The sequence below is a fragment of the Nonomuraea sp. NPDC054003 genome (assembly GCF_055585125.1).
On the sequence record NZ_JBVJKR010000009.1, the window covers coordinates 108,156 to 220,639 of the forward strand.

A 112,484-nucleotide genomic window follows, 5' to 3' on the forward strand; every position below is an offset into this window, starting at 1 on the left:
TCCAGTGCGCCCAGATCCTGCGCGACGCCCCCGACGGCGAGCCGGGGATCGACTACCGGGAAACCTGTGTGATCTCCCAGGTCATGCGGAAGGCGGAGCTGCTCTGGCGGGCGGAGCTGGCCGCGCGGACTCTCGCCGACGTCAAGGCCACGGTCGAGTCGCGGTTCCCCGGCGCGCCGAACGAGACCCGCCAGGGGTTGCGAAGCCGGCGAGCTTGAATCCGCGCCCGCGAAAGGGCGGAGGGCTCCTCTCCCGAAGCGGCTTTCTTTGGAGAAATTCTAGATGTTTCCTATCCAGATAACGGAAAAGGCGCGAGGATGGTCAGCGGTCTCGGCGGTGACGCTGGGGATCTTCGTGTTGATGACCTCGGAGCTGCTTCCCGTGGGCCTGCTCACACCGATCGGCGAGGCACTGGACGTCTCGCCGGGCACGGCAGGGCTGATGGTCACCGTCCCCGGGCTCGTCGCCGGACTGGCCGCCCTGCTGCTCACGGCGCGGGCCGGAACGGTGGACCGGAAGGTCATGCTGGCCGGGCTGATCGGGCTCATGGCGGTGGCGAACCTGGTCTGCGCACTCGCCCCGCACTTCGCCGTCGTGCTGGTGGCACGGCTCGCTGTCGGGGTGAGCGTCGGAGGCTTCTGGGCCATCGCGGGCGGGCTCGCGGTCCGCTTGGTGCCGCCCGGACAGGTCGCCGCCGCGACCGCCGTGATCTTCGGTGGCGTCTCCACCGCGTCCGTGCTCGGCGTCCCGGCCGGGACGCTGATCGGTGAGCTGACCGGCTGGCGCGGCGGCTTCGCCGGCGTCGCGATCCTGGGACTGGCGGCGCTGGCCGCTCTGCTGCTTCTGGTGCCTCGCCTGCCGGCGCAGCGCACGATCGGCCTGCCCGACCTGCCCGCCCTGCTGCGCGCGAACACGGGTGTGCGGATCGGCGTGATCGTCACCGCCCTGCTGATCACCGGGCACTTCGCCGCCTACACCTTCGCCCGCCCCCTGCTGCACGACCTCGCCGGGATCGACGACGGGTGGATCGGCGCGTTGCTGATGGCGTACGGGCTGGCGGGCGTCGTCGGCAACTTCCTCGCCGGCCACCGGGTGCGCGCGCACCTGCGCGGCACGCTCGTCCTGATCGCCGCCGTCCTGTCCGCGGCCACTGCTCTGTTCGCGCTGACCGGGGGCCCGTTCGCGGGCACCGTTCTGCTCGTCGTCTGGGGACTGGCCTACGGCGGGGTGTCGGTGACACTGCAGACCTGGATGCTCAAGGCCGCGCCCGAGATGACCGAATCGGCGTCGTCGCTGTTCGTGGCGGCCTTCAACCTGTCCATCGCCTTCGGCGCCGTGCTCGGCGGGTTCACCGCTGACGGGGTCGCCGTCGCCGGTGTCCTGTGGGTGGCCTCCGGGCTGGCCCTGGCCGCCGCGCTCATCGTCGGCGTCAATCGGACGCGGCACATTTAGAAAGGAACACGATCATGAAACCCACCATCATCAACCCCGGCACGCTGCACGACCCCACCGGTTTCGGTTACAGCCACATCGCACGAGCCTCCGGGGACCTCGTCCTCATCGCCGGCCAGTACGCCTCCGGGCCCGACGGTCACGTGACCTCCGGCGACTTCGCCGAGCAGGTCAGGCAGTCGTTCGCGAACCTCGGCACCGCGCTCGCCGCGGCCGGCTCGGACTACGGCCACGTCGTCCAGATCCGGACGTACATCGTCGGCCACGACGCGGGCAAGCTGGACATCCTCTTGGAGGCCGTACGGGAGATCTGGGGCGACCTGCCGCCCACGCAGTCGCTGATCGGAGTGGCCGCGCTCGCCCTGCCCGACATGCTGTTCGAGGTGGACGCCGTGGCGGTCGCCGGCTGAACGCCGTCCCGCCGGTGCGCGCCCCGCGTCCGGTACGCGGAGTGTGCGGGCGCGGATACGATCGAGTGTCCTCGACCCTCGCAGCGACGGAAGTGGCAGAAGATCTGATGAGCTCGGTGACCGTACGGGTGCCCGCGAAGGTGAACGTGCAGCTCTCCGTCGGCCCGCTGCGGGAGGACGGCTTCCACGACCTGGTCAACGTGTTCCACGCCGTGTCGATCTTCGACGAGGTGGTGGCCAGGGAGGCCCGCTCGATCACGGTCTCGGTGACCGGCGGCTGGGCGGCCGAGGTGCCGCTGCACGACGGCAACCTGGCGGTCCGCGCGGCCCGTGCGCTGGCCGCGCGGGCGGGTCTCGATCGGGGCGCCGAGCTCGTCATCCACAAGACGATCCCGGTGGCGGGCGGCATGGCGGGCGGCAGCGCCGACGCGGCCGCCGCGCTGGTCGCCTGCGACGAGCTGTGGGGGCTCGGCCTGCCCCGCGAGGAGCTGATGGAGATCGGCGCCGAGCTGGGCAGCGACGTGCCGTTCTCGCTGATGGGCGGCACCGCGCTCGGCACGGGGCGCGGCGAGCGCCTGGCCCCGCTGCCCGTCGGCGGCCCCTTCCACTGGGTGTTCGCGGTCGCCGACACCGGGCTCAGCACCGCCCACGTCTACAAGGAGTGCGACCGCCTCAGGGAGGGCTCGCCCATCCCCGAGCCCCGGCCCGACCCGGCGCTCCTGGCCGCGCTGCGCGACGGCGACGCCGCCGAGCTGGGCCGCCGCCTCGCCAACGACCTGGAGCCGGCCGCGCTCGCGCTCCACCCGCCGCTGGCCGACACCCTGCGGGCCGGTCGCGACGCGGGAGCCCTGGGCGCGATCGTCTCCGGCTCCGGCGCCACCTGCGCTTTCCTCGGCGGTGACGCGGCGCACGCCGCGGAGCTGGCCCGCAGGCTCGCCACCACCCCCGGCACCCGCGCCGCCGTCGTCGCCGAAGGCCCCGCCCCGGGCGCCACCCTCGTCTGACCCCGTCCCGCGGCGGCCTGATCCGGTGCCGGGTGGTGTGCTCGTCGCGAGCCGATACCCTGGGGATGCGATGAATCTGGTCAATCTCGAGTCGGTCTCCCACGCCTACGGGCCCAAGCCGCTGCTCTCCGACGTCTCCCTCGGCATCGAGGACGGCGAGCGCATCGGCGTGGTGGGCCGCAACGGCGGCGGCAAGACGACCCTGCTCCGCGTGATCGAGGGCGGCGTGAGCCCCGACAGCGGCCGCGTCACCCACACCCGCGGCCTGCGCGTCGGCTTCCTCTCCCAGCAGGATCCGCTCGACCCCGGCATGACCGTGCGCGACCTCGTCCTGGGCGACATGGCCGAGCACGAATGGGCCGGCGACCAGCGCGTCCGCGAGATCCTCGGCAACCTGATCGGCGACCTCGACCTCGACTCCAAGGCGGGCGACCTGTCCGGCGGCGAGCGCAGGCGCACCGCGCTGGCGCAACTGCTCATCGTCGAGCACGACCTGATCATGCTCGACGAGCCCACCAACCACCTCGACATCGAGGCCATCGCCTGGCTGGCCGGCCACCTGTCCGGCCGCAGGAGCGCGCTGGTCGTGGTGACGCACGACCGCTGGTTCCTCGACGCCGTCTCCACCCGCACCTGGGAGGTCGTCGACGGCCGCGTCGAGCGCTACGAGGGCGGTTACGCCGCCTACGTGCTGGCCAAGGCCGAGCGGGCGCGTGTCGCCCAGGCCGCCGAGGAGCGCCGCCAGAACCTCATGCGCAAGGAGATCGCCTGGCTGCGCCGCGGCCCGCCCGCCCGCACGTCCAAGCCCAAGTTCCGGGTGGACGCGGCCCAGGCGCTGATCGCGAACGAGCCGCCGCCGCGCGAGACCGTCGAGCTGCTGAAGTTCGCCAGCGCCCGGCTCGGCAAGACCGTCTACGACCTCGAAGACGTCACCCTCCACGCGGGCGGCCCCGGCGCCGGCCCGAAGGTGCTCGACCGCTGCACGTGGCAGTTCGGCCCGGGCGACCGGGTCGGGCTGATCGGCGTCAACGGCTCCGGCAAGTCGTCGGTCCTGCGCCTGCTCGCCGGCACCGTCGCCCCCGACTCCGGCCGCGTCGTCGAAGGCCGGACGGTCCGCCTCGCCCACCTGTCGCAGGAGCTGGCGGAGCTCGACCCCACCCGGCGGGTGCTGGAGACGGTCGAGGAGATCCGCAAGTACGTCCAGGTCGGCAAGAAGGAGTGGACCGCCTCCCAGCTGCTGGAGCGCCTCGGCTTCAAGGGCGAGGCGCAGTGGAAGGTGGTCGGCGACCTGTCGGGCGGCGAGCGGCGCCGCCTGCAGCTGCTCAGGCTGCTCATGGACGACCCCAACGTGCTGCTGCTCGACGAGCCCACCAACGACCTCGACATCGAGACGCTCAACGAGCTCGAAGACCTGCTCGACGGCTGGCCCGGCACGCTGATCCTGGTCTCCCACGACCGCTACTTCCTGGAGCGGGTGACTGACCGCAGCGTGGCCCTGCTCGGCGACGGCAGGCTGTCGCTCCTGCCCGGCGGGGTGGACGAGTACCTGGAGCGGCGCGCCGCCGGCACCGCGCAGACGGCCCGGGTGGCGGCCCAGCCGGAGGCCCGGCCCGAGCCGTCCGCCCCCGCGGCGCCCCAGGGGCTGTCGGCCAAGGAGGAGCGGGAGCTGCGCAAGGAGCTCAACCGCCTGGAGCGGCAGCTCGACAAGCTGGCTGGCCAGGAGGCCAAGCTGCACGCCGAGATGGCCGGCGCGGCCGGCGACTACGAGAAGCTCGGCGACCTCGACGCGCGGCTCCGCGACCTGCTGGCCCAGAAGGAGACCGTCGAGGCCGAGTGGCTGGAGACCGCCGACCGCCTCGGTGACTAGCCGCCAGGGAGCGCGGCGGCGATCCCGTCGAGCAGGCGGTCCAGGCCGTACGCGAAGCGCTCGTCCGGGTCGGCGAGCTCACGCCCGCTCTCGGCGACCACCCGGGCGAACAACGGGTGGTCGCCGCTCTTGAGCAGCGTCTCCAGATAGGGGGCCTGGCGCGCCATCCACTGCTGCACGTCCAGGCCGGTGCGCCGCCGGGCCTCCAGCTCGCCCATCTCCGCGGCCACGTACCCGTTGACGTAGGCGAACACCGACCCCACCAGGGCGAGCATGACGTCGATGCTCAGGCCCATCCCGTCGACCACGGACAGGGCGCGCTCGAAGGTCCGCACGCCGTTGGGGCCGCTGGACTGCCGGGTGGCGGTCACCCGGGCCATCCACGGGTGCCGGTGCATCGCCTGGCGGCCCTGGATGGCCAGGGCGCGCAGGTCGGCCCGCCAGTCGCCGCTGGGGACGTCAGGTGGGAGGAACTCCGCCGAGACGGCGTCGACCATCAGGTCGATCACATCGTCCTTGCCCGAGACGTACCGGTAGAGCGACATCGTGCCGGAGCCGATCTCCGCGGCGAGGCGGCGCATCGAGATCGCGTCGAGTCCTTCGGCGTCGGCGACCCGCAGCGCGGCCTCGGTGAGCTGAGCCCGGCTGAAGGCGGGCCGGGGCCCGCGAGCGGGCCGGTCGGGCCGCATCCAGACGTTTTCCATATTGCGTACACCGTACCGGGCTGGAAAACTAGGTACACCGTACCCGGTTGTCCCCGAAGGAGCATGCATGGCCGCCGCCCCCGACTTTCGTGCGCCGTCCCCGGACGACCTGTTCGAGTTTCCCGCGCTGTGGCAGGGGTGGGTGACCAAGCCGGTGCTGCTCGCCGTCCTCGGCGCGCTGGCGGTGTGCGCGTTCGCCTGGGCGGCCTACTCCCGGCCCAAGCTGGTGCCGCGCGGGGCGCAGAACGTGGGCGAGTACGTCTACCTGTTCGTGCGCGACCAGATAGCCAGGCCGTTTTTAGGCCGGGACGCCGACCGCTGGATGCCGCTGCTGCTCAGCCTCTTCCTGCTGATCCTGGTCTGGAACCTGCTGGCGGTCGTCCCGCTGCTCCAGTTCCCCGTGACCGCGCGGGCGTCGTTCCCGTGGGTGCTGGCGATCGCCGTCTACCTGGTCAAGCTGTATGTGGCCTTCACCCGGCACGGGGTGTTCCGTTATCTCAAGGGCATGATGTTCCCGCCGGGGCTGCCCAGGGCCCTGGCGATCGTCCTGTACGCGCCGCTGGAGCTGGTCTACTTCTTCGTGACCGCGCCGTTCACGCATGCCGTGCGGCTGCTCGCGAACATGTTCGCCGGGCACACGCTGCTGGCGTTCTTCAGCGCCGTCGGGTTCTGGTTCCTGATCGAGCGGCCGACTCTGCCAGGTTTCGCCGTGGGCGTGCTCGGGGTGGCCATGACGATCGTGCTGACGGCGTTCGAGATCTTCATCCAGTTCCTGCAGGCCTACCTGTTCACCATGCTCGCCGCCATGTACGTCGGCTCGTCGCTGCGGCCCGAGCACTGACCCCGCGGTCAGGTGTCGAAGGGCGCCAGCATCGTGCGCAGCAGCCCGGCCAGGGCGTGTTGCTGGTCCGCTTCCAGGCTGCTGAGCAGCGTGTGCTCGCGCCTGATCAGGTCGGTGAAGGCGGCGTCGACGCGGGCGAGCCCGGCGTCGGTCAGGGAGACCAGGACGCCGCGGCGGTCCTCGGGGTCGGGGCGGCGCCGTACGAGACCCGCCTGGGCGAGGCGGTCTATGCGGTTGGTCATGGTGCCGGAGGTGACCAGGGTGGCGCGCAGCAGCGCGCCGGGGCTCAGCTCGTAGGGCTGTCCGGCCCGCCGCAGCGCGGTGAGCACGTCGAACTCCCAGGGCTCCAGCCCGTGCTCGGCGAACGCCGCGCGCCTGGCCCGGTCGAGGTGCTTGGCCAGGCGGGAGATCCGCGAGAGCACCTGCAGCGGCTCGACGTCGAGGTCGGGCCGCTCCGCCCGCCACGCCGCGACGAGCCGGTCGACCTCGTCCTGCGCTTCCGTCATGGCCCCGAGTGTACTGTCTTGACATCGAGATAAATAGCTCGATATCAATCATCTCTATGTCAAGAGATATGTGGGACCCTGACACGTACGCCCGCTACGGCGACGAACGGTCGCGCCCGTTCTTCGATCTCGTGGCCAGAGTACGGGCCGAGAGCCCGGCATATGTGGTGGACGCCGGATGCGGCAGCGGCGAGCTGACCACCGAGCTGGCCCGGCGCTGGCCCGGGGCGGAGGTGCTGGGCTTCGACTCCTCGCCTGCCATGATCGCCAAGGCGCGGGAGCTGGGCGGCGGGGTCTCCTTCGCCGTCGCCGACGTGGCCACCTGGCACCCTGACAGGCCGGTCGACGTGATCGTCTCCAACGCCGCCCTCCAGTGGGTGCCCGAGCACCGCGTCGTCGTCGAGCGGTGGGTGGACGCGCTGAGCCCCGGAGGCTGGCTGGCCTTCCAGGTGCCGGGCAACTACGACGCCCCGAGCCACGCCGCCATCCGCGAGCTGTGCGCGTCCCCCGGCTGGGTGGACCGGCTCGGCGACCTCGATCGGGGCAGGCCCGTCGGCGACGCGGTCGAGTATCTGGACCTGCTGAGCGGCTTCGGCTGCCGGGTGGACGCCTGGGAGACCACGTACGTGCACGTGCTGGAGGGGGAGGACCCGGTGCTCGGCTGGGTCTCCGGCACCGCGCTGCGGCCCGTGCTCGACCGGCTGGACGACCGCGAGCGCGCGCGGTTCACGGCCGAGCTGGCCGAACGGCTGGCGCGGGCCTACCCGGCAGGGTCGTACGGGACGCCGTTCCCGTTCCGCCGGATCTTCGTGGTGGCGCAGAAATGATCACTGGCCTGCACCACGTCCTGCTCGCCGCGCCGCCCGGCAGCGAACCCGAGCTGAGGGCGTTCTACGCCGGGATCCTCGGCCTGAGGGAGGTGCCGAAGCCGCCGGAGCTGGCCAAGCGGGGCGGCGTCTGGTTCCGCGGCCCCGGATTGGAGGTCCATCTCGGGATGGAAGAGGACTTCCGCCCGCCGCGCAAGGCGCACCCGGCGTTCCTGGTGGACGATCTGGACGCGCTCGTGGCCCAGCTCCCCGGCGCGGTGCCCGACGACCTGTTCCCGGGCTTCCGGAGGGTGTACGTCGAAGATCCGGTAGGGAACAGGATCGAGCTGCTTCAGGCCATGTGACGAGCCTGCGTAGAGTGGCATTATTGTCCGAAATCCGACCTTTTTGTGAGGTGTCGTGGGCATCGAGATCGAGGACAAGTTCGACGTCACCGCCGATTACCAGCTGCCTGACCTGAGCGGCTTGGCCGAGGTCGTCGGCCCGAAGAGCTTCCAACTCGTCGCCCTCTACTACGACACCCCCGACCTGCGGCTGGCCAGGCGCGGCGTCACTCTCAGACGCAGGCGCGGCGGCGCCGACCCCGGCTGGCACCTGAAGCTGCCCAAGGCCAAAGGGGTGCGGCAGGAGATCGCGATCCCGCTGACCCGCAGCACCAAGGTCGTCCCGGCCGAGCTGGCCGAGCTGGTGCGCGCCTACACCCGGGGCGCCGAGCTGGGCGTGGTGGCCGAGCTCGACACCCGCAGGAGCGTCACCCTGCTCAAGGACGGCGACCGCAAGCTGGTGGAGATCGCCGACGACCGGGTCAAGGGCACGGTGTACGGCACGGACCCGCCGGCGGTGATGCGCTGGCGCGAGGTCGAGGCGGAGCTGCTGGAGGGCGACGAGAAGCTGCTGGCCAAGACCGGCAAGCGGCTCAGGAAGGTGGGCGCCACGCCGTCGCCGGCCACCAGCAAGCTGGCCAAGCTCCTCGACCCGCCGCCCGCCCCCCACGCCGGCCTCGAACCGGGAACCGCGGGCCACACCGTCATGGCCTACCTGTCCGGCCAGGTGACGGCCCTCCTCGCCCAGGACCCCCGGGTGCGCCGCGAGGAGGAGGACGCGGTGCACCAGATGCGCGTCGCCGCCCGCAGGCTCCGCAGCGCGCTCAAGGCGTTCAAACCCGTCGTCAGGAACACCAGCGAGATCCAGGACGAGCTGCGCTGGCTCGGCGGCGTGCTGGGCGAGGTCCGCGACCTGGAGGTGATCAGGGACAGGTTCGCCCGCGAGCTGGCCGGGCTCCCGCCCGAGCTGGTCGTCGGCCCCGTCCGGGCCCGGCTCGGCGACGACCTGCTCAGGCGCGAGCGGGAAGGCTACGACACGATCAGGGAGACGCTCGGCGGCGACCGCTACTACGCCCTGCTCGACGCCCTCGACGCGCTGGTGTCCGAGCCCGAGCTGGGCAAGGCCGCGGCCGACCCGGCCGAGACGCGGCTCGCCGACGTCGCCGCAGCCAACTGGAACCGGGTGACGAAGGCGTACGAGACCGCCCAGGCCATCGACGACCCCGAGCAGCGCGAGATCGCCATGCACGACGTGCGCAAGGCGGCCAAGCGCGCCCGCTACACCGCCGAGGCGCTGCGCGACACGCTCGGCAAGCGCATGGGCACGCTGGCCAAGCTGGCCGAGGACGTGCAGGAGGTGCTCGGCGCCCACCAGGACGGGGTCGTCGCCCAGGAGACGCTGGCCGAGGAGGCGGGGGCCGCGCGCCGGGCGGGCGAGGACACCTTCACCTACGGCGTCCTGGCCGGGCTGGAGCGCGCCGCCGCCGAGCGGGCGCACGAGGACTTCCCCCGCGTCTGGTCGGAGACCATGGCCGGCGTCGAGAAGGTGCTATAGCCCGTACCGCTCCGCGCAGACCACCCGCTCGCCCACCCGGTGCAGCACCGCGAACGCGCCCTTGCGCAGGCGCACGTCCCTGCCGCTGAGCGCGGCGATGAGAGGGGGCAGCACCTTGCCGTGGCTGCACACGGCCGCGCGCTCCGTCAGCTCGCCGACCAGGGCGGTGGTCTTGCGCGGGTCCTGCCCCTCCTCGCTGAGCAGCGGCTCCAGCCGCAGGTGCGAGCTGTACGGCGCGAGCGTCTGGACGCACCTGAGACTGGGCGAGCTGAGCAGGACGGCGGGCCGGTACGCGGGCAGCACGGTGGCCAGCGCCGCCGCCTGGGCCAGCCCCTCGGCGTCGAGCGGGCGCAGCGAGTCCGCGCCCTGCCAGGTCTGGCGCGACCCGGCGGAGGCGTGCCGTACCAGCACCAGCGGGACGGTGGCGAGCGGCGCGGCCGACAGCGCGCGCAGCAGGCCCGCGTCCCACTCGTAGGTCAACAGCTCGCGGGCCCGGTCCACGGGGAGCCAGCGCAGCTCGTCGACCTCGTCGCCGGCGACGAACGGGCCCTCCTCCGCCACCCGGCCCGCCCAGTAGTCCACCCGCTTGAGCCGGGTCCCGTGCGGGTAGTGCACGGGCGGCAGGGCGCGGTCGAGCGCCACGGTCAGCCCGGTCTCCTCGCGCACCTCGCGCAGCGCGGCGGCGATCACGTGCTCGCCGGACTTCAGCTTCCCCTTGGGGAAGGTCCAGTCGTCGTAGCGGGGGCGGTGGACGAGGGCGACCTCGGGGCGGCTTTCCTCGCCGCGCCAGATCACGGCTCCGGCGGCGCGGAGCGGGTCAGTCGTCAACGCTCCTCCAGCGGCGCATCCCGATCAGGCGGCTCTGCAGGTCCTCGCCCGGGTGGCGGACCCAGTTCCCGTCGCCGTTCAGCCACCAGGTGTTCGTCGTGTCGGCCATCACCCGGTCCATCAGGTCCACGAGGTACGCCTTGTGCTGCTGCGCGGTCACCTTGACCAGGGCCTCCACCCGGCGGTCCAGGTTGCGGCGCATCAGGTCGGCGCTGCCGATCCACACCTCGGGCCGCCTGCCCAGGCCGAACTCGTACACCCGGGAGTGCTCCAGGAACCGGCCCAGCACCGACCGCACCCGGATGGTCTCCGACAGGCCCGGGATGCCGGGGCGCAGCGTGCACACGCCGCGCACCCACAGGTCGATCGGCACGCCGGCGCGCGAGGCGCGGTAGAGCGCGTCGATGATCGGCTCGTCCACCAGCGAGTTCGTCTTGATCCTGATCCGCGCGGGGCGGCCCGCCCGCTGGTGGGCGATCTCCCGCTCGATCCTGGCCAGCAGCCCGCCGCGCAGCGAGTGCGGGGCTACCAGGAGCCGCCGGTAGGCCGAGTGGTGGGAGTACCCGGTCAGGTGGATGAACAGGTCCGTGACGTCCTCGCCGACCAGCGGGTCCGCGGTGAGCAGGCCGAAGTCCTCGTACTGCCTGGCCGTCTTGGGGTTGTAGTTGCCGGTGCCGATGTGGCAGTAGCGGCGCAGCTCGCCCGACGGCTCCTGCCGCACCACCAGCGCCAGCTTGCAGTGGGTCTTGAGCCCCACCACGCCGTAGACCACGTGGCAGCCGGCCCGCTCCAGCTTGCGCGCCCAGGAGATGTTCGCGTGCTCGTCGAACCTGGCCTTGATCTCCACGACCACCACGACCTGCTTGCCGGCCTCGGCCGCGTCGATGAGCGCGTCCACGATCGGGGACTCGCCGCTGGTCCGGTAGAGGGTCTGCTTGATCGCCAGCACGCGCGGGTCGGCGGAGGCCGCCTCGATGAAGCGCTGCACGCTGGTGGCGAACGAGTCGTACGGGTGGTGCAGCAGCACGTCGCGCTCGCGCAGCACCGCGAAGACGTCATCGGCGGCGCCGATCGCCTCGGCCGGCACGAAAGGGCGGTAGGCGAGCTCACCGCGGTCCAGGTCCGCGATCACGTTCAGGCCGGTCATGTCCAGCGGCCCGGGGATCCGGTAGATCTCGTGCGGATCGAGCTCCAGCTCCTCCACCAGCAGGTCGAGCACCTCCTGGGAGATCGTGTCCTCGACCTCCAGCCGCACCGGCGGCCCGAACCTGCGGCGGCGCAGCTCCTTCTCCAGCGCCTGCATGAGGTTCTCGGTGACGTCCTCGTCGACCTCCAGGTCCTCGTTCCTGGTCACCCGGAAGACGTGGTGCTGGACGATCTCCATGCCCTTGAACAGCTGCCCCAGGTGGGCCGCGATCACGTCCTCCAGCGGCACGAACCGGTTCGGTGACGGCTGGACCAGCCGCGGCAGCTGCGAGGGCACCTTGACCCTGGCGAACACGGTGTGGTCGTTGGACGGGTTCCGCACCACGACGGCCAGGTTGAGGCTCAGACCCGAGATGTACGGGAACGGATGCGCGGGATCGACGGCCAGCGGCGTCAGTACCGGCCTGATCCGCTCCCTGAAGAGCTTGCGCAGCTCCGTGCGCTCCTCGCGGCCCAGCTCGTCCCAGCGGACGATCTCGATGCCCTCGGCGGCGAGCCGCGGGCGGATCTGCTCGTGGAAGGCCGCGGCGTGCCGTTTGGCGAGCGCGTCGGCCACGGTGGCGATCCTGGCCAGCTCCTCGCTCGGCTTGAGCCCGCTCTTGGTGCGCAGCAGCAGGCCGGTGGCCATGCGGCGCTTCAGGCCCGCGACCCGTACGCGGAAGAACTCGTCCAGGTTGCTGGCGAAGATGGACAGGAAGCGGACCCGCTCCAGCAGCGGCAGCGACGGGTCCTCGGCCAGCTCCAGGACCCGTTCGTTGAACTGCAGCCAGCTCTCCTCGCGGTTGAGGAACCGCTCTTGCGGAAGGGGCAGGTCGTGGTCGGGCGGGAGTGGCTCAACGGACATATCTGAAATATGCCCACTTAGGTTGAACGGGACGTTAACTCTCCCGCAACGACTTATTCGGGTGGTTCGCCCTGCCCCAGCCGGGCGGCGCGCTCGGCCAGCCGGGCCTCGCGCTGGCGCAGCCGCTCCTCGCGCTCGCGGGCCTTCTCGGCCTCCTTGAGGACCTTCTCGCGCTCCTTCTCGGCCTCCTTGAGCTGGCGCTCGCGCTCCTTGAGCTCGCGGAGCCTGGCCTTCTCCGCCTCGCGCAGCTCGCGCTGGCGGGCCTTCTCGGCCTCCTTCAGCTCCTTCTCGCGCGCCTTCTCCAGCTCGCGCAGCTCCTTGTCGCCGGCGCGCGGCTTGGCCGGCACCTGCTGGCGGGTGGTCGCGGAGAGCGCCGGCTGCGGGTTCAGCCCGGTCAGACCGTTCCAGGCCAGGTTGACCAGGTGGGCCGCGACCTCCTCGCGGGCCGGCTTGCGCGCGTCGAGCCACCACTGGCCGGTCAGCGCCACCATGCCGACGAGCATCTGCGCGTACATCGGCGCCAGCTTCGGCTCGTAGCCGCGCTCCGCGAACTCGTCGGCCAGCACGTCCTCCACCTGGCTGGCGATCTCGCTGATGAGGCTGGCGAACGTGCCGGTGCCGGAGGCCGCGTGGGAGTCGCGGACCAGGATGCGGAAGCCCTCGCTGCTCTCCTCGATGTAGCGCAGCAGCGCCAGGGCGGCGCGCTCCAGCTTGACGAGGGCGTGGCTGGCGGAGAGCGCCTCGGTGATCATGCTCAGGAGCTTCTGCATCTCCCGGTCGACGACCACTGCGTAGACGCCTTCCTTGCCGCCGAAGTGCTCGTAGACCACCGGCTTGGAAACCTGCGCCGTCGCGGCGATCTCCTCTATCGAGGTCCCGTCGAACCCCTTCTCGGCGAACAGCGTGCGACTGATCAGGATCAGTTGCTCTCTGCGCTCTCTACCGGTCATGCGCCTGCGCGAACGGGATTCGGTCACGGTTCCCATAATGGCGGTGACAGGCGGATCACCGGCCACCGCCGTCGAAATATCAGACAATCCGCTTCGCCGCCAGCCTCTCCGGCGACGGCCAGCGGACGTCGTGGGCCCAGCCGAGCTTCTCGAAGAGCCGGATGATGGCCGCGCTGATGTCGATCTGGCCCTTCAGCGCGCCGTGCCTGGCGCAGGTCGGGTCGGAGTGGTGCAGGTTGTGCCAGGACTCGCCGAAGGACGGGATGGCCAGCCACCAGACGTTGCGCGACTTGTCGCGGACCTGGAACTCCTCCTCGCCGAACACGTGGCAGATCGAGTTGATCGACCAGGTGACGTGGTGCAGCAGGCCGATGCGGACCAGCGTGCCCCAGAAGAAGGCGGTCAGCGCGCCCTGCCAGGACCAGGTGACCAGGCCGCCGATGACGGCGGGCAGCACGATCGAGGTGAGGGCCAGCGCGCCGAACCACCGGTGCAGCCTCATCACGTCCGGGTCCTTGACCAGGTCGGGGGCGTACTTCTCGCGGTTGGTGCGCTCGGCGTCGAACAGCCAGCCCATGTGGGCGTAGAGCAGGCCCTTGGACATCGACCTGAAGCCGGGCCCGAAGCGCCAGGGGGAGTGCGGGTCGCCCTCCTTGTCGGAGAACTTGTGGTGCTTGCGGTGCGTCGCCACCCAGTCGAGCACGGACATCTCCAGCGAGAGGCTGCCGGCGACGCCCAGAGCGATCTTGAGCGGCCGCTTGGCCTTGAAGGAGCCGTGCGTGAAGTAGCGGTGCAGCCCGACGGTCACGCCGAGCCCGGAGACCACGTAGAAGACGCCGGCGATGGCGATGTCGGTCCAGCCGAGACCCCATCCCCAGGCGAAGGGGACCGCCGCCGCGATCGCGACCAGGGGGAGCCCGACGACGAGCGCGAAGGTCACGAGTTCGGCTCTGGTGCGTGGCTCTGGTTCGAAGTCGGGCTTCGGGCCGGGTGTCGAGCGCTCGGCAAGAACGGTCATGGGCAACCTCTCTGGATCTTTCCGGGACTAATGTCCTTCCTACGTCACCGTAACCTACGCAAACGTAAGTTAGGAAGACCTCAATGTGCCGGACTGCCCCGGCGTGTAGCCGGTATTCGGGGCGCGGACCCGGGCGCGGGGTCGGTATCGTAGGGATGTGTCGGGCGCCTGGCGTCTGACCGGTCCCGGATCGTCTAATCGGCAGGACAAGTGGTTTTGGTCCACTTTGTAGGGGTTCGAATCCTCTTCCGGGAGCTTTACCGCCGCTCCCCCCATAGGGGCGCCACATGGCGGGCAGGTATTCTCACGGTGTCGGGAGGGTGGCGGTGCGGTAGCCGCGCCTTTGCCCTGATCAATCAATCCACAGGGAGCCTCAGTCCGTGAGTGTGCCGCGCCCGGCAGCAGTCATCGTCCTCGCCGCGGGCGAGGGCACCCGGATGAAGAGCCAGACCCCGAAGGTCCTGCACGAGCTGTGCGGCCGAGCCCTGGTCGACCACATGCTCGCCGCCGCCCGTGACCTCGGCCCCGAGCGGCTCGTCGTCGTCATCGGCCACGCGCTCGAACGCGTCGGCGGCCACCTCGCCCGCACCAGCCCCGACGCCCGCGCCGTCGTCCAGCGCGAGCAGCGCGGCACCGGCCACGCCGTCCGCACCGTCCTGGAGGAGGTCGGCACGATCTCCGGCACGGTCCTGGTCACGTACGGGGACGTCCCGCTGCTCCGCGCCGAGACCATGGCCGAGCTGCTGGAGCGGCACGACTCCGACGGCAACGCGGTCACCGTGCTCACCGCCGAGGTCCCCGACCCGACCGGCTACGGCCGCATCGTGCGCGACGCGGACGGCGCCGTCATGGAGATCGTCGAGGAGAAGGACGCGAGCACGGAGCAGCGCGCGATCAGGGAGATGAACTCCGGCATCTACGCCTTCGACGGCGAGCTGCTGGCCGACGCCGTCAAGCGGGTCTCCACCGACAACGCCCAGGGCGAGGAGTACCTCACCGACGTGCTGGCGATCCTGCGCGGCGACGGCCACCGCGTGGGCGCCTGCACCGTCGCCGACCACACCGAGGTCGAGGGCGTCAACGACCGCGTCCAGCTCGCCTTCGCCCGCAAGGTGCTCAACCGGCGGCTGCTGGAGCGCCACATGCGCGCCGGCGTCACCGTCGTCGACCCCGACACCACCTGGGTCGACGTGGACGTCGTGATCGAGCCCGACGCCGTCATCCACCCCGGCACCCAGCTCCACGGCCGCACCGTCGTCGAGGCCGGCGCCGAGGTCGGCCCCGCGACCACGCTGACCGCCACCCGCGTCGGCGCCGGGGCCGTCGTGCGCAACGCCGTCGCCGACCAGGCCGAGATCGGCCCGGAGGCCAGCGTCGGCCCCTACTGCTACCTGCGCCCCGGCACGGTCCTCGGCCGCAGGTCCAAGGCCGGCACCTTCGTCGAGATGAAGAACTCCAAGGTCGGCGAGGGGTCCAAGGTGCCACACCTGACCTACGCCGGCGACGCCGACATCGGCGACGGCGCCAACATCGGCGCGGCCGTGGTCTTCGTCAACTACGACGGCGTCGAGAAACACCGCACCACGGTCGGCGACGGCGCCTTCGTGGGATGCGACACCATGCTCGTCGCCCCGGTGACGATCGGCGACGGCGCCTACACGGCGGCCGGCTCGGTCATCGACGGCGACGTGCCACCCGGGGCGATCGGGGTGGCGAGAGCGCGTCAGCGCAACATCGAGAAATGGGTCTTGCGCAGGCGCGCGGGCACGAAGTCGGCAGCGGCCGCCGAGCGGGCGCTGGCCGAGCAGCAACAGCGGGAGAATGGCTCATGACCAGCATCAAGCAGCCCGGAGAGAAGAACCTCATGCTCTTCTCCGGGCGAGCGCACCCGGCGCTGGCCGAGGAGATCGCCGAACACGTCGGCGTCTCCCTCACCCCCACCAAACTGACCGACTTCGCCAACGGCGAGATCTACGCCCGCTACCTCGAATCCGTACGAGGCTGCGACGCCTTCGTGATCCAGGCTCACACCGAGCCGATCAACCAGTGGATCATGGAGCAGCTCATCATGGTCGACGCGCTCAAGCGGGCCTCCGCCAAGCGCATCACCGTGGTCATGCCGTTCTTCGGCTACGCCAGGCAGGACAAGAAGGGCCGCGGCCGCGAGCCCATCACCGCCCGGCTGATGGCCGACCTGTTCAAGACCGCCGGCGCCGACCGGCTCATGTCGATCGACCTGCACACCTCGCAGATACAGGGCTTCTTCGACGGCCCGGTCGACCACCTGTTCGCCATGCCGGTGCTGGAGAGCCACCTGAAGAACCGGCTCGACCTGGCCAACACCACCGTGGTCTCGCCCGACACCGGCCGGGTGCGGCTCTCGGAGCGCTGGGCCGACACGCTCGGCACCCCGCTGGCCTTCATCCACAAGCGCCGCGACCTCGACGTGGCCAACTCGGTGAAGGTCAACGAGGTCGTCGGCAAGGTGCGCGGCCGCACCTGCGTGCTGATCGACGACATGATCGACACCGCCGGCACCATCTGCAAGGCCTCCGACGCCCTCTACGAGCAGGGCGCCACCAACGTGATCGTCGCCGCGACCCACGCGGTCTTCTCCGACCCCGCGGTCGACCGGCTGAAGAACTCCCGCATCTCCGAGGTCATCGTCACCAACACACTGCCCCTGCCGCAGGAGAAGCAGTTCGACAAGCTGACCGTCCTGTCGATCGCGCCGCTCATCGCCCGCGCCATCACCGAGATCTTCACCGACGGCTCGGTGACCAGCCTGTTCGAGGGCGACTCCTAGCCACCGGCGGCGGGCCCGGCAGCCGACGCTGACGGAGCCCGCCGCGCGACGCTATAGACTGACCAGGTTGCGCTCGTAACGCCTTCCGCTAGGGCGGGTGAGGGGGAGCGCAGTAATCCGATCGCTGCATCCCTAGGAGATGTCGTGTCTGAAGTCCGTATCGCCGCCGAGCCGCGCACCGTGTTCGGCAAGGGCGCCGCCCGCAAGATCCGCCGTGACAACAAGGTGCCCGCCGTCCTCTACGGGCACGGCATCGAGCCCAAGCACCTCACGCTGCCCGGCCACGAGGTCCTCCTCGCGCTGCGCACCGCCAACGTGCTGATCCGCCTGGAGGGCGACGGCGTCAACGAGCTGGCGCTGCCCAAGGGCGTCCAGCGCGACCCGATCAAGGGCTTCGTCGAGCACGTCGACCTGCTCCTGGTCAAGCGCGGCGAGAAGGTCACCGTCGAGATCCCGGTCAACACGGTCGGCGTCGTCAACCCCGAGGGCCTGCTCGACCTGCAGTTCACCACGCTGTCGGTCGAGGCCGAGGCCACCAACATCCCGACCGGCGTCGAGGTCGACGTCGAGGGCATGGAGGTTGGCGCCTCCATCACCGCCGCCCAGATCCAGCTCCCGGAGGGCGCCTCGCTCAAGGAGGCCGACCCGGAGACCGTGATCGTCCAGGTGATCGCCAAGCCGACCGAGGCCCCGGCCGAGGAAGAGGGCCCCGTGGTCGAGGAAGCGGCGACCGCCGAGGCCGCCGCCGAGTGACGTCCGGTGACGGGGCAGCGGGCCGTGCGCCCGCTGCCCCGTCCCGTTCTGAGAGGAACACATGGACCGCTGGCTGATCGTCGGGCTCGGCAACCCCGGTCCCGGCTACGCGGGCAACAGGCACAACGCGGGCTTCATGGTGCTCGACGAGCTGGCCGCCCGGGCGGGCGGGCGGTTCAAGGCGCACAAGAGCCGGGCCGAGGCGCTGGAGACGCGGGCCGCCGTCCTGGCCAAGCCGCTGACGTACATGAACCTTTCCGGCGGGCCGGTCAAGGCGCTCGCCGACTTCTACAAGATCGGGCCCGACCGGCTCATCGTGGTGCACGACGAGCTCGACGTGCCGTACGGCGCGCTCCGCGCCAAGCTGGGCGGCGGCGACAACGGCCACAACGGGCTCAAGTCCATCACCAAGAGCCTCGGCACCCGCGACTACCTGCGGGTCCGGTTCGGCATCGGGCGCCCGCCCGGCCGTATGGACCCCGCCGCCTTCGTGCTGAAGGACTTCGCCACCGCCGAGCGCAAGGACCTGCCCTTCCTCGTCGACCGGGCGGCCGACGTGGCCGAGTCGCTGATGGAACGCGGGCTCGAAGCCACCCAGAACGACTTCCACCGGTCAGATCTCAAGATTTCCGGCCCTCCTCGCTGATCCCCGCATAGAGACGTTCGCGGGCGGCGCCCCTCACCCACCGCTACGATCTGGTGACTGTGTGTCAACTATCGGTCACGGGGAGGGCGCGTGCGTGAGGGATCTCGTGGCGAAGGGCTGGCCGTCGTCGAAGCCGGCCCTTCCCTCGCCTGGCCTGCGGGGCCCAGGCGGCCCACCTGGGTGCGCGGCTACCAGATCCGCGCCATGGCCGCCGACCTGCTCGCCGCCTGCCTCGCCGCCACCGCCGCCTTCTGCTGCAGGTTCGGCGACGTCACCGCCTACGCGCTGCCGTACCTCCTGCTCAGCGCGGTGCTGCCGGCGGTGTGGGTGTGCGCGGTCGCGCTCAACCGGGCGTACGAGCCGCGCATGATCGGCATCGGCTCCGAGGAGTTCCAGAGAATCGTGCGGTGCGGCGTCGGGCTCACCGCGGCTCTCGCCGTCGGCTCGTACCTCACCAAGGCCGACGTCGCCCGCGGCTACGTGGTGCTCGCGCTGCCGCTGGTCACCCTGCTGACGCTCGGGTTCCGGTACGCGCTGCGCCGGAGTCTGCACCGGCGCAGGGCCGGAGGCGCCTGCATGCGCAGGGTCCTGGCCGTGGGCCACGGGCCGTCGATCGACGAGCTGGTGCGGCTGTTCCGGCTGGAGCGCCACCACGGGCTCGACGTGGTGGCGGCCTGCCTGCCCGACGGCGCGTCGCCCGGCGGCGTGACCCAGGTGCCCGTGGCCGGCCACTTCAGCGACGTGCCGCTCGTCGTCGACCAGGTGCAGGCCGACACCGTGGCCGTGCTCGCCTGCCCCGAGATGGACGGCGTGGCGCTGCGCCGGCTGGCCTGGCGGCTGGAGGCGACCCACACCGAGCTGGTGGTGGCCCCGGCGCTGATGGACGTCGCCGGGCCGCGCACCACGATCAGGCCCGCGGCCGGGCTGCCGCTGCTGCACGTCGAGCACCCCCAACTGGCCGGCGCCCGCCAGCTCGTCAAGAACGTGTTCGACCGCCTGGTGGCCGCCTCGCTGCTGGTGCTGCTTTCCCCGCTGCTGGCCGGGCTGGCGATCGCGGTGCGCGCGACCAGCCCGGGGCGGGCGCTGTTCCGCCAGACGCGGGTGGGGCGCGACGGCCGGCTCTTCACCATCCTGAAGTTCCGCACCATGCGGCGCGGGTCGGAGCGGCAGAAGCTCACGCTGGTCAGCGACGGCGACGGCCCGCTGTTCAAGGTCCGCCACGACCCCCGGGTGACCCCGCTCGGCGTCTACCTGCGCCGCTACTCGCTCGACGAGCTGCCCCAGCTCATCAACGTGCTGCTCGGCCACATGTCGCTGGTCGGGCCGCGTCCGCCGCTGCCCGAGGAGGTGGCGCGCTACGGTGACGACGTGCGCAGGAGGCTGCTCGTCCGCCCGGGGCTGACCGGGCTCTGGCAGGTGAAGGGCCGGTCCGACCTGTCCTGGGAGGAATCCGTCCGACTGGACCTGCGTTACGTGGAGAACTGGTCGCTCACGCTCGATCTCCAGATCCTGTGGAAGACTTGGTCGGCCGTCGCACGTGGGCAAGGAGCATATTGATGACGAATCGCGACGACCACACCGTCGCAGCCGATCTGGCGACCGAGGCGGGAGCTCTCCTGCTGGCGGTCCGCGAGCGCGAGGGGTTCGGTGACCCCGGCGCGCTGCGCGCGAAGGGCGACAGGGCCGCCCACGAGTTCCTGATGGAGGCGCTGGCCCGGCTCAGGCCCGACGACAGCGTCCTGTCGGAGGAGGCCACCCGTGAGGAGCGGCTCGACCCGCGCAGGCTGAGCGCCGACCGGGTGTGGATCGTCGACCCGCTCGACGGCACCCGCGAGTTCTCCGAGGAGGGCCGCGCCGACTGGGCCGTGCACGTCGCGCTGTGGGAACGGGGCCGGCTGGCGGCCGGCGCCGTCGCCCTGCCCGCCCAGGGCCGCACGCTGACCACGGCCGAGCCGCCCAAGCTGCCCGCCGCCCCCGAGGGCCGCTTCCGCATCGCGGTGAGCCGCACCCGCCCGCCGGAGTTCGTGCGGCGGCTGGCCGACCGCGTCGGCGCCGACCTGGTGCCCATCGGATCGGCGGGCGCGAAGATCTCCGCCGTGCTGACCGGAGAGGTCGAGGCCTACGTGCACGCCGGGGGCCAGTACGAGTGGGACTCCGCCGCGCCGGTGGCCGTCGCGCTCGCCGCCGGGGCGCACGCCAGCCGCATCGACGGCACGCCCCCGGTCTATAACCAAGCCGACCCCTCACTACCCGATATCCTGGTTTCCCTACCCGACTTGGCGCGATCACTGCTCGCCGGGATCCGGGACCTGCACCGCTGAACCGCCGGAGGAAGACCCTCATGCTCCAGCGCGACTACACGACGTCGCAGCTCGACGTACTCGAAGCCGAGGCCATGCACATCATGCGCGAGGTGGCGGCCGAATTCGAGCGACCCTGTCTGCTCTTCTCCGGCGGTAAAGACTCGATCGTCATGCTACGCATCGCCGAGAAGGCGTTCTGGCCCGCGCCCATCCCGTTCCCGCTGATGCACGTCGACACGGGCCACAACTTCGAGGAAGTGATCGAGTTCCGCGACCGGCGGGCCGCCGAGCTCGGCGCCCGCCTCGTCGTGGCGAGCGTCCAGGACGCCATCGACAGCGGGCGGGTCACCGAGGACACCGGCAGGCGGGCCTCCCGCAACCGGATCCAGACCGTCCCCCTGCTCGACGCCATCGAGGAGCACGAGTTCGACGCCGTCTTCGGCGGCGCCCGGCGCGACGAGGAGAAGGCCAGGGCCAAGGAGCGGGTGTTCTCCTTCCGCGACGACTTCGGCCAGTGGGACCCGAAGAGCCAGCGCCCCGAGCTGTGGAACCTCTACAACGCCCGCATCCGCAGGGGCGAGCACATCCGGGTCTTCCCGCTGTCCAACTGGACCGAGCTCGACGTCTGGGACTACATCCGGCGTGAGGGCATCGAGATCCCCTCCATCTACTTCGCCCACACGCGCAAGGTCTTCGAGCGCGACGGCATGCTGCTGCCCGACAGCGACGTGGTCCAGCGCGGCGACGACGAGCCGCTCTTCGAGGCCGTCGTACGCTACCGCACCGTAGGCGACATGACCTGCACGGGCGCCGTGCAGTCGAAGGCCGCCACGGTCGAGGAGATCATCGAGGAGATCGCGGTCACCCGGATCACCGAGCGCGGGGCCACCAGGGCCGACGACCGCGCCTCGGAGGCCGCCATGGAGGACCGCAAGCGGGAGGGCTACTTCTAATGGACATTCTTCGCTTTGCCACTGCGGGGAGCGTCGACGACGGCAAGTCCACCCTGATCGGGCGGCTCCTGTTCGACTCCAAGGCGATCTTCGAGGACCAGCTCGAAGCCGTCGAGCGCACCTCCCGCGACCGCGGCACCGAATACACCGACCTGTCGCTGCTCACCGACGGCCTGCGCGCCGAGCGGGAGCAGGGCATCACCATCGACGTGGCCTACCGTTACTTCGCGACGCCGCGCCGCAAGTTCATCATCGCCGACACCCCGGGTCACATCCAGTACACCCGCAACATGGTGACCGGCGCCTCCACCGCCGACCTGGCGATCATCCTGATCGACGCCCGCAAGGGCCTGCTGGAGCAGTCGCGCCGCCACGCCTTCCTGGCCTCGCTGCTGCGGGTGCCCCACCTGGTCCTCGCGGTCAACAAGATGGACCTCGTCGGCTACTCCGAGGACCGCTTCGAGGAGATCCGCGAGGAGTTCACCGCCTTCGCCTCGAAGCTCAACGTGGGCGACCTGACGTTCATCCCCATCTCGGCGCTGCACGGCGACAACGTGGTGTCCCGCTCCGAGAACATGCCCTGGTACCAGGGCTCCTCGCTGCTCCACCACCTGGAGAACGTGCACATCGCCTCCGACCGCAACCTGGTCGACGTGCGCTTCCCGGTGCAGTACGTGATCCGTCCGCAGAAGGCCACCGACCACGCCTTCCACGACTACCGCGGCTACGCCGGCCAGGTGGCCGGCGGCGTGCTCAAGCCCGGTGACGAGGTCGTCCACCTGCCGTCCGGGCTCACCACCCGGATCGCCGCCATCGACACCTTCGACGGGCCGGTGGAGGAGGCGTTCCCGCCCATGTCGGTGACGCTGCGCTTCGAGGACGACCTCGACATCTCGCGCGGCGACATGATCGCCCGGCCCAACAACCAGCCACAGGTCGCCCAGGACCTGGAGGCGATGATCTGCTGGATGGGCGACGGGGCGAAGCTGGCGCCGCGCTCCAAGTTCGCCATCAAGCACACCACCCGCACCGCCCGCGCGCTGGTGCGCGACCTGCAGTACCGCCTCGACGTCAACACGCTCCACCGTGACGAGGAGGCCACCTCGCTGGGTCTCAACGAGATCGGCCGCGTCACGCTGCGGGTCACCCAGCCGCTGTTCGTCGACGACTACGGGCGCAACCGCCTCACCGGCGGCTTCATCCTGATCGACGAGTCCACCAACGGCACGGTCGGCGCCGGCATGATCATCGACTCCCGCTGACCTTCACGTCGCGCCGACACGGCGGCCCGGGCCTTCCGCCGAAGGCCCGGGCTTTCTGTCGCGGTGGGTAGATCCTTTTTACGTTTCGCGATCGCACAATTACTCTCCGCGCTAGAGTCTCCACGTTCCGTGTCCGCGAGGTGGAGCTCCGTCCGTGACCCCACGTGTGATCTTCCTGGGCGGCCTCGGCCGCAGTGGCACCACCCTGCTCGAACGCCTGCTCGGCGAGCTGCCCGGGGTGGCGCCGCTCGGTGAGGTGGTGCACCTGTGGGAGCGGGGTGTGCTGGCCGGTGAGCCGTGCGGATGCGGGAGGGCGTTCCCGGCCTGCCCGTTCTGGCGGCAGGTGGGGGAGAAGGCCTTCGGGGGGTGGACTCCCGGGCTGGCCGGGCGGGTGATGGCGCTGCGCCGCCGGGTCGACCGCACGCGCCGGCTCGGCCGCGCCCACGCCGACCTCCCCGAGTACGTCCGGGCCTACCGCCTGCTCTACGAGGCCGCGGCCGGCGTCGCGGGAGCCGGTCTGGTGGTCGACTCCAGCAAGCATGCCTCGCTCGCGTACTGCCTGCTCGAAGGCGGGCTGGACCCGCACATCGTCCAGGTCGTGCGCGAGCCGCGCGCCGTCGCCCACTCCTGGGGCAGGACTGTCGAGCGCCCGGAGAACGGCAGGCCGATGACCCGCTGGGGTCCCGTGCGCACCGCCGTCCACTGGACGGCCCAGAACCTCGCCCTGGAGCTGCTCGCCCGCCGTGGCGCCCGCGTCACCCGGGTCCGCTACGAGGACCTGGTGGCGGCGCCCGGCGACACGCTCGGGGCGCTGGCCGGCGAGTTGGGGCTGCCGCCGTCCCGGCTGCCCTTCCTGCACGGCACCACCGCCCACCTGACCACCGCCCACACGGCGTCCGGCAACCCGATGCGGTTCGGGGCGGGGCCGATCGAGCTCTCCCGCGACGACACCTGGCGCCACGGGCTGCCGCGCCGCCGCCAGAGCCTGGTCGCCGCCCTCACCTGGCCGCTCAGAGCCCGCTACGGGTACGGGAGCGCGACATGACCCGGCAGACCGGTTCTTCGAGGGGTCCGTCGGTCGGTGTCGTGATCTGCACCCGGGGCGACCGGAGTGAGTGGTTGCGGGAGGCCGTCCGGGGGGTGCTGGCGCAGGACTACGCGGGGACGTGCGACGTGGTGGTGGTCGCGGACGGGGTCGACGTCCGCGTGGTCGACGACCAGGTGGCGGGGCTGCCGGTGCGCGTCCTGCCCAACCGGCTCAGCCCCGGGCTGCCCGGGGCGCGCAACACCGGGATCGCCGCGTGCGGCAGCGACCTGGTCGCCTTCTGCGACGACGACGACGTGTGGCTGCCGGGCAAGCTGACCGCCCAGGTGGCGGCGATGGACGCCGGGGCGTGGTTCGCGAGCTGCGGGATCGAGGTCGAGTACGGCGGCCGGGTGGTGCCCAGGCAGGCCGGGACCGAGACGGTGACGGCGGCCGACCTGGTGAGGTCGCGGATGGTGATGGTGCACTCCTCGACGTTCCTCTTCCGGCGCGGGGTGATCTGGGTGGACGAGAGCGCGCCCGGCGGCCAGAACGAGGACTGGGACCTCGCCCTGCGCGCCGCCAAGAGCCGCCCGATCGCCTGCGCCGACCGGCCGCTGGTCCGCGTCCGCTGGGGCGGCTCCCACTACGCCTCCCGCTGGTCCGACCGGATCGCCGGGCTGGAGTGGATGCTGGCCCGCCATCCCGAGCTGACCGGCGACTCCCGCGGCGCCGCTCGCGTCTACGGCCAGCTCGCCTTCGCCCACGCCGCGCTGCGCCGCCGCCGCGCCGCCGCCCGCTGGGCCGCCCGCACCTGGGCCGCCCGCCCCGCCGAACCCCGCGCCCTGCTGGCTCTGGCCGTCGCCGCCGGTCTCCTGCCTGCCTCTGCGGTCCTCTCCCTTCTTCACCGGCGAGGACGTGGCATTTGACCGCCCAGACCCGGTCCCGTACGCAGGAGACCCTGAAGACCCGTGCCCACGGAGCGGCGCCGCCTCGTGCGCCGAGGGTGGTCGTGGGCGGGGTGGGGATCGACCCCGTCGGCGAGGACGAGGTCGTGGCGTGGGTGGCCGGCGAGCTGGCGGCGGGGCGCGGAGGGCGGATCGTGACGCCCAACGTGGACATCTGCCGGGCCGTGCGACGGGATCCGGGGCTCGCCGAGCTCGTGGCGGGGGCCGACGTGGTGGTGGCCGACGGGATGCCGCTGGTGTGGGCGGCCCGGCTGCGCGGGACGCCGCTGCCGGGGCGGGTGACGGGAGCGGATCTGATCTGGTCGTTGAGCGCGATGGCGGCGCGCGCCGGCTGGCCGGTCTACCTGCTGGGCGGGCCGCCGGGAGTGGCCGAGGCGGCGGCCGGGGAACTGGCGCGGCGCTGTCCCGGCCTGGAGGTGCGCGGGGTGGACGCGCCGCCGTACGGGTTCGACCGGACGGCGGAGGGACGGGAGCGGGTGCGGCGGAAGGTCGTGGCGGCGCGGCCGGCGATCGTGTTCGCCGGCTTCGGGTTCCCCCGGCAGGACCTGCTCATCGCCGAGCTGCGGCGCGACCTGCCCGAGGCGTGGTTCCTGGGGTGCGGGGCGGCCATCGGGTTCGCGGCCGGGACGGTGTCGCGCGCGCCCGCCTGGATGCGCCGCCGAGGGCTGGAGTGGCTGCACCGGCTCATGACCGAGCCCCGGCGGCTGGCCAGGCGCTACCTGGTGGACGACCTGCCCTTCGCCGCGCGCCTGCTCGCCACGAGCGCGCTGCGCCGCTGCCTGCCGCGCGGACGGCGCGCGTAGCGGCCGGGGCGGCTCATGCTCGGACGGTGGTCGTCTCCGGGCCGGTCAGCTCCCGGACGCGGGCGATCTCCGCCTCGGTGAGGCCGCGGGGGCCGGAGCGGGCGGCGAGGCGGGAGTCCATGGGACGGTACGCCGTGCGCGAGAGACCCGACCAGGCGAAGCCGCCGGCGGGCGGGCCGCCGCCGGTGCACGCCTGGACGATCCGGCGTTCGGCGGCGGGGCTCCAGCGCAGGCCGGCGTACCCGTACAGGTCGCGGAAGCCCGGCACCGGGTCGGCGGCCAGGTCGTCGTAGGAGGTCACCAGGATGCCGGGGACGCGTGACAGGATCGTGCGCGTCACCCGCCACAGCGCCGCCGCCTTGGCCACCCGGTCCTGAGAGCCGACCAGGGCGCGCAGGCGCAGCACCTCGGGGTGGTCGCGGACGAGCAGCGGTTGTTCGAGCAGTTCGTGGAAGTAGATCGTCCAGCCGAGCCGCTGCCAGCTCGCCACGAACGCCACCGGGTCGCGGACCAGGGCGATCACCCGGCACCCCAGCCGCTCGGCGAACCAGGCCGACGACAGCACCGCGAACGGGTCGTCCAGCAGCGCCCGCCGCCCCGTCAGCTGCCCGAGGGTGAACGCGGCGCCGTACCGGACCATGCGCGCCAGATCGTACGGCGTGCGGTTGACCCGGAGTTCGGCGGCCCAGCCGTAGCGCAGGGCCACGGTGGCGCGGAAGGCGGGCAGCCAGGCGGCGGAGTTGTCGTCGCAGATGTACTGGAAGCGGTGCGAGACCCGGGCGCGCAGGACTCCGGGGCAGCGGCCGGGCGGGTGCTGCGGGTTGAGCGGCTCGTTCACGTAGACCAGCTCACCGCCGGCCGCCAGCATCTTGCCCGTCCAGCTCGTCCCGCTCCTGGGCAGCCCGGTGACCAGCACGGGCGGGCCGCTCACGCCGCCGCCCAGGTGCGCGGGCGGAGCGCGGCCAGGCTGTGGCGGCCGAACGGGCGCAGGCCGTAGCGGTGGTGGAGCTGCCAGAGCGGCAGCGCGTTCTTGACCAGCACGCCGCCCGCCCAGCCGATCGCCGCCCCCAGCGCGCCGTGAGAGGGGATCAGCGCCAGGTCCAGCGCGAGTGTGCAGGTGACGGCGGCGGTGAGGTTGAGCAGGCTGGCGGTGGTGTGGCCGGCCGCGGTGAGCACCACGTCGACCATGCCGCACCCCGTCGCCGCCATCATCGTGGCCGCCAGCACCAGCGCCACCGGCACCGCCGAGGCGTAGCCGGGACCGAAGACGCGCAGCAGCCACGGCGCCAGCACGGCGTACCCGAGCCAGATCGGCCAGGTCGCCAGCACCAGCCACATGGTCGTCACCTGGTAGAGCTCCCTGACCCTGGACAGGTCGCCGGCGGCCAGCGCCTTCACCAGGCGGGGCTGGGCGGCCTGGGCGAGGCCCTGGCCGGCGAGCTGGCCGACGACCTTGAACCGGGTGGCGGCGGTGTAGACGGCGGCCTGGACCGGGCCGCCGAGCGCGGCCACGATCACGATGTCGAGCCGCTGGAACACCGCCTGGATCGCGCCCGCCGCCGACCGGGGCGCGGTGTGCCGCCACAGGTCGCGTGCCGTTCCCGGCAGGTAGGGGGTGCGCGGCGCCCGGCCGCGCAGGGCGAGCGCCGCCAGCGCCACGACGGGCAGGTACGGGAGCGCCCAGGCGAGGGGGAGCGAGGCGCCGGAGAGCCCGGCCATGGCCGCGGCCGAGACCAGGGCGAGCTGGGAGAGCGGCAGCAGGACCCCGTCCAGCAGCACCGTCGGGCGCATCGAGCCGAAGCCCCGGCAGGCGGCGAGCAGCACGTCGGCCACGGCGATGGCGGGCGGCACGAGCGCGAGCACGCCGAGCACCGGCCACAGCAGGAGGCCGGTGGCGGTCGCGACGACCGCCACCGGCACCAAAGCCGCCCTGACATATCCCGAAACGCCGTGATATCCGTCGGTCTCGGCGCGGGCGATGAAGAACACCAGCCCGTTCCCCGCGTCCAGCTTCGCCACCCCGGCCACCATCAGCGCCAGCGCGATCGAGGTGAAGAACGCCCCGGCGACCTCCACCGGATAGGCCCTGGTCACCACCACGACCAGGAGGAACTGCGCCAGCGCCCCCACCGCCGCCCCGGTGACCCCGGCCAGCCCGCCCCGGGCGACCCGTCTCAGCGCCGCCACGACGGCTCACCGCCCAGCCAGCGGACCAACCTCCGGTCGTGCTCCTCGAACCCCTCCATGAGCTCCCGCCGCAGCGAGTCGGGCAGCTGCTTGGGCCGCGGCCGCCAGTTGTGCCGGGAGAAGCCCGGGTAACCGAACCGCGCCACGCCGAGGAAACGCAGCAGCCGGTCGTAGACGGGCTCGGGCTCGGCGAAGAACCGGTGGCTGTCGATCACCATGATCCGCTCCCGCCCGAACAGCGGCTCCAGCCGTTCGAGCTGGTCGGCGTAGCGGCCGCGGGCCAGGTAGGCGAGGTGGCGGTGGGCGTGGTGCACGGCGTGCGGGCCGGTCCGCAGCAGCTCCTCGGCCCCGGCCACCCGCTCCTCCTCCAGCTCCAGCGCCCGCTCGAAGCTCTCCTCGGTCTCGAACCCACGGGCCAGTTCGTGCGCGTGCGCCGAGCAGGCCCGCTCGACCGGGTCGCGCACCAGCACGATCAGCTTCACCCCTGGCAGATCGGCGGCGATGCGCTCGGCCGCCAGCGGGTGGAACAGGTAGTAGGGCGACGACTCGAACGCCTGCGGAAGCCCGCCGAACCGGCGGGTGAGCAGCGCCGTGCCGACCTTCAGCGGGAAGTGCGCCCGGTACCACTGCAGCCCGCGCCAGTAGTCGGTGTCGAAGTAGTGCACGCCCTTGCGCAGCACCGGCTTGTAGAGCAGCGGATGCTGCGCGAGCGCCCGGTACATCGAGGTCGTGCCGCACCGCTGGGCGCCCATGATGAGGAACGACGGCAGGATTCGCGCGGCGGAGGTCATCCGCCCGGTGGTCCTGGACACGGACAGCGCCGTCTGCTTCGCGGTCTTCACAGCAGGGCCTCCTGATAGTCGACGAGGGGGTTCAGCCAGTCGCCCGGCGGGCCGAGCGGCTCGTGGCCGTCGGCGGCGTGCCGGTCGGCCAGCGCGATCAGGTAGCGCAGCGCCGTCTGCCTGGCCTGTGCCGCCGACAGCCCGAGCGGGGCCAGCGTCCGCCCCGACCGGGCCAGGCAGGCACGCGCCGCCGTGGCCGGGTCCATGCGCCGCAGCGCCCGCTGGAAGAGGTGGTGCAGGGCGTCGAACCCGTACGGGACGCCGGTCTCGTACCGTTCCCAGTCCCACACGAGCAGCCGCCCGTCACCGGAGGGCGCGAGGTTCCACGGTGAGAGGTCGCCGTGCCAGGCGTGCCCGCCGGCGTCGCCGGTGGCCGCGATCTCCTCGACCGCGCGGGTCAGCAGCGAGGCGGGCACCCGCCCCCGGCGCACCGGCAGCGGCGACAGCGCCAGCACGGTGAGACCGTGCCAGCTCCCGTGGTGGAGCACCGAGGGCACGACGACGGTCTTCAGCGCCCGGCCGGCGAGCCGGTCCAGCGCGGCGGCCTCGTTGGCGACCAGGGCACGGCTCCGCGCGGTGTCGCCGATCTTCACGTACGCGATCCGCTCGCCCTCGCGGTACGCCTCCAGCACCGGCTTGCGGTTGGCCCGGCGCGCGGGCCGTACGTGCACCACGGTCTCCACCGGGGCGCCGAACACCTCGCCCAGATGCTCGGCGATCGACCCGTGCGTGGGCAGCGCGAGCGGCCGGCCCGGATGCCACCAGCGGCGCGGCGCCAGCCGGCGCGGCAGCCGGGCGTGCGGCAGCAGGGTGTAGGCGCGCTGCCCGCCGGGGCCGGGGTAGAGCAGGTCGATCGTGCCGGCCAGGTAGATCAGCCGGATCCGGGCGTCGTTCATGAGGTGTTCCTCCACAGCAGCGCGAACGAGATCGCGTAGAGGCTCAGCGGCGTGACCAGGCCGTCGTAGACGAGCATGTAGAAGAGGACCAGGCACATCACCAGCACCCCGGCCAGCCCGATCGGCGAGCGGTCGGCCCAGTGGCGGCGGATCGCCCCGGCGAAGAACGCCACGTAGAGCACCGCCCCGGTGAGCCCCTGCGAGATCAGCAGCAGCCAGAGCTGACCGTCGCTGCCCAGCGGCGGGTGGCCGCAGCCGGGGCACCACGAGGTCTTCCCGGTGGTGATCGAACGATGGCTGCCCATGGCGCGCCGGGTGTTGCCGTAGCCGATGACGGGGGAGTGGCCCGTCGCCGCGACGGTGGCCGAGACGGTGAAGGCCCGGATGTCGTTGGAGTGCGGGCTGTCCAGTCGCTTCGCCACCAGGGGAGCGAGCGGGCTGAGCACGAACGCCAGCGCCGCGGCGGCCGTCACCGCGCAGAGCGCAATCCGGGTCCGGCCCCCCACCCGCAGGGCGAGATAGAACACGGCCAGCCCGAGCGCGATCCACAGCCCCCGGTTGAGCGAGTACACGATCGGCACGGCCGCCACCGCCACCAGCGCCACGGCCAGCATCCGGCGGCGGCGCGAACCGTACACCCACCAGCCGACCACGAACCAGATGAGCAGCACCGACAGGTTGCCGCCCCAGGCGTTCGCCCACTCGAAGGGCGCCTCCGGCCTGGGAAGCGCGTGGCCGAGCACCTTCTGCGTCTGCCCGGCGGTCGGATGGACGAGGTTCTGCACGAACGGGTGCTCGGAGATCCAGTCGGGCAGCACCAGCTCCAGCGGGGAGGTGAAGGAGAGGCCGGGCACGAACACGCCGAGCAGCCCGCCCGCCACCGCCGTGAGGAACAGCACGCCGAGCATCCGCACCAGCCGCAGCTGCGGCAGCTCCCGCTCGGTGAGGTTGCCCAGGTAGACCACCAGGATCAGGGCCGCCACGTACAGCGCCAGGCGCATCCCGTAGCCGATCAGCCGGCCCGCGCCCAACTCGCCATAGGTGCCGGGCGGCATCTCGTCCAGCATCAGGCCGCTCAGCAGGTAGCCGGCGATCAGCAGCACCCACAGCCCGAACCCGGGCGGCACCCTGACCGGCCTGCGCCGCCACAGGATGACCGCCATGGGCACGGCCAGCACGACCACCGACAGCCCGCCGAACCCCAGCGCCCACCAGAGCGGGTAGCCGAGCAGCAGCGCCGCGACGGGCCATGCGGGTCCTCTCACGTCGCCGAGCCGGGGGGCCGCCGCATCGGGTGGTGCATGGGCGCGGTGGTCCTGGCGCCGATGCCCGTCTCGATCTCGCCGCTGGCGACGAGCTTGCCGAGCGAGGTGTGCTGGCCGCGCGGCGCCCGGACAGGCTCGGGCGTCAGGTCCGTCGTGGTGACCGCGCCGATGATGGGCACGCTCTGCCTGCTGAGCAGCCGTACGACGGAGGCCACGTCGGAGGCGTCGGCCCCGTCGAGGCCGATCAGCAGGAGCGCCGCGTCCGCTCGGGCCAGGTCGCCCACGTCGGTGCCGTCGAGCACGGCCAGCGGCACGTTCGCGGCCAGCGGCACGGCCACCGGCGTGCCGCCGAGCGCCGGGGGGACCGCCTTGACCAGCAGCCGCTTGCCGGGGCACGAGGCGAGCACGGCCGAAGACAGCTCGTGCAGCGCGCCGTGGTCGAGCGGGCGGGTCACGTCGGCCAGCACGGGCAGCCCGGTCAGCCGTTCGACGTCGGCCGCCGTGCGCAGCCGGGTGTCGAGCCGGTCGCGCGCCTGCGCGGCGGCCGCCCCGATCAGCAGCCCGGCCATGAGGCCCGACCCGAGGTGCAGCGGCAGGCTGGGCGAGCTGGGGTCCTGGGGAGGGGTGGCGGCGCTGATGACCTCTCCGGGCGTCACCGTGACCGTCTTGAGCGCGTCGTACTTCTGGGTCAGCACGGCGACCTGCCGGGAGAGCACGGTCTGCCGGAGCGCCGCGCGGGTGTGCTCGGGACCTCCTCTGGGCAGCGCGGGGAGCTCGCCTATGACCGTGGACAGGGCGGCGTTCGCCTGCCGCAGCTTGACGGCCACGAGCTGCTGCTGCGCCGCGATCTCCGCGCGCGCGCTGTCGGCGCGGTGTTCCAGGTAGGCCTGCGCGTACGCCCGTGACTGCAGCGCGGCGTCGCCGGGCTCGGCGGCGGTGACCGAGATCGTCAGCACCGACGAGTTGGGCGGGACGGACACCTCGACGGGTTCGAGGTCGGCGGTGCCCGCCTGCGCGGCGGCCCTGGTGGCGACCACCGCCGACTGGGCGATCTGCGCCTCGGTGTCGAGGTTGAGCTGCTCGCGCTGCCGGCTGGTCACCTGGTTGCCGGGCTCCGGGACGCCCACCGAGGTGACCAGCACGTAGGTGGTGGCCGTGTAGGCGGGCGGGGTGACGCGCATGATCGCCAGCCCCACGGTGCCGCCCGCGAGGAAGCATCCCAGGAACAGCAGCCAGCGCCGGCGGAGCAGGGCGAGATGGTCTCCCAGTTCGGCGCCGGAACGGTGAACCGGACGGTCCGGCGGCAGGCTCATGAGGCGAGTCTCCCTGAAGTGTGTGCGGATAGTCGCTTACTGACGACTCTGCGTCACGCGCCGTGGTGTGCGCCCACTATAGGGGCGCGGGTTATCGGTCACGCGAGATCCGCAAGATTTTCTCTCGTACGGGCGCGGAATCGTACCTTTATAAAGTGATTTTTCGGCGTTTGTCGGGGCGGTCGGCGGGTGGGTTGAGCTGGGAGGAGTTCGGCTCTGGCTGAAGTTCCGGGAATGGCGTGGCAAGGTTCAGGTTTGATAGGGCGGGGGTCCTGGGAAAAAGGGGGCGACGATTGTGGCTCGACGGGTATTTCCGTATAGAGCAGCTTTCTCCGGATTGGCGGTGGGGCTGGCCGCCGTGCTCGCCGCCTGCTCGGCGGGGCCGGGCGGCGCCGTTCAGAAACCCGCCCGCGCCGGGAACCCCCCGCTCGTCGCCGACTCGCCCGACTGCGCGGTCACCGGCCGGCTGATCCCGTCATGCGGCGCCTGGTGGGGCATCGCCCCGGAGATCTTCACCGGGCTCGACGTGGTGGAGGCGGTGGCGAGCGCCGAGCGGCGGATGGCCGCGCCCGCCGACATCGTGCACGTCTACCACCGGGGCAAGGAGCTGTTCCCGAACGAGAAGGAGATCCGGCTCGCCCGCGATCCCGAGCACCCGCGGCTGCTGCTGATCAACTGGAAGCCGTCGCTCACCCACACCTGGGCCGAGGTCGCCGGCGGCGCCGTCGACGACCGGATCGACCGGCTGGCCGACCACCTCAGGCGGACGTTCCCCGAGCGGTTCTTCCTCACCATCCACCACGAGCCGGAGAACGACGTCGGCTCGGCGGCGGGCTCCGGCATGCGGGCCAAGGACTACGCGGCGATGTTCCGTCACGTGGTGCTCCGGCTGCGCCACAAGGGCGTCAAGAACGCGGTCACCGTCATGACCTACATGGGCGCCCCCAACTGGGCGGTCAAGCCCTGGTTCGAGGAGCTCTACCCGGGCGACGACGTGGTCGACTGGGTGGCCATGGACCCCTACGCCGACCACCGGGTGCAGGACTTCGGCTCCCTGGTGAACAAGACGCGCGCCGACTTCGACGAGTGGCCCGGCTTCTACCGGTGGATGCAGTGGCGCTTCCCCGGCAAGCCGGTCATGATCGCCGAGTGGGGGGTGTTCGAGCGGCCCGACGACCCGGCGTTCAAGCGGGCGTTCTTCGAGTCGGTGCGCCACCAGATCCGCCGCTACCCGCAGATCAAGGCCATGGTCTACTTCGACTCGCCGCACGCGCCGCGGGGCGACACCAGGTTCGACACCGCCGAGACGGCCGGCAAGGCGTTCACCGAGCTCGCGAGAGATCCGCACTTCCGCGCGACGCGCGTGCCGCGGCCCTGACCCGCAGGCGCCAGCCGACCACGATCACCACGGTGGCGACCGCCAGGGCGGCCAGCGTGATCATGTTGTCCACGTTCAGCAGCTTGAGCGCCGAGGCCAGCAGCACGATCGCCAGCATCGCCCTGATCAGGCCGCCCGGCGCGCGGGACGAGATCCGCGCGCCGAGATAGACGCCCGGGATCGAGCCGATCAGCAGCGAGACGGTCAGGTCGAACTGGAAGTCACCGAAGAGCAGGTGGCCGAGCGCGGCCGAGACGACCAGCGGCACGGCCTGGACGAGGTCGGTGCCGACCAGCTGGTTGGCCTTGAGCGCCGGGTAGAGGGCCATGAGCGCCACGATGATCAGCGAACCGGAGCCCACGGAGGAGACTCCCACGATCAATCCGCCTACCATACCGACCAGTACGGTCGGGATGGGGCGCACGCGGATCTCGTTCGCGCCCGCCGTGCCTCCCCTGTCGCCCATCAGCGTCTTGGCGGCCAGCCCCGCGACGGCCAGCAGCAGCGCCACCCCGAGCGCGTACTTGACCCCGTCGCCCACCGCCCACGCCCGCGCCAGGAACACCCCGCAGAACGCCGTCGGCACCGACCCCGCGCACAGCCACCAGACCAGCCGCAGGTTGACGGTGCCGTGACGGAGGTGGACGAAGCTGCCCACCGGCTTCATCACGGCCGAGGCCACCAGGTCGCTGGAGACCGCGGCCAGCGGCGGCACGTTGAAGAACAGCATCATCATCGGCGTCATGAGCGCGCCGCCGCCCATGCCGGTGAGCCCCACCACGATCGCCACCAGGAAGGACCCGACGATCAGCGGAAAGTCGATCATCGCACCCACCCTCCGGCGCGCAGCGTGCCCAGCACCCGCTCGACCGCGGCCTCGACCGAGACGTGCGTGGTGTCGACCACCAGCTCGGCGTCGTCGGGTTCCTCGTAGGGATCGGAGATGCCGGTGAACTCGGGGATCAGGCCGGCCCGCGCCTTGGCGTACAGGCCCTTGCGGTCGCGCCGCTCGCACTCCTCCAGCGGCGTGGCCACGTGCACGAGCAGGAAGTCGGCGCCGACCGACTCCACCATCTCCCGCACCTCGGCCCGGGTCGCCGCGTACGGGGCGATCGGGGCGCAGATGGCCAGGCCGCCGTGGCGGGCGGCCTCGGCGGCCACGAACCCGATGCGGCGGATGTTGAGGTCGCGGTCCTCCTTGGAGAACGACAGCCCCTTCGACAGCAGCCGCCGCACCACGTCGCCGTCGAGGTAGGTGACGGTCCGGGTGCCCAGCTCCAGCAGGGCGTCGCGGAGCCCGCGGGCGATCGTCGACTTGCCCGACCCGGACAGGCCGGTGAAGAACACCACCAGCCCGCGCCGGTGCGGCGGGCCGGGGATGCGCACCGGCTCGGGCCCCGCCAGGTGCTCGGCCGCGCCGTAGGCGGACGCGACGTGCTCGCGCAGCTCCAGGTCGATCTCGGGCTCCTCGCGCGGCGCCAGCGGCACCGGGACGACGAGCGTGCCCGCCGGCAGCCGGTCCCTGGCCCGCAGCGCCGCCCTGACCACGCCGGGGCCGTCCTCACCGTACGAGAGAGGCAGCAGCACGATCACCGCGCCGAGCTCCTTGGCGGTGGCCGCCACCTCGTCCAGGTCGTCCAGCGGGCCGCGCATCGTGACGGCCAGCGCGGGGCGCCCGCCCAGCTCGTCGCGTACCTGGGCGGGGGTGCGGTGCAGGCGGGCGAACGGGCCGTGCTCGGGCGCGCCCAGCCCCTTGACCGGCCCCGCGGCCAGCCCGTCGGGCCCGTGCTCGGTCACGGTGAGCGTGGCCAGCGGGACGCCCTCGGGGTCGAGCAGCGTCACCTCGCCGCCCGCGTCCTCGGGCAGGTGGAGCGTCACCGGCGCGGGCCAGGGGGTGCCGTCGGCGAGGGTGCCGCGCTCGTGCACCGCGTGCACGTCGTCATGGCCCAGGAACCCGGTCAGCGGCTGGAACGCCCCCGACAGCAGCAGTTCGAGATCGGCCAGCTCGCGCGGCTCCGGAGTCCACTCCACGGTGATTGATCCCAACTATCCCGACTGCAATGGTAGGCAACCCTACCCGCTGGCGCCGGGGAGATACTAGATGAGACGGGCGAAGTGGTAGTGCGGCTTCCTGATCACCATGGTGATCTCGTCGTGACTGGCGGGATAGCGGCCCCGCGTGAGCTGTGCCGTCACCGCCACCGCCGCCGACCCCACCCGGCCCATCGCCGGCCCGCTCGTCGCCCGCTCCTCGTCGGTGACCATCAGGCCCCGGGCGAGACAGTACGCGTGCATCCCGTCGGCCGAAGCCAGCGTCCCGTATCTGGCCGGCAGCGGGCCCGGGGTGCCCTCCGCGACCAGCCGCCGCCACAGCAGCCGCCGCACCCACGACGGGGTCAGCCGGTCGAGCAGCCCGTAGGCCGACTCGCGGTCACGCATCCGCAGCAGCACCAGCCCGCCCGGCCGCAACGCGTGCAGCAGCCGGTCGAACACCAGCTCCGCGTGCTGGATCCGCTCCAGGAGGAACGACAACTGGATCACGTCGTACGAGCGCGGCGGCAACGGCGCCGACCGCAGATCGCCCAGCGACCACGTCACCAGGTCGGCCCGCTCCTCCACCACCCGCCGGATCTCCGGCAGGTCCTCGTCGACCCCGGACACCCGGGTCTCGATCCGGTCCAGCACCAGCGGCTCGTCGTGCGCGCACCCGGCGACCAGCACGTCCAGCCGCCGGCCGAGCTGCCCCGCCCACTGCTCGCGGATCCGCTGACTGAACAGACCCCCACCCCGGGCCACCGCCCGCACCTCAGACATGTGACCCACAGTAATCACAGGAACGCCAATAGTGGTGCATCTTCAGGAGTCAGAGGCGGTATCTAGGGGGTCCAGGCCGGATCCCTGCCGGTGACGCCGAGCAGGCGGTCGAGCGGCGAGGCGTCGTCCGGCACCGCCACCGCAGGCCCGAAGACGCCGCCCTGCCTGCCCTTCTCCGCCATCTGCTCGGTGAAGCTCAGCGCCCGCGCGACCGTCTCGGGGTCCGGTGCGTACTCCTGGCCGGTGGCCCTGGCCAGGTCCCAGCCGTGCGCCACCATGTCGACGAGATACATGTGGGCCAGCGTGGTCATCGGCATGCCCATGCCCTGGCTGACGCCCTCCCACGCCTCCGGCCGTGACCACGCGGCGAGCGTGCGCTCCGCCCGCTCAGGGAAGTCGCCCGCGTACGGCCCCTGCTCGGCGGGCGCCTCATGGCGAGCCAGCGACGCGAACATCTCCGCCACCCATTCGAGGTGGTTGACCAGATCCTTCACGTCGTACTTCTCGCACGGGGTCGGGAGCCCGAGCTGCTCCTGCCGCACCGCCCGGACCAGGCTCGCGGTCTGTTCGGTGGCACGCGTCATCAGCGGCATCATGTCTTCCATGGCAGCGATGATGCCGGACCGGCCCGCCGCGGGGCTTGTAAAAACACGACTGCGAGGCTGGGTCGACCCGTACGCCGGGCTCGCCGCCTTCGACTTCGCCCGGCACGCGCCGTCCCCCGCGCTCGCTCCCTACGTCGACCACTTCTGGGTCGTCACCTGGACCGACCTCGCCGAACCGTACGAGCAGCGCATCGTCTCCCACCCGACCGTGAACATGACGATCACCCACGACTTCCACCGGATCGCCGGGGTGATCAGGGGCGGGTTCTCGTACACCATGCGGGGCAGCGGCCGCGTCCTCGGCATCCGCTTCGCCCCCGGCGGCTTCCGGCCGTTCCTCGGCGGTCCCGTGCACCGGCTGACCGGCCGCTTCCACGAGATCGGCGAGATGTACGGCGCCGCGGGCTCGACGATGGTGGAGCGCGTCCTGGCCGAACCTCGTATTCCGGGCGCCATCGCGATCGTCGAGACGTTCCTGCTGGGCCTGGGGCCGGAGCGGGACCCACTCGCCGAAGAGGTCGCGGCGCTGGTCGTGATGGCGGAGAACGACGTCACCGTGACCAGGGTCGACCAACTGGCTGCCCGATCGGGGCGATCGGTGCGCTCGCTGCAGCGGCTGTTCAGGGACTACGTCGGCATCGGCCCCAAATGGGTGATCCGCCGCTTCCGGCTGCACGAAGCCGCGGAGCGCGTCTACCAGGGCCTCGACCTCGCCACCCTGGCCGCCGAACTCGGCTACACCGACCAGGCCCACCTGACCCGCGACTTCACCGCCGTGGTGGGCATGCCTCCAGCCGCCTACGCCCGACTCGGCCCGGCGCGCTGACGCGGTTCTCGCTCGAAGGCTTTCCGAACGCTTTGCAGGCGCCGGACGCTCACCCAACGGCATGGCCCTCGCAACCCAGGCGCTCCGCGCCGATCGTCTCGGACTGTGCTCAGCGGGGAGCCGAGCTCCCCGCACCCCTTGCCGGGGGCCTCCCGGCCCCCTGGACCCCCGTGCGTGAGATGGATCAAGATGTGAGCATGTCGGGGCGGTAAGGCACCCGGGCAGGGACACCGCATGTGTGCTGTCCCACATGAGGACAACTCACCGAGGCGGTAAGGCACCCAGGGGAGTGGGGCAGCAGGGGCATCACGCATGACAGGCCCGGCTGGGCTTCGTCGTGACCTCGGCTGATTGATCGCTGGGCTGGAGGGGCGTGTTTCCAGATGATGGTGAGGCTCACGGGCAGTGCCGCAGGGGCGAGCCCTATGGGCCGTCGATCGCCTGCTCCGGCCACCGCGGGCCTCGCAGGCCGGCGGGCTACGGTCTGTTGGCTCTCAAGGGTCCAGGTATCAATTCCTCACCCTTGAGGGCGCATCCGCCCACGGTGCGGAGCGGTTGTCGATCATGAGGGATGGCGGAGATGCGGCACTCGATCACGGTCCCAGAGTCGTTCCGGGCCTTGGGCCGTTGGCAGGCTCCTCTCATCGGGCGGCTCCTGCGCCGGCTCGCCGTGCCCGCCTCCGGACGCTTCCGTTCCACCTGGGACGCCGCCGCCGAACTCCATGACGGGTTGCGCGGCCGGTGGGAGGAGGCCGGGCGGCCCTTCCCCGTACGCGTGCTCGATGTCGCGGTCGGGCTGGCAGGGGAGATGGCGGCGGAGCGGTCTTCGGGGATGGTGAACCGGGACCTGTGCTACATGCATGTGCTGCGGGGACGCCGGGAGCCCTGGCTGACCGTGGACCCGCTGCCTCTGGAAGGCGCGATCGAGTATCAGGCGGGTCAGCTGCTCTGGACCCGCTACGACGAGATGGCCGATGGCCGGCGGCTTCGCCGGTGGCTTGATGCGCTGGTCGAGGCGGGAGGGATGGACCGGCGGGCAGCTTACGCCTGGGCCGTGCTGCGCTCGGTGGAATACTGGTTGTGGGGGCTGGGCGCCGGTCTCACCGAGGACCCGGTCCGCTGCGCACGCATCGTCGAGGAACCGGTGTGATCCCGGGCGTCGCCCGCGGGTGCTAGCGTCCCCGGGCGTGGTGGAAAGGGATGGGTCCCCAGCGGAGGACGACCGGGTGTACGTCGGCAACGCCGGCGTGGACGGGCCGCTGGACGGCGGGTGGCTGCTCGGTCATTTCAAGCCCCCGGGCGACGTGCGGCACAGCGAGGCCGTCGAGATCAAGTGGGGCCTGCACAAGCCCGGCGACGAGCGCGCCCGATGGGTCACCGGCGAGAACCGCACCGCCCTGCTCATCCTGATCAGCGGCCGGTTCCGCGTCGAGCTCCCGGGGCGCAGCGTGCTGCTGGCCGAGCGGGGCGACTACGTGGTGTGGGGCGAGGGCGTCGACCACTCGTGGCTGGCGGAGGAGGAGTCGGTGGTCCTCACCGTCAGATGGCCCAGCGTGCCCGGCCACAAGGTGCCTCAGGGGTAGCCGAGCCCAGCCTGGTGGGCGGGTGTGCCTCGCGTCTTCACCTGCGAAACCCCGTCTCACATACAGAGGCACCACGCAAGAGGAGCCCGGCTCCCCACCGGACACAGGCCCGTGGGGTTGGACGGGGCGGGGGCGCGAGCAGGGGGCGGGTGGGAAGTAGGCTGGATGCCATCACCCCCGCGCTCCGCTTGGCCGGGGGTAGTCGTGTTGCCATCGTGGGGCTAACTGATGAGTCTTTCCGGACTACTTGACCTTGTCGTCGCCGACCCCGAGCTGACCGCCGCCCTCGACAGGGGCGGTGACGTCGCGCTGGTGGCGCCCGCCGCGCTGCGGCCGTTCGGCGTGGCCGCGCTGGCCGGGCACGATCAGCGCACCGTGCTGGCCGTCACCGCGACGGGGCGGGAGGCGGAGGATCTGGCGGCGGCGCTGAGCAGCCTCATCGACCCCGGGTCCGTGGCGGTGTTCCCGGCGTGGGAGACGCTCCCGCACGAGCGGCTGTCGCCGCGGTCCGACACGGTGGGGCAGCGGCTGGCGGTGCTGCGGCGGCTGGCGCACCCGGTGAAGGGCGACAGCGCGGCGGGCCCGCTGAATGTGGTCGTGGCGCCCATCAGGGCGCTGCTGCAGCCGATCGTCAAAGGGCTGGGCGAGCTGGAGCCGATCCGGCTGAGGGCGGGCGACGACGCCGACCTGGACGAGGTGGTGACGCGCCTGGTGGAGAACGGCTACCACCGGGTCGACATGGTGGAGCGGCGCGGCGAGGTCGCGGTGCGCGGCGGGCTGCTGGACGTGTTCCCGCCGACGGAGGAGCACCCGCTGCGGCTGGAGTTCTGGGGCGACACGGTCGAGGAGATCCGCTGGTTCAAGGTGGCCGACCAGCGCTCGCTGGAGGCGGCGGAGGAGGGGCTGTTCGCGCCGCCGTGCCGGGAGCTGCTGCTGACGGCGGAGGTGCGGGAGCGGGCGCGGGAGCTGGCGGAGCGCTATCCGGCGCTGGCCGAGGTGCTCGACCAGCTCGCGGAGGGCACGCCGGTGGAGGGCATGGAGGCGTTCGCGCCCGCGCTCGCCGGTGAGATGGACCTGCTGGTCGACCATCTGCCGGTGAGGTCGGCGGTGTTCGTCTGCGATCCGGAGCGGATCAGGAGCCGGGCCGAGGAACTCGTGCGCACGTCGCAGGAGTTCCTGGAGGCGTCCTGGATCAACGCGGCGGCGGGCGGGGAGGCGCCGATCGACCTGGACGCGGCGGCGTTCCGCACGCTCGACGAGATCCGCGGCCACGCCGAGGCGCTGGGGCAGCCGTGGTGGACGATGGCGCCGTTCGGCGGCGGCGTGGAGCTGGCCGCGCACGACTCGGAGGCCTACCGCGGCGACACCCGCAAGGCGCTCGACGACATCAAGGGCTGGCTGGCCGAGGACAAGGCGGTCGTGCTCATCAGCGAGGGCCACGGGTCCGCCGAGCGCATGGTGGAGCTGCTCAAGGGCGTCGACGTGCCGGCCCGCCTGCAGCGGTTCGTCGACAAGGCGCCGGAGCCGAAGGTGGTGCACGTCACCACCGGGCTGCTGGAGCACGGGTTCGTCACGCCGGGTCTGGCCGTGCTCACCCATCTCGACCTGGTGGGCCAGAAGGCGTCCACGAAGGACATGCGCCGCCTGCCGTCGCGCCGCCGCAACATGGTGGACCCGCTGCAGCTCAAGGTGGGCGACCACGTGGTCCACGAGCAGCACGGCGTGGGCCGCTACATCGAGATGGTGCGCCGCACGGTCCAGGGCGCCACGCGCGAGTACTTGGTGATCGAGTACGCCAAGGGCGACCGGCTGTACGTGCCGACCGACCAGCTCGACGAGGTCACCCGCTACGTCGGCGGCGAGTCGCCGACGCTCAACCGGATGGGCGGCGCCGACTGGGCCAAGGCCAAGTCGCGGGCGAAGAAGGCGGTCAAGGAGATCGCCGGTGAGCTGATCCGGCTCTACTCGGCCCGCATGGCCTCGCCCGGCCACCCGTTCGCGCAGGACTCGCCGTGGCAGCGCGAGATGGAGGACGCGTTCCCGTACGCGGAGACCGCGGACCAGCTGGAGGCCATCGACGAGGTCAAGCGCGACATGGAGCGCGGCGTCCCGATGGACCGGCTGATCTGCGGCGACGTCGGCTACGGCAAGACCGAGATCGCGGTGCGCGCGGTGTTCAAGGCCGTGCAGGACGGCAAGCAGGTGGCGGTGCTGGTGCCGACGACGCTGCTGGTGCAGCAGCACATGTCGACGTTCACCGAGCGGTTCTCCAGCTTCCCCGTCACCATCAAGCCGATCTCCCGCTTCCAGAACGACGCCGAGGTCAAGGGCACGCTCGACGGGCTGCGCTCCGGCGCGGTCGACGTGGTGATCGGCACCCACCGGCTCCTCAGCCCGGAGGTGAGGTTCAAGGACCTCGGGCTGATCATCATCGACGAGGAGCAGCGGTTCGGCGTCGAGCACAAGGAGGCCATGAAGCACCTGCGCACGCAGGTGGACGTGCTGGCCATGTCGGCGACGCCGATCCCGCGCACGCTGGAGATGGGCCTGACCGGCATCCGCGAGATGTCGACCATCCTCACCCCGCCGGAGGAGCGCCACCCGATCCTCACGTTCGTGGGCCCGTACGAGGAGAAGCAGATCGGGGCGGCGATCCGGCGCGAGCTGATGCGCGACGGCCAGGTGTTCTTCGTGCACAACCGGGTGGCGTCGATCAACCGGGTGGCCGCGCGGCTGCGCGAGCTGGTGCCGGAGGCGCGGATCGCGGTGGCGCACGGGCAGATGAACGAGCACCAGCTTGAGAAGATCATGGTCGGGTTCTGGGAGCGCGAGTACGACCTGCTGGTCTCGACCACGATCGTGGAGTCCGGGCTGGACGTGCCCAACGCCAACACGCTCATCGTGGACCGGGCGGACAACTACGGCCTGTCGCAGCTCCACCAGCTGCGCGGGCGGGTCGGGCGGGGCAGGGAGCGCGGTTACGCCTACTTCCTCTACCCGCCGGAGAAGCCGCTGACCGAGACCGCCCACGAGCGGCTGGCCACGATCGCCCAGCACACCGAGATGGGCGCGGGCATGTACGTGGCGATGAAGGACCTGGAGATCCGCGGCGCCGGCAACGTGCTGGGCGCCGAGCAGTCGGGCTTCATCGCGGGCGTGGGCTTCGACCTGTACGTCCGGCTGATGGCCGAGGCGGTGCAGGAGCAGAAGGCCAAGCTCGAAGGCGTGGCGGCGGCCCCCGAGCAGCACGACGTCAAGGTCGAGCTGCCGATCAACGCGCACATCCCGCACGACTACGTCACCTCGGAGCGGCTGCGGCTGGAGGCCTACAAGCGGATCGCGGCCATCGCCGAGCCGGCGCACATCGACGAGGTGCGCGACGAGCTGACCGACCGCTACGGCAAGCCGCCGGTCGAGGTGGAGAACCTCCTGGAGGTCGCCGCGTTCCGGCTCAGGGCGCGCAAGGCCGGGCTGACGGACGTCACGCTGCAGGGGCAGTACATCAAGTTCGGCCCGGCGCGGCTGCGGGAGTCGCAGCAGATCCGGCTCGACCGGCTGTACAAGAAGTCGGTCTACAAGCAGGCCGCGGAGACGCTGCTGGTGCCGGTGCCCAAGACGAAGCCGCTGGGTGGGCAGCCGTTGCGCGACATGGATCTGCTCAAATGGTGCGGCGACCTGGTCGAGGCGATGTTCCTCGAACTCGCGCCGGTAAGCTGACTGGGGTTTTTGTCGGAAAGGGACACACGTGAAGTCGATACGAGTGGCTGTGGCCGCCGCGGCAGCCGGGGTGAGCTTCCTCGGCCTGGCCGCCTGCTCTACCCCTGTCGAGGCCGGAGCGGCGGCGATCGTCGGTGATCAGCGCATCTCCTCCAGCGACCTGAACGCGAACGTGAAGAGCTACCAGGCCGCGCTGGAGAGGGCGAACATCGGGCCCGACCAGCTCACGGCGCCCGTCGCGCAGTTCGTCCTCTTCAGCATGACCAACCAGCTCCGCTACCAGCAGCTGGCCGACAAGCACGGCGTCACGGTCAGCGAGACGGAGATCGACACCGCGCTCAAGGACCCGGGCGAGTTCCAGGATCCGCAGATGAACCTGCTGTCCAAGGGCGTCTCGCCGGCTGACGCGCGCGACTACGTCAAGGCCGAGGTGGGCATCCGCAAGGTCATGGACAAGTTCGGCGGCGCGGGCAACCAGCAGGCCGCCGCCAAGGTGCAGCAGGAGTTCAACTCGATCAAGACGGTCTTCAGCCCCCGTTACGGCACCCTCCAACAGGGTCAGGGCTTCGTCGACCCGGGCCGCTTCGGCAAGCCCGCCCAGACCGCGCAGCAGCCGCAGGGCTGACATGCCGCTCGTCGTCGTCACCACCTCGCCGCGCGTCGCGCCTGGGCTGCTCAGCCACCAGGCGTGGCAGGCGTTCCGGTCCGGCCCGGTGCTGACGGGCTCGCCGGACCATCCGCAGCTGCCGTACCTCGCCGAGGCGGGGGTGGAGGTCGCGGTCGTCACCCCCGACCCGGCAGGGCTGGTCGCGCGGGCGGCGGGGGAGACGGTGGTGTGGCTCGCCGCCGACGGCGACGAGGACTTCATGCGCGCCCTCGGCCACGCCGCGATCGCGCTCGACGACCCGCCGCTGATCGAGGTGGTGCCCGGCTCGTACGACCTGCCGGGCGCGCGCGTGCTCGATCTCGTACGGGTGATGGACCGGCTGCGCACCGAGTGCCCGTGGGACCGCAAGCAGACGCACGAGTCGCTGGTGCCCTACCTGCTCGAAGAGGCTTACGAGGTGCTGGAGACGATCGAGGAGGGCGACCACGACGCGCTCCGCGAGGAGCTCGGCGACCTGCTGCTCCAGGTGGTCTTCCACGCCCGCGTGGCGGAGGGCTTCGACGTCGACGACGTGGCCGACGGCATCGTCGGCAAGCTGGTGCGGCGCCACCCCCACGTGTTCGGCTCGGTCAAGGCGGAGAGCGCCGACGAGGTGAACGACAACTGGGAGGCGATCAAGGCCGCCGAGCGGGCTTCCCGGGGCGACGAGTCGCTGCTCGACGGGGTGCCGATGGGCCAGCCGGCGCTGTCGCTGGCGGCCCAGCTGCTGCGCCGCGCCGAGCGGTCGGGCGTGCCTGACGGCCTGTCCGCGGCGGTCGGCCAGGGGGTCGCCCGCGAGCTGTTCGACCTGGTGAAGCGGGCGCGCTCGGCGGGCGTCGACCCGGAGGCGGAGCTGCGGGCCGCGGCGCGGACGTATCGCGACCGGGTGCGCGCGTGGGAGTCGCGCCGGTCGTGATGCCCTCTACCGATAGGCTCTGAACGCATATTGCCTATCGATTCAGGAGCGCATCCCGTGGCTACCATCGAGGTCGTTTACGCTCGCGAGATCCTCGACTCCAGGGGCAACCCGACGGTCGAGGTCGACGTGGTCCTCGACGACGGCAGCACCGGCCGGGCGGCGGTGCCCAGCGGCGCGTCCACCGGCCAGTTCGAGGCCGTCGAGCTGCGTGACGGCGACGACCGCTACGGCGGCAAGGGCGTACGCAAGGCCGTGCTGGCCGTGACCGACGAGATCTTCGACGAGATCCACGGCATCGAGGCCGAGGACCAGCGCATCGTCGACCAGATCATGATCGATCTGGACCGTACGCCCAACAAGGCCAAGCTGGGCGCCAACGCGATCCTGGGCGTCTCGCTGGCCGTGGCCAAGGCCGCCGCCGACAGCGCCGAGCTGCCGCTCTTCCGCTACCTCGGCGGCCCCAACGCCCACGTGCTGCCGGTGCCGATGATGAACATCCTCAACGGCGGCGCGCACGCCGACACCAACGTCGACATCCAGGAGTTCATGATCGCGCCGATCGGCGCCGAGTCGTTCGGCGAGGCCGTGCGCATGGGCACCGAGGTCTACCACGCGCTCAAGAAGGTGCTGCAGGAGAAGGGCTACGCCACCGGTCTCGGCGACGAGGGCGGGTTCGCGCCCAACCTGCCGTCCAACCGCGACGCGCTCGACCTGATCCTGGTGGCCATCGAGCGGGCCGGCTTCACCCCCGGCGCCGACGTGGCGCTGGCGCTCGACGTGGCCGCCACCGAGTTCCACAAGGACGGCGTCTACACCATCGACGGCAAGGGCCTGTCCGCCCAGGAGCTGATCGCCTTCTACGCCGACCTGGTCGACAACTACCCGCTGGTGTCCATCGAGGACCCGCTCGACGAGGAGGACTGGGAGGGCTGGAAGGCCATCACCGAGGCACTCGGCGACCGGGTCCAGCTCGTCGGCGACGACCTGTTCGTGACCAACCCCGAGCGGCTGGCGCGCGGCATCGGGTCGGGCACCGCCAACGCCCTGCTGGTCAAGGTCAACCAGATCGGCACGCTGACCGAGACGTTCGACGCGGTCGACCTGGCCCACCGCAGCGGCTACCGGTGCATGATGAGCCACCGCTCCGGCGAGACCGAGGACACCACGATCGCCGACCTGGCGGTGGCGACCAACTGCGGCCAGATCAAGACGGGCGCCCCGGCCCGCTCCGACCGGGTGGCCAAGTACAACCAGCTGCTGCGCATCGAGGAGATCCTCGACGACGCCGCCCGTTACGCGGGTCGCGCGGCCTTTCCGCGTTTCCAGCAGTAATTTCGGGTAGCTGCCCGCGGCGGTCCGATGGCGCCGCGGGCGGTTCGTACGGGGAGGTGGATGCCGGAGGTGGCGAAGAAACCGCAGTTGACGGGGCGGGCCGCGATCCTCGCGGTGGTGGTCTGCGCGATCGCCATGAGCCTGGCGTACCCCGTCCGCACCTACATCGCCCAGCGGCGCGACATCGCCGAGCTCCGCGAGGAGAAGGCCAAGGTGGAGGCCGAGCGGCAGCGGCTGCTGGCCGAGAGCCGCCAGGTCGGCGACCCCAACTGGGTCAGGCGCACGGCCAAGGAGCGCCTCCACTACTGCGGCCAGGGCGAGAGGTGCTTCGTGGTGATGGACCCCGACCCGGGCAAGGGGCAGGCGGCGGCCCAGCGGCCGGCGCAGCAGCCGCCGTGGTACCAGACGCTGTGGGAGTCGGTCCAGGCGGCCGACGACGGCACGGGCCGGCGCGCGACCGAGCAGTCGCCCGGCCAATCGGCAGGGCAACCGACCGGACAGCCGGCAGAGCAGGCCACCGAGCAGCCCACCGAGCAGCCGGAGAAGCAGCCGGAGAAGCAGCCGGAGAAGCAGAAGGAGAGCGTTGGACAGTAAGGACGCCGAGGCCGTCGAGAAGCAGCTCGGGCGGCCGCCCCGGTCGCTGCGCCGGGTGGCGCACCGCTGCCCGTGCGGCAACCCCGACGTGGTGGAGACCGCGCCCAGGCTGGCCGACGGCAGCCCGTTCCCCACGCTCTACTACCTGACCTGCCCGAAGGCGGCCTCGGCCATCGGCACGCTGGAGGGCTCGGGGCTGATGCGCGAGATGCAGGACAGGCTGGCCGGCGACCCGGAGCTGGCGTCCGCCTATCAGGCCGCGCACGACGCCTACCTGGCCAGGCGCGACGAGGTCGCCGCGGAGGAGGGGCTGGAGCCCTTGGCGCCCGGAATGCAGAGCGCCGGCGGCATGCCGCTGCGGGTCAAGTGCCTGCACGCGCTCGTCGCGCACGAGCTCGCGGCGCCGGGGAGCAACCCGTTCGGCAGGGAGGCGCTGGAGGCCCTCCCCGAGTGGTGGAGTGACGGACCATGCGTGTAGCCGCCATCGACTGCGGCACCAACTCGGTGCGCCTGCTCGTGGCCGACGCCGGCGAGGCCGCGCTGGCCGACGTCGAGCGCCGGATGGAGATCGTACGACTGGGCCAGGGCGTCGACCGGACCGGGCGGCTGGCCCCGGAGGCGCTGGAGCGCACGTTCGGCGCGATGCGCGCCTACCGCAAGCTGATCGACCAGCACGGCGCGAGCGCCACCCGCGTGGTCGCGACCAGCGCGACCCGCGACGCGGCGAACCGTCAGGAGTTCACCGACGGGGTGCGCGAGATCTTCGGCGTGGAGCCGGAGGTGATCTCGGGGTCCGAGGAGGCCGAGCTGTCGTTCACCGGCGCCACCAGGGGGCTGGTGCGGCTGTCGCCGGAGACCGAGGTGCCGCAGGGGCCGCTGCCGCCTTACCTGGTGGTCGACATCGGGGGCGGCTCGACGGAGTTCGTGGTGGGTTCGGAGCACGCCGAGTCGGCGATCTCGGTCGACATCGGCTGCGTGCGGCTGACCGAGCGTCACCTGCGCGACGCCGGTGACCCGCCGTCCGCGGCGGCGCTGGAGGCGGTGGTGGCCGACGTGGAGGCCGCGCTCGCCCGCGTCGAGGACGAGGTTCCGGTACGCGACGCGCGCACGCTCGTGGGGCTGGCCGGTTCGGTGACGACGGTGGCGGGCGTCGCGCTTGACCTGCCCGCCTACCTGCCGGAGCGGATCCACCACGCGCGTCTCTCCAGCGAGCAGGTGCACGACGTGACCCGGCGGCTGCTGGCGATGACCCACGACGAGCGGGCGGCGCTGCCGGTGATGCACCCGGGCCGGGTGGACGTCATCGTGGCGGGGGCGCTCATCCTCGACCGGATCGTCCGGAGGTTCGGATTCGAGCAGGTCGTCGTGAGCGAACACGACATCCTTGACGGAATTGCCTGGTCTCTCGTCCGTTAAGTCGCCAAATCTACACATATAACCGGCGTGTTCGTATTGAATGCGCAATGCCCTTGTGCTTTAGTGATCGTTGCAGTAACGGGGGCTTTGCCATATGGCCGGGCAGAGATGAATGTCGGCGTGGCAACCGTCTCCGTGTGCGTTCTTACTCTCACGGAATGGAGTCACTCTCCTATGAAGTCCTCTGCCTTAGTACGGAAGGTGGCCGCGGTCGCGTCCACCGCCGTGCTGGCCGGTCTGGTCGCCGGTCTGGCTGCTTCCCCCGCGCAGGCTGCCGCCAAGCCGCGGGTCAAGCCGAAGGTGTCGGTCTCGACGCCGAAGGCCTCCGATCGCGACTACCAGGGGTCGTGCCCGGCGAACATCACGTTCTCGGCCACGGTCAAGGTCAAGCTCAACGGCAAGACCACGGTCGCCTACCGCTGGCTCCACGGCGACGGCTCCAAGAGCAAGGTCAAGACCGTCAAGGTCTCGGCCAAGGGCACCAAGTCGATCAAGCTCTCGGAGAAGGCCACCTTCAAGGGCGACGTCAAGGGCTGGCAGCGGCTCGAGGTCCTGAGCCCGCGCAAGGTCGTCTCCAAGAAGGGCTACTTCTCGGTCGACTGCGTGCAGGCCAAGGACGTCACGCGCACCCACCTCGACAAGCGGGTGTCGGCGAAGGCATGGGCGAGCCCGTCCACGTACGTGGGCTACTGCAACCCCGGCTCGAAGATCGACTTCGTCGGCCGGATCAGCGTGGAGCGCCCGTCCTGGGTCCGCTACCGCTGGGTGGTCAACGGCAAGACCGTCGACTACGGCAAGGTCAAGGTCCGGGACTCGCGTAAGGTCGGCGTCGGCTTCTCGCCGCGCCACAGCCACAGCGGCTCGGCGGTGCTCGAGGTCCTCAGCCCGGACCGTGCGGTCTCCAACCGTGCCTACTACAAGGTCCACTGCAAGGACTACACCCCGGCGCCCGCTCCGCGGGTGAAGGTCGACGCCTCCAACCTGGTGACGGCGACCAACCACGACGGGTGCAAGGTGAGCGCGCACGCCAGGGTCAGCGCCAGCGGCTCCGACCGCGTCCGCTGGGTGTGGTCGGTGAACGGCAGCACCGTCGACTCGGGCTCCACCACCTTCCACCGGGGCGGCGCGAAGACCGTCACCCTGTCCGACACCGCGCTCTCGGGTGCGGCGAAGAACGGCGGCACCGTCCGCCTGTCGGTGTTCGGCTCCAACGACCGCGACAGCATTTCGCAGTCGTACGCCGCCTGCCAGGCTCCGAAGCCCTCGGTCTCCGTCTCCAGCGTCTCGGTGGCCGGTCAGCGCAACGAGATGTGCGCCGACAACCGGGGCCCCGGGGTCGACTTCAAGGCGACCCTGACCAGCACCGGCCCGGCGACCGTCCAGTACTACTGGGTGGTCGACGGCAAGCGTGACCACAACACGCTCGAGCGCCAGGTCAACGGCAGCCTCGACGTGACGTGGGGCGTCGGCGGCACGCGTGGCGCCTCGGTGACCGCGGGCTCTGTCGAGCTCGTCGTCGTCAGCCCCAACGCGACCTCCTCCGGCACGTCGCAGTTCAGCGCGACCTGCCCGCCCAAGGAGGCCCCGCAGACTGAGAAGCCTGCCTGATCAGTCGAGCTGAACCGGGCGGTGTCCACGTGACGCCGCCCGGTTCTTCGTTGTCCGGCCTGGTTCGTGGCGGTCCCGGACATCCGGCACCATCGATGTCATGAGCTTCGTACCTCCCGGCACCGGGTGGCCGGACGACCCGGCCACCGCCGACACCCCGGTCGCCCGAGACCCCGGCGGCGTGCGCCGCCTCGCGGAGAGCAGCGCCACGCTGGCGGAGCTCACCGCCAGGCAGTCGGTCTGCCGGGCCTGCCCGCGCCTGGTCGCCTGGCGCGAGGAGGTCGCCGAGGTCAAGCGGCGGGCCTTCGCGGACGAGACCTACTGGGGGCGCCCCGTCCCCGGGTGGGGCGACGAACGTCCGCGCGTGCTCATCGTCGGGCTGGCCCCCGCCGCGCACGGCGGCAACAGGACCGGCCGGATCTTCACCGGCGACCGCAGCGGCGACTGGCTGTTCGCCTCCCTCCACCGCACCGGCCTGGCCGCGAAGCCGACCAGCACGCACGCCGGCGACGGGCAGGAGCTGATCGGCGCCAGGGTGGCGGCCTCGGTCCGCTGCGCGCCCCCCGCGAACAAGCCGCTGCCCGAGGAGAAGGCCGCCTGCTTCCCGTGGCTGGCCCGTGAGCTCGCGCTGGTGGCGCCGGACGTCCGGGTCGTGGTCGCGCTCGGCGGCTACGCCTGGCAGGCCATGTGGCCCGCGCTCAAGGAGGCCGGCTACGCCCTGCCGCGCAGCCGCCCGCCGTTCGGCCACGGCGTCGAGCTGGCGGTCTCGTACGGGGACGCGCCCGTCACGCTGCTCGGCTGCTACCACCCGAGCCAGCAGAACACGTTCACCGGCAGGGTCACCGCCGAGATGCTCGACGCGGTCTTCATACGGGCGGGCGAGCTGTCGGTGTGACGCATCCCATCACGCGGAGATTGGCGTCCGGGGAGAGGCGGACGTAGGCTTGTGAATGCTTTCACAAGCACTCCACGAGGGATGGGGCTTCAGGATGAACAAGCACATCTTGATCGTCGGCGGTGGGTACGTCGGCCTCTACACGGCACTGCGCCTGCAGCGCGGCCTGCGCCGGGAGCTGCGCGACGGCTCCGTCAGCATCACGATCATCGATCCCCAGTCCTACATGACCTACCAGCCGTTCCTGCCGGAGGCCGCGGCGGGCAACCTCTCGCCCCGGCACATGGTGGCCCCGCTCCGGCGGGTGCTGCCCAAGGTGCGGATACTCAACGGACGGGTGACCAAGGTCAACCACGCGGCCAGGACCGTCACCTTCCAGCCGCCCGAGGGCGACGCGCGCGACCTCGCCTACGACGTGGTCGTCATGGCGGCGGGCTCGATCTCCCGTACGCTGCCGATCCCCGGGCTCACCGACATCGGCATCGGATTCAAGACCGTCGGCGAGGCCATCGCGCTCCGCAACAGGGTGCTCCACCTGCTCGACGTGGCCGAGTCGACCGACGACCCCGAGGTGCGCCGCAGGGCGCTGACCTTCGTGGTCGTGGGCGCGGGCTTCGCCGGCGTGGAGGCGCTGGCCGAGCTGGAGGACATGGCCAAGGACTCCACCCGCTACTACCGCAACATCAAGCCGTCGGACGTCCGCTGGGTGCTCGTCGAGGCGACGAACCGGGTGCTGCCCGAGGTCGGCCCCGAAATGGGCAAGTGGACGCTGGAGCAGCTGCGCGAGCGCGGCATCGACGTCCGGCTGGAGACCCGGCTGGAGTCCTGCGCGGGCGGCCACGTGGTGCTGTCGGACGGCACCGAGTTCGACGCCGAGACGCTCGTCTGGACGGCCGGCGTCAAGCCCAGCCCGGTCGTCAGCTCCAGCGACCTGCCGCTCGACGAGCGCGGCCGGATCAGGACCCTGGCCACTCTCGCCGTCGAGGACACCCCCGGCGCCTTCGCGGCGGGCGACCTGGCGGCGGTGCCCGACCTGACGAACCCGGGCGAGTTCTGCGCGCCCAACGCCCAGCATGCGGTCCGCCAGGCCAAGGTGCTCGGCGACAACATCGTCCGCTACCTCCGCGGGCAGGAACTGGCCGAATACAGCCACAAGTACGTCGGATCGGTCGCCGGTCTGGGCCTGCATCAGGGCGTGGCCAACGTCTATGGCATCAAGCTTCGCGGATTCCCTGCATGGTTCATGCACCGCACTTACCATCTGTCGCGGGTGCCGACGCTGAACCGCAAGGTCCGCGTCGTCGTCGACTGGACCCTGGCCCTGTTCTTCAAGCGGGAGACCATCTCCCTGGGTGAGATGGAACACCCGCGCGAGGGCTTCAGGGCCGCGGTCGCGACGATGCGCCGCTGAGCCCGGATCGGCGACGCGCCCCGGTGAGCGCCGGGGCGTGCCGGCGCCCACCGGCCGATCGGAGGGGGATCGCGGGTGGGGCTGTCAGCGGTGACCGTGCTGGGCGTGGACCGGCCGGGAGTGATCGCCGCGGTCACCGGGGCGCTGGCCGGGTGCGGGGCCAACATCCAGGACTCCACGATGACGTTGCTGGGCGGGCACGTCGCCATGATGCTGCTGGTCAACGGCGAGCTGAGCGCCGACGAGCTGACCAAGCACCTCACGGCGCCGGACCTGGTGGTGACGGCCGCCGCCGTCGCGGCCCGCCGCGACTTCCGCCGCCGGGAGAACGGCCTCGGCTACGTGCTCACCGTGCACGGTCCCGACCGGCCGGGCATCATCTCAGGGATCAGCACCGTGCTCGCCGCCGACGGCGGCAACATCACCGGGATGAGCACCCGGCTCACCGGCCGCCTGTACGTGCTCATCGCCGACGTCGAGCTGCCGGAGAAGGTGGACGTGGCCGACCTGATGCGGCGGCTGGCCGCCGTCGGAGCCGGGCTCGACTCCGAGATCACCTTCCGCCCCGTCGAACCCGATCTGCTGTGACGGGCTCCGGGGCGCCCGGGGCGCAGACTTCCGGCGTGACGGGGACGGCGCGGCCGGTGCTGCCCGCCCCCCATCCCGTCCTGTCGTCGCCGGCCGAGGAGGTCGACCCCACCGCGCCGGCGGTCGTGTCCGCCGCGGCCGACCTCCTCGCCACCCTCCGCCGCGAGCCCGCCACCGGGCTGTCGGCGCCCCAGATCGGCCTGAGCTGGCGCCTGATCGCCTTCGACGCCCGCAGCCACCCGCGGACCCGGTCCTGGGCGGGAGAGCTCGTGGTGGTCAATCCTCGCCTCGCGGAGGCCGCCCGCTGGGACTCGGGGCGCGAGGGCTGCGCCTCCGTCGCGGACCTCACCGCCGATGTCCGGCGGGCCACACATATCACCGTACGTGGGCGTTTGCCAGGAAGCGGAGAGCCCGTCACCATCGAAGCTGACGCATTCGAAGCCAGGTGTATTCAGCACCAACTGGACCATCTGGACGGCATACTCTTCCTGGACAGAGTGTCCGGAGCCCTATCACTTCACCGCAGACTTCACAGATGTGGCGGGTGATGCGAAGTTGTGCCCACCGGAAGCATGGTCCGTTTCGTATGATTGCGGCGCCCCCGTAGCCCAATGGCAGAGGCAAACCCCTTAAAAGGGTTGCGGTGCGGGTTCGAATCCCGCCGGGGGCACCGGCTCTCTACCACGGGAAATGCAGCGAATTTCGGCTTTACCTCGTCGGGAACTTCCGGAGCGTCACGTACGTTGACCTCCCTGCTGAAGTCTCGAAGCTACATAGATCTGAGCGCTAGTTGACCTAGGTGCCGCCCGGTCCCATAGGCTCGGCGCAGGAGGCAGCGATGCAGAGCAAGAACCCCGTATTCAGTAGGTCACAGTCGGCAGGCTGGGGCAGCCAGGCGACCCCGACCCCACAGCAGTTGCAGAACATGTACGACTCTCCGTCGTACGCCCCCCCGGCGCAGCCCGCCTACCGCACGATGACCATCGACGACGTGGTGGTCCGCGGCTTCATGACGCTGGGCACGCTCGTCGTGGCGGCGGCCGCCTCGTGGTATCTCGACGTCCCCCTGGCCGTGGCCATCGGCTCCGCCATCGTGGCCCTGGTCCTCGGCCTGATCGCCTCGTTCACGATGAGCACCAACCCGGCGCTCATCCTGGGCTACGCCGCCTTCCAGGGCGTCTTCCTCGGCGCCGTGAGCAGTGTGTTCGACTCGCAGATCAACGGCATCGTGGTCCAGGCGGTGCTCGCCACCGCCATGGCGTTCGCCGGCACACTCGCCGTCTACACGCTGCGCATCATCCGCGTCACCCCCAAGCTGGTCAAGTACGTCGTCGCGGCGGCGGTCGCGGCGCTCGGCCTGATCCTGGTCAACCTGATCGCCGGCTTCTTCGTCGAGGGCGGCCTGGGCCTGCGTGACGGCGGCCCGCTGGCCATCGTCTTCAGCGTCGCGATGATCCTGCTCGGCTGCTTCTTCCTGCTCCTCGACTTCGACTCGGTCGAGCAGGGCGTCAAGCAGGGCGCCCCGGAGAAGTTCGCCTGGCAGTGCGCCTTCGGCCTCACGCTGAGCCTGGTGTGGATCTACATCGAGATGCTCCGCCTCATCAGCTACTTCACCAGTAGCGACTGACACCGTCAGCACCAGAGGGCCTCGCCGTTCGGCGGGGCCCTCTCTTTGTGCGACCGGAAATCCACCTGCCGTAACAAAAGGATCGCGAACTGGGGTCTTGCCTTTCCGCAAGTGGTGTTGCAGTGTCAAGCAAAGGACCTTAATCCGTGGAGGTGCCCATGTCCTTGAACCACTCACCGGAGACGCAGACGAAGCTGATCGCCAGAGTCCCTGCCATCACGGGACGCGAACTCCCAGAGTGGTTCCAAGCCATCGACAACGGCCCGTCCTTCCTGAGGTGCGCCGAGCGGGCCAACTGGCTCGCCGACGAGCACGGGCTGACCCACGGCTACGCCGCCGCGATCGTTCACGAGCACGAGCGGTTCCGCCGTAACCGCATGGGCTTCATCTAGAGCCCCCACCGCCTACCCTGCGCCCGTGCCGCGGCACGGGCGCAGGCATGCCCCCTCGGGACATCACGACGGGATCACGACGGCACGGCGACCTCCTCCACGACGCCGCTCCGTACGATGATCCCCATGGATCTGCAGACAGCGCGAGAGTTCCTCGCCCGCAACCACAGGGCCGTCCTGCTGACCCGGCACGCCGACGGACGGCCGCAGATGTCACCGGTCGTCGTCGGCGTCGACGCCGAGGGCCGCATCGTCGTCAGCTCCAGGGAGACGGCGGTCAAGACCCGCAACGCGCGCAGGGACCCCCACGTGGCCATCTGCGCCTTCACCGACGCCTTCTACGGCCAGTGGATCCAGGTCGAGGGCACCGCGGAGATCATCTCCCTGCCCGAGGCCATGGACCACCTGGTGTCCTACTACCGCGACATCTCCGGCGAGCACCCCGACTGGGACGACTACCGCGCGGCCATGGTCCGCGAACGGCGGGTGGTCCTGCGCATCACGCCGGAGCGGGCCGGGCCCGACTTCCACGGCTGAGCCCGGCCCTCACTCGCGGTCGTCAGCTCAGGCGCTCAAGGAGCAGCGCCATGCCCTGGCCGCCGCCCACGCACATGGTCTCCAGGCCGATCGTCTTGTCGTGGTGCTGGAGGCTGTTGATCAGCGTCGAGGTGATGCGGGCGCCCGTCATGCCGAACGGGTGCCCGACCGCGATCGCGCCGCCGTTCACGTTGAGGCGGTCGACGTCGATGCCGAGCTCGCGGTAGGACGGGATGACCTGGGCGGCGAACGCCTCGTTGATCTCCACCAGGTCGACGTCCTCGATCGCCATGCCGGCCCGGGCGAGGGCCTGCTTGCTGGCCTCCACCGGGCCCAGGCCCATGATCTCCGGCGACAGGCCGGAGACGCCCGTCGAGACGATCCTGGCCAGCGGGGTGATGCCGAGCTCCGCGGCCTTCGTGTCGCTCATCACGACCACCGCGGCCGCGCCGTCGTTGAGCGCGCAGCAGTTGCCCGCCGTGATCGTGCCGTCCGGACGGAAGACCGGCTGCAGGGTCGAGACCTTCTCGTAGGTGGTGCCGGCGCGCGGGCCGTCGTCCTTGCTGACCACGGTGCCGTCGGGCAGCGTCAGCGGCGTGATGTCCTTCTGCCAGAACCCGTCGGCCAGCGCCTTCTCCGCGAGGTTCTGCGACCGCACGCCGAACTCGTCCTGCTCCTGGCGGCTGACGGACTTGAGCTGGGCGACGTTCTCGGCCGTCTGGCCCATCGCGATGTAGACGTCGGGCACCTGGTCGTCCTCGCGCGGGTCATGCCAGGTCTTGCCGCTGGCGGCGTACGACTTGGTCCGCTCACCGGCCTCGCCGAAGATCGGGTTCATGGTGTCGGGCAGGGAGTCGGAGTTGCCCTTGGCGAACCGGGAGACCGCCTCCACGCCGGCGGAGACGAACACGTCGCCCTCACCGGCCTTGATCGCGTGGAACGCCATCCGGGTCGTCTGGAGCGACGACGAGCAGTAGCGGGTGACGGTGGTGCCGGGCACGTCGTCCAGGCCCAGCATCACCGCGACCACGCGGCCCATGTTGTAGCCCTGCTCCCCGCCGGGCAGGCCGCAGCCCAGCATGATGTCGTCGATGGAGTGCGGGTCGAGCTGGGGCACCTTGGCCAGGGCCGCCTGGATCATCTGAACGGTCATGTCGTCGGGGCGCATATCCTTCAGCGACCCCTTGAAGGCCCGCCCGATGGGCGAGCGGGCGGTGGCTACGATGACGGCCTCGGGCATGGCCCCTCCTTTGTCGGCACAGTATTAGAACTATATTCCAATACCATTTCCCCGACATCAGGGCCCCTGCCTTATCGCGTGATCGGGACGTAAGGCGCCCAGGAAGGTCAGCCGTACATCCCCGGAGTGGGCGCGGTGCCGTCGTGGACGGCGTGCATGGCGCCCTTCTCGTCGCGCCACAGCCGCCAGCCCTGCTGGCTGCCGGTGAACCAGGACGGCGGGGCGGACGCGTCGGCGATCCGCTTGCCCGACGCCAGGTCGAACTCGCACACGGCGGCGATGGAGTAGAAGCCGGGCGCCTGCCCGCGCAGGGGCAGCGGCTTGGGGTCGGTCACGCAGAAGGACCACCCGCGCTGGTCCTCGACGGCCACCGGCTTCCCGCTGACCAGGTCGAACGCGGTGCCCTTGTGGCCGTGCTTGAGGAACCCGAGCTTGTCCATGTGGTTGGGGAACGCCAGCCACCAGCCCGAGCCCGGCACGTCGGCCGCCGTGATCTGGCCGATGACGCGCCCGTTGCCGGCGTCGAGCCTGGCGAACCCGCCGTAGGCGCCGCGCTGGTCGACCGGCCGCACCACGGGGGCGTAGCCGGGGCTGCCGCTAGGGTAGACGCGCACCACCGAGGGCCGCATCCAGTTGATCGTGCCGTCGCTGATCTTCACCGAGAACAGCCCGAACGCCGAGGTCTTCTTCGTCTGCGGGTTGGTGTAGGGGGCGACGTAGCCGATCAGGTCGTCGCCGCTGGCGCCGAACGCCCAGCCGCCCGACAGGTCGATGCCCGGCCCGAGCGCCTGCTCGATCGGCTGCTGCCACCGCAGCTTGCCGGTCTTGAGCTCGTACGACTCGAGCGTCGGGTTGGCGGCCAGCCGGAGCATCACGACCTGCTGGGAGTCGGACCACTCGACCTCGGCGATGCCGGGCAGCTTCCACAGCTGCTTGCCGGTGGCCGGGTCGAGGACCACCACGCGGGCCGAGGACAGCGCGGTGTGCTCGGACATGCACAGGTAGGGGCCGCAGCGCTGCGGGCCGAACGTGGAGTGGACCGGGCGGGTCCACTTCTGCTCGCCGGTGCGGGCGTCGCGGACGATGAGCGTCGCCTTCCAGCGGCCCTTCTTCGCCGGGTCGAGGGCCGCGACGATCGCCTGGCCGCCCGTCGTCTCGACGATGGCGGGGGCGGAGACGCCCATGCCGGGGAGGCGGCCCGCCATGGTCGCGGGGTGGGCCCAGAGCTTCTTGCCGTCGGACAGGCCGAGGGCGACGGTCTCCAGCGTGCCGTCGGACTTCATGGAGGTGGTGGTCACCACCCCGCCGGCCGTGGCCATCCGGCTGACCGCGTTGACGGCGGGGTTGTGCCAGGTCGGGAAGTCGGCGGTGGCGGCGTCGCTGCCGGAGCAGCCGGCCAGGGCCAGGGTGCCGGCGAGGGCGAGAGCGGAAGGCCGGAGCACGGGCAAATCCCTCCAAAGGGACACCGAGTGACGGCTCCGGCTCGGAGAGTGACCGGATCTAGGCGTCGTTGAGCTGCCCCCCGAGCCGACGACGGCGGAACAACGTCGCCCACCTGCCGTGGGTGCCGGTCGTCCGCCCGTCGACCTGGGTTGCCGAAACCTCGGTGCCGGGCTCCTCCGCGGCCGTCGCCGCCGCGATGTAGATCGGTTGCAGTCCTTCGCCGGGCTCGGGTCGCGGCTCGGGCCACAACCCCAGCGCGGCGCATACAGAAGGTAGCACCGCGTAAGCAGCCTGTGCATAACCTCGGTCAGATGGATGGAAACGATCCGGTCCGAACATCTCGCCCGGATTTGCGTGGAATTCCTTGCCCAGGAGACCGGCGAACGCCACCGTACGCCCGCCCGCCTCGACCACCGCGACCGTCTGCGCGGCGGCGATCTGGCGGCTCCAGCGGCGCGCCACCCAGCGCAGCGGCTGCGCGATCGGCCGGACCGTGCCCAGGTCGGGACAGGTGCCGACGATCACCTCGGCGCCCGACTCGCGCAACCGCCGCACCGCCTTGATCAGGTGGCGGACGGCGGTGGCCGGCGGCGTCTTGGTGATGACGTCGTTCGCGCCCACGAAGATCACGGCGACGTCGGGCCGCATCGGCAGCACCGCGTCCACCTGCTCGCCCAGCTCGGCGGAGGGAGCCCCGGACTTGCCGACGACCCGCAGCTCCACCGGCCGCTCGGCGACGGCCGCGAGCCCGCAGGCGATCAGGACGCCGGGCGTCTTGCCCGGATCGGTCATGCCCAGCCCGACGGAGGTGGAGTCGCCGAGCATGGCCATCTTGAGCGGCGGGCCCGGATAGTCGCCGTAGACGCCGTCGGACGACGGGCCGTACAGGCCGTGCGGGGTGCCGATCGTGCGGCGGGCCAGCAGGCCCTCGGCGATCAGCAACGCGTACGCGGTCGCGCCGAGAGCCGTGAGCCCGCCGCCCCCGAGCGCCGCCGCGGCCGCGATCCTGCGCGCGGCCCGCGCCGCGCCCGCTGCCCACACCACGTGCGTTTTCCCCTCCACCCCAGCTCGGCGGTAGCGTTTGGTTGAAACTAGCTGAGTGCCCGCCACCCTCACGGGTTCCCGGCCACGAATCGGCTGACCAAGCTTCGGCAAAGAAGGTGAACACCTCGGTGCGCGTACATGATTCCCTGGTCGAGCTCATAGGCAACACGCCGCTCGTCCGCCTGCACAAGGTCTCGTCGGGGCTGCCCGCTCAGGTGCTCGCCAAGGTCGAGTACTTCAACCCGGGCGGCTCGGTGAAGGACCGCATCGCGGTCCGCATGATCGAGGCCGCCGAGGCCTCCGGCGCACTCCGGCCCGGAGGCGTCATCGTCGAGCCGACGTCCGGCAACACCGGCGTGGGCCTGGCCATCGTGGCCCAGCAGAAGGGCTACCGGTGCCTGTTCGTGGTGCCCGACAAGGTGGCCCACGACAAGATCGCGGTGCTGCGCGCGTACGGGGCCGAGGTGGTGGTCTGCCCGACCGCGGTCGCGCCCGACCACCCCGAGTCCTACTACTCGGTGTCCGACCGGCTGGCCGCGGAGATCCCGAACGCCTGGAAGCCCGACCAGTACTCCAACGTCGACAACCCGGAGTCCCACTACCACTCCACCGGCCCCGAGATCTGGGAGCAGACCGAGGGCCGGATCACCCACTTCGTGGCCGGCATCGGCACCGGCGGCACGATCAGCGGCACCGGCCGCTACCTCAAGGAGGTCTCCGGCGGCCGGATCAAGATCATCGGAGCCGACCCCGAGGGTTCGGTCTACTCGGGCGGCTCCGGCAGGCCCTATCTGGTGGAGGGCGTGGGCGAGGACATCTGGCCCGACACCTACGACACCGGCATCTGCGACGAGATCATCGCGGTGTCCGACAAGGACTCGTTCAACATGACCCGCAGGCTCGCCCGCGAGGAAGGGCTGCTCGTCGGCGGCTCGTGCGGGATGGCCGTGGTGGCGGCGCTCCAGGTGGCGGCCAAGGCCGCGCCGGACGACGTGATCGTGGTGCTGCTGCCCGACGGCGGCCGCGGCTACCTGTCCAAGATCTTCAACGACGACTGGATGGCCGACTACGGCTTCCTCACCACCTCCTCGGAGGAGGAGCTGGTGGGCGACGTGCTGGCCCGCAAGGGCGAGGGGCTGCCCAAGTTCGTGCACGCCCACCCGCACGAGTCGGTCGGCACCGCGATCTCCATCATGCGCGAATACTCGGTCTCCCAGCTCCCGGTCATGAAGGAGGAGCCGCCGGTCATGGCGGCCGAGGTGGTCGGCTCCATCGTGGAGCGCGACCTGCTGGAGGCGCTCTACCGCGGCAAGCTCTCCTCCGACGACCCGATCGCCGACCACATGTCGTCGCCGCTGCCCATGATCGGCAGTGGCGAGCCGGTGTCGCGGGCGGTCGAGGCGCTGGAGAAGGCCGACGCCGCGGTGGTGCTGGAGGAGGGCAAGCCCGCCGGGCTCCTCACCCGGCAGGACCTGCTCGCCTTCCTGGCCAACCACTAGTCACCGGGGAACCCGCTCACGGAGCTGAGCGGGTTCCCTTCACTCCGGCTTCCTGATCGACTCGACCACGGCGGTGATGCCCTCGTGGCCGTGTCCCTCGGCGTCGGCGCGGGCGAACAGCCTGTGCAGGGCCTCCGGCACCGTGGTCTCCAGCCCGGCGGCGCGCAGCGTCTCCACCACGTGGCCCATGCCGACGGCCTGCATGTGCAGGCTGTTCTCGTCGCCCGGATAGACGCCCGACTCCAGCTCCTCGCTCAGGATCCTGATGTAGCCCATGGGGCCGTCGGCGGCCAGCTCGCCGTGGAGCCCCTGGGCGAGGGGCGCGAACGCCGTCGGCCGCACCCCCGCCGTCCCCACCAGCGCGGCCGCGTACATGAAGCTCGTCAGCGACGACCAGAACATCAGCAGCTGGGCCTGGTAGTACATCATCGCCAGCCCTGGGTCCTCGCCCACGTACGTCACCTCGGACAGCGCCTCCAGGGTGCCCGCGTACCGGTCGAGCGCCTCCTTCGGCCCGCTGTAGAACGTGTACGCGCCAGGTTGGCCGATCCCGGGCGGCGGCACCATGATGCCCGCCGTGACCAGCGTGCCGCCCCGCTCCGCCACCCACCCGGCCGCCTCCCGTAGCTCGTCGGGGGTGCCGGAGCTCAGGTTGACCAGCGTCTTCCCGTCCAGCCTCGCCTCGCCGAGACTCTCGTACATCGCCTGGTAGGCGGTCTGGCTGATCACCAGCAACTCGCCCGTCGCGGGGGTGGCCGCCCGCGTGGCGCCCTTGGCCACCAGCGGGTCCGCCTTGCTCGCGGTACGGTTCCACACGGTCACCTCGTGGCCCGCCGCCAGGAACGTCTCGGCCATGGCCGATCCCATCGGCCCCAGGCCGATCACTGTCACTTCACTCATGGGTCCAGACTGTTGCCGGCCCCTTCGGAAATCCTTACGGCCTGCCACGGGTTGACCATGACGTGGTGCGCATCGGAGTGCTGGGGCCGCTGGAGGCGTGGTCGGACGCCGGCGCGCCGCTGCGGGTGCCCGATCGCAAGGTACGCGTGCTGCTGGCGGCCCTGGTGGCGCGCGATGGCGGCCCTGTTCCGGCGGACCGCCTGATCGACGACCTCTGGGGCGACCGGCCGCCGCGCGACCCCGCGGCCACCCTCCAGGCCCGCGTCTCCCAGCTCCGCCGCGCCCTGGGCTCGCCGTCGCTGGTGCGCCACGGCCCTTCCGGGTACCGCCTCGACGGGGTGACGGTGGACGCGGCCCTCTTCCGTACCCTGCTCACCTCTCGCGTCCCCGCCTCTCCTGGGGGAGGGGCGCCGGAGCGCGCCGCGGTCGTCGAGGAGGCCCTCGCGCTGTGGCGCGGGCCCGCGTACGCCGACTTCGCCGACGAGGGCTTCGCCACCGCGGAGATCGCCCGCCTCGGCGAGCAGCGGTTGACGGCGCTGGAGGAGCTGTCGGAGATCCGGCTGACCCTCGGCGAGCCCGTCGACCTGGGCACGCTGATGGCGGAGCAGCCGCTGCGCGAGCGCCTCACCGCCCTCCACATGCGGGCCCTGTACCGGGACGGCCGCCAGAGCGAGGCCCTGGCGGCCTTCGCCGCCTTGCGCGCCCGGCTCGCCGAGGAACTGGGCGTCGACCCCGCCCCCGAGGTGAGGGACCTGCACCAGGCCATCCTCCGCCAGGACCCGTCCCTCCCGACCCGCCGCACCTCCCCGTCTCATGCCGCCCTGTTCCAACCCGGCTCGTCTCAGGCCGGCGCTTCTCGTACGGTGGACGGTTCTCCGGGCGCGCGCACCAATCTGCCCGCACCCGTCACTGATCTGATCGGCCGGGACGGTGACGTGGCCGAGGTGCGCGCCCTGCTCGGGGAGAGGCGGCTGGTGACGCTCGCCGGGCCCGGCGGGGTGGGCAAGACCCGGCTGGCCGTGGCGGCGGCGGGCGGGCTGACCTCGCCGGAGGTGTACCCCGGCGGCGTGTGGCTGGTCGAGCTGATCGGCGCGGGGGACGTGGCCGAGGCGATCGCGGGAGCGCTCGGGGTGCGGGACGACGCGTCAGGGCCGCTGCTGCCCCGGCTGGCGCGCGTGCTGGCGGCCCGGCGCACGCTGCTGGTCGTCGACAACTGCGAGCACCTGGTCGAGCAGGCGGCCGAGGTGGTCTCCGCGCTGCTCAAGGCCGCGCCCGGACTGGACGTGCTGGTCACCGGGCAGGAGCCGCTCGGCGTCACGGGCGAGCACGTCAGGGTGGTGGCGCCCCTTTCCGGGGACGCGGCGGTGCGCCTGTTCACCGATCGCGCGGGGATCGAGCCCGGTCCGGCCGTGGCCGCCATCTGCGAGCGGCTCGACGGCATCCCGCTGGCGCTGGAGCTGGCGGCCACCCGGGTACGGGCGCTCGGCGTCGAGGCACTGGCCGCCCGGCTCGACGACCGGTTCCGGCTGCTGAACTCCGGCATGCGGGACGCGCCCGCCCGGCAGCGGACTCTCCGGGCGATGATCGACTGGAGCTGGGAGCTGCTGTCCGGGCCCGAGCGGATCGTGCTGCGGCGGCTGGCCGCGCACGCCGACGGGTGCACGCTGGAGGCGGCCGAGGAGGTCTGCGCGGAGCCCGGCGTGGACGTGGTGGACGTGCTGGTACGGCTGGTCCAGCGGTCCCTGGTCATCCCGGGACCGCGTTACCGGCTGCTGGAGTCGGTGTCGGCGTACTGCGTGGAGCGGTTGCGGGAGGCGGGCGAGGACGACCTGATCAGGGAGCGGCACGCGCGCCACTACACCCGGCTCGCCGAGCGGGCCGAGCTGCGCGGGCGGCGGCAACGCGAGTGGCTGACCCGGTTGGACCAGGAGAGCGCCAACTTCCGGCGCGCCCTCGCCAGGCCGGACCCGCTGCGCCTGGTGAACGCCCTCGCCTGGTACTGGTTCCTGCGGGGCAGGCTGGGCGAGGCCCGCCGCTCCCTGGCGGCGGCCCTCGCCTCCACCGGCCCGGAGGCGGCCGTGGGCAGGCAGGAGCGGGCGCGGGCGGCCGTGTGGCTGGCCGGGGTGACGATGGCGACCGGGGAGACCGCGACGCCCGTCCCGTACGAGGATCTGGACCTGGGAGGCCGGGCGCTGGCCGGTTGGTTCCTCAGCCACGTGCGGTGGGCGTACGGGGACCTCGCCGCGCACGAGGAGGCGGCGGGGCGGGCGCTGCGGGCGTACGAGGAGCTGGGCGACCGGTGGGGCGTGGCCGCGGTGCTGGCACTCAGGTCCAAGCTGGCCGAGCGGCGCGGTGACCTGCCGGGGATGCGCCGCGACGCCGAGCGCAGCCTGGCGATCTTCCGCGAACTCGGTGACGGGTGGGGGCAGATCGAGGCGATGGACAGCCTCGACCGGCTGGCCGAGAAGCGCGGCGACTACGCCGAGGCCGAGCGGCTGCGGCACGAGGAGCTGAAGCTGGCCGAGGAGCTGGGCTCCGAGGTCTCGTTCAGGCTGTCGGCCGTCGGGCGGATCGCGCTGCTTGCCGGGGACCACGCCCGCGCCGACGACTACCACGAGCGGGCCCGCCGCCTGGCCGTCGAGCAGTCGTACAAGTCGGCGGAGGAGCACGCCGAGCTGGGCCTGGCCATGAGCGCCCGGCGGCAGGGGCGGTACGAGCGTGCCGAGGAACTGCTGGTGCGATGGCTGGGCTGGCTGCGCGAGGTGGGGGGCACGCCGGGCCTGGCGTTCTTCCTGGCGGAGCTCGGCTTCGCCGCCGAGCAGCGGGGCGACGCGGAGACGGCCCTGGCCCTGCACCGGGAGGGCTACGACGCCGCCCTCGGCGAGCCCAGGGCCGAGGCGCTCGCTCTGGAAGGGCTGGCGGGAGCGTACTCGCTGGCGGGCGACCCCGGCCGCGCCGCGACGCTCCTGGGCCGTGCGGCGGCGCTCCGTGAGGCCGTGGGCACCCCGCTCGCCCACGGCGAGCGCCACGACGTCGACCGGATCACGGCCAGAACCCTCGCGGCCCTGGGCGAGGAGCGGTTCCGCCAGGCGTACGGGTCAGGCTCCTGACCAGGAGAGCGGGAACTCCGCGGTGACCTGCCAGGCGCCTTCGGGGGTGGGGCCGGCGTGCAGGCGGCCGCCGAGGGCTTCGACGCGTTCGGCCATGCCCACCAGGCCGAAGCCGCCGCCCAGGCGGGCCAGGCGGGGGTTGGCGGCCGAGCCGTGGTTGCGTACGCGCAGCACCACCGCCGTGTCGTGGCGCCTCAGGTCGGCCTCGACCCACGCGGTCTGCTGGGCGTGCTTGCGGATGTTGGTGAGCGCCTCCTGGAGCACCCGGTGCAGGGTGGTGAGGACCTCGGGCGGCAGAGTCCGGTCGTCGATCCCGGAGCCGATCTCGAACGCCACCTTGGGCCCCTCCGCCGAGAACCGCTCGGTGAGCAGCCGCAGGTCCGCCAGCGAGCTGCCGGGCGTGCGGGCCGCCTCCTCGGCGCGGAGCACGGTCACCATCCGGCGCATGGAGGTCAGCGCGTCGCCGCCCGCCGCGGCGATGGCGTCCAGCGCGGGCAGGACCGCCTCCGGCCTGGTCGTGGCGACGGTGCGCGCCGCCTGGGCCTGGACGACGATGCCGGTGATGTGGTGGGCCACCAGGTCGTGCAGTTCCCTGGCCAGCTCCAGCCGTTCGGCGCGCCGTACGGAGTGCACGGCCTCCTTGCGGCGCTCCTGCTGGAAGCGGAGGTAGCCGCCGACGCCCGCGATCGTCGACCAGCCGGCGAACAGCATGAACGAGTAGGCGAGCGATTCCATGGTGGACGCCCGGCCGATGGACTCGGCCATGAGCACGATCAGCCCGGCGACGGCGAGCATCGCCGCGTCCCTGACCGGCTCGACGTGGCGGAGCACGCCCAGCATCAGGATGAGCAGCGCGCCCGTCTCCGCCGCCCCCGGCACGCCGGAGGTCCCGGTCACCCCCATGAGCACCGACACGGCGAACGACAGGCACAGCATGATCCCGTACGTCTCGACGCGGTGGCGGCGGCGGAGGATCACGGCGGCGATGCCCGCGTTGCCGGCGACGAACACGAGCCACTGCAGGCCGCCGCCGAGGCCGCCGGCGGCGACCGCGAGGTCGGCCAGGAGCATCAGGCCCAGCCAGCCGAGCATGGCGATCTCGCTCAGCCGGCGGACCCAGTACACGACGCGTTTGGAGTCCCCCACGCCCTTGAGAGTAAGTCGCAAGTCGGATAAGTCGTATCAGTCATTCGGCTGACCCCCCGCCGCGCGGACCGGCACTTCAGCCGAGGCGCCACAGCCCTCCGTTGCCCGATTCTGGATATGTCCGAGAAGGGGGCAAGAAATGGTGACGATCGGATTCGTCCTGCTGGGTGCCGGGCTCCTCGTCGGGGTGCTGCTGGCGCTGACCGACCCCGTGCTGCTCTCCCGTATCAACGGCGAGCCCGCCCAGGGGGCGAGCGGCCGTTACATCGACCAGGACCGCGTGGTCCCGCTGCCGCGCCGCGAGACCCGCCTGGCGGAGGAGCACACGGCGGCCTGAGAGACGGGCTCGCGCCTTCGCAGGGGCCGCGAGCGTCCATGGCGCCGTCGGGGAACGGCGCCGGGGCCCGGCCCGCGATCCGCAGGGGACCGGATCGCGGGCCGGGTCCGTTACCGTGGCGGTATGACCAATGGTTTCGAAACTTTGGCGATCCACGCAGGTCAGGACCCGGACCCCGTGACCGGCGCGGTGGTGCCGCCCATATACGCCACGTCCACCTACAAGCAGGACGGCGTGGGCGGCCTGCGCAACGGCTACGAATACAGCCGCTCGGCCAACCCCACCAGGACCGCGCTGGAGGAGGCGCTGGCCGCGGTGGAGGGCGGGACGCGCGGGCTGGCGTTCGCCTCCGGCCTGGCCGCCGAGGACGCGCTGCTCCGCGCGGTGTGCCGGCCGCAGGACCACGTGATCATCCCGAACGACGCGTACGGCGGCACCTACCGGCTGTTCTCGAAGGTCTACGAGCGCTGGGACCTGCACTTCGACCCGGTGCCGCTCGGCGACCTCGACGCGGTGGCGGCGGCGATGACCCAGAAGACGAAGGTCGTCTGGGTGGAGACGCCGACCAACCCGCTGCTCGGCGTCAACGACATCGCGGCGCTGGCCCAGCTCGCCCACGACAACGGCGCGCTGCTGGTCGTCGACAACACCTTCGCCTCGCCGTACCTCCAGCAGCCGCTCGCGCTCGGCGCCGACGTGGTCGTGCACTCCACGACGAAGTACATCGGCGGCCACTCCGACGTGATCGGCGGCGCGCTGGTGGCCGCCGACCGGGAGCTGGGCGAGGAGCTGGCCTACCACCAGAACGCGATGGGCGCGGTGGCCGGGCCGTTCGACGCGTGGCTGACGCTGCGCGGGCTCAAGACGCTCGGCGTGCGCATGGACCGTCACTGCGACAACGCCGAGCGGGTCGTCGACCTGCTGCTGGCGCACCCGAAGGTGACCGAGGTGCTCTACCCGGGGCTCGCCGAGCACCCCGGCCACGAGACCGCGGCCAAGCAGATGCGGCGCTTCGGCGGCATGGTGTCGTTCAGGGTGGCCGGCGGCGCGCAGGAGGCCGTCGACGTGTGCGGCCGCACCGAGCTGTTCACGCTGGGCGAGTCGCTCGGCGGGGTCGAGTCGCTCATCGAGCACCCGGGCAGGATGACGCACGCCTCGGCGGCCGGTTCCCCGCTGGAGGTGCCGGACGACCTGGTGCGCCTGTCGGTGGGCATCGAGACGGTCGACGACCTGCTCGCCGACCTCACCCGGGCCCTCGCCTGATCACTCAGGCACGATCATCAGGACCAGGATCACCAGCCAGATCAGCGCCAGCAGGCCGCCGATCGCGGCGATCCGGCCGTTCTGGACCTGCGCGTCGTCACCGGTGTCCTCGCTGGCGAGGGCCTTCGTGGCGGCGCGCAGGTCACGGTCGATGAGGAACAGCAGCACGATCCCGACGATGAACAGCGTCATCGAGGCGCTCATGTACCACCGGCCGAGCACACCGCCGCCCATGACGATGCCGAGGACCAGGCCGAACACGAACACGCCCAGCGACGCGAAACCGTAGATCCGGGTCGTGCGCTCGATGTTGCGCAGCACGGGCACGTTCTTGCCCCTGATGGCACGCGGCGCGGCCATGAGGGCCGCGGTCAGCGGGCCGAGGGTGAAGATCGCGAACCCGACGTGCAGCAGAAGAAACAGGGTCGACATGCGGGAGAGACTAGTCCCCGACGATCTCGAAGGGAGACTCGACACTCTCTTTGCCCTCGGGGGAGCTGCGCATGATCAACTCCATGGCTGTGACGGCGACGACCATCAGCGCGATCAAAACAATCATGGCGAACATAGGTGCTCCCTCCTTCCCCGTAAACGAAGCGAATATCGCCCGTAATGACTAGATGCGCGGGCGACGGCATCCGTTCATCGCGGGTAGGGTTATTGACCGCTGCTTTTTCCTTACTCTTAGGGCACAAGGGGGTGCCGTCCGTGGCCATCAGGCATGTCGAGCCGTACTCGGACGAGTGGCTTCACCAGCCGAGCCGCTACGTGAGCCGGGTCGTCGAGGAGCTCGGGGCCGAGGCCGGCGGATGGTGGGAAGGCCCGTGCGAGCCGCGCGAGGCGACGATCCGCCTCGCCGACGGCGCCGCGCTGGTGTGGGACGAGGAGAGCGGGTGGCGGCTGGGCCGTCTCGTCGCGGGCGAGGCCGGCGGCCGCACCGAGCTGACCGGCGTCCGCTACCTCGGCAACGGGCTGGTGCCCCGGCCGGAGCGGGTGCCGGAGGCGCTCCGCGACGCCCGCGCCGGCCTCGGCTCCAGCACCGCCTGGCGCCCCTGCTACCGCTCCCACCGCAACTGCCGCGACGGCTTCGACGTGGCGCTCGACTACTACACCGCTAGCGCCAGCGCGCCCGGCGCACTCTCAGGAAGTCGCTGACCACATACTCGCCCAGCCGGTCGGCACTGGGGGAGAAGACGCGTCCGCCGTTGCGGCGGGCCACCTCGTCGACGAAGTCCTTGAGCCGGTCGTCGCCCGCCAGCATGAACACGTTGATCGTGGCCCGGCGGCGGGTCATCTTGTCGACCTCGGCCAGAGTCAGCTCCAGCGTCTCCGGCGACGGCGGCCACTCGAAGGCGGAGTGGCCGTTGCGCAGCAGGTGGGCGGTCGGCTCGCCGTCGGTGACCACGAGCACCACCGGCTCGAAGTCGGGGTGGCGGTCCAGGTGGCGGCCGGCGATCAGCAGCGCGTGGTGCAGGTTCGTGCCCTGGACCATGTCCCAGTCGAGGCCCGCCAGCTCGTCCGGCTGCAGCACCCTCGCGTAGTTGGAGAAGCCGATGATCTGCACGGCGTCCTGCGGGAACTTGGACGACACCAGCGCCTGCAGGGCCAGCGCGGTCTGCTTGGCCGCGGCCCAGGTGCCGCGCAGCGCCATCGAGTACGACAGGTCGACCAGCAGGCAGACGGCCGCGGCGGTGCGCCGCTCGGTCTCGGCCACCTCGAAGTCGTCCACCGACAGCCGCACGGACGGGCCGTCGCCGGTGGTGCGCAGGCCGCCCGCGCGCACGCCGTTGACCAGGGTCCGCACCACGTCGAGCGGCTGCTCGTCGCCGAACCGCCAGGGCCGTGACGAGCCGGTCAGCTCGCCGGCCGAGCCGGCGTCGTGCTGGTCGTGGTCGCCGCGCCGGCCGGCGTCGAGCGAGGAGAACACCCGGCGCAGCGCGGTCTCGCCGAGCCGCCGCACCGCCTTGGGGGTCAGCTCCAGCTTGCCTCGGCGGCGCAGGAGATAGCCCTGCTCCTCCAGCTCGCGTTCGATGCGCTTGAGCGCCTCCAGGTCGTCGACCGCGGAGCGGCCCAGGGCGCGGCGGACCGCGGTCTCGTCGATGTCGTCCAGCCGCGCGCCCGGATAGTCCTGGCGCAGCGCCGACTCCAGCCGGCTCAGGTCGGCCAGCTCCTCCAGGGCGGTGACGGCGTCGCCCATGCCCAGCGGCTCGTCGCCGGTCATCCGCTCGCTGGAGTCCCACGCCAGGTCGGGGCGGCGGGCGTGCAGCGCCTCGCCGAGGCGGCGCATCTGCTCGGACAGGCCGGCCTGGTCGAGGGTCTGGTTGATCAGGTTGCCGAGCTCCTCGCGCTGGCGCGGGGTCATGGAGGCGAGCATGCGCTGGGTGGCCGCGGCGCGGCGGGCCAGGACGTAGACCAGCTCGCCGAGGTTGCGCGGCTTCTCCGGGAACATGTCGCCGTACTTGGCCATGAAGGCGTCGAAGTCCGCCTGGGTGTGCTCGCCCCTGGCGTCCTTGTCCAGCATGTCGTTCAGGTCCGTCATCATCTGCCGGACCCGCTCCATCGCCTCCGGGTCCGGGTTGGCCAGCGCGTCGCGCATCCCCCTGAACTGGCTGTCGAGCACCTCACGCCGCAGCAGGTCGCGCAGCTCCTCGAAGGTCCGCCGGGCCGCCTCCGAGCGCCATTCGTACGAGCTCAGCTGCTGGATGGCGCTGGCCGTGTCCTCCGGCAGCGAGTCGAGCTCGGCCTCGCGCATCCTGGCGTCGTCGGCCGGGTCGGGGAACAGCTCGGCCCGCTCCTGGCCGACGGCCTTGTCGAGCAGCGCCCTGGCCCGTTCGAGCGTGCCGTCGAGCCGGCCGCCCTCGCGCAGCTCGCGCCGCCGCCGCCGCACCTCGCGCAGCATGTCGTCCAGGCCGCGGCGGTCGCGGGCCCCGGGCAGGCCGCGCTTGAGCAGGTCGCGCAGCGCGTGCACCGGGGTCGAGCCGGACAGGATGGCGTCGCCCATCTCGTCCAGCGCCGCCCGCACGTCGTAGGGCGGAGCGAGGGGATCCGGGCCGTCGTGGTACTCGCCGTAGCGGTAGGCCATCACGAACCCACGCTAACCCGAGCCGGGATGCCCGTCATGTCCGGTAGACCGTGACCCCGTCGAGGTCGTCCTTCGACAGCCGGCGCATCAGGTAGAGGCCCTCCAGCGTGAACTCCAGGGCGGCGGCCGCGTGACCGGGCGACTCGTCGCCGGCGCCCATGCCCAGCCTGGACATGATCTTGGCCAGCCCCTGGACCGGGCCGATGCGGCGGAGCAGCTCTCCGGCCGGCACCAGTTCGCCCGACTCCACCTGGTTGCCCTCGGCGAACTTGTCGGTCAGCGGCGACAGGTCCATGCCCCCCAGCCGGCTCCTGAACGTCTCGGCGACGGCCCGGCGCAGCAGGTGGGCGAGGATCTCGGTCTCCCTGCCCTCCTCGCTGACCTCGAACTCCACCTTGCCGCGCAGGCTGTGGACGCCGGGCCCGAGGTCGCACACCCGCGCCACCGGCTGCTCCTCGCCGGCCAGCGCGGCCCGGCGCACGGCCGAGGCGGCGGCGGTCTCGGCGGCCGCGATCGAGAACCGGGCCGACACGCCCGACCGGGCGTCGACGGCGGTGGACTCGCGCACCAGGCGGGTGAAGCGGGCGATGGCCTCGACGAGGTGCTCGGGCACGTCCGCCCCGATGTCGGGCACGGACTCCTGGCGGATGAGCGTCAGCTCGTCCTCGACCGACGTCGGGTAGTGGGTGCGGATCTCGGCGCCGAAGCGGTCCTTCAGCGGGGTGATGATCCGGCCCCTGTTGGTGTAGTCCTCGGGGTTGGCGCTGGCGATGAGCAGGATGTCGAGCGGCAGCCGCAGGTTGTAGCCGCGGACCTGGATGTCGCGCTCCTCCAGCACGTTGAGCAGCGACACCTGGATGCGCTCGGCCAGGTCGGGCAGCTCGTTGACGGAGAACACGCCGCGGTTGGTGCGGGGCACCAGGCCGTAGTGGACGGTCTCCGGGTCGCCGAGCCGCCGGCCCTCCGCGATCTTGATGGGGTCGATGTCGCCGATCAGGTCGCCGACCGAGGTGTCGGGCGTGGCGAGCTTCTCGCCGTAGCGCTCGTCGCGGTGCTTCCACGCCACGGGCAGCTCGTCGCCCAGCTCGGCGGCCAGGGCCTGGCAGCGTCCGCAGACCGGAGCGTACGGATGGTCGTTGATCTCGCAGCCCTCGACGACGGGCGTCCACTCGTCGAGGAGGCCGGCGACGGTGCGGATGAGCCGGGTCTTGCCCTGGCCGCGCTCACCGAGCAGGACCAGATCGTGACCGGCGAGCAGCGCCCGTTCGAGATGAGGCAGGACAGTGTCGTCGAAGCCCACGATGCCGGGAAAGCGGGGCTCGCCCGCCCGGAGCTTGGCCAGCAGGTTTTCGCGGACCTCGGCTTTTACGGTGCGATGAACGTGGCCGCTCTCTCGCAACTCGCGCAGAATACGAGGCTGATGCACGGGATCGAGACTACGTCCCCCGGACGCGATGCGGCAGGGAGTTTCGCATCTGGTGGAGATATCAGGATCTCGGCTATTCCGTCACGGTTCGTATGCGTGCTCGGTCCGTTAGTGGGGAGAATCGGGCCTAGGGTACTTGGACCAGCAGAGGGAGGCGAGACGCGTGGCAGTGATGACAAGCCGCTTCGCCGACGGCCTCGCCGTGGACTCCGACCTGGTGGGAGCCGCGGAGAGGGCCGTGAACCAGGCCCTGTCGCGACTCAGCGGCCAGGCTGACCTGGTCTGCTTCTTCGTGTGCGGCGACGATCCCGACGACGTGGCCAGAGCGGGCGAGCGCGCGATGCGGATGGCGCCCGACGCGCATGTGATCGGCTGCAGCGCCACCGGCGTGATCGGCGGCGACACCGGGGTGGAGCTGACGCCCTCCGTGAGCGCCTGGGCGGCCACCCTGGAAGGGGCCGAGCTGACCACGTTCGCGCTGGAGACGCTCACGGCCGAGGACCGGTTCGTGGTGGTCGGGCTGCCCGAGCGCAGCCCCGACGACCACGTGGCGATCCTGCTGGCCGACCCGTACTCGTTCCCGGCCGACGCCTTCGTCGAGCGCTCCATGGACGTGCTCGGCGACCTGCCGCTGGTCGGCGGGCTGGCCAACGGGGTGCAGGGGCGCGGCTCCGTGCGGCTGTTCGCCGACGGCGAGATGTACACCGAGGGCGCCATCGGCGTCCTGATCAGCGGGTCCGTCAACGTGACCACCGTGGTCAGCCAGGGCTGCCGGCCGATCGGGCCCAACATGGTCGTCACCCGCGCCGAGGAGAACCTGCTGCTGGAGCTGGCCGGGCAGCCCGCGCTGTCCCGGCTGGAAGACATCGTCACCGACCTGGACGAGGACGACCGCGAGCTGGTCGCCGCCGGGCTGCAGATCGGGCTCGCCATGGACGAGTACGCCGAGCGCCACGAGCGCGGCGACTTCCTGATCCGCGGCGTGATCGGCATCGACCCGGAGCGCGAGGCGGTGGCCATCGGCGACATCGTGGAGATCGGCCGTACGGTGCGCTTCCAGGTGCGCGACGCGGCCACCGCCGACGAGGACCTGTACGACATGCTCGACGCGCACCGGCAGGAGCTGGGCAGGGTCGACGGGGCGCTGCTGTTCTCGTGCAACGGGCGCGGGTCGGCGATGTTCGGCACCGCCGACCACGACCCGCTGGCGCTGCGCGACACGCTGGGGCCGATCGGCGTGGCGGGCTTCTTCGCGGCCGGCGAGGTCGGGCCGGTGGGCGGGCACAACCACGTGCACGGGTTCACGGCGTCGGTCCTGGTGTTCTCCTCGGCGGGCGGAGAGTGATCCTGGCGGTCGACGTCGGCGGGACCAAGCTGGCGGCCGCCCGGGTGTCCCCCGAGGGCGCGATCGTGGAGACCAGGCGTGCGGCGACCCCGCAGGACGCGGACGCCGAGACGCTCTGGCGGGCCCTGCGCGAGGTGATCGGCCCGCTCTCCGACGGGGTCGCGGGCGTGGGCGTCGGCTGCGGCGGGCCGATGGAGTGGCCGTCCGGCGTGGTCTCACCTCTCAACATCCCCGGCTGGCGGGGCTTCCCGTTGCGTGCCCGGCTCTCCGGGCTGTTCCCCGGGGTTCCGGTACGGGTCCACAACGACGCCATCTGCCTGGCGGTGGCCGAACACTGGCGCGGTGCCGGGCGGGGCGTGGCGGACATGCTGGGCATGGTGGTCTCGACCGGCGTCGGCGGCGGGCTCGTCCTGGGCGGGCGGCTGGTCGACGGCGGCACCGGCAACGCCGGGCACATCGGGCACGTGGTGGTGGAGCCGGACGGCGGGCCGCCGTGCGGCTGCGGCGGCCACGGCTGCCTGGAAGCGGTCGCCCGCGGCCCCGCCCTGACCGCCTGGGCGCTCGGCCGCGGCTGGACCCCGGGCGATCCCGCGGCTCAGGGTGACTACCAGGAGGAGCGGGCCGTCACCGCGCGGACGCTGGCGGCGGACGCGCGGGCGGGCGACGAGGTGGCCGTGGCCGCCATGCGCAGGGCGGGCCGGGCGCTCGGGATCGCCATCGCCTCCGCCACCCACCTGTGCGACCTGGACCTGGTCACCATCGGCGGCGGCCTGTCACAGGCCGGGGAGCCGCTGTTCGGCCCGCTGGAGGAGGCGCTGCGGGAGCACGCCCGGATGGCGTTCGCCCGCCGCCTGCGGGTGGTGCCCGCGTCGCTCGGCCAGGACGCGGGCCTGATCGGCGCCGCCGCCCTGATCCTCGCGAGCGACACGTACTGACGGTTCGCCCGGTCACCGCTCGCGCTGCCGCCTTCAGCGACATGTACTGACGGTTTGCCCGGTCAGCGCTCGCGCTGCCACCCTGGTCGGATGCCCGCCGCTCTGCTGATCACCGGGACCGTGGGGGCCGGCAAGACGTCGGTCGCGGACGCGGCCGGTGATCTTCTCGCCGCCGCCGGGATCCCGCACGCGGTCATCGACCTCGACTGGCTCCGCCGGTCCTGGCCCGCCCCGGCGGAGGACCCGTTCCTTCTCGAACTCACCCTGCGCAACCTGCGCGACGTCGCGCGCAACCACCTGGAGGCCGGGGCGCGACGGCTCGTGCTGGCCGGCGTCGTCGAGTCGCGGGACGAGCGCCGGCGCCACCAGGAGGCCGTCGGCGTAAACCTCACGGTGTGCCGGTTGCGGGTCCCGATCCCCGTCGTCCACCAGCGCCTCGCGCGACGCCACGAGGGTGACGGGGCGGGGTTGCGCTGGCATCTCGACCGCTCCGGCGCGCTCGATGACATCCTCGTGGCGGCCCGGGTCGAGGACGTGGTGGTGGACGCGGGAGAGCGCTCGGTGACCAGCGCGGCCGCGGCCGTCATGAAGGCCGTCGGCTGGTGCTGAGCGCGGCGGCGGCGGTCGCCGTGCCGACGCTGATCGGCACCGCGAGCGCGGCCTGCGCGGTGAGCGAGAACACCGCATAGGCCGGGCTACGCGGTGAGCGAGAACACCGACGGCACCGATCCACGAGCTGCGGGACGCGGGCAAGCCCGGCGAGTGGTCAGGCCGCCGGGCGGCGGGGCTGGAAGAGCCAGGCGTCGAAAAGGGAGTCGAGCTGCTTGCCGGACAGCCGCTCGGCCAGCGCCGTGAACTCCTCCGTCGTCACGCTGCCGTGCTCGTGCTCCGCCGTCCAGGTCTTGAGCAGCCGGAAGAACGTGTCGTCGCCGATCTTCTCGCGCAGGGCGTGCAGCGTCATCGCGCCGCGGAGGTAGACGGACTCGTTGAACAGGTCGTCGGGCCGGGCGTCGCCCGGTGGGTAGGACCAGATCGGGTCGCCCGCCGGCCGGTCGTGGCCGGCCCGGAAGCGCTCGTCGGCCGTGTCGCCGCCGGTGTGCTCGGTCCACAGCCACTCGGCGTAGGTGGCGAACCCCTCGTTGAGCCAGAGGTCCTCCCAGCGCTCGATGCTGAGGCTGTTGCCGAACCACTGGTGGGCCAGCTCGTGCGCGATGATCGACTGGTCGGGCCTGAAACCGCCGTACATGGGCTTGGTCTGGTTCTCCAGCGCGTAGCCCGCCGAGAAGTCGTCGACCACGCCGCCGGTGGACGAGAACGGGTAGGGGCCGAAGACCGTCACCCAGTGGTCGGTGATCTGGCCCGACCTCGTGTAGAGGTCGCCGAGCTCGCCGGCGAAGCGCGGGTCGACCGCCGCCAGGTTGCGGATGCCGCTCGGGGTTCTGCCCTCGCGGAGCTGGAACTCGCCCATGGTGGCCGTGGCCAGGTAGGTGACCATCGGGTGGGACTCGCGCCAGGTGAACGTGGTGCCGCCGCCGGCGGCCGGCTCGCGGCTCACCAGCTCGCCGTTGGCCAGCACGGTCACCCCGGCGGGCACCGTGATCTCGAAGTCGAAGGTGGCCTTGTCGGCCGGGTGGTCGTTGGCCGGGAACCAGGTCCTGGCGCCGTTGGGCTCGCACGCGACGAACGCGCCGTCCCCGGTCGGGATGAACCCGTAGGAGCCGAGGTTGGACGAGCCGCGCACCGGCTGCGGCACCCCGGAGTAGGTCACCTTCACCGCGAAGGCGGCCCCGCGCGCCAGCGGCCGGGCGGGAGTGACGGACAGCTCGTCGCCCTCGCGGGAGAACGTGGCGGCGGCGCCGTCGACGGACACCCCGCTCACCTCGAACCCGCGCAGGTCGAGGTTGAAGCGCGACAGCGACTGGGTGGCCGTCGCCCGGATCGTCGCCTCGCCGTCGAGGTGTTTGCTCTCCGGCACGTAGCCGATCTTCAGCGCGTAGTGGGCGACGTCGTAGCCGCCGTTGCCGTCGAGCGGGAAGTCGGGGTCGCCGATGCCGGGCGCGCCCCGCGTCGCCCCGGCCGGCGCGGCGGTCCGGGGGGAGCCCGAGTCGGCACCGGTCGCCCCTTCGGACGGCCGGTCCGTCGCGCCGCACGCCAGCAGGCTCAGCGTGGCCAGCAGCGCGGCGGCCCGCTGTGTCATCGACCCCATGAGCGGGAGCGCCCCCTTCCGATCAGTGATCAGAAGAGTACGCTCGGTCAACCTCTGATCGCCACCCGCTCACGGGAACCCGGTTCAGAGGTTGCCCCTGCGCTCCTGCTCACGCTCGATCGCCTCGAACAGGGCCTTGAAGTTGCCCTTGCCGAAACCCAGCGAGCCGTGGCGCTCGATGAGCTCGAAGAACACCGTGGGCCGGTCCTGCACCGGCTTGGTGAAGATCTGCAGCAGATAGCCGTCCTCGTCCCGGTCGACCAGGATCTTGCGCTTCTTCAGCTCCTCGATGGGCGCGCGCACGGTGCCGATGCGGGCGCGCAGCTCGGGGTCGTCGTAGTACGAGTCAGGCGTGTCGAGGAACTCGACCCCGGCCGCCCGCATGTGGTCGACCGTGGTGAGGATGTCGTTGGTCGCCAGCGCGACGTGCTGGACGCCCGGCCCGCCGTAGAACTCCAGATACTCGTCGATCTGCGACTTCTTGCGGCTGACGGCCGGCTCGTTGAGCGGGAACTTGACCTTGCGCGAGCCGTCGGCCACGACCTTCGACATCAGCGCCGAGTACTCGGTGGCGATGTCGTCGCCGACGAACTCGGCCATGTTCGTGAAGCCCATCACCTCGCGGTAGAACGCCACCCACTCGTCCATCTTGCCGAGCTCCACGTTGCCGACGCAGTGGTCGACGGCCTGGAACAGCCGCCCCGACTTGGTCGCGGGCGGGGCCACGAGGGGCCGCGCGGGCGCGTAACCAGGCAGGTAGGGGCCGGTGTAGTTGGACCGGTCGACCAGCGTGTGGCGGGTCTGGCCGTACGTGGCGATGGCGGCGACCACCACCTTGCCGTGCTCGTCCTCCAGCACGTGCGGCTCGGCCAGCCCGCGGGCGCCGTGGGAGACGGCGTGCCGGTAGGCGGCCTCCACGTCGGGCACGTCGAGCGCGAGGTCGATCACCCCGTCGCCGTGCTCGGCCACGTGTCCGGCCAGGTCCGTGCCCGGCCGGAGGGAGGCCCGGAACTCGAAGGTGGCGCCGCCGGAGCTGAGCACGTAGGCGGCCTCGTCGCGGCTGCCGTTCTCCGGCCCGCGGTAGGCCACCAGCCTCATGCCGAACGCGGTCGAGTAGTAGTGGGCGGACTGCTTGGCGTTGCCGACAGCGAAGACCACGGCGTGCATGCCGTTCACCGGAAAGACATCACTCATACCGACAACTCTCGATATACCTGGACGAGTTGCGCAAGAGTTGCTTGAATGAGTGGACAATCTGCCTAGTCGCCCGGCCCGTACCGCGGAGAATCTGTACATCATGACGATCGACGAACTGGACGCCCGGCTTATCGCGCTGCTGAGCGCGGAGCCGAGGCTCGGCGTGCTGGAGTGCTCGCGCCGGCTCGGCGTGGCCAGGGGGACCGTCCAGGCGCGGCTGGACCGGCTCATGTCCAGGGGGGTCATCACGGGGTTCGGGCCGGATGTCTCGGCCGTGGCGCTCGGCTACGACGTGACCGCGTTCGTGCTGCTGGAGATCCGGCAGGTGTCCGGCCACGACCCGGTGGCGCACCGGCTGGCGCACATCCCCGAGGTGCTGGAGGTCCACACGGTCACCGGCGGGAGCGACCTCATGTGCCGGGTGGTGGCGCGGACCAACGCCGATCTCCAGCGCGTCATCGACGAGATCGTCGAGGTCCGGGGCGTGCTCAGGACCTCCTCGATCGTCGCCCTGGACACTCCCGTTCCCTACCGGGTGCTGCCGTTGGTCGCCGATGTCCCACGCCGGGCGATGCGCGAGCCGTAGCATCACCCGAAGGGACGAGGCACCGTTATCGAGCGCTTACCCTTGACGTTCGCCCAGATGACGGGGGGTCGGGGAGGCGTGACCGGGTGGTGAAGACGGCGATGCGAAAACGGCGAGTGCTCCGTTGGCTGCTGATCGTGGTCGCGGCGGGGGTCCTGGTGCTGGCGGCGCTGTTCGGCGTCGCGTGGGCGCTGACGCCCATCCCCGACAGCACGCAGGAGGACGCGACGGCCCAGGGTTCGGTCATCTACTACCGCGACGGCAAGACCGTCATCGCCCGGCAGGGCATCGACCGCAGGAACGTCGAGCTGGCCAAGGTGCCCCGGCACGTGCGCGACGCCGTCATCGCCGCCGAGAACCGCTCCTTCTACGAAGACAGCGGCGTCTCGGTCAAGGGCACCGCGCGAGCCCTGTGGTCCACCGTCACCGGGCAGCAGCTCCAGGGCGGCTCCACCATCACTCAGCAGCTCGTGCGCAACTACTACAGCGGCCTGAGCCAGGAACGCTCGGTGGTCCGCAAGGCCAAAGAGATCATGATCTCGATCAAGGTCGACCAGTCCCAGTCCAAGGACTGGGTGCTGGAGCAGTACCTCAACACGATCTACTTCGGCCGGGGCGCCAACGGCGTGCAGGCCGCCGCCCAGGCCTACTTCGGCAAGGGCGTCGACGATCTCGACGTGGCCCAGGGCGCCTACCTGGCCTCGGTGATCCAGCAGCCGTCCCGGTTCGCCGACCCGGAGGGCGCCGACCTCGACGCGGCGAAGGCCCGCTGGCAGTCGGTGATCAGGGCCATGACCGAGACCGGCGCGCTCGGCGCCGACGAGGCGGCCGCGCAGCGCTTCCCCGAGCTCAAGGAGCCGAAGAAGCCGTTCCAGCTCAAGGGCCAGGCTCAGTACATGCTCCAGCAGGTCACCGACGAGCTCAACCGGCGCGGCTACAGCGACGAGGACATCAACGGCGGCGGGCTGAAGATCGTCACCACGTTCGACAAGAAGCTCATGGAGGCGGCCGAGCGGGCGGTGAAGGGCACGCTGCCGCAGGCCACGCCGAAGAAGGTGCGCACCGGGCTGGCGGCCGTCGCCCCCGACACGGGCGAGGTGGTCGCCTTCTACGGCGGCAACCCCGACAAGTCCCAGTACGACAACGCGTTCTCGGCCAAGGTCATGGCCGGGTCCACCTTCAAGCCCTACACGCTGGCGGCGGCGCTGGACAACGGGCTGAGCCTGTCGACCCGGGTCGACGGCAACTCGCCGATGCGCGTGGCGGCCGACCCCGACCATCCCATCCCCAACGACGGCGGCCGCTCCTACGGCCAGATCGACCTGGTGAGCGCCATCCGCAACTCGGTCAACACCGCGTTCGTGGACCTGGCCCAGAAGGTCGGGCCGCGCAAGGTGGCCGCCACCGCCGAGGCCATGGGCATCCCGGCCGAGCAGCTCGAACAGCACGTGGACGCCGCCTCGTTCCCGCTCGGCGTGGCCTCGGTCAGCGCCGTGCAGAACGCCGCCGGCTTCGGCACCCTCGCCAACGCCGGCGTCCACATGGAGACCCACGTGATCAAGTCGGTCACCGACGCCGACGGGGTGAAGGACGTCGTCAAGCCCGCCGCCTCCCAGGCGATCGGCAAGGGGGCCGCCGCCGACGCCGTCTACGCCATGCGGCAGGTCGTCGAGTACGGCACCGGCACCGCCGCCCGCCTCTACGACCGTCCCGTGGCGGGCAAGACGGGCACCACCGACGACTCCAAGGCCGTGTGGTTCAACGGGTTCACGCCGCAGCTCGCGACCGCCGTCAACATGTTCCGCGACGACAACGAGACCGTGGACATCCCCGGCTACGGGGTGCAGTTCGGCGGCCAGCTGCCCGCCCAGGTGTGGCGGGCGTTCATGGCCGAGGCCATGGACGGCGAGCCGGTCGAGCAGTTCCCCGAGCCGCAGGGCGTGGGCCACGCGCCCGGCTACGACCAGCCGCGCGACCAGGATCGCGGCTGGCGCGACGACACGCGGTCCCGCGAGCCGGAGCAGTGGGACGAGGGGCCCACGGCCGAGCCGACCCAGCCGCCGTTCACGGACGAGGAGCCGCCCGCCGACCTGGAACCTGAGGACGACGCCCGCCGGTCCGAGACGTTCGACCAGGACTTCGGGCCGCCTTCCGTCGAGGAGTCCGTCCCCGAGCCGACGGCCGCCACCGACGGCGACGGCGGCCCGCGTTTCGACTGAGACCCGGCGCCCTCACCGGCTCAGCTGGGCGCGCAGCTCCTCCGCGGTCGTCACCGGCAGCTCGCAGGTGAACCCCCGGCACACGTACGCCGCCGGCGCCCCGCCGATGAGGTCGCGCCCCAGCAGCAGCGGCACGGCGTCGTCCGGGCCGGGCCCGGGAGCGACCACCAGGCCGGGGGAGCCGGACAGGTAGGCCTCGCGGTGCAGGGCACGGGTGCGCGGATCGCCGGGCGGGCCCACGACCGCCACCTCGACGGGCCCGTCGAGCGCCGCCCTGGCCACCGCCAGCCCCCACCCGGCGAACCTGGCGTGCTTCCCGGCCAGCACCGACACCGTGCCGAGCGCGGCGTGCGCCGCCTCCCGGTGGCGGGCGGACCCGGTCAGCGCCGCGTACGACAGCAGCGCCCCAGCGGCCGCGTACTGGCCGGAGGGCGTGGCGTTGTCCGTGGGGTCCTGCGGGCGCTGGAACAGCCGCTCGGCGTCGTCGGCGGTGTCGTAGAACCCGCCGGTGCCGTCGGCGAACCGGTCGAGCACGGTGTCGAGGAGCGTGCCCGCCAGCCGGAACCAGCGCGTCTCCCCGGTCACCCCGTAGAGCGCGATGAGCCCCTCGGCCAGGTTGGCGTAGTCCTCCAGCACGCCGGCGTTGCGCCCCGCCCGCCCGTCACGCGAGGTGCGCAGCAGCCTGCCGCCGTCGACGTGCACCTCGTCCAGCAGCACCGCCGCGGCCGTGGCCGCCTCCACCAGATCGGGCCGGTCGAACACCACGCCGGTCTCGGCCAGGGCCGCGATGGTCAGCCCGGTCCAGCTCGCCACCACCTTGTCGTCGCGTTCCGGACGTACCCGCAGCTCCCGCGCGGCGAGCAGCCGCTCGCGCACCCGCGCCAGCCGCTCGGGGTCGTCGGGCTCCTCCGGGAGCTGCAGCACCGACGTGCCGTGCTCGAACGTGCCGGTCACCTGGAAGACCCGCACCGCCCAGTCGCCGTCGTCGGGCCCCAGCACCTCGCGCAGCTGCTCGGGAGTCCAGACGTAGAACCTGCCCTCCTCGCCTTCGCTGTCGGCGTCCAGCGCGGAGGCGAAGCCGCCCTCGGGGGTGCGCAGCTCGCGCAGCAGCCAGCCGGCGGTCTCCAGCGCGACCCGGCGGGCCAGCGGCTCGCCCGTCGCGGTCCACCAGTGGGTGTAGACCCGCAGCAGCAGCGCGTTGTCGTAGAGCATCTTCTCGAAGTGCGGCACCACCCAGCCGGCGTCCACGCTGTAGCGGGCGAAACCGCCCGCGAGCTGGTCGTAGATGCCGCCGCGGGCCATCGCCTCCAAAGTCCTGCCGGACATCTCGCGCTCGCCCGAGCGCAGCAGGAACTCCAGCACCATCGACGGCGGGAACTTCGGCGCCCCGCCGAACCCGCCGCGCACCGGGTCGAACGACTCGCGCAGGTTGGCGAGGGCCTGCTCCAGCGTCTCGGCCGTGGGCAGCGGGCCGTTGGGCAGGGCGGTGCCGGAGTTGAGCACCTCCACCACCTTGGCGCCCTGCTTCAGCACGTTGTCGCGGTCGGTGGTCCAGGCGTTGTGCAGCCCCGTCAGCAGCCGCTGGAACTGCGGGCGGGGGAAGTAGGTGCCGCAGTAGAACGGGTGGCCTTCCGGGGTGGCGAACACCGTCATCGGCCAGCCGCCCTGCTGGGTCATCGCCTGGGTGGCGCTCATGTAGACGGCGTCGACGTCGGGCCGCTCCTCGCGGTCGACCTTGACGTTGACGAAGTGCTCGTTCATCAGCCGGGCGGTCGCGGGGTCCTCGAAGCTCTCGTGAGCCATGACGTGACACCAGTGGCAGGACGAGTAGCCCACACTGACCAGCAGGGGCACGTCACGCCGCTTGGCCTCCCGCATCGCCTCCTCGCCCCAGGGCCACCAGTGGACCGGATTCCCCGCGTGCTGAAGGAGGTAGGGAGACGTCTCACTACCGAGCCTGTTCATGAGTTCAGGCTCTCACACGGTCCTCCGGGCGCGGGTCAGCGGACCTTTGCCGCGGCCTGCGGGCTGACGCGGACGACCCCGGCCAGGTTGCGGGTGCTGACCGGGACGATCTTCACCACGTCGCCGGTGCGCGGGGCGTGCAGCATCTTGCCGTCGCCCCAGTAGATCGCCACGTGGGAGATGTAGCCGGGATTGGTCGGGTCGTGCCGCCAGAACAGCAGGTCGCCCGGGTGCGCCTGCGAGAGCGGCACCTGCGGGCCGGTGACCCACTGCTGGTGCGTCACCCGCGGCATCCTGATGCCGGCCTGGGCGAAGGCCCACTGCACGAGCCCGGAGCAGTCGAAGCTGTCAGGCCCTTCGGCGCCCCACACGTACGGTCTGCCCAGCTTGGAGGCGGCGGCCCGCAGCGCCACGGTGAGCTGGTCTCCGGTCATGAACGCCCCGGTGGGCCAGTCGCGGGCCTTGACCTGCGGCTGCGGCCGCACGGGGTTGACCAGGGCCGCCTGGGTGCCCTTGGGCAGCAGCTTGAGCACCCGGTCGCGGAGCCTCGCCGAGTCGGCCTTGGGCGCGCTGATGATCAGCGCGTTGTCTCGGGGCAGCCCGAGCTCGCGGCCGGTGTCCTTGGACACGACCGCGTCCACCGCGCCGAAGCCGGTGGTGGCGTAGGCGCCGATGCGCAGCGGCCCGGACGGGCCGTTGATCTTGCGGTGCAGGCTGAGGCCGCCGTCGTTGCCGAGCACGAACGAGACCGCGACGTCACCCGCGGCCACGTTGTTCCACAACGGGTCGGAGGTGGCCGTCACCTTCGGCGTGTAGGCGCGGAAGGTGGACGGCTCGACGGCCAGCGTCTGCACCCGCTTCCCGTCGAGCATGACGCTGGCCGCGTCGGCCAGCTCCATGGCGCGGATCCCGGACAGGCGGGCGATCTTCTGTAACTGCTTCTGGCTGAACGGCTTGCGCGTGACCACGAACACGTGCGGCTTGTGGAGCTTGCCGACCGGCGCCACCGGCCGCACGGTGTGGGAGTCGGCCATCAGGCTCTGCTGAGGCGTCTGGCGGGCACGTACGGGCTCAGCGGCGGCCGGTTCGTCGGCGGCCTCACGGTTCTCCGTGAGCAGCAGCACGTCGGCCGTGAGCACCGCGACCAGCGTCACCACGATGAACGGGATCAGACGGCGGTGGTCACGGCGTCTGCGGGACCTCAGCAGGAAGCCGAGGTCCTGACGGATGCCGGAGCCACCGCGCGTGAGATCCGCCGGGCCTGGGTGGGCCCGGCGGTGCCGTTCGGGGTGCATCAGTTGCCGATGTAGGGCACGGCCTCGAGGATCTCGACGGTGTTCTGGCGGCCGTTGGGCAGGCTGTAGGTCGCCTTGTCACCGATCCTCTTGCCGTTGATCGCGGCGCCGAGCGGTGACTTGGGGGAGTAGACGTCGATCGGCGCGCCGCTCTCCTCACGCGAGGCGAGCAGGAAGGTGACCTCGTCGTCGTCGCCGACGAACCGGATGGTCACGGTCATGCCCGGCTCGACTATGCCGTCGGCCGCGGGCGGCTTGCCGGCGCGCGCGTTGTCGAGGATCTGGCGCAGATGGAAGATCCGCGCCTCCATCTTGCCCTGCTCGTCCTTGGCGGCGTGGTAGCCGCCGTTCTCGCGCAGGTCGCCCTCTTCCCGGGCGGCCTCGATCTTCTTGGCGATATCGACGCGCCCGGGCCCCGAGAGATATTCGTACTCGGCCTTCAGGCGGTCGTACGCCTCCTGCGTCAGCCATGTGACGTTCTCATCGCGAGAGTCGGCCACGGGTTCTCCTTGCTTGCCTAGGGGGCCCTGAGATCACTGAAGGTTACGTACGGTTGAATTGCGAAAGGCTAACAAGTCAGTCGCACGAACGCTTCCCCAAATGTCTCACTATACGAGATTGCAGTACTGGATGTGGACGGAAGTCGCCTCGGCGCTGGTGCCCAGGCGTTCCTTGACCTGCTTCGTACCCTCACCAGGCCGGATTCTTACTTCTTTGCTGCCCACTTCCACGTGGTGGACGTCCATCGCACGGATGCGGCACACCGCCTCGCGGTCGTCGGGCTTGCTCACCGTGAACGCGATCTCGGCCTCTGACGGCCCCCGCACGTGGAATGAGACTACCTGGGCGATCGCCCCGTTGGCGCTGCCGTTCATCGACCACATGACGTAGCCCCAGCCTCCGGCGATGATGGCCACGAGCACGCCGATGACGACGTGCACGACGATCCGGCCGCCTCGCTCGGGACGGTCCGGGAAGTCGTCGGGTGTGCCGAGAACTGGGCCGTTCCCGGCATCTCTGGTGGCCATGGTGGAATCTCCCTGCACTCCCTCGGCGTTATCCGAGACAATTGTCGCCCGCGGGGGTCATGCCCTCGCGACCGCCCAGCAGAAACTAGCCTCTGTGGGCGACTGATCGGTCCATGTGTCTGAGGAGACGTCGAGCCCGTGAGTGCACCGCTGAGGTTGATGGCCGTCCATGCCCACCCCGACGACGAGTCGAGCAAGGGCGCCGCGACGATGGCGCGCTATGTCCGCGAAGGCGTTGACGTCTTGGTTTGCACCCTGACGGGTGGTGAACGCGGCTCCGTGCTCAACCCCAAGATGGACCGGCCCGAGATCGTGGCCGACATCGCCCGGGTGCGCAAGGCCGAGATGGACCGGGCGCGCGAGATCCTCGGCGTGCGGCAGCGGTTCATGGGCTTCGTGGACTCGGGGCTGCCGGAGAGCGAGGAGGAGGAGCTGCCCGAGGGCTGCTTCGGGCTGCAGAAGCTCGAAGTCGCGGCGGCCCCGCTGGTGGCGGCCGTGCGGGAGTTCAGGCCGCACGTGATCCTCACCTACGACGACGACGGCGGCTACCCGCACCCCGACCACATCATGACCAACAGGGTGTCGGTGGAGGCGTTCGAGGCGGCCGGCGACCCCGACCGCTACCCCGGCACCGGCGACCCGTGGCAGCCGCTCAAGCTCTACTACCACATGGGCTTCCACCGGGCCCGGTTCGAGGCGCTGCACGAGGCCATGCAGGAGCGCGGCATGGGCTCCCCGTACGGCGACTGGATCGCCCGCTGGGAGGACCGCCCCGCCAAGTGGGAGGTCACGACCCGGGTGCCCTGCGGCGACTACTTCCAGATCCGCGACGAGGCGCTCATGGCGCACGCCACCCAGGTCGACCCCGACGGCTGGTGGTTCGTCTGCCCGCGCGAGCTGCAGCAGGAGATCTGGCCGACGGAGGACTACCACCTGGCCCGCTCGCTCGTCGACACCGGTCTGCCCGAGGACGACCTGTTCTCCGGCATCCACGCCGAGGAGACTTCCCCGGCCTGCCACTGATCCGGAGGTCCGGGCACGACCCCCGGGTGGCAGACTGGAAGGGTGATGGTTCTAGCAGCAGGTGAAGTCAGCCCGGGCCTGCTCGGCTTCGTCGTGGTGGCCCTTCTCGGGTTCGCTCTCTACTTCCTGGTCAAGTCCATGAACAAGCAGATGGGCAAGATCGAGGTGCCCCACGAGCGCGACCTCGAGGACGAGGAGCGCGAGCTCGAGAAGAAGGCCGAGTAGATGTCTGAAGAGGTCGTCGACAACCCGGGGAAGAGCCGCTTCGAGATCCGCGTGGACGGGAAGGTCGCCGGGTTCGCCGACTACCTGCTGCTGCCCACCAAGGTCGTCTTCACCCACACCGAGGTGCTGCCCGAGTACGGCGGGCAGGGGCTCGCGGGCCGGCTGGTCGCGCACGCGCTCGACCTCACCCGCGACACCGGGCTGAAGGTCGTGCCCCGGTGCGAGTACGTCGCCGGCTACATCGAGCGCAACCCCGCCTACAAGGACCTGCTCGATCCCTCAGTCACCGGCTGACCAGGCGCGCTCCAGCGCCTTGGGCAGGCCCCACCAGCCGAGCGGCGTGAGCACGTCGTCCTCGTCGACGATGCCGAGCTGGGCCCAGAGCGCGACCACCGGCCTGAAGAGGCTCTCGGTCGAGGCCAGGTCGTCGGAGTCCTGCTCGTCGGCGTCGATGTCCTCCGACTCGGCGATCAGGCGGGCGATGCGTTCCGGCGAGGCGAGCGCGCCGGGCCCCATCCGGGCCAGCGCCGTCACGGCGGCGAGCCAGTCGGCGTGCTGGATGGCGCAGATGTGGGCCATCATCTCGTCCTCCAGGCTGACCTCGCCGTTCAGGTCGGCGAACTCCTCCAGCAGGTCGCCCTCCTCCGGCAGGTCCGAGACCGGCCCGGCGACGCCGGCGGCCACGGTCAGCCACAGCTCCACGTCGTCGTCAGGCATCGGCTCGCCCTCGAAGCCCGCGCAGGCCCGCAGCACGTTGCCCGGATAGCCCGCGACCGCCAGCAGCTCGCGCAGGCGGGTGACGGCGCGGTCGAGCTCGGCGATCGGCAGCTCGGGCTGCTTGACCAGCTCGCCCAGGATGCGCCGCAGCTCCGACAGCGCGAACTCCTCCTCCTCGTCCCAGGCCGCGAACAGCTCCTCGTCCTGCTCGTCGCTCACGGAGAACCCCGGCACCCGCCCGTCGGGCAGCGGCGTGGCCAGCCAGCTCTCCTGCAGCTCCTCGTACGCCCTGCGGGCTTGAAGATCGCCGGACGCGAGCGCGTCCGGGTCGATCTCGCCCGCGCGCACCCGCTCCTCCAGGTGGGCCACGAGCCGGTCGTGCATCTCGTGGGCCACCGGCCCGCGTTCGTTCTCCTCCGGCCAGACGAAGTAGCTCGGCGTCATCAGGATGGGTTCGGTGCCCGTCGACTCGACCCAGCGTTGGACGTCACCCACCGTGGCCGCGCCGGACTCGATGGCGGCGAGCGTGGTCCTGGCCGACTCCCAGAACGGGCGGGACAGCGGGTTGCCCGCGGCCATCATGGCCCTGCGCAGGTCGGGCAGCGCCACCAGCGCCACGCCCGAGGGCACGGCCAGCAGCGCCCTGGCCAGATCTCTGCGGGTCAGCGCGGCGGCCGGGCGGCCCGCGTGGCGGCTGACGAATTCCAGGTCCACGCTCCGTAAACTACGCCCCCACCCCCGGCCCCCGCACCTGCCAGGACCGTGTGAGGAAAGGGTGCTTTTTCCTCGCAACTGTGTAATGGTGATTACATGGCAAGCGACGATGGCACCGCGCAGGTGCGCGGATGGTTCGCCGGGCGGCTCCCCGAGGGCTGGTTCACCGGCGCGCCCGAGATCATCAGGGACCGCGAGGAGATCGCGGTTCTCGGCACGCTGCCCGACCCGCCCGGCGAGATGGACGAGGGCGAGCGGGCCGCGCTCATCGACGGCCTGATCGGGCGCTTCCGCGAGGAGACCAGGGAGCGGCGCGTCGAGATCGCCAAGGAGGCCGAGCGGAGGTTCCGCCAGAAGGTCTCCTGGGGCGTCACCTGCGGCGGCCAGGCTGTGATGTTCACCACACTGTCCGTGCCCGTCATGACCAGGCTGCGGCAGCCGGAGCGTCAGGTTCTCGACACGCTGGTGGCCGCCGGCGTGGCGCGCAGCCGCAGCGACGCCCTCGCCTGGTGCGTCCGGCTCGTCGGCCAGAACGCCGACACCTGGCTGGCCGAACTGCGCGACGCGCTGCAACATGTCGACCGGGTGCGGTCCGAAGGGCCCGACGTGAATTCCCGGAGAATGGACTAAACCATTTGCGGAATTGGTTTAGACCAGCCGCATTGGTATATACCAGTGGGCTGGCGAGTTCTTTTTAAACCCTGTCGCGATGGGTAGGGTCCCCCAGTCGTCAAGGCCGCTGCCTGCGGCGACGCCCGAGGCCAAGAGGTCTACGCCAATTGGCTTCCGGGTGTCCTCGTCGTTAATGATGAGCGAGCCCTGAGAGAGTGGAGGAGCCGCTGTCGTGTCTGTAACCGTGGAAGTTCCCGCCCCGACCAGCAACGTCGAATTGGTCACCTGGGTCAATCAGATAGCCGCGCTTACCCAACCGGACCGGATCGAATGGTGTGACGGTTCCGAGGAGGAGTGGACGCGCCTGACCAACCTCCTCGTCGACCAGGGCACGTTCACGCGTCTCGCGAAGCGGCCCAACAGCTTCTACGCCGCCTCCGACCCGAGCGACGTCGCCCGCGTGGAGGACCGTACCTTCATCTGCTCGGAGCGCGAGCAGGACGCCGGCCCGACGAACAACTGGATCGCGCCCGCCGAGATGCGCGAGACCTTCGGCAAGCTCTTCAAGGGCTGCATGCGCGGCCGCACCATGTACGTGGTGCCGTTCTGCATGGGGCCGCTCGGCGGAGAGATCTCCCAGGTCGGCGTCGAGATCACCGACTCGCCGTACGTCGCGGTGTCCATGCGGATCATGACCCGCATGGGCGACAGGGCGCTGCGGCTCATCGAGGAGCGCGGAGCGGCGCGAAAGGCCGGAGAGAGCGAGGAACGAACCAACGGAGGCCGCAGCAAGCGCGACCATGAGCACAGCGGCTTCGTCAAGGCCGTGCACAGCGTCGGCGCGCCGCTGGAGCCGGGCCAGGAGGACGTGCCCTGGCCGTGCAGCACGACCAAGTACATCAGCCACTTCCCGGAGACCCGCGAGATCTGGTCGTACGGGTCCGGCTACGGCGGCAACGCGCTGCTCGGCAAGAAGTGCTACGCGCTGCGGATCGCCAGCGTCATGGCCCGTGACCAGGGCTGGCTGGCCGAGCACATGCTCATTCTCAAGCTGACCCCGCCGTCGGGCGAGGTCCGCTACATCGCCGCCGCCTTCCCGAGCGCCTGCGGCAAGACCAACCTGGCCATGCTGCAGCCCACCATTCCCGGCTGGAAGGTGGAGACCATCGGCGACGACATCGCCTGGATGCGCTTCGGCGACGACGGGCGGCTGTACGCCATCAACCCGGAGGCCGGGTTCTTCGGCGTCGCGCCCGGCACCGGCGAGGTCACCAACGCCAACGCGATCAGGACGCTCTGGGGCAACAGCATCTTCACCAACGTCGCGCTGACCGACGACGGCGACGTGTGGTGGGAAGGGCTGACCGAGGAGCCGCCCGCTCACCTGACCGACTGGAAGGGCCGGTCCTGGACGCCGGACAGCGGCGAGCCCGCGGCCCATCCGAACGCCCGCTTCACCACCCCGGCCTCCCAGTGCCCGACCATCGCACCGGAATGGCAGGACCCCAAGGGCGTGCCGATCTCGGCGATCCTGTTCGGCGGGCGCCGCGCCACCGCGGTGCCGCTGGTCACCGAATCGCTGAGCTGGCAGCACGGCGTCTTCCTCGGAGCCAACGTCGCCTCCGAGAAGACCGCCGCCGCCGAAGGTAAGGTCGGCGAGCTGCGCCACGACCCGTTCGCCATGCTGCCGTTCTGCGGCTACAACATGGGCGACTACTTCGGCCACTGGCTGAAGCTGGGCCGGCGCGAGGACGTCGTGCTGCCGCGCATCTACTACGTCAACTGGTTCCGCAAGGACGCCGACGGCAGGTTCATCTGGCCCGGCTTCGGCGAGAACAGCCGCGTGCTCAAGTGGATCGTCGACCGGCTCAACGGCGAGGCGAAGGCCGTCCCGACCCCGATCGGGCTGGTGCCCGAGACGCTCGACACCGACGGGCTCGACCTGTCCGAGGAGGACCTGCGCACGCTGCTCGGCGTCGACCGCGAGGTCTGGCGCGAGGAGGCCGCGCTGATCCCGGCCCACTTCGAGAAGTTCGGCGCCCAGCTGCCCAAGGAGCTGTGGGAGGAGCACCAGGCGCTGCTCGACCGCCTCGGCTGATCGATCATCGCGGCGCCGGTCGTCCCCGTGACGGCCGGCGCCGTCGCGTTTCCGCTTCGCCGGGAACTCCTCCCGACCGGTGGTCCGTCTATCCGGTACACGGGAGGTTCTTTATGGGGGCTTTACACTTCGTGCTGGCACTCGCCGGATGCGCGGTGATGTGCGGGGGAGTCTGGCTGACGGTCAAGTCCATCCGGCTCGACGCCCGCCGCGCCGGGCCCGGCCCCGCTCCGTCCGCCGACCTGGACGCGTACGAGCTGGCCTTCCTGGCCGGCGGGCCGTCGCGGGTCGCCGAGACCGCCGCCGCCGTCCTCATCACCGCCGAGGCGCTGCGCCTCGACAGGAGAGGCGACCTGCACGCCGTGGCGGGGGCCGCGGAGCCCGCCGCCGACGTCGAGCGCGCCCTGTTCACCGCCGTACGGGCCCGCCCCGGCGGCATGGACGCGGGCCGCGCCCTGCGGACCGTCGCCCGGGGGCCCGAGGCGGCCGGGCTGCGGCGGCGGCTCGTGAGCACGGGGCTGGTGCACCGGCCGTCCGGCATCGGCCCGGTACGCGCCAAGCTCGCTCTCCTGCTGGCCGTCCCCGTACTGGCCTGGGGCATGGCGGCGGCGGGGGCCGTCGCGTCCGTGCTCGCGCCCGACGGGTTCACCGGCCTGAGCACGCTCGCCATGGCGGCGACCGGCGTCGTCGGCTTCACCCGCCACGCCGGCGAGCGCCGCGCGCTGCGCGACGCGCCCACGTGGGCGGGCCGCCAGGTGGTGGAGCGGTACGGGCGAGACACGCTGACGGCTTCCCAGGAGCGGCTCGGCCCCGCGATCCCGGTGGCGCTGCACGGTCTGGACGGGCGGGACGAGCCGCGGTTCACTGAGCTGGCCAGGTCGTCCCGGCGGCAGAAGGCGCCCGTGTCGAGCGGCGCCGCCGCGTGCGGCTCCCACGGCGACTCCGGCGGCGGGGACGGCGGCGGGGACGGCGGCGGGTCGGGCTGCGGAGGAGGTGGCTGCGGTGGCGGCGGCTGAGCTGCCCAGGCTCGGGCTGGGGATCGGCTGGCGGGCCGAGATCGACCTGACCGTCGAGCGGCTGCCCGGGGTGGAGTTCGTCGAGGTGGTCGCCGAGCACATCCGGCCGGCCCGGCTGCCCGAGTCGCTGCGGGTGCTGCGCGGGCGCGGCGTGCCCGTGGTGCCCCACGGCGTCGGACTCGGCGTCGGCGGCGCCGAACCGCCTTCCCCCGCCCGGCTGTCCCACCTGGCGGAGTGCGCCCTGGCGCTGGACTCGCCGCTCGTCAGCGAGCATCTGGCGTTCGTCAGGGCGGGCGGTGTCGAGGCCGGTCACCTGCTGCCGGTGCCGCGCACCCGGGAGGCGCTCGACGTCGTCACCGAGAACGTGCGCCGCGCCCAGGACGCCCTGCCGGTGCCGCTCGCCCTGGAGAACGTGGCGGCCCTGTTCGGCTGGCCCGACGACGAGCTGACCGACGCCGAGTTCCTGGCCGAGCTGGTCGAGCGCACCGGCGTGCTGCTGCTCGTCGACGTGGCCAACCTCTACACCAACCAGGTCAACCTCGGCCTGTCCGCCGTCGAGGCGCTGGACCGGCTGCCGCTCTCGCGGCTCGCCTACGTCCACGTCGCGGGCGGGGAGGAGCACGGCGGGCTCTGGCACGACACCCACACCGCCACGGTGCCCGAGGCGATCCTGGACGTCCTGGCCGAACTCTGCGCCCGGGCCGCCCCGCCGGGCGTCCTGCTGGAATGGGATGACGCCTACCCGAGCGACGCCGCGCTCGCGGCCGAGCTGTCCCGCGTCGCCGCCGCCATGACGAGGATCCCCTCGTGAACGAGGAGCCGCGGCGGAGGCTGGCGGCGCGGCAGGGGCGGGTGGTGGCCGCCCTGGTGGCCGGGGGCGAGGTGCCGGAGGGGTTCGACGCCGAGCGGATGCGGGTGCAGGCCCGGAGCCTGGTCGCCAAGCGGAGGAGCGTGGTGGCGAGGCTGCGTCCGGACGCCGCGGCGGCTGCCGGGGACGACCTGGCGGCGCTGTTCGCCGCCTACGCGGCGGAGCGGGCCGAGCCGCCGTCCGGCTACCGGGCGGACGCCGACGACTTCGCCGCCTGGCTCCGGCGGCGGGCGAGGACACGGCCCGCCGGTAGCAGACTCTGGTGGTCACGGCTGCTGCGTCGCTGACTTCCCGGCGCGACCATGGCATCGGGGGATTTTCTCGGTGGAGGCCGTCATGGCGTTCATGATCGCGTTGACTCTCGCCGTGGTCGTCGGCGCCCTGCTCGGCATGTCCGTCTCGGGCATCGCGTCGGAGGCGGAGGCGGCGTACCGGAGCATGCGCGGCGGCGCGCGGGACAGGCGGGGGGACGCACTCGGCACGTACGAGCTGGCCTATCTGGCGGGCGGGCCGTTGCGGGTGGTGAACACTGGGCTGGCCGCGCTGCTCGGCACCGGGCGGCTGCGCCTGTCCAGGGGCGGGGTGCTGCACCGGGTGGCCGGGGCTGATCCCGGGGAGTACGGCGTCGAACGGGCCCTGCTCGACGCCGTCGACCGGCACGGCGGGCGGCTCGGGGTGCCCGAGGCGCGGCGGGAGGTCTCCGCGGGCCGGGAGGTGGAGGCGGTGCGGCACCGGCTCCAGGGGATGGCGCTGCTGGCCGGGGACGACCAGCTGGCCCTGGTACGCACGCTCCTCCGTCGGCTGCGCCGCTGGTCATGGGCGTCGCTGCTGGTGGCGGCCGCCTCGGCGCTCGCGGGCGTGCCGGTCGCGCAGTTGTCGGGCGAGGTGGCCTTCGTGCTGTTCGGCGCGTCGGGTGTCTTCGCCGTGATGGGGGTGCGGGGGTTGCGGCTGCACCGGCGCAAGCGGGTGGTGATGGACAATCTGCTCACCTACGCGGGACGTGAGCGACTCCTGGAAGCGCGGGACGCCTACGCGGTACGTGAGGGGCGGCTGGAGGCGCGGGACGCCTACGCGGAGGGCGGTGGCCGGATCCTCGCCTTCGCGCCCGTCGCGGTGTTCGGGCTGGAGCACCTGGACGACGCGCGCGTCGTGGCGGAGCTGAAGCGGGTGCAGGACGGGGCCGCGGGTTGCGGGGCGGGCGCCTGCGGCGGTGGCACCGGCGAGGACAGGACCGTGTTCGGCCTCGGCACCGACCCGGCGGGCGACGGCGGCGGCGACTTCGGGTCGGGAGGCGACGGCGGAGGCTCCGGTTGCGGAGGCGGCGGCTGCGGCGGCGGGTGCGGGGGATGCGGCGGGTGACCCTTGCCGGGGGCGGTGCAGAGATCCTAGGTTTTCCCTGTGATCGTGGACGCGCACCAGCACTTCTGGAACCTGGAGACCGTCGAGTACCCCTGGCTGACCCCCGCCTCCGGCGTGCTCTACCGCACCTACGCTCCCGAGGATCTGATCCCTGAGCTGCGTGCCACCGGGGTGGATCGGACGGTGCTGGTGCAGGCCGCCGACTCCCGCGCCGAGACGGACGCGATGCTCGCGCACGCCGACGCGCACCCGTTCATCGCCGGAGTCGTCGGATGGATCGACCTGACCGACCCGGATGAGGCGGCGAAGGCCCTCGACCGCTACCGGCCGCACCCGAAGTTCGTCGGCGTCCGCCACCTGATCCACGACGAGCCCGACCCCGACTGGCTGGTCCGCGACGGGGTGCTGGAGTCGCTGGGGCTGCTGGCCGCGGCCGGGCTCGCGTTCGACGTGGTGTCGCTGCTGCCCAGGCACCTGGATCACGTGGTCACGGTGGCCGGGCGCCATCCTGGGCTGAAGCTGGTCATCGACCACCTGTCGAAGCCGCGGATCAGGGACCGCGCGTGGGAGCCGTGGGCCACGAAGATCGCCGCCGCGGCCGCGTACCCGAATGTCTCCGCCAAGGTGTCGGGCCTGGTCACCGAGGCCGACCACGAGCGGTGGTCGGTGGAGGACCTGCGGCCGTACGTGGAGCACGCGGTCGCGTGTTTCGGGCCTGAGCGGCTGATGTTCGGCAGCGACTGGCCGGTCGCCCTGCTGGCGGCCGACTACCGGACGGTCCTGGAGGCCGCCCGCGCGCTGCTCGGCGGCGCCGGCGCCGAGCAGGTCTTCGGCGCGACCGCCGCCCGCGTCTATGGCCTTGACCAGGAGATTCACCCGCCTTCGTGAGGGAAGGGAACCGGCGTGGTGGGACTACGCTGCGCCGACGGCTCCTTTCTCTCCGTGACACCGGTGCTCTGCAACGACAGCGCGGGCATGCCGTACGAGGTCACGCTGGAGCTGTGTCACGACGGCGTCCCGTACGGGACCGTCGGCGAGCGGTGCGCGTGGCGGCTCGCGCGCCTGGCGCGCGGCGTGGAGGCGGCCCGGCGCGACCACGGGCAGGCCGGTCGGTGGCCGGATCCCGACGACCGCTTCCCGCCGGAAGAGGGCGGGGCCGAACTCTTCTCGTTCCGGTATCGCAGCAGGTGGGGCGGCGTCGCCGGCGGCGAGCTGCGCTGTCAGCTGCGCACGATCCCCCTCTGGACACCCCGGCCGGAGCAGCGCGGCGAGTGGCGGCTGACCCGCAGGGCCTTCGTGGAGGCGTGGGGCGTGGGCGGCCTGGGCACGCGGGCGATCCTCACCTCCGGTGAGCTGGCGGGGTTCGTGCGTGCTCTGGTGGACGAGGCCGAGGGCTGCCTGGGCAATACGGACCCGGTCAAGGTCCGCGTTCAGGGCACGGGCACGGGCGAAACACGGTGATAATGGCCTGTCGGGTCTTCCGACCTGTACATGGCAGCGCTGGGGAGGGACTCCGTGAGCCTGCGCGACCTGGTCTACCGGCTGTACGAGCGCCGGCTGGAGGCCAAGCTGTCCAAGGACAGCATCCCCCGGCACGTCGGGGTGATCATCGATGGCAACCGCCGCTGGGCGCGTGCCATGGGCATGACCGATGTCGCCAAAGGGCATCGCAAGGGCGCCGACAAGATCTCCGAGCTGCTCACGTGGTGCCGCGAGACCGGGGTCGAGGTCGTCACCGTCTGGATGCTGTCCAACGACAATCTCAACCGGCCGCCCAACGAGCTGGAGCCGCTGCTGCGCATCATCGAGGACGTCGTCCAGGAGCTGGTCGACCAGGGCTGGCGGATCAGCCCTGTGGGGGCGCTGGACCTGCTGCCGGACCGCACGGCCAATGTCCTGAAGAACGCAAAAGAAGTGACATCGCACCGTCCCGGCCTGATTGTGAACGTTGCAGTTGGGTATGGAGGAAGGCGTGAGATTGCCGATGCGGTGCGCTCACTCCTGCAGGAGCAAGCGAGCAGGGGCGCGAGCATCGAGGACCTCGTGGAGGGTCTCGATGTCGAACACATCGCTGAGCATCTCTACACTCGCGGCCAGCCCGACCCGGACCTCCTCATCCGGACCTCGGGCGAGCAGCGCCTGTCGGGCTTCATGTTGTGGCAGAGCGCTCACTCTGAGTTCTACTTCCACGAGGCCTACTGGCCGGATTTCCGCAGGGTGGACTTCCTGCGAGCCCTGCGGGATTACGCCGCGAGACACCGGCGTTACGGTTCATAACGGGACATCCCGGCACTTGGGACGTAACGTTGGAAGTGTCCGGTCAAAGGCCGGACATTCCGGAAAGGGCCCGCCTTTGCGCCGATTCGAGCCGAGGGGGCCGGAATCCGGCGCCGGCGGCACGTCGCGGTCGGGGGCACGGGTCCGGTCCGAATCCCGCCTCGTCTGCAGGGTGCCCGTCCGCACGGGCGCCCGGGGGAGAACGTGTGGCAGTGTCCTCGAGCAACCCTACGACCAGTCCCGCCAAGCGCACCTACGTGCTGGACACCTCGGTCCTGCTGGCCGACCCGGCGGCGATGACCCGCTTCGCGGAGCACGATGTCGTCCTGCCGATCGTCGTCATCACGGAGCTTGAGGGGAAGCGGCATCACCCGGAGCTGGGCTACTTCGCGAGAAAGGCCCTGCGTTACCTGGATGAGCTGCGGGTCGAGCACGGCCGGCTGGACGAGCCGATGCCCACAGGGGAAGGCACGATCAGGGTCGAGCTCAACCACAGCGATCCGTCCATCCTGCCCGTCGGCTTCCGCCTGGGCGACAACGACACCCGCATCCTCACCGTGGCCCGCTCGCTGGCCGCCGAGGGCCAGGACGTCGTGCTCGTCTCCAAGGACCTGCCGATGCGGGTCAAGGCGGCCTCGATCGGCCTGGCGGCCGAGGAGTACCGCGCCGGGCTGGTCATCGAGTCCGGCTGGACGGGGATGGCCGAGATGCAGGTGACGGCGGAGGACGTCGAGTCGCTCTTCGACTCCGGCACCGCCGACCTTGAGGAGGCCAGAGAACTGCCGACCCACACCGGTCTGCGGCTGCTGTCGGCCAACGGCTCGGCGCTCGGCCGGGTCCAGCCCGACAAGTCGGTGCGGCTGGTGCGCGGCGACCGCGAGGTGTTCGGCCTGCACGGCCGCTCCGCCGAGCAGCGCATCGCGCTGGAGCTGCTGATGGACCCGGAGATCGGCATCGTGTCGCTCGGCGGCCGGGCCGGCACCGGCAAGTCGGCGCTCGCCCTCTGCGCGGGCCTGGAGGCCGTCCTGGAGCGCCGCCAGCACCGCAAGGTGGTCGTCTTCCGCCCGCTGTACGCGGTCGGCGGCCAGGAGCTGGGCTACCTGCCGGGCACCGAGGGCGAGAAGATGGGCCCCTGGGCGCAGGCGGTCTTCGACACGCTGAGCGCCGTCACCTCGCCCGAGGTGATCGAGGAGGTGCTCGACCGCGGCATGCTCGAGGTGCTGCCGCTCACGCACATCCGCGGGCGGTCGCTGCACGACGCTTTCGTGATCGTGGACGAGGCCCAGTCGCTGGAGCGCGGGGTGCTGCTGACCGTGCTCAGCCGCATCGGCGCCAACTCCCGTGTGGTGCTCACGCACGACATCGCCCAGCGCGACAACCTGCGCGTCGGGCGGCACGACGGCGTGGTGGCGGTGGTGGAGAAGCTCAAGGGCCACCCGCTGTTCGCGCACGTCACGCTGACCAGGTCGGAGCGCTCGCCGATCGCGGCGCTGGTGACGGAGATGCTGGAGGACATCACCATCTAGTCGTCCGGCGGGCTCACCGGAGCTCGCCGCACGTGAGACCGCTCTCCGTCACCGGAGGGCGGTCTCCGAACTTCTGCACGATTTTCACGCCCTCGATGGCCGTGTCCTGCTGGGCCGTGCAGACGATCTGGGCCATCGCCGTCTTGCTCAGCGTGCCGTCGCCTCTCACGTACACGGTCAGGGTGGAGGTCCTGGGCAGCTTGACCTCGTCGCGCTGGATGGGGTTGAGGGAGTCCTCGATGCCGTCGAAGACGAACCCGTGCAGGGCGGTGTCCAGCTTGCCCAGCGGCTGGGTGGAGGCGGCGAAGAGCGCGCGCAGGAGGCTCTCCACCGAGGCCGAGCTCACGTCGGCGGGCTCCATGGTCAGCTCGCCGTCCTTGAGCAGGTAGATGGTCTTGGACGGGGGCGGGACCTCTATGACGGGCGCCGCGGCCCGCTCGATCACGTCGGTGGGCGGGATGCCGCAGGCGGCGACGCCGACCACCAGCGCCGCCGCGCCCAGGAGCTCGCGTGCCGCCCTCATGCGTGCGGGAGCCAGACCGTGAACAGGGTGCCGGGGTTCTGCGCGCGTACGGAGATCGTGCCGCCGTGCAGGTGCACGTTGGCGCGCGCGATGGACAGGCCCAGGCCGCTGCCCTGGCTGCGGCTGCGGCCCGCGCCCGCCTTGAAGAAGCGGTCGAAGACGTGCGGCATCGCCTCGGGAGGGATGCCCTTGCCGTGGTCGCGCACCTTCACCTCCAGGCCGTTCTCCGTGCCCCTGGCGTTGACCAGCACCGGCGGGGCGCCGTGCTTGAGCGCGTTGCCGACCAGGTTGGCCACGATGACGTCGAACCTGCTCGGATCCAGGTTGACGACGAGGCTGCGGGAGGCGTTGACCCGCACCTGCTCGGTCCAGCCGCGCACCTCCAGGCAGTCCTGGATCGTGTCGGCCACGTTCACCGGCTCCAGGCTGAGCGTCGCGGTGCCGGCGTCGAAGCGGCTCACCTCGATGAGGTGCTCGACCAGCTCGCGCAGCCGCTCGATCTCGTGCAGCACCAGCCGTACGGCCTCCGCCGGGGCGTCGGGCAGCCGGTTCGCCTCCTCGTACAGCATGTCGGCCACGGCGGTCATCGCGGTGAGCGGGGTGCGCAGCTCGTGCGAGACGTCGGCGACGAACCGGCGCGACATGGCCTCCAGCGAGCGCAGCTCCGACACGCTGAGCTCCAGCGCGGCGGCGGCGTCGTTGAACCGGGCGGTCAGCTCGGCCAGCTCGTCCTGGCCGTGCACGGGCAGGCGGGTGTCCAGGCGGCCCTGGCCGAGCGCCTGCGCGGCCGCGCTGAGCCGCCCGACGGGCCGCAGCACCTGCCGCGCCGACGCCAGCGCCACCACCAGGGCGATGAGTACGATGGCCCCGCCGCCCTGGGCCATCGTGGTGCGCAGGGTGACGAGCTGGCTCTGCTCGTCGCGCATCGGGAAGAAGACGAACGCGCGCAGGCCGGTGGCCTCGGGCTCCTGGCCGTTGTCGCGGTAGACGGCGGAGCCGACGATGAGCCACAGCTCGTTGCGCACCACCTTGCGCTGGGTGACGACGAACCGCTTGGCCCGGCCGTGCAGCTCGTTGGGCACGTCGTTCAGCGTCATCGGGCCGTCGGAGTGGATCAGGTCGCCGTACTCGATGACGACGCTGCGCCCCGGCCCGTCGAGCGCGTCCGCGAGGTCGGCCAGCTCGCTCATGCCGGGCGCGGCCTCGCCCTGCCTGAGCCTGCCGATGGGGAACGTTATCCGGTTGAGCTCCCTGGTCACGAGGTCGATGGCGGTGTCCTCGGCGCGCTTCACCAGCGCGGACTTGGCCAGCTCGAACCCGATGGTGGCCACCAGGACGGAGGCGGTGATGGCGACCAGGGTGAAGGTGAAGACGAGCCGGGCGCGGAACCCGGTGGGGAACCTGATCACGAGCCGGTCACGGAGGGCTGAACCGGTAGCCGAAGCCGCGCACGGTGTGGATGAACACCGGCTCGGCGGGCCTCGGCTCGATCTTGGCCCGCACCCGCTGCACGCACGCGTCGACCAGCCGGGAGTCGGCGACGTGCGTGTGGTCCCAGACCGAGCGCAGCAGGTAGCGCCGGTTGAGCACCTGCCCGGGGTGGCGCACCAGCTCCAGCAGCAGGCGCAGCTCGGTGGGCGTCAGGTGGATCTCCTTGCCGGCCAGCGTCACCTTGAGCGCGCCCCGGTCGATGACCAGGTCGCCGAAGGTGATGCGGTCGGAGGCGGCGGACTCGGCCCTGCGCAGGATGGCCCTGATGCGGGCGTCCAGGACGCGCGGCTCGACCGGCTTGACCACGTAGTCGTCGGCGCCCGCCTCCAGGCCGACCACGATGTCCAGGTCGTCGCCGCGCGCGGTGAGCAGGATCACGGGGAGCTGGTCGAGTTTGCGGATGCGCCGGCACACCTCGACGCCGTCGATCCCGGGCAGCATGACGTCCAGGATGGCGATCTCGGGACGGCGCGCCCTGATGTGGTCGAGGGCCTCCTCGCCTGTGGTGTACGAGGTGACGGAGTGCCCTTGGCGGGACAGCGCGAGTTCGAGCGCCGTGCGCACCGAGGGATCGTCTTCGACGAGGAGAATGCCAGCCACGGCCACATTATTGTGCTATGTCGGGTATGCCCGCGTTCTGTAACTAAACTGTGACGTGCCGCGCATGCCATGAACAACTGGCTGACCGACCCTGAATACCGGCCTTCCCTCCGGAATCGGGTGCCCGGAGGGCAGGCCGCCCTGTGTGACCAAAATCACACAGGGGAGAAAGTCGGGCCTACCTGCTGGTTGGCCAAGGGAGTGCCAAGCGAATTGACCGATTCGGTTGCGGAGCACCCCCCAAGTCAGGGCAAGCTCATGGACCGTGAGTCCAGGTCCGACTTTGAGCGAACGTCCCACGCGCCAGGCCGCCCGGGCGGCGCGCAAGCGTTCGCGGCTGAGCCCCAAGCGGGTGATGATCATCGGCCTGTCCGCCGTGGTCGTGTTCGGCGGCGGCGGTTTCGTCGTCCACCGCGCCATCGAGAACGCCAACAGGCCACCGGTCGAGGGGCCCACGCTGGAGGAGTTCGCCCGCATCGCCAGCGGCGACCTGTCGGGCGCCGACCCCAAGACCGACCAGCTCAAGGCCGCCGCCGTGCAGGCGCACAAGGCCGACAGGCTGAAGCAGTCGCGCCAGGGCAACGACCCGCTCGACACCATCATCATCAAGAAGAAGGCGCCCGGCGGCGACGGCTTCCCGCCCGCCAACTTCCCGCCCGGCAGCACCCCCTCGCCCGGCTCCAACAAGGCCGTCGCCAAGGAGATGCTCGGCTCGTTCGGCTTCGGCACCGACCAGTGGGGCTGCCTGGAGAGCCTCTGGCAGAAGGAGAGCGGCTGGAACGAGCGGGCGATGAACCGCTACTCCGGCGCCTACGGCATCCCGCAGTCGCTGCCCGGCACCAAGATGGCCAGCGCCGGCGCCGACTGGCAGACCAACCCCGCCACCCAGATCAAGTGGGGTCTCGGTTACATCAAGGGCCGCTACGGCACTCCCTGTGGAGCCTGGGGGCACTCCCAGGCCAGGGGATGGTATTAACAAGGCATCTTTCCCCCTGTAATCGGCAAGCCGTCACGCCCGTCCGGGAAGGACCCCGCACGCTGGCCGCATGGGTGTGAAGGTCAGTGTGATCGTCAATGTCCACAATCCGGGTGACTCAGCCGATCCGTGCATCCGGTCGACGCTGGAACAGACCCTCCCAGCGGACGCGTACGAAGTGATCTTCGTGGACGACGGGTCCACGGACGGGATAGCCGAGCGGCTCGACACCATCGCCGCGGTCCGCAGGAACGTGCGCGTGCTGCACCTGCCGCACACGGGCTCCCCCATGCGCGGCCGGAACGTCGGCGTGGCCGCCGCCAAGGGCGACTACGTCTTCATGCTCGGCCAGCAGGACCGGCTGGCGCGCGACGGCCTGGAACGCATGCACGAGCGGGCCGTGGAGGCCGACGCCGACGTGCTCGTGGGGCGTCTGGTGCGCGACGGCGGGCCGCCCATGACCGCCTTCGACCGCAACAAGCCCCGCGCCGACATCCTCCGCGACCGCCTGCTCACCCTGCTCACCCCGCACAAGCTCTACCGCCGCGCCTTCCTGGAGGAGCACGAACTCGGCTTCGCCGTGCCCGGCGGCGTCATCGCCGAGCAGGCGTTCGTGGTCCGCGCCTACCTGCGCGCCAAGATCATCGCCGTGCTCGCCGACCAGGTCTGCTGCCACCTGGGCGCGCGCGAGGTCGCCGCCGAGGAGCCGCGCACCGCCGTGCGCGAGCTCCGGTCCCTGCTCGGCGACATCGACGGGTACGTGGGCGAAGGCCGCCAGCGTGACCGGATGTACGCGTACTGGTTCCGCTCGGCGGTGCTGCGGCCGTTCCTGACGACCGCGTTCGCCGGTTCCTCGATCGACCGGGGCGCCTACTTCCGCATGGTCCAGGAGCTCGTCGAAGAGCGCTTCCCCGAGCGGCTCGACCGCTACCTGCCCGTCCAGCTCAGGGCCGTGGCCGCGCTCATCAGGGCCGGACGGCTGGACCAGCTCGTCCTGCTGGCCAACTCCGGGCGGCGGGCCGGGCTGCGCGCCGACCTGACCGAGGTCCGCTGGGACGCGCACGTGCTGGCGCTCGGGCTGAGCGTGGAGGTGCTGAGCGGCGAGGGCAGGCCCGAGCGGTTCCTGACGGACGGCGACCGGCTGTTCTGGAAGCCGCCGCGCGCCGTCGACGCCAGGCTGCTGCCGGAGAGCGTCACCGACGTCACCGGCGCCGTCGAGCGCGCCCGCATCGAGGTGTACGTGCGCCACGCCGAGACCGGTGACGTGCACTTCCTGCCCGTCGCGTACCAGGTGGACAAGGTCCAGGACGGGCGCAGGCACGCCCGCGTGCGCATCCTCGGCGAGGCCAGGGTGGACGTGACGACGGCCGCGCACGGCGAACCGCTCAGGCCCGGCCAGTGGGAGGTGCACGTGCGCATGTTCGGCGGCGCCCACCAGGCCAGGAGCCGGGTGCGGCGGCCGGACGGGCCGCTCAACTGCCTCGGCGTGCTCGCCCAGCGGCCCAGGACGCGGCTGGTGGTGCCGTGCTGGACGGACACGGGGGAGCTGGGGCTGGCCGTAGAGCCGCGCTCGTTCACCGAGTCGATCGCGCTGGTCTCGCCCGGCGTGAACGTCAAGCTGCTCGGCGAGCACCTGTGGGTGGTGCTGCCCGTGCCGTACGTGCCGCCGAGCGGCGGGCCGCCGCTGGAGCTGGTGCTGCGCACGGGCGGGCGGCGCGAGCGGGAGCTGTCGGCTCCCGCGCTGGTGGAGGCGGGCGTGCCCGGCAGGCTGGCCGGCCAGCTCGTGGCCAAGGTGCCGATCAAGCGGCGGATGCCCGGCAGGGACAACCTGGGGCCCGGCGTCTGGCTGGCGTCGCTGCGCGGCGCCGAGGAGGAGCTCGGGCTGCGGTTCGCGGTGGAGCTGCGGCACGGCAGGGCGGTGGTGCGGCCGGCCACGGCCGTCACCCCGGAACGGCGCTTCCCGCTGGCCCGCGACACCGCCTGGCTGCGGCTGGCCCGCCGCCTGCCCGGCGCGCGCCGGCTCATCCGGCTGGCGCGCGCGGGCAAGCACCGCTACCTCAGGGACTGAGAGCGGTCAGGATCGGGCCTCCCTCAAATGTCCGGCCAGCAGGCGGACGAACGCCTCCGGGTGCTCCAGATGCGGGCTGTGGCCGCAGTCGGCCAGCACCGCCTCCCGGTAACGGCCGTAGCGGTCCAGGACGGCCCTGGTCTGCGTGACCATCGGCTGGGCCGGGGTGCCGGGCGAGCCGGGCACCAGGCCCAGCGCGCCCAGGTGGGCGAGGTCGTACATCGAGGTGTCGGAGACGATCTGGTCGTCGGCGCCCCTGATCCACAGGATCGGCGGCTTCGGGTCGATCTCGTGCAGGTCGTCGAGCCGGAAACGGGTCGGGGCCATCGCGTTGAGCACGCCCGTCTTGCCGGGCGCGACGTGCGGCCAGGCTTCCGAGGTGGCCGCGTCGCCCGGGTAGTTGCCCTCGCCGGTGCGGGTGGTGAGCATGGCGCGGACGTAGAAGTCCTCATCGGGGACCGGGTTCTTGACGTACGTGGCGCGGAAGACCGAGCGCGGCGAGGTCATCGCCTCGTCCGACAGGTCACCCGCCGCCAGCCTGGCCACGAAGTCGGGGTTCACGCCGCCCGCCCCCGAGCCGGCGCCGTCGGGGTGGGTGAGCCGGCCGCCGGCGCCCTCGGTGCCGCCGAACCCGTACGGCGAGACCGGGTTGACCAGGGTGACGCTCCGGACGGCGGCCGGGCGCTCGCGCAGCAGGCTGAGCACCACGCCGCCGCCCATGCTCCAGCCCACCAGGTGCACGGGGGCCAGGTCCAGCGCCTCGACCAGCTCGGCCAGGTCGTCGGAGAAGTCGCGCGCGCCGCGGGTGGCGTCGACCGGGAGGGAGTCGGTCTCGCCGAACCCGCGCAGATCTACCGCGAGCGGCCGGAAGCCGCCGGGCAGCGCGGCCATGGTGTCGCGCCAGAACGCGCTGGAGGAGACGTTGCCGTGCACGAACAGCACCGGCTCGCCGGTCCTGCCGTCGACGGTCCTGACGTGCTGGGTGAGCCTCGGCGTGGTGACCTTCACGCGCGTATCCTCTCGGCCAGGTCGCGTCCCTGCGTCTCCTTGGCGGCGTAGACCGCGACCAGCGTGATGACCGCCGCGGCCGCCAGGTAGATGGAGATCGGCAGGCTGCTGCCGAAGTCGCGGAGCAGCGCCACCGCGATCACCGGCGCCAGCGCACCGGCCACGATCGCCGACAGCTGGGCGCCGATCGAGACTCCTGTGTACCTCATCCTGGTCCCGAACAGCTCGGAGAAGAAGGCCGCCTGCGGGCCGTACATCATGCCGTGGAACAGCAGACCCACCGTGACCGCGAGCGTGATCGCCAGGAAGTTGCCGGTGTCGATCAGCGGGAAGAACGCGAAGATCCACACTCCGACGCCGGCCGCCCCGGCGAGGTAGGTCGGGCGGCGGCCGATCCGGTCCGACAGCGCGCCCCACATCGGGATCGTGACGAAGTGGATGGCCGAGGCGAGCAGCACCGCGTTGAGCACGGTCGAGTTCGACACCCCGGTGCTCTTCGCGTAGGTGATGACGAAGACGGTGAGCAGGTAGAAGGAGATGTTCTCCGCCATCCGCGCGCCGATCGCGATGACGACGTCCTTGGAGTGGTGCCGCAGCACGCCGACGATCGGCGGCGCCTTCTCCGGCTCGGCCTGCTGGAAGACCGGCGACTCGGTGATCGTCAGCCGGATCCAGAGCCCGACCAGCACCAGCACGCCCGACAGCAGGAACGGGATCCGCCAGCCCCAGGCGAGGAACTGCTCCTCCGGCTGCCAGGCGGCGAGCGCGGCCAGCACGCCGGTCCAGCAGGTTTCCGCCGGGCGCGCCCGCCTGGGGCCAGGACGCCCAGAAGCCGCGGCGCCTGGCGTCCCCGTGCTCGGAGACGATCAGCACCGCGCCGCCCCACTCGCCGCCCAGCGCGAAGCCCTGCACCAGGCGGAGCGTCGTGAGCAGCAGCGGCGCCGCCGCGCCGATCGCGGCGTGCGTGGGCAGGAGGCCCATGAGGAACGTCGCGCCGCCCATCATCAGCAGGCTGACGACGAGCAGCGTCTTGCGGCCGAACCGGTCGCCGTAGTGGCCGAACACCAGGCCGCCGAGCGGGCGGGCGACGAAGCCGACGGCGTAGGTGAGGAACGCCAGCAGCGTCCCGGTGAGCGGATCGGACTCGGGGAAGAACAGCTTGTTGAACACGAGTGCGGCTGCCGAGCCGTACAGGAAGAAGTCGTACCACTCGATGGTGGTGCCGATCAGACTCGCGCCGACGATCTTCTTGATGGATGTGGTGGCCATGCCGTCACGCTAGGGAGTGACCGGCGTCACTCATATGGGCTGAGAACCCACACTGTCGCCGGTGCCTGTGTGGCCGAGCCGGTGCAGGCGGAGGGCGAGCTGGATCTCCAGCGCCCGGTCCGGCTCCTGCCAGCCGTCGCCGAGCAGCTTGCCGATGCGGTCCAGCCGCTGGGTGACGGTGTTCACGTGGATGTGCATGGTCTCGGCCGTGCGCGAGGGGGAGCCTCCGGCGGCGAAGTATGCCGCGAGCGTGGCGGCCAGCGCGGTGCCGCGGCGCGTGTCGTACTCGATCACCGGGCCGAGCGCGGACATGACGAAGCCGGGCACGTCGCGGCCCTCGCCGATGAGCAGCCCGACGAACCCCAGCTCGGCGGTGCTCGCGCCGTCGCCCGCCCGGCCGAGCGCGACCAGCGCGTCCGCGCAGCGCCGCGCCTCGCGGTAGGCGCCCGCGACGTCTCCGGCCCGGGCGGCGCCGGCCGTCGCGGGGGCGTGCAGCGAGACGCTCAGCTCCGCGGCCACGCGCCGGGCGAGCGGGCCCGCGTCCGTGCCGGGCAGCAGCAGCACCACCTCGTCGCCGCGCCCCGCGGCCAGGCCGTGCCGGAGCGCCGCCTCCGCCGACGCCCAGAACGCGGCCCGCTCACGCTGCCCGTCGTGCCGGGCCACGACCACGACGTGCGGCGCCGACAGGTCGACGCCCAGCCGCAGGGCGCGGTCGCGCAGGCCGGGCGAGCCGGGCCGGGAGATCAGGTCGTCCAGCAGCTCGCCCCGTACGCGTCCCTCGGCCTCCGCCACGCTCCTGCGGAACAGCAGCAGCAGCGCGCACACCAGCGCGGCCCGCTCCAGGATGCGCTCGTCGGCGTCGTCGCTGCGCAGCACCAGCGTGCAGAGCGGCGCGCCGCCGACGTCCACCGACGCGATGCGCAGGTCGCCCCTGCGCACGGTACGGCCGAGCGCGCGCGAGGCCTGGGCCGCCTCGAACACGCCGGCGTCGAGCCCGGCCGCGTCGCCCGCGAGCGGCCTGCCCAGGTCGTCCAGGACGGCCAGCTCGCCGCCGAGCACGTCCGTCACCACGGCGGCCACGTCCTCGATGCCGCCGCCGCGCAGCACCAGCGAGGTCATCCGGTCGTGCGCCGTCGCCGCCCGCTCCACCGCCTCGGCGTGCTCCCTGGCGACGCGGTGCGCCTGCGACAGCTCCTCCAGCGCGTTCCTGGTCTCCTGCAGCAGCCGGGCGTTGTCGATCGCCACCGCGGCGTGCGCCGCGAGGCTGCCCAGCAGCGAGACCTCCTCCTGGTGGAACGGCCGGGCGCTGCGGTTGGCCGCGAACAGCACGCCGATCACCCGCTGGCCCAGCCGCAGCGGCACCCCCAGGATCGCGACCAGGCCCTCCTCGGTGACGGCCTCGTCGATGTCGTGCTTGTGGCGGAATCGGGCGTCGGCGAAGTAGTCTGCGGTCGCGTACGGGACCGCGGTCTGCGCCACCAGCCCGCCCAGCCCCGACCCCATGGCCAGCCGCAGCGATCGGAACTTGGCCGAGATCGAGCCGTCGGTGACCCGCATGTAGGTGTCGCCGCGGGCCGGGTCGTGCAGCGTCAGGTAGGCGGTGTCGGTCGCCAGGAGCTGCCTGGCGCGGTGCACGATCGCCTCCAGCACCGCGTCCAGGTCGCGCAGCGCCGACAGGTCGCCCGCCGTGTCGTACAGCGCCGACAGCTCGGCCTCGCGCCTGGCCCTGCGCCGCAGCAGCGCCCGCACCTTGAGCGCCTCGACCTTGGCCCGCTCCAGCTCCTCGACGGCGGCCGGATCGGCGCCGGCGGCCCTGGCCTCGATCACCGGCCCTTCGAACTCGACCGCCGAGGCCTCCCTGGCCAGGAGCTCCAGGAAACGTTTGGTCATCGCCGCCGCCCCGGCCGTCGTGAGGGCACTACCGCGCCGTCCAGCCGCCGTCGACCGGCAGGGACACGCCGGTGATGAACGAACCGGCCGGCCCGCACAGGTAGGCGGCCAGCTCGGCCACCTCCTCGGGCTCGATCAGCCGCTTGATCGCGGCCGGCCGCAGCATGATCTCCTCCACCACCTGGTCCGGGCCGACGCCGTGGACCCTGGCCTGGCCGGCGATCTGGCCCTCGACCAGCGGGGTGCGCACGTACGCGGGGCAGACGCAGGTGGAGGTCACGCCGTGCGGCGCCCCTTCGAGCGCCAGCGTCTTGGAGAACCCCTCCAGCGCGTGCTTCGCCGTCGTGTAAGCCGACTTGTACGGTGAAGCGCGCAGTCCGTGCACCGAGGAGATGTTGACGAAACGTCCCCACCCTCTCTCGTACATGCCCGGCAGCACCCGCCGCGCGATCAGGAACGGCGCCTCGACCATCACCTTGAGTATCGCCGAGAACACCTCGGGCGGGAACTCCTCGATCGCGGCCACGTGCTGGAAGCCGGCGTTGTTCACCACGATGTCGACCGGCTCGTCCGGCAGCGCGGCGACGAACCCCGGGTCCGTCAGGTCGGCCACCACCGCCACGCCGCCGACCTCCGCGGCGACCTCGGCGGCCGGCTCGGCCAGCCGGTCCACGACCAGCACCCGCGCCCCGTCGATGGCCAGCCGCCTGGCGCACGCCGCGCCGATCCCGCTCCCGGCTCCCGTCACCAGCGCAGTCCGCCCAGTCAGCTCCTTCGCCATGGGTCCGACCCTAAGCGTCGCCCCTCGGGCCACGGCATGGGTGCTCACGACATAGATCGGTGCAGCCCTATGTGTGGGCGCTCTCCTGATACTCTTGCGCTCATGACCGCGTACCCGATGCTGTGGTGGCCCGCCTTCTAGGCGGTCCTGCAGCGCGCGTACGCACCCCGGCCGCCTCGACGAGGCGGCCACCCGGCAAGGGGCGCCCCCCGTCGAGCATTCGAGACGAGAAAGGGCGTCATCCATGACCGGCACCACCACCTGGCCCGCACTGCTCACCACGCTCCTCGACGGTGAGCCGCTCAGCTCGGCCCAGACCTCCTGGGCCATGTCGGAGATCATGTCGGGCGGGGCCACGGACGCCCAGATCGCCGCCTTCGCCGTCGCGCTGCGCGCCAAGGGCGAGACCGTCACGGAGCTCTCCGGCCTGGCCGACGGCCTGCTCGCCGGGACGTCCGCGATCAGGATCCCCGGTGAGACCGTCGACCTGGTCGGCACGGGCGGCGACCGGGCCAACACGGTCAACGTCTCCACCATGGCCGCCGTCGTCGCCGCCGCCGCGGGGGCCAAGGTGGTCAAGCACGGCGGCCGGGCCGCCTCCTCCAGCACCGGCGCCGCCGACGTCCTGGAGGAGCTGGGCGTCGTCGTCGACCTGCCGCCTGCCGCCGTCGTGGAGGTGGCCGAGGAGGTGGGCATCACGTTCTGCTTCGCCCCCGTCTTCCACCCCGCGCTCAAGCACGCCTCACGCCCGCGCCGCGAGCTGGGGGTGCCCACGGTCTTCAACTTCCTCGCCCCGCTCACCAACCCGGCCCTGCCCACCGCCTCGGCCATCGGCGTCTACCACCCGACGATGGCCGAGACCATCGCCGGGGTGCTGGCCGAGCGCGGCGCCTCCAGCCTGGTCTTCCGCGGCGACGACGGCCTGGACGAGCTCACCACCTCAGGCCCGTCCACCATCTACGTGGTGCGCAAGGGCACCGTCAGCCGCACCCGCTTCGACCCCGCCGACCTCGGCATCCCGCGCTGCGATCCCGGCGACCTGCGCGGCGGCCCGCCGGCCCGCAACGCCGAGGTGGCCCGCGACACGCTGTCGGGCGTGCGCGGGCCCGTCCGCGACATCGTGCTGCTGAACGCCGCCGCCGCCCTGGTCGCCGCCGAGGGCACGCCGGGCGCCGACGACCTCACGCCCGCGCTGGAGAAGGCGTACGAGCGAGCCAGGACGGCGGTCGACAGCGGAGCCGCCACCGACCTCCTCGAACGGTGGGCCGCCGCCACCCAGCGGCAGACCGCCCGTTAGGACGGGCGGGTCATCGACAGCACGTCGAGGGCGGCGTCCAGCTGGGCTTCTGTCAGGGTGCCGTCAGCGACGTGACCGCGCTCGATGACCACCTCGCGGATCGTCCTGCGCTCCGCGAGGGCCTGCTTGGCGATCTTGGCGGCTTCCTCGTAACCGACGTACCGGTTGAGCGGGGTGACGATCGACGGGGAGGACTCGGCGTACTCGCGCATGCGGTCGACGTTGGCCGTGATGCCGGCCACGCAGCGGTCGGCCAGCAGGCGGGAGATGCCGGCCAGCAGGCGCACGGACTCCAGGATGTTGCGGGCGATGACCGGGAGCTGGACGTTCAGCTCGAAGGAGCCGGAGGCGCCCGCGAAGGTGATGGCGGCGTCGTTGCCGATGACCTGGGCGGCGACCATGGCCGTGGCCTCGGGGATGACGGGGTTGACCTTGCCCGGCATGATGGACGAGCCCGGCTGCAGGTCGGGCAGGTTGATCTCGCCGAGGCCCGCGCGGGGGCCGGAGCCCATCCACCGCAGGTCGTTGGCGATCTTGTTGAGCGAGACGGCGACGACCTTGAGCTGGCCCGACAGCTCCACGATGGAGTCCTGCGTGCTCTGGGCCTCGAAGCGGTCGGCCGCCTCGCGGAAGTCGATGCCCGTGGCCTCGCGGAGCTTGGCGATCGCCTTCTCGGCGAAGCCCGGCGGGGTGTTGATGCCGGTGCCGACCGCGGTGCCGCCCAGCGGCAGCTCCAGCACGTGGCCGAGAGCCCGCCGCACCCGGACCACGCCGTGCTCGATCTGGGTGGCGTAGCCGCCGAACTCCTGGCCCAGCGTCACCGGCGTGGCGTCCATCAGGTGGGTCCGCCCGGCCTTCACCACGTCGCCGAACTGCAGCTCCTTGGTCCGCAGCGCGACCGCCAGATGCTCCAGCGAGGGCAGCAGGTGGAACGAGACCTCCGTCGCCGCCGCCACGCGGATCGACGTCGGGAACACGTCGTTGGACGACTGCGAGGCGTTGACGTGGTCGTTCGGGTGGACCGGACGGCCCAGCCGCTCCTCGGCCAGCGTCGCGACGACCTCGTTGACGTTCATGTTGGAGGAGGTGCCGGAGCCGGTCTGGAAGACGTCGACGGGGAAGTGGGCGTCATGCTCGTTCTCCGCCACGTCGGCGGCCGCCTGGGCGATCGCCTCGGCCAGGTCCTTGTCGATCACCCCGAGCTCGCCGTTGACCTCGGCGGCCACCGCCTTGATGAGGCCGAGGGCGGCGATGTGGGACGGCTCCAGGGCACGACCGGAAACGGGGAAGTTCTCCACCGCCCGCTGGGTCTGCGCGCGCCACTTGGCGCTGACGGGGACGTGCACCTCGCCCATCGAGTCGTGTTCAACGCGATACTCGGTCATGCCTCCCAGTCTTACCCACAGCGGGCGGATCAGTTCGTCAGCAGTGCCACGACGAGGATGGCGATCACCACGGCGGCCGCGGCGGCCACCCCCATGAGCACCAGCATGCCGGTGCGGTTGCTGGGGCGTTGCTCGGGGCCGACGATCGAGAACAGGTCGGTGCCGAGACCGGGCGCGTCGTCCGGCTCCGGCGGCAGGGCAGGCGGGAACTGCTGCTGCTGCCGACGCGGCGGCATCTGCTGAGGGCCCGACGGGTGCGGCATCTGCTGCGGGCCCTGGCCGGGCTGCTGCTGCGGCGGGGCGGGCGGGTAGACCTGGAGGCCCGGGGAGTTCGGCTGGGGGCGGGGAAGACGGGTCGTGGTGAAGGCGCCCTCGTCGGAGTGCGGCCCGCGCTGCGGGGGCGGGCCCTGCGGGCTCGGCGTCTGGGGGAGCGGGGTCTTCGGGCGCATCATGCTGACGGTGCGCTCCGAGTCCTGCGGACGCTCCTGCGCGGGCGGGCGGCTGAACGCGTCACGTCCGGCGCCGTACGGGTTCCCCCCACCTGATCCCGCGCCGTACGGGTCGGAACCGCTCGATCCCGCGCCGTACGGGTCGGAACCGCTGGGTCCCGTGCCGTGGGGGTCGGAACCGCTGGGTCCCGTGCCGTGGGGGTCGGAACCGCTGGGTCCCGTGCCGTGGGGGTCGGACCTGCTCGGTCCTGGGCGGCCGTGCGGGTCGGTGCCGGCGTAGGGGTTGGCTCCGGCGGGGCGGGGGGCGCCCGCACCGGGGGAGGGGGGCGTCTGCGCGGCCGGGGCCTGCGGGTACGGGCGGTCGCCAGGAGCGGGACCGGGGCCGAAGTGACTGGGCCCGCCCGACGAGCCGGGGAAACCGGCGGGAACGGGGCCGGCGCCCGGAGGGACCGGGCCGGCCTGGGGCGAGGCGCCGGGACGGGGGGCTTGGGGCAAGGAGGGCTCCTGGTCGGCGAGTGACTCGGCCGTGATCACCGGCATCTCGCTGGTCGGCGTGTCTGCGACCATCCGCAGCATGGTCTCCGCCTGGGCGGCGTTCAGCCGGCGCTGGTGGTCCTTGTTGAGCAGACCGTCGAGCACGGGCCGCAGCGGGCCCGCCTGGGTGGGCGGGTCGGCGCTCTCACTGAGCAGCGCCGCCAGCGTCTCGGCGATCGTCGCCCGCTCGTACGCGGGACGGCCCTCGACGGCGAAGTAGAGCGTCGCCCCGAGCGACCAGAGGTCGGACTCGGGGCCGGTGTAGTCGCCTCTGGCACGTTCCGGCGCGGTGTAGCCGGGCGAGCCGATGACCATGCCGGTCCTGGTCAGCTTGGAGTCGCCCTCGGCCTTGGCGATGCCGAAGTCGGTGAGCACCACGCGCCCGGTCTCGGTGATGAGCACGTTGCCGGGCTTGACGTCGCGGTGGGTGATGCCCTGGGCGTGCGCGGCGCGCAGCGCGCCCAGCAGGTCGACGCCGATCTCCGCCACCAGCCGGGGCGGCAGCGGCCCCTCCTCGTCGATCACCTGTTCCATGGAGCGGCCCTCGACGAGCTCCATGATGATCCACGGCCGGTTGGCGTGCACGATGACGTCGTGGATGGCCGCGACCGCAGGATGGCTGATGCGGGCGGCGAGGCGCCCTTCGCGGACCATGCGTTCGCGCAGCTCGGCGCGCTGCTCCTCGGTCAGCCCCGAGTCCTGGCGGATCTCCTTGACCGCGACCTCGCGGCCGAGCGCGCGGTCACGGGCCCGCCACACGGTGCCCATGGTGCCGCGGCCGAGCGGCGCGAGGAGCTCGTAGCGCTCCGCGAGCAGGTGCGTCTGCTGTTCCGGCATGAGAAGAAGATATCGATTCTCGCTTGGGAAGTGCTTTACCCTCGCTTGCGAAGTTCTCTAGGCCAGAACCGCCGAGGAAGGAACAACTTTATCACCGTAGCCATGAAACGGGCATAAGTGGATGGCATTGGACGGGATTCGACCCGCCTGCGGTGGACACCCTCACCCGGCCGGCGTTCCTGACGCTGCGGGGGAACACTCAACGGGGGTGTGGTGACGTCGGCCCGGTGGAGGCCGCGGTGGGTGGGCCGGCGTGCGAAAGCGGGCGCGCTCGGCACCATCGCGGGACGCGGGAGCCTGCGCGGGGTCAGCGGCTCCTCGGCCGAGCCGCCCCCCGCGACGCGGGTCAGCATCAGCGAGGCCCGCACGGAGTCGAGGCGGGTGTGGGGGTCGATGCGGAGCAGCGCGTCCAGGACCGGCGCGAGCGGCCC

106 protein-coding genes, 2 tRNA genes and 1 pseudogene (2 of these 109 cut by a window edge) are annotated in these 112,484 nt (G+C 71.8%); 67 read left to right on the forward strand and 42 right to left on the reverse strand.

Features of this window, described 5'->3' with window-relative positions; all coding sequences use genetic code 11:
• The 5 genes from ACZ6YG_RS24250 to ACZ6YG_RS24270 all read left to right on the forward strand — a co-directional run.
• Positions 1-218 carry the final stretch of an RrF2 family transcriptional regulator gene (locus ACZ6YG_RS24250; protein ID WP_466019290.1) on the forward strand. 268 nt of this gene lie to the left of the window's left edge, so the window shows 218 of its 486 coding nt (coding positions 269-486); the start codon falls outside the window, past its left edge; it ends in the stop codon at positions 216-218.
• 64 nt (positions 219-282) lie between these two features.
• Positions 283-1,452, forward strand: a complete 1,170-nt coding sequence (locus tag ACZ6YG_RS24255) for an MFS transporter (RefSeq protein ID WP_466019291.1) — start codon at positions 283-285, stop codon at positions 1,450-1,452.
• A 14-nt stretch (positions 1,453-1,466) separates the two neighbouring features.
• Positions 1,467-1,862: a RidA family protein gene (locus tag ACZ6YG_RS24260; RefSeq protein ID WP_397199225.1), complete on the forward strand. Its 396-nt coding sequence runs from the start codon at positions 1,467-1,469 to the stop codon at positions 1,860-1,862.
• A 107-nt stretch (positions 1,863-1,969) separates the two neighbouring features.
• Entirely contained in the window at positions 1,970-2,866 is an 897-nt protein-coding gene (locus tag ACZ6YG_RS24265; protein ID WP_466019292.1) for a 4-(cytidine 5'-diphospho)-2-C-methyl-D-erythritol kinase, read from the forward strand.
• 70 nt (positions 2,867-2,936) lie between these two features.
• Positions 2,937-4,733, forward strand: a complete 1,797-nt coding sequence (locus tag ACZ6YG_RS24270; RefSeq protein WP_271279488.1) for an ABC-F family ATP-binding cassette domain-containing protein — start codon at positions 2,937-2,939, stop codon at positions 4,731-4,733.
• On the opposite strand, the gene ACZ6YG_RS24275 is transcribed toward ACZ6YG_RS24270, so the two are convergent.
• Positions 4,730-5,437 (reverse strand): TetR/AcrR family transcriptional regulator, encoded by a 708-nt coding sequence (locus ACZ6YG_RS24275; RefSeq protein ID WP_466019293.1) that lies wholly within the window; start codon positions 5,435-5,437, stop codon positions 4,730-4,732. The two genes, ACZ6YG_RS24270 and ACZ6YG_RS24275, sit on opposite strands and share 4 nt — an antisense overlap.
• Before the next feature lie 67 nt (positions 5,438-5,504).
• Between ACZ6YG_RS24275 and atpB the strand changes: the two genes are divergently transcribed.
• Positions 5,505-6,278 carry a F0F1 ATP synthase subunit A gene (gene atpB / locus ACZ6YG_RS24280; RefSeq protein ID WP_271279486.1) on the forward strand — a complete coding sequence of 258 codons (774 nt, stop codon included), beginning with the start codon at positions 5,505-5,507 and terminating at the stop codon, positions 6,276-6,278.
• 8 nt (positions 6,279-6,286) lie between these two features.
• On the opposite strand, the gene ACZ6YG_RS24285 is transcribed toward atpB, so the two are convergent.
• Positions 6,287-6,784: a MarR family winged helix-turn-helix transcriptional regulator gene (locus ACZ6YG_RS24285; protein ID WP_148029099.1), complete on the reverse strand. Its 498-nt coding sequence runs from the start codon at positions 6,782-6,784 to the stop codon at positions 6,287-6,289.
• Between the two features lie 68 nt (positions 6,785-6,852).
• Between ACZ6YG_RS24285 and ACZ6YG_RS24290 the strand changes: the two genes are divergently transcribed.
• Genes ACZ6YG_RS24290 through ACZ6YG_RS24300 form a run of 3 tightly spaced genes read left to right on the forward strand, consistent with a single transcriptional unit; the run spans position 6,853 to position 9,489 of the window.
• The gene (locus ACZ6YG_RS24290) at positions 6,853-7,611 is read left to right on the forward strand and encodes a trans-aconitate 2-methyltransferase (RefSeq protein WP_271279485.1); all 759 of its coding nucleotides are present in this window, start codon (positions 6,853-6,855) and stop codon (positions 7,609-7,611) included.
• Positions 7,608-7,955, forward strand: coding sequence for a VOC family protein (locus ACZ6YG_RS24295; RefSeq protein ID WP_148029101.1), 348 nt, complete (start codon positions 7,608-7,610; stop codon positions 7,953-7,955). Before ACZ6YG_RS24290 ends, ACZ6YG_RS24295 begins: the two co-directional genes overlap by 4 nt.
• Positions 7,956-8,010: 55 nt before the next feature.
• Positions 8,011-9,489, forward strand: a complete 1,479-nt coding sequence (locus tag ACZ6YG_RS24300) for a CYTH and CHAD domain-containing protein (RefSeq protein ID WP_466019294.1) — start codon at positions 8,011-8,013, stop codon at positions 9,487-9,489.
• Here the strand turns inward: ACZ6YG_RS24300 and ACZ6YG_RS24305 are convergent.
• From ACZ6YG_RS24305 to ACZ6YG_RS24320, 4 genes are read right to left on the reverse strand one after another with little or no spacing between them, the layout of a single operon-like run.
• Complete coding sequence (locus ACZ6YG_RS24305) at positions 9,484-10,317, reverse strand: NUDIX hydrolase (protein WP_466019295.1); 834 nt, start codon at positions 10,315-10,317, stop codon at positions 9,484-9,486. The two genes, ACZ6YG_RS24300 and ACZ6YG_RS24305, sit on opposite strands and share 6 nt — an antisense overlap.
• A complete protein-coding gene (locus tag ACZ6YG_RS24310) occupies positions 10,307-12,367 on the reverse strand; it encodes an RNA degradosome polyphosphate kinase (RefSeq protein WP_271279481.1) in 2,061 nt (686 codons plus the stop codon). The genes ACZ6YG_RS24305 and ACZ6YG_RS24310 overlap by 11 nt, the downstream gene beginning before the upstream one ends.
• Positions 12,368-12,420: 53 nt before the next feature.
• On the reverse strand, positions 12,421-13,353 hold the full coding sequence (locus tag ACZ6YG_RS24315; protein WP_148029105.1) for a TetR/AcrR family transcriptional regulator: 933 nt from the start codon (positions 13,351-13,353) through the stop codon (positions 12,421-12,423).
• Between the two features lie 43 nt (positions 13,354-13,396).
• Positions 13,397-14,335: an acyl-CoA desaturase gene (locus ACZ6YG_RS24320; protein WP_148029106.1), complete on the reverse strand. Its 939-nt coding sequence runs from the start codon at positions 14,333-14,335 to the stop codon at positions 13,397-13,399.
• Between the two features lie 183 nt (positions 14,336-14,518).
• Here ACZ6YG_RS24320 and ACZ6YG_RS24325 point away from each other — a divergent pair.
• The 12 genes from ACZ6YG_RS24325 (at position 14,519) to ACZ6YG_RS24380 (ending at position 25,853) form a co-directional block, all read left to right on the forward strand.
• A tRNA-Gln gene (locus ACZ6YG_RS24325) sits at positions 14,519-14,590 on the forward strand.
• A 125-nt stretch (positions 14,591-14,715) separates the two neighbouring features.
• The gene (gene glmU, locus ACZ6YG_RS24330) at positions 14,716-16,167 is read left to right on the forward strand and encodes a bifunctional UDP-N-acetylglucosamine diphosphorylase/glucosamine-1-phosphate N-acetyltransferase GlmU (protein ID WP_466019296.1); all 1,452 of its coding nucleotides are present in this window, start codon (positions 14,716-14,718) and stop codon (positions 16,165-16,167) included.
• Complete coding sequence (locus ACZ6YG_RS24335) at positions 16,164-17,141, forward strand: ribose-phosphate diphosphokinase (RefSeq protein ID WP_148029108.1); 978 nt, start codon at positions 16,164-16,166, stop codon at positions 17,139-17,141. Before glmU ends, ACZ6YG_RS24335 begins: the two co-directional genes overlap by 4 nt.
• 144 nt (positions 17,142-17,285) lie before the next feature.
• Positions 17,286-17,894, forward strand: coding sequence for a 50S ribosomal protein L25/general stress protein Ctc (locus ACZ6YG_RS24340; protein ID WP_148029109.1), 609 nt, complete (start codon positions 17,286-17,288; stop codon positions 17,892-17,894).
• Between the two features lie 61 nt (positions 17,895-17,955).
• Positions 17,956-18,540 (forward strand): aminoacyl-tRNA hydrolase, encoded by a 585-nt coding sequence (gene pth / locus ACZ6YG_RS24345; RefSeq protein WP_148029110.1) that lies wholly within the window; start codon positions 17,956-17,958, stop codon positions 18,538-18,540.
• A 204-nt stretch (positions 18,541-18,744) separates the two neighbouring features.
• Positions 18,745-20,097 (forward strand): sugar transferase, encoded by a 1,353-nt coding sequence (locus ACZ6YG_RS24350; protein WP_148034255.1) that lies wholly within the window; start codon positions 18,745-18,747, stop codon positions 20,095-20,097.
• Positions 20,097-20,861, forward strand: a complete 765-nt coding sequence (locus ACZ6YG_RS24355) for a 3'(2'),5'-bisphosphate nucleotidase CysQ (protein WP_397199218.1) — start codon at positions 20,097-20,099, stop codon at positions 20,859-20,861. Before ACZ6YG_RS24350 ends, ACZ6YG_RS24355 begins: the two co-directional genes overlap by 1 nt.
• Positions 20,862-20,881: 20 nt before the next feature.
• The gene (cysD, locus tag ACZ6YG_RS24360; protein ID WP_148029112.1) at positions 20,882-21,796 is read left to right on the forward strand and encodes a sulfate adenylyltransferase subunit CysD; all 915 of its coding nucleotides are present in this window, start codon (positions 20,882-20,884) and stop codon (positions 21,794-21,796) included.
• Positions 21,796-23,058 carry a sulfate adenylyltransferase subunit CysN gene (gene cysN / locus ACZ6YG_RS24365; protein WP_148029113.1) on the forward strand — a complete coding sequence of 421 codons (1,263 nt, stop codon included), beginning with the start codon at positions 21,796-21,798 and terminating at the stop codon, positions 23,056-23,058. Before cysD ends, cysN begins: the two co-directional genes overlap by 1 nt.
• A gap of 154 nt (positions 23,059-23,212) precedes the next feature.
• Positions 23,213-24,103 carry a sulfotransferase gene (locus tag ACZ6YG_RS24370; RefSeq protein WP_466019297.1) on the forward strand — a complete coding sequence of 297 codons (891 nt, stop codon included), beginning with the start codon at positions 23,213-23,215 and terminating at the stop codon, positions 24,101-24,103.
• Positions 24,100-25,011, forward strand: coding sequence for a glycosyltransferase family 2 protein (locus ACZ6YG_RS24375; protein WP_466019298.1), 912 nt, complete (start codon positions 24,100-24,102; stop codon positions 25,009-25,011). The genes ACZ6YG_RS24370 and ACZ6YG_RS24375 overlap by 4 nt, the downstream gene beginning before the upstream one ends.
• Positions 25,008-25,853: a WecB/TagA/CpsF family glycosyltransferase gene (locus tag ACZ6YG_RS24380; protein ID WP_466019299.1), complete on the forward strand. Its 846-nt coding sequence runs from the start codon at positions 25,008-25,010 to the stop codon at positions 25,851-25,853. The genes ACZ6YG_RS24375 and ACZ6YG_RS24380 overlap by 4 nt, the downstream gene beginning before the upstream one ends.
• A gap of 13 nt (positions 25,854-25,866) precedes the next feature.
• Here ACZ6YG_RS24380 and ACZ6YG_RS24385 read toward each other — a convergent pair whose 3' ends face one another.
• Genes ACZ6YG_RS24385 through ACZ6YG_RS24410 form a run of 6 tightly spaced genes read right to left on the reverse strand, consistent with a single transcriptional unit; the run spans position 25,867 to position 32,356 of the window.
• Entirely contained in the window at positions 25,867-26,784 is a 918-nt protein-coding gene (locus ACZ6YG_RS24385; RefSeq protein WP_466019300.1) for a sulfotransferase, read from the reverse strand.
• Entirely contained in the window at positions 26,781-28,040 is a 1,260-nt protein-coding gene (locus ACZ6YG_RS24390) for a lipopolysaccharide biosynthesis protein (RefSeq protein WP_466019301.1), read from the reverse strand. The genes ACZ6YG_RS24385 and ACZ6YG_RS24390 overlap by 4 nt, the downstream gene beginning before the upstream one ends.
• A complete protein-coding gene (locus ACZ6YG_RS24395; RefSeq protein WP_466019302.1) occupies positions 28,028-28,882 on the reverse strand; it encodes a sulfotransferase domain-containing protein in 855 nt (284 codons plus the stop codon). The genes ACZ6YG_RS24390 and ACZ6YG_RS24395 overlap by 13 nt, the downstream gene beginning before the upstream one ends.
• The gene (locus ACZ6YG_RS24400) at positions 28,879-29,778 is read right to left on the reverse strand and encodes a hypothetical protein (protein WP_466019303.1); all 900 of its coding nucleotides are present in this window, start codon (positions 29,776-29,778) and stop codon (positions 28,879-28,881) included. Before ACZ6YG_RS24400 ends, ACZ6YG_RS24395 begins: the two co-directional genes overlap by 4 nt.
• Positions 29,775-31,043, reverse strand: coding sequence for a hypothetical protein (locus ACZ6YG_RS24405; protein ID WP_466019304.1), 1,269 nt, complete (start codon positions 31,041-31,043; stop codon positions 29,775-29,777). The genes ACZ6YG_RS24400 and ACZ6YG_RS24405 overlap by 4 nt, the downstream gene beginning before the upstream one ends.
• Complete coding sequence (locus ACZ6YG_RS24410) at positions 31,040-32,356, reverse strand: Wzz/FepE/Etk N-terminal domain-containing protein (RefSeq protein ID WP_466019305.1); 1,317 nt, start codon at positions 32,354-32,356, stop codon at positions 31,040-31,042. Before ACZ6YG_RS24410 ends, ACZ6YG_RS24405 begins: the two co-directional genes overlap by 4 nt.
• 343 nt (positions 32,357-32,699) lie before the next feature.
• Here ACZ6YG_RS24410 and ACZ6YG_RS24415 point away from each other — a divergent pair, with 343 nt between their 5' ends.
• On the forward strand, positions 32,700-33,734 hold the full coding sequence (locus ACZ6YG_RS24415) for a glycoside hydrolase family 26 protein (RefSeq protein ID WP_271279224.1): 1,035 nt from the start codon (positions 32,700-32,702) through the stop codon (positions 33,732-33,734).
• On the opposite strand, the gene ACZ6YG_RS24420 is transcribed toward ACZ6YG_RS24415, so the two are convergent.
• The 4 genes from ACZ6YG_RS24420 to ACZ6YG_RS24435 form a co-directional block, all read right to left on the reverse strand.
• Positions 33,679-34,560, reverse strand: a complete 882-nt coding sequence (locus tag ACZ6YG_RS24420) for a sulfite exporter TauE/SafE family protein (protein WP_148029123.1) — start codon at positions 34,558-34,560, stop codon at positions 33,679-33,681. The genes ACZ6YG_RS24415 and ACZ6YG_RS24420 overlap by 56 nt on opposite strands.
• The gene (gene cysC / locus ACZ6YG_RS24425; RefSeq protein WP_397199212.1) at positions 34,557-35,765 is read right to left on the reverse strand and encodes an adenylyl-sulfate kinase; all 1,209 of its coding nucleotides are present in this window, start codon (positions 35,763-35,765) and stop codon (positions 34,557-34,559) included. Before cysC ends, ACZ6YG_RS24420 begins: the two co-directional genes overlap by 4 nt.
• Positions 35,766-35,831: 66 nt before the next feature.
• A complete protein-coding gene (locus ACZ6YG_RS24430) occupies positions 35,832-36,548 on the reverse strand; it encodes a class I SAM-dependent methyltransferase (protein WP_219544082.1) in 717 nt (238 codons plus the stop codon).
• A gap of 62 nt (positions 36,549-36,610) precedes the next feature.
• Positions 36,611-37,153, reverse strand: a complete 543-nt coding sequence (locus tag ACZ6YG_RS24435; protein ID WP_219544081.1) for a TIGR03086 family metal-binding protein — start codon at positions 37,151-37,153, stop codon at positions 36,611-36,613.
• Between ACZ6YG_RS24435 and ACZ6YG_RS24440 the strand changes: the two genes are divergently transcribed.
• The 19 genes from ACZ6YG_RS24440 (at position 37,152) to ACZ6YG_RS24530 (ending at position 55,244) form a co-directional block, all read left to right on the forward strand.
• Positions 37,152-37,979 carry a DUF6597 domain-containing transcriptional factor gene (locus ACZ6YG_RS24440; protein ID WP_466019306.1) on the forward strand — a complete coding sequence of 276 codons (828 nt, stop codon included), beginning with the start codon at positions 37,152-37,154 and terminating at the stop codon, positions 37,977-37,979. The genes ACZ6YG_RS24435 and ACZ6YG_RS24440 overlap by 2 nt on opposite strands.
• Positions 37,980-38,559: 580 nt before the next feature.
• Positions 38,560-39,129: an aminoglycoside phosphotransferase family protein gene (locus ACZ6YG_RS24445; protein WP_466019307.1), complete on the forward strand. Its 570-nt coding sequence runs from the start codon at positions 38,560-38,562 to the stop codon at positions 39,127-39,129.
• 37 nt (positions 39,130-39,166) lie between these two features.
• Positions 39,167-39,562, forward strand: a complete 396-nt coding sequence (locus ACZ6YG_RS24450) for a cupin domain-containing protein (protein ID WP_261808292.1) — start codon at positions 39,167-39,169, stop codon at positions 39,560-39,562.
• 228 nt (positions 39,563-39,790) lie between these two features.
• A complete protein-coding gene (gene mfd / locus ACZ6YG_RS24455) occupies positions 39,791-43,279 on the forward strand; it encodes a transcription-repair coupling factor (RefSeq protein WP_148029128.1) in 3,489 nt (1,162 codons plus the stop codon).
• 28 nt (positions 43,280-43,307) lie between these two features.
• Positions 43,308-43,904, forward strand: a complete 597-nt coding sequence (locus tag ACZ6YG_RS24460) for a SurA N-terminal domain-containing protein (RefSeq protein WP_148029129.1) — start codon at positions 43,308-43,310, stop codon at positions 43,902-43,904.
• A 1-nt stretch (position 43,905) separates the two neighbouring features.
• Entirely contained in the window at positions 43,906-44,841 is a 936-nt protein-coding gene (locus ACZ6YG_RS24465) for a nucleoside triphosphate pyrophosphohydrolase (protein ID WP_148029130.1), read from the forward strand.
• A gap of 57 nt (positions 44,842-44,898) precedes the next feature.
• Positions 44,899-46,176: a phosphopyruvate hydratase gene (gene eno / locus ACZ6YG_RS24470; protein ID WP_148029131.1), complete on the forward strand. Its 1,278-nt coding sequence runs from the start codon at positions 44,899-44,901 to the stop codon at positions 46,174-46,176.
• A gap of 60 nt (positions 46,177-46,236) precedes the next feature.
• The gene (locus tag ACZ6YG_RS24475) at positions 46,237-46,770 is read left to right on the forward strand and encodes a septum formation initiator family protein (protein ID WP_466019308.1); all 534 of its coding nucleotides are present in this window, start codon (positions 46,237-46,239) and stop codon (positions 46,768-46,770) included.
• Complete coding sequence (locus ACZ6YG_RS24480; protein WP_148029133.1) at positions 46,760-47,248, forward strand: DUF501 domain-containing protein; 489 nt, start codon at positions 46,760-46,762, stop codon at positions 47,246-47,248. The genes ACZ6YG_RS24475 and ACZ6YG_RS24480 overlap by 11 nt, the downstream gene beginning before the upstream one ends.
• Positions 47,239-48,186 (forward strand): Ppx/GppA phosphatase family protein, encoded by a 948-nt coding sequence (locus ACZ6YG_RS24485; protein ID WP_148029134.1) that lies wholly within the window; start codon positions 47,239-47,241, stop codon positions 48,184-48,186. The genes ACZ6YG_RS24480 and ACZ6YG_RS24485 overlap by 10 nt, the downstream gene beginning before the upstream one ends.
• A 174-nt stretch (positions 48,187-48,360) precedes the next feature.
• Complete coding sequence (locus ACZ6YG_RS24490; protein WP_466019309.1) at positions 48,361-49,794, forward strand: hypothetical protein; 1,434 nt, start codon at positions 48,361-48,363, stop codon at positions 49,792-49,794.
• 100 nt (positions 49,795-49,894) lie between these two features.
• Complete coding sequence (locus tag ACZ6YG_RS24495; RefSeq protein WP_148029136.1) at positions 49,895-50,689, forward strand: uracil-DNA glycosylase; 795 nt, start codon at positions 49,895-49,897, stop codon at positions 50,687-50,689.
• A gap of 94 nt (positions 50,690-50,783) precedes the next feature.
• A complete protein-coding gene (locus ACZ6YG_RS24500; protein ID WP_148029137.1) occupies positions 50,784-52,100 on the forward strand; it encodes an NAD(P)/FAD-dependent oxidoreductase in 1,317 nt (438 codons plus the stop codon).
• A 75-nt stretch (positions 52,101-52,175) separates the two neighbouring features.
• Complete coding sequence (locus tag ACZ6YG_RS24505; RefSeq protein WP_148029138.1) at positions 52,176-52,688, forward strand: glycine cleavage system transcriptional repressor; 513 nt, start codon at positions 52,176-52,178, stop codon at positions 52,686-52,688.
• A 35-nt stretch (positions 52,689-52,723) separates the two neighbouring features.
• Positions 52,724-53,236 carry a peptide deformylase gene (locus tag ACZ6YG_RS24510; RefSeq protein ID WP_148029139.1) on the forward strand — a complete coding sequence of 171 codons (513 nt, stop codon included), beginning with the start codon at positions 52,724-52,726 and terminating at the stop codon, positions 53,234-53,236.
• A gap of 49 nt (positions 53,237-53,285) precedes the next feature.
• Positions 53,286-53,358 (forward strand) — tRNA-Leu (locus ACZ6YG_RS24515).
• 168 nt (positions 53,359-53,526) lie between these two features.
• Positions 53,527-54,315: a Bax inhibitor-1/YccA family protein gene (locus ACZ6YG_RS24520; RefSeq protein WP_148029140.1), complete on the forward strand. Its 789-nt coding sequence runs from the start codon at positions 53,527-53,529 to the stop codon at positions 54,313-54,315.
• Between the two features lie 158 nt (positions 54,316-54,473).
• On the forward strand, positions 54,474-54,707 hold the full coding sequence (locus ACZ6YG_RS24525) for a DUF4287 domain-containing protein (protein ID WP_148029141.1): 234 nt from the start codon (positions 54,474-54,476) through the stop codon (positions 54,705-54,707).
• 126 nt (positions 54,708-54,833) lie between these two features.
• Positions 54,834-55,244 carry a PPOX class F420-dependent oxidoreductase gene (locus tag ACZ6YG_RS24530; protein WP_148029142.1) on the forward strand — a complete coding sequence of 137 codons (411 nt, stop codon included), beginning with the start codon at positions 54,834-54,836 and terminating at the stop codon, positions 55,242-55,244.
• A 22-nt stretch (positions 55,245-55,266) separates the two neighbouring features.
• Here the strand turns inward: ACZ6YG_RS24530 and ACZ6YG_RS24535 are convergent, their stop codons facing one another.
• The 3 genes from ACZ6YG_RS24535 to ACZ6YG_RS24545 form a co-directional block, all read right to left on the reverse strand.
• Positions 55,267-56,484 carry an acetyl-CoA C-acetyltransferase gene (locus ACZ6YG_RS24535; protein ID WP_466019310.1) on the reverse strand — a complete coding sequence of 406 codons (1,218 nt, stop codon included), beginning with the start codon at positions 56,482-56,484 and terminating at the stop codon, positions 55,267-55,269.
• A 107-nt stretch (positions 56,485-56,591) separates the two neighbouring features.
• Positions 56,592-57,926 carry a PQQ-like beta-propeller repeat protein gene (locus tag ACZ6YG_RS24540; protein WP_261808293.1) on the reverse strand — a complete coding sequence of 445 codons (1,335 nt, stop codon included), beginning with the start codon at positions 57,924-57,926 and terminating at the stop codon, positions 56,592-56,594.
• 58 nt (positions 57,927-57,984) lie between these two features.
• Positions 57,985-58,971, reverse strand: coding sequence for an SGNH/GDSL hydrolase family protein (locus ACZ6YG_RS24545; protein ID WP_148029145.1), 987 nt, complete (start codon positions 58,969-58,971; stop codon positions 57,985-57,987).
• Between the two features lie 128 nt (positions 58,972-59,099).
• On the opposite strand from ACZ6YG_RS24545, the gene ACZ6YG_RS24550 reads away from it, so the two are divergent.
• Positions 59,100-60,470 carry a cystathionine beta-synthase gene (locus ACZ6YG_RS24550; RefSeq protein ID WP_466019311.1) on the forward strand — a complete coding sequence of 457 codons (1,371 nt, stop codon included), beginning with the start codon at positions 59,100-59,102 and terminating at the stop codon, positions 60,468-60,470.
• Between the two features lie 39 nt (positions 60,471-60,509).
• Here the strand turns inward: ACZ6YG_RS24550 and ACZ6YG_RS24555 are convergent, their stop codons facing one another.
• The gene (locus ACZ6YG_RS24555; RefSeq protein WP_397199205.1) at positions 60,510-61,370 is read right to left on the reverse strand and encodes an NAD(P)-dependent oxidoreductase; all 861 of its coding nucleotides are present in this window, start codon (positions 61,368-61,370) and stop codon (positions 60,510-60,512) included.
• 65 nt (positions 61,371-61,435) lie between these two features.
• On the opposite strand from ACZ6YG_RS24555, the gene ACZ6YG_RS24560 reads away from it, so the two are divergent.
• Positions 61,436-64,480 (forward strand): AfsR/SARP family transcriptional regulator, encoded by a 3,045-nt coding sequence (locus ACZ6YG_RS24560; RefSeq protein ID WP_466019312.1) that lies wholly within the window; start codon positions 61,436-61,438, stop codon positions 64,478-64,480.
• Here the strand turns inward: ACZ6YG_RS24560 and ACZ6YG_RS24565 are convergent.
• Positions 64,469-65,626: a sensor histidine kinase gene (locus ACZ6YG_RS24565; RefSeq protein WP_397199203.1), complete on the reverse strand. Its 1,158-nt coding sequence runs from the start codon at positions 65,624-65,626 to the stop codon at positions 64,469-64,471. The two genes, ACZ6YG_RS24560 and ACZ6YG_RS24565, sit on opposite strands and share 12 nt — an antisense overlap.
• A gap of 139 nt (positions 65,627-65,765) precedes the next feature.
• Between ACZ6YG_RS24565 and ACZ6YG_RS24570 the strand changes: the two genes are divergently transcribed.
• A complete protein-coding gene (locus ACZ6YG_RS24570) occupies positions 65,766-65,963 on the forward strand; it encodes a hypothetical protein (RefSeq protein WP_148029150.1) in 198 nt (65 codons plus the stop codon).
• 123 nt (positions 65,964-66,086) lie between these two features.
• Entirely contained in the window at positions 66,087-67,226 is a 1,140-nt protein-coding gene (locus tag ACZ6YG_RS24575; RefSeq protein WP_345482904.1) for a cystathionine gamma-synthase, read from the forward strand.
• Here ACZ6YG_RS24575 and ACZ6YG_RS24580 read toward each other — a convergent pair whose 3' ends face one another.
• Positions 67,227-67,658 carry a hypothetical protein gene (locus ACZ6YG_RS24580; RefSeq protein ID WP_148029152.1) on the reverse strand — a complete coding sequence of 144 codons (432 nt, stop codon included), beginning with the start codon at positions 67,656-67,658 and terminating at the stop codon, positions 67,227-67,229.
• A 10-nt stretch (positions 67,659-67,668) separates the two neighbouring features.
• Positions 67,669-67,794 (reverse strand): hypothetical protein, encoded by a 126-nt coding sequence (locus tag ACZ6YG_RS24585; protein ID WP_466019313.1) that lies wholly within the window; start codon positions 67,792-67,794, stop codon positions 67,669-67,671.
• 140 nt (positions 67,795-67,934) lie between these two features.
• Between ACZ6YG_RS24585 and ACZ6YG_RS24590 the strand changes: the two genes are divergently transcribed.
• Complete coding sequence (locus tag ACZ6YG_RS24590) at positions 67,935-68,381, forward strand: DUF6292 family protein (RefSeq protein WP_261808295.1); 447 nt, start codon at positions 67,935-67,937, stop codon at positions 68,379-68,381.
• Here the strand turns inward: ACZ6YG_RS24590 and ACZ6YG_RS24595 are convergent.
• Positions 68,341-70,308 carry a vWA domain-containing protein gene (locus ACZ6YG_RS24595; RefSeq protein ID WP_466019389.1) on the reverse strand — a complete coding sequence of 656 codons (1,968 nt, stop codon included), beginning with the start codon at positions 70,306-70,308 and terminating at the stop codon, positions 68,341-68,343. The genes ACZ6YG_RS24590 and ACZ6YG_RS24595 overlap by 41 nt on opposite strands.
• Before the next feature lie 34 nt (positions 70,309-70,342).
• Positions 70,343-71,734 (reverse strand): sigma 54-interacting transcriptional regulator, encoded by a 1,392-nt coding sequence (locus ACZ6YG_RS24600; protein WP_219544060.1) that lies wholly within the window; start codon positions 71,732-71,734, stop codon positions 70,343-70,345.
• Positions 71,735-71,906: 172 nt separating this feature from the next.
• Here ACZ6YG_RS24600 and ACZ6YG_RS24605 point away from each other — a divergent pair, with 172 nt between their 5' ends.
• The 3 genes from ACZ6YG_RS24605 to ACZ6YG_RS24615 are packed head-to-tail and all read left to right on the forward strand — an operon-like array spanning position 71,907 to position 74,623.
• The gene (locus ACZ6YG_RS24605) at positions 71,907-73,079 is read left to right on the forward strand and encodes an FIST signal transduction protein (RefSeq protein WP_148034262.1); all 1,173 of its coding nucleotides are present in this window, start codon (positions 71,907-71,909) and stop codon (positions 73,077-73,079) included.
• Positions 73,076-74,014, forward strand: coding sequence for an ROK family protein (locus ACZ6YG_RS24610; RefSeq protein ID WP_466019314.1), 939 nt, complete (start codon positions 73,076-73,078; stop codon positions 74,012-74,014). Before ACZ6YG_RS24605 ends, ACZ6YG_RS24610 begins: the two co-directional genes overlap by 4 nt.
• 54 nt (positions 74,015-74,068) lie before the next feature.
• Complete coding sequence (locus ACZ6YG_RS24615; RefSeq protein ID WP_466019315.1) at positions 74,069-74,623, forward strand: zeta toxin family protein; 555 nt, start codon at positions 74,069-74,071, stop codon at positions 74,621-74,623.
• A 157-nt stretch (positions 74,624-74,780) separates the two neighbouring features.
• Here the strand turns inward: ACZ6YG_RS24615 and ACZ6YG_RS24620 are convergent, their stop codons facing one another.
• Both ACZ6YG_RS24620 and hppD read right to left on the reverse strand, forming a co-directional pair.
• Positions 74,781-76,211, reverse strand: a complete 1,431-nt coding sequence (locus ACZ6YG_RS24620; protein ID WP_466019316.1) for a M1 family metallopeptidase — start codon at positions 76,209-76,211, stop codon at positions 74,781-74,783.
• 93 nt (positions 76,212-76,304) lie between these two features.
• Complete coding sequence (hppD, locus tag ACZ6YG_RS24625; protein WP_397199199.1) at positions 76,305-77,414, reverse strand: 4-hydroxyphenylpyruvate dioxygenase; 1,110 nt, start codon at positions 77,412-77,414, stop codon at positions 76,305-76,307.
• 103 nt (positions 77,415-77,517) lie between these two features.
• On the opposite strand from hppD, the gene ACZ6YG_RS24630 reads away from it, so the two are divergent.
• Both ACZ6YG_RS24630 and ACZ6YG_RS24635 read left to right on the forward strand, forming a co-directional pair.
• The gene (locus ACZ6YG_RS24630; protein WP_148029157.1) at positions 77,518-78,003 is read left to right on the forward strand and encodes an Lrp/AsnC family transcriptional regulator; all 486 of its coding nucleotides are present in this window, start codon (positions 77,518-77,520) and stop codon (positions 78,001-78,003) included.
• A 101-nt stretch (positions 78,004-78,104) separates the two neighbouring features.
• Positions 78,105-80,222, forward strand: coding sequence for a transglycosylase domain-containing protein (locus ACZ6YG_RS24635; protein ID WP_271275799.1), 2,118 nt, complete (start codon positions 78,105-78,107; stop codon positions 80,220-80,222).
• Positions 80,223-80,234: 12 nt separating this feature from the next.
• Here the strand turns inward: ACZ6YG_RS24635 and ACZ6YG_RS24640 are convergent, their stop codons facing one another.
• The 4 genes from ACZ6YG_RS24640 to ACZ6YG_RS24655 form a co-directional block, all read right to left on the reverse strand.
• Positions 80,235-82,187 carry a thioredoxin domain-containing protein gene (locus ACZ6YG_RS24640; protein WP_148029159.1) on the reverse strand — a complete coding sequence of 651 codons (1,953 nt, stop codon included), beginning with the start codon at positions 82,185-82,187 and terminating at the stop codon, positions 80,235-80,237.
• Positions 82,188-82,222: 35 nt separating this feature from the next.
• Entirely contained in the window at positions 82,223-83,482 is a 1,260-nt protein-coding gene (locus ACZ6YG_RS24645; RefSeq protein WP_466019317.1) for a C40 family peptidase, read from the reverse strand.
• Positions 83,482-83,982 (reverse strand): transcription elongation factor GreA, encoded by a 501-nt coding sequence (gene greA, locus ACZ6YG_RS24650; protein ID WP_148029161.1) that lies wholly within the window; start codon positions 83,980-83,982, stop codon positions 83,482-83,484. The genes ACZ6YG_RS24645 and greA overlap by 1 nt, the downstream gene beginning before the upstream one ends.
• 108 nt (positions 83,983-84,090) lie before the next feature.
• Entirely contained in the window at positions 84,091-84,510 is a 420-nt protein-coding gene (locus ACZ6YG_RS24655; RefSeq protein ID WP_148029162.1) for a DUF4307 domain-containing protein, read from the reverse strand.
• Positions 84,511-84,648: 138 nt separating this feature from the next.
• On the opposite strand from ACZ6YG_RS24655, the gene mca reads away from it, so the two are divergent.
• Genes mca through ACZ6YG_RS24670 form a run of 3 tightly spaced genes read left to right on the forward strand, consistent with a single transcriptional unit; the run spans position 84,649 to position 86,052 of the window.
• Positions 84,649-85,533, forward strand: a complete 885-nt coding sequence (mca, locus tag ACZ6YG_RS24660) for a mycothiol conjugate amidase Mca (RefSeq protein WP_466019318.1) — start codon at positions 84,649-84,651, stop codon at positions 85,531-85,533.
• 42 nt (positions 85,534-85,575) lie between these two features.
• Positions 85,576-85,758 (forward strand): hypothetical protein, encoded by a 183-nt coding sequence (locus tag ACZ6YG_RS24665; RefSeq protein WP_261808297.1) that lies wholly within the window; start codon positions 85,576-85,578, stop codon positions 85,756-85,758.
• A complete protein-coding gene (locus ACZ6YG_RS24670; RefSeq protein WP_148029164.1) occupies positions 85,759-86,052 on the forward strand; it encodes a GNAT family N-acetyltransferase in 294 nt (97 codons plus the stop codon).
• On the opposite strand, the gene ACZ6YG_RS24675 is transcribed toward ACZ6YG_RS24670, so the two are convergent.
• Complete coding sequence (locus ACZ6YG_RS24675) at positions 86,038-87,189, reverse strand: hypothetical protein (RefSeq protein ID WP_187280935.1); 1,152 nt, start codon at positions 87,187-87,189, stop codon at positions 86,038-86,040. The genes ACZ6YG_RS24670 and ACZ6YG_RS24675 overlap by 15 nt on opposite strands.
• 96 nt (positions 87,190-87,285) lie before the next feature.
• Between ACZ6YG_RS24675 and ACZ6YG_RS24680 the strand changes: the two genes are divergently transcribed.
• The 10 genes from ACZ6YG_RS24680 (at position 87,286) to ACZ6YG_RS24725 (ending at position 96,945) form a co-directional block, all read left to right on the forward strand.
• Positions 87,286-87,819, forward strand: a complete 534-nt coding sequence (locus tag ACZ6YG_RS24680) for a hypothetical protein (protein WP_148029165.1) — start codon at positions 87,286-87,288, stop codon at positions 87,817-87,819.
• A gap of 214 nt (positions 87,820-88,033) precedes the next feature.
• Positions 88,034-89,899 (forward strand): phosphoenolpyruvate carboxykinase (GTP), encoded by a 1,866-nt coding sequence (locus ACZ6YG_RS24685; RefSeq protein WP_466019319.1) that lies wholly within the window; start codon positions 88,034-88,036, stop codon positions 89,897-89,899.
• Between the two features lie 113 nt (positions 89,900-90,012).
• On the forward strand, positions 90,013-90,915 hold the full coding sequence (locus ACZ6YG_RS24690) for a TIGR04222 domain-containing membrane protein (protein WP_466019320.1): 903 nt from the start codon (positions 90,013-90,015) through the stop codon (positions 90,913-90,915).
• Positions 90,902-91,726 (forward strand): MbnB/TglH/ChrH family RiPP precursor modification enzyme, encoded by an 825-nt coding sequence (locus ACZ6YG_RS24695; protein ID WP_271275805.1) that lies wholly within the window; start codon positions 90,902-90,904, stop codon positions 91,724-91,726. The genes ACZ6YG_RS24690 and ACZ6YG_RS24695 overlap by 14 nt, the downstream gene beginning before the upstream one ends.
• The gene (locus ACZ6YG_RS24700) at positions 91,723-92,070 is read left to right on the forward strand and encodes an SCO6045 C-terminal-like domain-containing protein (RefSeq protein WP_466019321.1); all 348 of its coding nucleotides are present in this window, start codon (positions 91,723-91,725) and stop codon (positions 92,068-92,070) included. Before ACZ6YG_RS24695 ends, ACZ6YG_RS24700 begins: the two co-directional genes overlap by 4 nt.
• Positions 92,071-92,119: 49 nt before the next feature.
• Positions 92,120-93,142 carry a TIGR04222 domain-containing membrane protein gene (locus ACZ6YG_RS24705; protein WP_466019322.1) on the forward strand — a complete coding sequence of 341 codons (1,023 nt, stop codon included), beginning with the start codon at positions 92,120-92,122 and terminating at the stop codon, positions 93,140-93,142.
• Between the two features lie 39 nt (positions 93,143-93,181).
• The gene (locus tag ACZ6YG_RS24710; protein WP_466019323.1) at positions 93,182-94,030 is read left to right on the forward strand and encodes an amidohydrolase family protein; all 849 of its coding nucleotides are present in this window, start codon (positions 93,182-93,184) and stop codon (positions 94,028-94,030) included.
• Positions 94,031-94,045: 15 nt separating this feature from the next.
• Positions 94,046-94,603, forward strand: coding sequence for a hypothetical protein (locus ACZ6YG_RS24715; protein ID WP_187280937.1), 558 nt, complete (start codon positions 94,046-94,048; stop codon positions 94,601-94,603).
• Between the two features lie 54 nt (positions 94,604-94,657).
• The gene (locus ACZ6YG_RS24720; RefSeq protein WP_148029171.1) at positions 94,658-95,419 is read left to right on the forward strand and encodes an isoprenyl transferase; all 762 of its coding nucleotides are present in this window, start codon (positions 94,658-94,660) and stop codon (positions 95,417-95,419) included.
• 206 nt (positions 95,420-95,625) lie between these two features.
• Positions 95,626-96,945 carry a PhoH family protein gene (locus ACZ6YG_RS24725; protein WP_261808298.1) on the forward strand — a complete coding sequence of 440 codons (1,320 nt, stop codon included), beginning with the start codon at positions 95,626-95,628 and terminating at the stop codon, positions 96,943-96,945.
• 13 nt (positions 96,946-96,958) lie between these two features.
• Here ACZ6YG_RS24725 and ACZ6YG_RS24730 read toward each other — a convergent pair whose 3' ends face one another.
• From ACZ6YG_RS24730 to ACZ6YG_RS24740, 3 genes are read right to left on the reverse strand one after another with little or no spacing between them, the layout of a single operon-like run.
• Positions 96,959-97,468, reverse strand: coding sequence for a hypothetical protein (locus ACZ6YG_RS24730; protein ID WP_148029172.1), 510 nt, complete (start codon positions 97,466-97,468; stop codon positions 96,959-96,961).
• On the reverse strand, positions 97,465-98,877 hold the full coding sequence (locus ACZ6YG_RS24735) for an ATP-binding protein (RefSeq protein WP_466019324.1): 1,413 nt from the start codon (positions 98,875-98,877) through the stop codon (positions 97,465-97,467). Before ACZ6YG_RS24735 ends, ACZ6YG_RS24730 begins: the two co-directional genes overlap by 4 nt.
• Before the next feature lie 7 nt (positions 98,878-98,884).
• Positions 98,885-99,559 (reverse strand): response regulator transcription factor, encoded by a 675-nt coding sequence (locus tag ACZ6YG_RS24740; RefSeq protein ID WP_148029174.1) that lies wholly within the window; start codon positions 99,557-99,559, stop codon positions 98,885-98,887.
• 283 nt (positions 99,560-99,842) lie between these two features.
• Between ACZ6YG_RS24740 and ACZ6YG_RS24745 the strand changes: the two genes are divergently transcribed.
• Positions 99,843-100,535 carry an aggregation-promoting factor C-terminal-like domain-containing protein gene (locus tag ACZ6YG_RS24745; protein WP_246639506.1) on the forward strand — a complete coding sequence of 231 codons (693 nt, stop codon included), beginning with the start codon at positions 99,843-99,845 and terminating at the stop codon, positions 100,533-100,535.
• 70 nt (positions 100,536-100,605) lie between these two features.
• Positions 100,606-102,603: a glycosyltransferase family 2 protein gene (locus ACZ6YG_RS24750; RefSeq protein ID WP_148029175.1), complete on the forward strand. Its 1,998-nt coding sequence runs from the start codon at positions 100,606-100,608 to the stop codon at positions 102,601-102,603.
• A 6-nt stretch (positions 102,604-102,609) separates the two neighbouring features.
• Here ACZ6YG_RS24750 and ACZ6YG_RS24755 read toward each other — a convergent pair whose 3' ends face one another.
• From ACZ6YG_RS24755 to ACZ6YG_RS24770, 4 genes and pseudogenes are all read right to left on the reverse strand, one after another.
• Positions 102,610-103,611: an alpha/beta fold hydrolase gene (locus ACZ6YG_RS24755; RefSeq protein WP_466019325.1), complete on the reverse strand. Its 1,002-nt coding sequence runs from the start codon at positions 103,609-103,611 to the stop codon at positions 102,610-102,612.
• Positions 103,608-104,880 (reverse strand): annotated as a pseudogene (locus tag ACZ6YG_RS24760) (MFS transporter). Before ACZ6YG_RS24760 ends, ACZ6YG_RS24755 begins: the two are co-directional and overlap by 4 nt.
• A gap of 30 nt (positions 104,881-104,910) precedes the next feature.
• Positions 104,911-106,770, reverse strand: coding sequence for a helix-turn-helix domain-containing protein (locus tag ACZ6YG_RS24765; protein WP_397199189.1), 1,860 nt, complete (start codon positions 106,768-106,770; stop codon positions 104,911-104,913).
• A gap of 28 nt (positions 106,771-106,798) precedes the next feature.
• Entirely contained in the window at positions 106,799-107,551 is a 753-nt protein-coding gene (locus ACZ6YG_RS24770; RefSeq protein ID WP_219544040.1) for a 3-hydroxybutyrate dehydrogenase, read from the reverse strand.
• 244 nt (positions 107,552-107,795) lie between these two features.
• Between ACZ6YG_RS24770 and trpD the strand changes: the two genes are divergently transcribed.
• A complete protein-coding gene (gene trpD, locus ACZ6YG_RS24775) occupies positions 107,796-108,848 on the forward strand; it encodes an anthranilate phosphoribosyltransferase (protein WP_466019326.1) in 1,053 nt (350 codons plus the stop codon).
• On the opposite strand, the gene ACZ6YG_RS24780 is transcribed toward trpD, so the two are convergent.
• The 3 genes in view from ACZ6YG_RS24780 to ACZ6YG_RS24790 are tightly spaced (at most 35 nt apart) and all read right to left on the reverse strand, a layout consistent with a single transcriptional unit that may run on beyond the window.
• The gene (locus ACZ6YG_RS24780; RefSeq protein WP_219544038.1) at positions 108,845-110,233 is read right to left on the reverse strand and encodes a class II fumarate hydratase; all 1,389 of its coding nucleotides are present in this window, start codon (positions 110,231-110,233) and stop codon (positions 108,845-108,847) included. The genes trpD and ACZ6YG_RS24780 overlap by 4 nt on opposite strands.
• A 29-nt stretch (positions 110,234-110,262) precedes the next feature.
• On the reverse strand, positions 110,263-112,053 hold the full coding sequence (locus tag ACZ6YG_RS24785) for a serine/threonine-protein kinase (protein WP_466019327.1): 1,791 nt from the start codon (positions 112,051-112,053) through the stop codon (positions 110,263-110,265).
• A 35-nt stretch (positions 112,054-112,088) separates the two neighbouring features.
• On the reverse strand, positions 112,089-112,484 hold the end of the coding sequence (locus ACZ6YG_RS24790) for a serine/threonine-protein kinase (protein ID WP_219544036.1). Its footprint extends 714 nt past the window's final position; the window shows 396 of its 1,110 coding nt (coding positions 715-1,110); the start codon falls outside the window, past its right edge; it ends in the stop codon at positions 112,089-112,091.

What these genes read in the sequence shown, in the direction of transcription:
- ACZ6YG_RS24295 (WP_148029101.1), top strand. Translation starts at nt 7,608, where the DNA reads ATGATCACTGGCCTGCACCACGTCCTGCTCGCCGCGCCGCCCGGCAGC.
- ACZ6YG_RS24730 (WP_148029172.1), bottom strand. Translation starts at nt 97,468, where the DNA reads ATGAGGGCGGCACGCGAGCTCCTGGGCGCGGCGGCGCTGGTGGTCGGC.
- atpB (WP_271279486.1), top strand. Translation starts at nt 5,505, where the DNA reads ATGGCCGCCGCCCCCGACTTTCGTGCGCCGTCCCCGGACGACCTGTTC.
- ACZ6YG_RS24635 (WP_271275799.1), top strand. Translation starts at nt 78,105, where the DNA reads ATGCGAAAACGGCGAGTGCTCCGTTGGCTGCTGATCGTGGTCGCGGCG.
- ACZ6YG_RS24785 (WP_466019327.1), bottom strand. Translation starts at nt 112,053, where the DNA reads ATGCCGGAACAGCAGACGCACCTGCTCGCGGAGCGCTACGAGCTCCTC.
- ACZ6YG_RS24575 (WP_345482904.1), top strand. Translation starts at nt 66,087, where the DNA reads ATGACCAATGGTTTCGAAACTTTGGCGATCCACGCAGGTCAGGACCCG.
- ACZ6YG_RS24530 (WP_148029142.1), top strand. Translation starts at nt 54,834, where the DNA reads ATGGATCTGCAGACAGCGCGAGAGTTCCTCGCCCGCAACCACAGGGCC.
- ACZ6YG_RS24750 (WP_148029175.1), top strand. Translation starts at nt 100,606, where the DNA reads ATGGGTGTGAAGGTCAGTGTGATCGTCAATGTCCACAATCCGGGTGAC.
- ACZ6YG_RS24580 (WP_148029152.1), bottom strand. Translation starts at nt 67,658, where the DNA reads ATGTCGACCCTGTTTCTTCTGCTGCACGTCGGGTTCGCGATCTTCACC.
- hppD (WP_397199199.1), bottom strand. Translation starts at nt 77,414, where the DNA reads ATGAGTGATGTCTTTCCGGTGAACGGCATGCACGCCGTGGTCTTCGCT.
- ACZ6YG_RS24400 (WP_466019303.1), bottom strand. Translation starts at nt 29,778, where the DNA reads ATGAACGACGCCCGGATCCGGCTGATCTACCTGGCCGGCACGATCGAC.
- ACZ6YG_RS24765 (WP_397199189.1), bottom strand. Translation starts at nt 106,770, where the DNA reads ATGACCAAACGTTTCCTGGAGCTCCTGGCCAGGGAGGCCTCGGCGGTC.
- ACZ6YG_RS24355 (WP_397199218.1), top strand. Translation starts at nt 20,097, where the DNA reads ATGACGAATCGCGACGACCACACCGTCGCAGCCGATCTGGCGACCGAG.
- ACZ6YG_RS24270 (WP_271279488.1), top strand. Translation starts at nt 2,937, where the DNA reads ATGAATCTGGTCAATCTCGAGTCGGTCTCCCACGCCTACGGGCCCAAG.
- ACZ6YG_RS24445 (WP_466019307.1), top strand. Translation starts at nt 38,560, where the DNA reads ATGCGGCACTCGATCACGGTCCCAGAGTCGTTCCGGGCCTTGGGCCGT.
- mfd (WP_148029128.1), top strand. Translation starts at nt 39,791, where the DNA reads ATGAGTCTTTCCGGACTACTTGACCTTGTCGTCGCCGACCCCGAGCTG.
- ACZ6YG_RS24440 (WP_466019306.1), top strand. Translation starts at nt 37,152, where the DNA reads ATGGCAGCGATGATGCCGGACCGGCCCGCCGCGGGGCTTGTAAAAACA.
- ACZ6YG_RS24485 (WP_148029134.1), top strand. Translation starts at nt 47,239, where the DNA reads ATGCGTGTAGCCGCCATCGACTGCGGCACCAACTCGGTGCGCCTGCTC.
- ACZ6YG_RS24770 (WP_219544040.1), bottom strand. Translation starts at nt 107,551, where the DNA reads ATGGCGAAGGAGCTGACTGGGCGGACTGCGCTGGTGACGGGAGCCGGG.
- ACZ6YG_RS24605 (WP_148034262.1), top strand. Translation starts at nt 71,907, where the DNA reads ATGACAAGCCGCTTCGCCGACGGCCTCGCCGTGGACTCCGACCTGGTG.
- ACZ6YG_RS24570 (WP_148029150.1), top strand. Translation starts at nt 65,766, where the DNA reads ATGGTGACGATCGGATTCGTCCTGCTGGGTGCCGGGCTCCTCGTCGGG.
- ACZ6YG_RS24495 (WP_148029136.1), top strand. Translation starts at nt 49,895, where the DNA reads ATGAGCTTCGTACCTCCCGGCACCGGGTGGCCGGACGACCCGGCCACC.
- ACZ6YG_RS24375 (WP_466019298.1), top strand. Translation starts at nt 24,100, where the DNA reads ATGACCCGGCAGACCGGTTCTTCGAGGGGTCCGTCGGTCGGTGTCGTG.
- ACZ6YG_RS24290 (WP_271279485.1), top strand. Translation starts at nt 6,853, where the DNA reads ATGTGGGACCCTGACACGTACGCCCGCTACGGCGACGAACGGTCGCGC.
- ACZ6YG_RS24640 (WP_148029159.1), bottom strand. Translation starts at nt 82,187, where the DNA reads ATGAACAGGCTCGGTAGTGAGACGTCTCCCTACCTCCTTCAGCACGCG.
- ACZ6YG_RS24465 (WP_148029130.1), top strand. Translation starts at nt 43,906, where the DNA reads ATGCCGCTCGTCGTCGTCACCACCTCGCCGCGCGTCGCGCCTGGGCTG.
- ACZ6YG_RS24255 (WP_466019291.1), top strand. Translation starts at nt 283, where the DNA reads ATGTTTCCTATCCAGATAACGGAAAAGGCGCGAGGATGGTCAGCGGTC.
- ACZ6YG_RS24265 (WP_466019292.1), top strand. Translation starts at nt 1,970, where the DNA reads ATGAGCTCGGTGACCGTACGGGTGCCCGCGAAGGTGAACGTGCAGCTC.
- ACZ6YG_RS24320 (WP_148029106.1), bottom strand. Translation starts at nt 14,335, where the DNA reads ATGACCGTTCTTGCCGAGCGCTCGACACCCGGCCCGAAGCCCGACTTC.
- ACZ6YG_RS24350 (WP_148034255.1), top strand. Translation starts at nt 18,745, where the DNA reads ATGGCCGCCGACCTGCTCGCCGCCTGCCTCGCCGCCACCGCCGCCTTC.
- ACZ6YG_RS24680 (WP_148029165.1), top strand. Translation starts at nt 87,286, where the DNA reads ATGGCAAGCGACGATGGCACCGCGCAGGTGCGCGGATGGTTCGCCGGG.
- ACZ6YG_RS24475 (WP_466019308.1), top strand. Translation starts at nt 46,237, where the DNA reads ATGCCGGAGGTGGCGAAGAAACCGCAGTTGACGGGGCGGGCCGCGATC.
- cysN (WP_148029113.1), top strand. Translation starts at nt 21,796, where the DNA reads ATGGACATTCTTCGCTTTGCCACTGCGGGGAGCGTCGACGACGGCAAG.
- ACZ6YG_RS24630 (WP_148029157.1), top strand. Translation starts at nt 77,518, where the DNA reads ATGACGATCGACGAACTGGACGCCCGGCTTATCGCGCTGCTGAGCGCG.
- ACZ6YG_RS24670 (WP_148029164.1), top strand. Translation starts at nt 85,759, where the DNA reads ATGTCTGAAGAGGTCGTCGACAACCCGGGGAAGAGCCGCTTCGAGATC.
- ACZ6YG_RS24285 (WP_148029099.1), bottom strand. Translation starts at nt 6,784, where the DNA reads ATGACGGAAGCGCAGGACGAGGTCGACCGGCTCGTCGCGGCGTGGCGG.
- ACZ6YG_RS24315 (WP_148029105.1), bottom strand. Translation starts at nt 13,353, where the DNA reads ATGGGAACCGTGACCGAATCCCGTTCGCGCAGGCGCATGACCGGTAGA.
- ACZ6YG_RS24310 (WP_271279481.1), bottom strand. Translation starts at nt 12,367, where the DNA reads ATGTCCGTTGAGCCACTCCCGCCCGACCACGACCTGCCCCTTCCGCAA.
- ACZ6YG_RS24335 (WP_148029108.1), top strand. Translation starts at nt 16,164, where the DNA reads ATGACCAGCATCAAGCAGCCCGGAGAGAAGAACCTCATGCTCTTCTCC.
- ACZ6YG_RS24585 (WP_466019313.1), bottom strand. Translation starts at nt 67,794, where the DNA reads ATGTTCGCCATGATTGTTTTGATCGCGCTGATGGTCGTCGCCGTCACA.
- cysD (WP_148029112.1), top strand. Translation starts at nt 20,882, where the DNA reads ATGCTCCAGCGCGACTACACGACGTCGCAGCTCGACGTACTCGAAGCC.
- ACZ6YG_RS24430 (WP_219544082.1), bottom strand. Translation starts at nt 36,548, where the DNA reads ATGTCTGAGGTGCGGGCGGTGGCCCGGGGTGGGGGTCTGTTCAGTCAG.
- trpD (WP_466019326.1), top strand. Translation starts at nt 107,796, where the DNA reads ATGACCGGCACCACCACCTGGCCCGCACTGCTCACCACGCTCCTCGAC.
- ACZ6YG_RS24595 (WP_466019389.1), bottom strand. Translation starts at nt 70,308, where the DNA reads ATGGCCTACCGCTACGGCGAGTACCACGACGGCCCGGATCCCCTCGCT.
- ACZ6YG_RS24525 (WP_148029141.1), top strand. Translation starts at nt 54,474, where the DNA reads ATGTCCTTGAACCACTCACCGGAGACGCAGACGAAGCTGATCGCCAGA.
- ACZ6YG_RS24410 (WP_466019305.1), bottom strand. Translation starts at nt 32,356, where the DNA reads ATGAGCCTGCCGCCGGACCGTCCGGTTCACCGTTCCGGCGCCGAACTG.
- ACZ6YG_RS24520 (WP_148029140.1), top strand. Translation starts at nt 53,527, where the DNA reads ATGCAGAGCAAGAACCCCGTATTCAGTAGGTCACAGTCGGCAGGCTGG.
- ACZ6YG_RS24620 (WP_466019316.1), bottom strand. Translation starts at nt 76,211, where the DNA reads ATGACACAGCGGGCCGCCGCGCTGCTGGCCACGCTGAGCCTGCTGGCG.
- ACZ6YG_RS24555 (WP_397199205.1), bottom strand. Translation starts at nt 61,370, where the DNA reads ATGAGTGAAGTGACAGTGATCGGCCTGGGGCCGATGGGATCGGCCATG.
- ACZ6YG_RS24535 (WP_466019310.1), bottom strand. Translation starts at nt 56,484, where the DNA reads ATGCCCGAGGCCGTCATCGTAGCCACCGCCCGCTCGCCCATCGGGCGG.
- pth (WP_148029110.1), top strand. Translation starts at nt 17,956, where the DNA reads ATGGACCGCTGGCTGATCGTCGGGCTCGGCAACCCCGGTCCCGGCTAC.
- ACZ6YG_RS24655 (WP_148029162.1), bottom strand. Translation starts at nt 84,510, where the DNA reads ATGGCCACCAGAGATGCCGGGAACGGCCCAGTTCTCGGCACACCCGAC.
- ACZ6YG_RS24705 (WP_466019322.1), top strand. Translation starts at nt 92,120, where the DNA reads ATGGCGTTCATGATCGCGTTGACTCTCGCCGTGGTCGTCGGCGCCCTG.
- ACZ6YG_RS24435 (WP_219544081.1), bottom strand. Translation starts at nt 37,153, where the DNA reads ATGGAAGACATGATGCCGCTGATGACGCGTGCCACCGAACAGACCGCG.
- ACZ6YG_RS24420 (WP_148029123.1), bottom strand. Translation starts at nt 34,560, where the DNA reads ATGATCGACTTTCCGCTGATCGTCGGGTCCTTCCTGGTGGCGATCGTG.
- ACZ6YG_RS24260 (WP_397199225.1), top strand. Translation starts at nt 1,467, where the DNA reads ATGAAACCCACCATCATCAACCCCGGCACGCTGCACGACCCCACCGGT.
- ACZ6YG_RS24690 (WP_466019320.1), top strand. Translation starts at nt 90,013, where the DNA reads ATGGGGGCTTTACACTTCGTGCTGGCACTCGCCGGATGCGCGGTGATG.
- ACZ6YG_RS24490 (WP_466019309.1), top strand. Translation starts at nt 48,361, where the DNA reads ATGAAGTCCTCTGCCTTAGTACGGAAGGTGGCCGCGGTCGCGTCCACC.
- ACZ6YG_RS24500 (WP_148029137.1), top strand. Translation starts at nt 50,784, where the DNA reads ATGAACAAGCACATCTTGATCGTCGGCGGTGGGTACGTCGGCCTCTAC.
- ACZ6YG_RS24780 (WP_219544038.1), bottom strand. Translation starts at nt 110,233, where the DNA reads ATGACCGAGTATCGCGTTGAACACGACTCGATGGGCGAGGTGCACGTC.
- ACZ6YG_RS24275 (WP_466019293.1), bottom strand. Translation starts at nt 5,437, where the DNA reads ATGGAAAACGTCTGGATGCGGCCCGACCGGCCCGCTCGCGGGCCCCGG.
- ACZ6YG_RS24645 (WP_466019317.1), bottom strand. Translation starts at nt 83,482, where the DNA reads ATGCACCCCGAACGGCACCGCCGGGCCCACCCAGGCCCGGCGGATCTC.